General features: G+C 66.8%; 66 protein-coding genes, 1 tRNA gene, 4 pseudogenes and 2 riboswitches. Of the genes and pseudogenes, 28 read left to right on the plus strand and 43 right to left on the minus strand.

All coding sequences use genetic code 11. The features are described from left to right. Positions 1-277 precede the first annotated feature (277 nt). The 3 genes from J9611_RS08835 to J9611_RS08845 form a co-directional block, all read right to left on the minus strand. The gene (locus J9611_RS08835; protein WP_211879421.1) at positions 278-2,902 is read right to left on the minus strand and encodes a hypothetical protein; all 2,625 of its coding nucleotides are present in this window, start codon (positions 2,900-2,902) and stop codon (positions 278-280) included. After that, positions 2,899-4,251, minus strand: a complete 1,353-nt coding sequence (locus tag J9611_RS08840) for an SWIM zinc finger family protein (protein ID WP_211879422.1) — start codon at positions 4,249-4,251, stop codon at positions 2,899-2,901. The genes J9611_RS08835 and J9611_RS08840 overlap by 4 nt, the downstream gene beginning before the upstream one ends. A gap of 271 nt (positions 4,252-4,522) precedes the next feature. Further along, positions 4,523-5,320 carry an inositol monophosphatase family protein gene (locus tag J9611_RS08845; protein ID WP_246527581.1) on the minus strand — a complete coding sequence of 266 codons (798 nt, stop codon included), beginning with the start codon at positions 5,318-5,320 and terminating at the stop codon, positions 4,523-4,525. 187 nt (positions 5,321-5,507) lie between these two features. On the opposite strand from J9611_RS08845, the gene J9611_RS08850 reads away from it, so the two are divergent. Beyond that, entirely contained in the window at positions 5,508-6,161 is a 654-nt protein-coding gene (locus tag J9611_RS08850; RefSeq protein WP_211879424.1) for a hypothetical protein, read from the plus strand. 80 nt (positions 6,162-6,241) lie between these two features. On the opposite strand, the gene J9611_RS08855 is transcribed toward J9611_RS08850, so the two are convergent. Further along, the gene (locus J9611_RS08855) at positions 6,242-7,264 is read right to left on the minus strand and encodes a hypothetical protein (RefSeq protein ID WP_211879425.1); all 1,023 of its coding nucleotides are present in this window, start codon (positions 7,262-7,264) and stop codon (positions 6,242-6,244) included. 210 nt (positions 7,265-7,474) lie between these two features. Here J9611_RS08855 and J9611_RS08860 point away from each other — a divergent pair, with 210 nt between their 5' ends. Further along, positions 7,475-7,627: a hypothetical protein gene (locus J9611_RS08860; protein ID WP_211879426.1), complete on the plus strand. Its 153-nt coding sequence runs from the start codon at positions 7,475-7,477 to the stop codon at positions 7,625-7,627. 157 nt (positions 7,628-7,784) lie between these two features. Here J9611_RS08860 and J9611_RS08865 read toward each other — a convergent pair whose 3' ends face one another. The 3 genes from J9611_RS08865 to J9611_RS08875 form a co-directional block, all read right to left on the minus strand. Beyond that, a complete protein-coding gene (locus tag J9611_RS08865) occupies positions 7,785-9,320 on the minus strand; it encodes a putative bifunctional diguanylate cyclase/phosphodiesterase (RefSeq protein WP_211879427.1) in 1,536 nt (511 codons plus the stop codon). Then, the gene (locus J9611_RS08870; RefSeq protein ID WP_211879428.1) at positions 9,310-9,759 is read right to left on the minus strand and encodes a DUF7793 family protein; all 450 of its coding nucleotides are present in this window, start codon (positions 9,757-9,759) and stop codon (positions 9,310-9,312) included. Before J9611_RS08870 ends, J9611_RS08865 begins: the two co-directional genes overlap by 11 nt. A 506-nt stretch (positions 9,760-10,265) precedes the next feature. Continuing rightward, on the minus strand, positions 10,266-11,111 hold the full coding sequence (locus J9611_RS08875) for a DUF998 domain-containing protein (RefSeq protein ID WP_211879429.1): 846 nt from the start codon (positions 11,109-11,111) through the stop codon (positions 10,266-10,268). Positions 11,112-11,195: 84 nt separating this feature from the next. Here J9611_RS08875 and J9611_RS08880 point away from each other — a divergent pair. The 3 genes from J9611_RS08880 (at position 11,196) to J9611_RS08890 (ending at position 12,215) form a co-directional block, all read left to right on the plus strand. Next, a tRNA-Arg gene (locus tag J9611_RS08880) sits at positions 11,196-11,268 on the plus strand. A gap of 1 nt (position 11,269) precedes the next feature. Further along, positions 11,270-11,758, plus strand: coding sequence for a DUF6314 family protein (locus tag J9611_RS08885; protein ID WP_211879430.1), 489 nt, complete (start codon positions 11,270-11,272; stop codon positions 11,756-11,758). A gap of 10 nt (positions 11,759-11,768) precedes the next feature. Beyond that, entirely contained in the window at positions 11,769-12,215 is a 447-nt protein-coding gene (locus tag J9611_RS08890) for an NUDIX hydrolase (protein ID WP_211879431.1), read from the plus strand. 73 nt (positions 12,216-12,288) lie between these two features. On the opposite strand, the gene J9611_RS08895 is transcribed toward J9611_RS08890, so the two are convergent. After that, the gene (locus J9611_RS08895) at positions 12,289-14,202 is read right to left on the minus strand and encodes an ABC transporter ATP-binding protein (RefSeq protein WP_211879433.1); all 1,914 of its coding nucleotides are present in this window, start codon (positions 14,200-14,202) and stop codon (positions 12,289-12,291) included. Further along, a complete protein-coding gene (locus tag J9611_RS08900; protein WP_211879435.1) occupies positions 14,199-15,866 on the minus strand; it encodes an ABC-F family ATP-binding cassette domain-containing protein in 1,668 nt (555 codons plus the stop codon). Before J9611_RS08900 ends, J9611_RS08895 begins: the two co-directional genes overlap by 4 nt. Positions 15,867-16,097: 231 nt before the next feature. Here J9611_RS08900 and J9611_RS08905 point away from each other — a divergent pair, with 231 nt between their 5' ends. The 3 genes from J9611_RS08905 to J9611_RS08915 all read left to right on the plus strand — a co-directional run bounded on the left by J9611_RS08905 (position 16,098) and on the right by J9611_RS08915 (position 18,574). Next, positions 16,098-16,847: a hypothetical protein gene (locus tag J9611_RS08905; RefSeq protein WP_211879436.1), complete on the plus strand. Its 750-nt coding sequence runs from the start codon at positions 16,098-16,100 to the stop codon at positions 16,845-16,847. Beyond that, complete coding sequence (locus J9611_RS08910) at positions 16,844-17,608, plus strand: hypothetical protein (RefSeq protein WP_211879437.1); 765 nt, start codon at positions 16,844-16,846, stop codon at positions 17,606-17,608. The genes J9611_RS08905 and J9611_RS08910 overlap by 4 nt, the downstream gene beginning before the upstream one ends. Positions 17,609-17,803: 195 nt before the next feature. Beyond that, positions 17,804-18,574 (plus strand): hypothetical protein, encoded by a 771-nt coding sequence (locus J9611_RS08915; RefSeq protein WP_211879438.1) that lies wholly within the window; start codon positions 17,804-17,806, stop codon positions 18,572-18,574. A 31-nt stretch (positions 18,575-18,605) separates the two neighbouring features. On the opposite strand, the gene J9611_RS08920 is transcribed toward J9611_RS08915, so the two are convergent. Together J9611_RS08920 and fdhD are read right to left on the minus strand one after the other, a co-directional pair. Then, positions 18,606-21,665, minus strand: a complete 3,060-nt coding sequence (locus J9611_RS08920; RefSeq protein WP_211879439.1) for an alpha-mannosidase — start codon at positions 21,663-21,665, stop codon at positions 18,606-18,608. A gap of 110 nt (positions 21,666-21,775) precedes the next feature. Next, positions 21,776-22,648, minus strand: a complete 873-nt coding sequence (fdhD, locus tag J9611_RS08925) for a formate dehydrogenase accessory sulfurtransferase FdhD (RefSeq protein WP_211879440.1) — start codon at positions 22,646-22,648, stop codon at positions 21,776-21,778. Between the two features lie 427 nt (positions 22,649-23,075). On the opposite strand from fdhD, the gene J9611_RS08930 reads away from it, so the two are divergent. Both J9611_RS08930 and J9611_RS08935 read left to right on the plus strand, forming a co-directional pair. After that, a complete protein-coding gene (locus J9611_RS08930; RefSeq protein WP_211879441.1) occupies positions 23,076-23,378 on the plus strand; it encodes a hypothetical protein in 303 nt (100 codons plus the stop codon). Positions 23,379-23,465: 87 nt separating this feature from the next. Next, complete coding sequence (locus J9611_RS08935; RefSeq protein WP_307857057.1) at positions 23,466-23,798, plus strand: dihydrofolate reductase family protein; 333 nt, start codon at positions 23,466-23,468, stop codon at positions 23,796-23,798. 110 nt (positions 23,799-23,908) lie between these two features. Here J9611_RS08935 and J9611_RS08940 read toward each other — a convergent pair whose 3' ends face one another. Next, positions 23,909-24,148 (minus strand): hypothetical protein, encoded by a 240-nt coding sequence (locus J9611_RS08940; protein WP_211879442.1) that lies wholly within the window; start codon positions 24,146-24,148, stop codon positions 23,909-23,911. A 363-nt stretch (positions 24,149-24,511) separates the two neighbouring features. Here J9611_RS08940 and J9611_RS08945 point away from each other — a divergent pair, with 363 nt between their 5' ends. From J9611_RS08945 to J9611_RS08955, 3 genes are all read left to right on the plus strand, one after another. Further along, positions 24,512-24,874, plus strand: a complete 363-nt coding sequence (locus J9611_RS08945) for a YegP family protein (RefSeq protein ID WP_211879443.1) — start codon at positions 24,512-24,514, stop codon at positions 24,872-24,874. Between the two features lie 867 nt (positions 24,875-25,741). Then, complete coding sequence (locus J9611_RS08950) at positions 25,742-27,904, plus strand: amylo-alpha-1,6-glucosidase (protein ID WP_211879445.1); 2,163 nt, start codon at positions 25,742-25,744, stop codon at positions 27,902-27,904. A gap of 397 nt (positions 27,905-28,301) precedes the next feature. Beyond that, positions 28,302-29,369: a glycosyltransferase family 4 protein gene (locus J9611_RS08955; RefSeq protein ID WP_211879447.1), complete on the plus strand. Its 1,068-nt coding sequence runs from the start codon at positions 28,302-28,304 to the stop codon at positions 29,367-29,369. 289 nt (positions 29,370-29,658) lie between these two features. Here the strand turns inward: J9611_RS08955 and J9611_RS08960 are convergent, their stop codons facing one another. Next, positions 29,659-32,160: an ATP-dependent Clp protease ATP-binding subunit gene (locus tag J9611_RS08960; RefSeq protein WP_211879448.1), complete on the minus strand. Its 2,502-nt coding sequence runs from the start codon at positions 32,158-32,160 to the stop codon at positions 29,659-29,661. Positions 32,161-32,915: 755 nt separating this feature from the next. Between J9611_RS08960 and J9611_RS08965 the strand changes: the two are divergent. Together J9611_RS08965 and J9611_RS08970 are read left to right on the plus strand one after the other, a co-directional pair. Next, positions 32,916-33,065 (plus strand): annotated as a pseudogene (locus J9611_RS08965) (IS110 family transposase); the annotation flags it as partial. Positions 33,066-33,666: 601 nt separating this feature from the next. Continuing rightward, positions 33,667-34,044 carry a hypothetical protein gene (locus J9611_RS08970; RefSeq protein WP_211879449.1) on the plus strand — a complete coding sequence of 126 codons (378 nt, stop codon included), beginning with the start codon at positions 33,667-33,669 and terminating at the stop codon, positions 34,042-34,044. A gap of 125 nt (positions 34,045-34,169) precedes the next feature. Here the strand turns inward: J9611_RS08970 and ku are convergent, their stop codons facing one another. Next, entirely contained in the window at positions 34,170-35,054 is an 885-nt protein-coding gene (ku, locus tag J9611_RS08975; RefSeq protein ID WP_211879450.1) for a non-homologous end joining protein Ku, read from the minus strand. A gap of 395 nt (positions 35,055-35,449) precedes the next feature. On the opposite strand from ku, the pseudogene J9611_RS08980 reads away from it, so the two are divergent. Next, positions 35,450-35,623 (plus strand): annotated as a pseudogene (locus J9611_RS08980) (AAA family ATPase); the annotation flags it as partial. Positions 35,624-35,843: 220 nt separating this feature from the next. Here J9611_RS08980 and J9611_RS08985 read toward each other — a convergent pair. The 7 genes from J9611_RS08985 to J9611_RS09010 form a co-directional block, all read right to left on the minus strand. Continuing rightward, on the minus strand, positions 35,844-37,334 hold the full coding sequence (locus J9611_RS08985; RefSeq protein ID WP_211879451.1) for a molybdopterin-binding protein: 1,491 nt from the start codon (positions 37,332-37,334) through the stop codon (positions 35,844-35,846). Next, positions 37,331-37,618 (minus strand): DUF6457 domain-containing protein, encoded by a 288-nt coding sequence (locus tag J9611_RS21805; RefSeq protein ID WP_307857058.1) that lies wholly within the window; start codon positions 37,616-37,618, stop codon positions 37,331-37,333. The genes J9611_RS08985 and J9611_RS21805 overlap by 4 nt, the downstream gene beginning before the upstream one ends. Continuing rightward, on the minus strand, positions 37,602-38,300 hold the full coding sequence (gene mobA, locus J9611_RS21810) for a molybdenum cofactor guanylyltransferase (RefSeq protein WP_307857059.1): 699 nt from the start codon (positions 38,298-38,300) through the stop codon (positions 37,602-37,604). Before mobA ends, J9611_RS21805 begins: the two co-directional genes overlap by 17 nt. A gap of 92 nt (positions 38,301-38,392) precedes the next feature. Next, on the minus strand, positions 38,393-38,893 hold the full coding sequence (locus J9611_RS08995; protein WP_211879452.1) for an HNH endonuclease: 501 nt from the start codon (positions 38,891-38,893) through the stop codon (positions 38,393-38,395). A 260-nt stretch (positions 38,894-39,153) separates the two neighbouring features. Next, positions 39,154-39,900 (minus strand): NlpC/P60 family protein, encoded by a 747-nt coding sequence (locus J9611_RS09000; RefSeq protein WP_211879453.1) that lies wholly within the window; start codon positions 39,898-39,900, stop codon positions 39,154-39,156. A gap of 308 nt (positions 39,901-40,208) precedes the next feature. Continuing rightward, positions 40,209-40,368: riboswitch (cyclic di-AMP (ydaO/yuaA leader) on the minus strand. Positions 40,369-40,517: 149 nt separating this feature from the next. Further along, on the minus strand, positions 40,518-41,327 hold the full coding sequence (locus J9611_RS09005; protein WP_211879454.1) for a M23 family metallopeptidase: 810 nt from the start codon (positions 41,325-41,327) through the stop codon (positions 40,518-40,520). A gap of 4 nt (positions 41,328-41,331) precedes the next feature. Beyond that, a riboswitch (cyclic di-AMP (ydaO/yuaA leader) is annotated at positions 41,332-41,550 on the minus strand. Positions 41,551-41,692: 142 nt separating this feature from the next. After that, positions 41,693-42,388 carry an iron-dependent transcriptional repressor DtxR gene (locus tag J9611_RS09010; RefSeq protein WP_211879455.1) on the minus strand — a complete coding sequence of 232 codons (696 nt, stop codon included), beginning with the start codon at positions 42,386-42,388 and terminating at the stop codon, positions 41,693-41,695. Between the two features lie 336 nt (positions 42,389-42,724). On the opposite strand from J9611_RS09010, the gene serC reads away from it, so the two are divergent. After that, positions 42,725-43,855, plus strand: a complete 1,131-nt coding sequence (gene serC / locus J9611_RS09015; RefSeq protein WP_211879457.1) for a phosphoserine transaminase — start codon at positions 42,725-42,727, stop codon at positions 43,853-43,855. A 24-nt stretch (positions 43,856-43,879) separates the two neighbouring features. Here serC and J9611_RS09020 read toward each other — a convergent pair whose 3' ends face one another. The 3 genes from J9611_RS09020 to J9611_RS09030 are packed head-to-tail and all read right to left on the minus strand — an operon-like array spanning position 43,880 to position 46,299. Further along, positions 43,880-45,235, minus strand: a complete 1,356-nt coding sequence (locus tag J9611_RS09020; RefSeq protein WP_246527587.1) for an MFS transporter — start codon at positions 45,233-45,235, stop codon at positions 43,880-43,882. Positions 45,236-45,288: 53 nt separating this feature from the next. Then, positions 45,289-45,906, minus strand: coding sequence for a DUF3027 domain-containing protein (locus J9611_RS09025; RefSeq protein WP_211879459.1), 618 nt, complete (start codon positions 45,904-45,906; stop codon positions 45,289-45,291). 9 nt (positions 45,907-45,915) lie between these two features. Further along, the gene (locus tag J9611_RS09030) at positions 45,916-46,299 is read right to left on the minus strand and encodes a cold-shock protein (protein ID WP_211879461.1); all 384 of its coding nucleotides are present in this window, start codon (positions 46,297-46,299) and stop codon (positions 45,916-45,918) included. Positions 46,300-46,477: 178 nt separating this feature from the next. Between J9611_RS09030 and J9611_RS09035 the strand changes: the two genes are divergently transcribed. The 6 genes from J9611_RS09035 to J9611_RS09060 all read left to right on the plus strand — a co-directional run bounded on the left by J9611_RS09035 (position 46,478) and on the right by J9611_RS09060 (position 53,608). After that, a complete protein-coding gene (locus tag J9611_RS09035) occupies positions 46,478-46,711 on the plus strand; it encodes a hypothetical protein (RefSeq protein WP_211879463.1) in 234 nt (77 codons plus the stop codon). A 10-nt stretch (positions 46,712-46,721) separates the two neighbouring features. Further along, positions 46,722-49,223: a helicase-associated domain-containing protein gene (locus tag J9611_RS09040; RefSeq protein ID WP_211879464.1), complete on the plus strand. Its 2,502-nt coding sequence runs from the start codon at positions 46,722-46,724 to the stop codon at positions 49,221-49,223. Further along, positions 49,220-50,875 carry a DNA repair helicase XPB gene (locus J9611_RS09045; protein ID WP_211879466.1) on the plus strand — a complete coding sequence of 552 codons (1,656 nt, stop codon included), beginning with the start codon at positions 49,220-49,222 and terminating at the stop codon, positions 50,873-50,875. The genes J9611_RS09040 and J9611_RS09045 overlap by 4 nt, the downstream gene beginning before the upstream one ends. Positions 50,876-50,969: 94 nt before the next feature. Continuing rightward, positions 50,970-51,680, plus strand: coding sequence for a response regulator transcription factor (locus tag J9611_RS09050; protein WP_211879468.1), 711 nt, complete (start codon positions 50,970-50,972; stop codon positions 51,678-51,680). Positions 51,681-51,682: 2 nt separating this feature from the next. Further along, complete coding sequence (locus J9611_RS09055) at positions 51,683-53,140, plus strand: sensor histidine kinase (RefSeq protein ID WP_211879470.1); 1,458 nt, start codon at positions 51,683-51,685, stop codon at positions 53,138-53,140. 180 nt (positions 53,141-53,320) lie between these two features. Next, on the plus strand, positions 53,321-53,608 hold the full coding sequence (locus J9611_RS09060) for a WXG100 family type VII secretion target (protein WP_211879472.1): 288 nt from the start codon (positions 53,321-53,323) through the stop codon (positions 53,606-53,608). Between the two features lie 17 nt (positions 53,609-53,625). On the opposite strand, the gene J9611_RS09065 is transcribed toward J9611_RS09060, so the two are convergent. The 6 genes from J9611_RS09065 to J9611_RS09090 form a co-directional block, all read right to left on the minus strand. Beyond that, positions 53,626-54,606, minus strand: a complete 981-nt coding sequence (locus J9611_RS09065) for a ribonuclease HI family protein (protein WP_211879474.1) — start codon at positions 54,604-54,606, stop codon at positions 53,626-53,628. An 817-nt stretch (positions 54,607-55,423) separates the two neighbouring features. Beyond that, a complete protein-coding gene (gene groL, locus J9611_RS09070; RefSeq protein WP_211879476.1) occupies positions 55,424-57,061 on the minus strand; it encodes a chaperonin GroEL in 1,638 nt (545 codons plus the stop codon). A gap of 339 nt (positions 57,062-57,400) precedes the next feature. Then, positions 57,401-58,726 carry an ABC transporter substrate-binding protein gene (locus J9611_RS09075; protein WP_372447776.1) on the minus strand — a complete coding sequence of 442 codons (1,326 nt, stop codon included), beginning with the start codon at positions 58,724-58,726 and terminating at the stop codon, positions 57,401-57,403. Further along, entirely contained in the window at positions 58,726-58,929 is a 204-nt protein-coding gene (locus J9611_RS09080; RefSeq protein ID WP_211879478.1) for a cold-shock protein, read from the minus strand. Before J9611_RS09080 ends, J9611_RS09075 begins: the two co-directional genes overlap by 1 nt. Before the next feature lie 173 nt (positions 58,930-59,102). After that, a complete protein-coding gene (locus tag J9611_RS09085) occupies positions 59,103-59,750 on the minus strand; it encodes a LytR C-terminal domain-containing protein (RefSeq protein WP_211879480.1) in 648 nt (215 codons plus the stop codon). A gap of 91 nt (positions 59,751-59,841) precedes the next feature. After that, the gene (locus J9611_RS09090; RefSeq protein ID WP_211879482.1) at positions 59,842-60,174 is read right to left on the minus strand and encodes a DUF3263 domain-containing protein; all 333 of its coding nucleotides are present in this window, start codon (positions 60,172-60,174) and stop codon (positions 59,842-59,844) included. A gap of 93 nt (positions 60,175-60,267) precedes the next feature. Here J9611_RS09090 and J9611_RS09095 point away from each other — a divergent pair, with 93 nt between their 5' ends. Both J9611_RS09095 and J9611_RS09100 read left to right on the plus strand, forming a co-directional pair. Continuing rightward, positions 60,268-61,050, plus strand: a complete 783-nt coding sequence (locus J9611_RS09095; RefSeq protein WP_307857060.1) for a uracil-DNA glycosylase — start codon at positions 60,268-60,270, stop codon at positions 61,048-61,050. Positions 61,051-61,183: 133 nt separating this feature from the next. Continuing rightward, positions 61,184-62,023: a siderophore-interacting protein gene (locus tag J9611_RS09100; protein ID WP_211879486.1), complete on the plus strand. Its 840-nt coding sequence runs from the start codon at positions 61,184-61,186 to the stop codon at positions 62,021-62,023. A 59-nt stretch (positions 62,024-62,082) separates the two neighbouring features. Here J9611_RS09100 and J9611_RS09105 read toward each other — a convergent pair whose 3' ends face one another. Together J9611_RS09105 and J9611_RS09110 are read right to left on the minus strand one after the other, a co-directional pair. Beyond that, positions 62,083-63,579 carry a threonine/serine exporter family protein gene (locus J9611_RS09105; protein WP_211879488.1) on the minus strand — a complete coding sequence of 499 codons (1,497 nt, stop codon included), beginning with the start codon at positions 63,577-63,579 and terminating at the stop codon, positions 62,083-62,085. Positions 63,580-63,611: 32 nt separating this feature from the next. After that, entirely contained in the window at positions 63,612-64,685 is a 1,074-nt protein-coding gene (locus J9611_RS09110; protein ID WP_211879490.1) for a lipid II:glycine glycyltransferase FemX, read from the minus strand. 172 nt (positions 64,686-64,857) lie between these two features. Between J9611_RS09110 and J9611_RS09115 the strand changes: the two genes are divergently transcribed. Continuing rightward, positions 64,858-65,412, plus strand: coding sequence for a TspO/MBR family protein (locus J9611_RS09115; RefSeq protein ID WP_211879492.1), 555 nt, complete (start codon positions 64,858-64,860; stop codon positions 65,410-65,412). Positions 65,413-65,475: 63 nt separating this feature from the next. On the opposite strand, the pseudogene J9611_RS09120 reads toward J9611_RS09115, so the two are convergent. Then, positions 65,476-65,979 (minus strand): annotated as a pseudogene (locus J9611_RS09120) (serine hydroxymethyltransferase); the annotation flags it as partial. Here J9611_RS09120 and J9611_RS09125 point away from each other — a divergent pair. Beyond that, a pseudogene (locus tag J9611_RS09125) lies at positions 65,963-66,697 on the plus strand (hypothetical protein); the annotation flags it as partial. The pseudogenes J9611_RS09120 and J9611_RS09125 sit on opposite strands and share 17 nt — an antisense overlap. A 232-nt stretch (positions 66,698-66,929) precedes the next feature. Here J9611_RS09125 and J9611_RS09130 read toward each other — a convergent pair. The 8 genes from J9611_RS09130 to speB form a co-directional block, all read right to left on the minus strand. After that, on the minus strand, positions 66,930-68,423 hold the full coding sequence (locus tag J9611_RS09130) for an APC family permease (protein WP_211879494.1): 1,494 nt from the start codon (positions 68,421-68,423) through the stop codon (positions 66,930-66,932). 155 nt (positions 68,424-68,578) lie between these two features. Next, the gene (locus tag J9611_RS09135; protein ID WP_211879496.1) at positions 68,579-69,406 is read right to left on the minus strand and encodes a polysaccharide deacetylase family protein; all 828 of its coding nucleotides are present in this window, start codon (positions 69,404-69,406) and stop codon (positions 68,579-68,581) included. Positions 69,407-69,453: 47 nt separating this feature from the next. Beyond that, a complete protein-coding gene (locus tag J9611_RS09140; protein ID WP_211879498.1) occupies positions 69,454-70,377 on the minus strand; it encodes an NAD-dependent epimerase/dehydratase family protein in 924 nt (307 codons plus the stop codon). Between the two features lie 38 nt (positions 70,378-70,415). Further along, positions 70,416-71,174 (minus strand): SDR family NAD(P)-dependent oxidoreductase, encoded by a 759-nt coding sequence (locus tag J9611_RS09145; protein ID WP_211879500.1) that lies wholly within the window; start codon positions 71,172-71,174, stop codon positions 70,416-70,418. 176 nt (positions 71,175-71,350) lie between these two features. After that, positions 71,351-72,643, minus strand: coding sequence for a D-arabinono-1,4-lactone oxidase (locus J9611_RS09150; protein WP_211879502.1), 1,293 nt, complete (start codon positions 72,641-72,643; stop codon positions 71,351-71,353). 28 nt (positions 72,644-72,671) lie between these two features. Then, positions 72,672-74,174 (minus strand): aldehyde dehydrogenase family protein, encoded by a 1,503-nt coding sequence (locus J9611_RS09155; RefSeq protein ID WP_211879503.1) that lies wholly within the window; start codon positions 74,172-74,174, stop codon positions 72,672-72,674. Positions 74,175-74,267: 93 nt separating this feature from the next. Next, positions 74,268-75,740, minus strand: coding sequence for a purine-cytosine permease family protein (locus J9611_RS09160; protein ID WP_211879504.1), 1,473 nt, complete (start codon positions 75,738-75,740; stop codon positions 74,268-74,270). Between the two features lie 180 nt (positions 75,741-75,920). Further along, a complete protein-coding gene (speB, locus tag J9611_RS09165) occupies positions 75,921-76,925 on the minus strand; it encodes an agmatinase (RefSeq protein WP_211879505.1) in 1,005 nt (334 codons plus the stop codon). 209 nt (positions 76,926-77,134) lie between these two features. Between speB and J9611_RS09170 the strand changes: the two genes are divergently transcribed. Then, positions 77,135-78,679: a PucR family transcriptional regulator gene (locus tag J9611_RS09170; RefSeq protein ID WP_211879506.1), complete on the plus strand. Its 1,545-nt coding sequence runs from the start codon at positions 77,135-77,137 to the stop codon at positions 78,677-78,679. Here J9611_RS09170 and J9611_RS09175 read toward each other — a convergent pair. Both J9611_RS09175 and J9611_RS09180 read right to left on the minus strand, forming a co-directional pair. Continuing rightward, positions 78,660-80,057, minus strand: coding sequence for an L-serine ammonia-lyase (locus J9611_RS09175; protein WP_211879507.1), 1,398 nt, complete (start codon positions 80,055-80,057; stop codon positions 78,660-78,662). The genes J9611_RS09170 and J9611_RS09175 overlap by 20 nt on opposite strands. Positions 80,058-80,226: 169 nt before the next feature. After that, on the minus strand, positions 80,227-80,851 hold a 625-nt coding region (locus J9611_RS09180; protein WP_504741947.1), incomplete at its 5' end, for a PLP-dependent aminotransferase family protein.

Below are 80,851 nucleotides of genomic sequence, written 5' to 3' on the forward strand. Positions count from 1 at the left end.
CCAAATATCCGCGCTGGGCCGCCTCAATTCCTTGCATACACCCAGTCTTAAGGACCACTGCGCGAAGTCCAGCAGGCGCGCCTTAAACCACCCAAATTGTTCAGCGCAGTCCTAGGCGGTGCCGCTGACGGTGGCGTCCGCGCCCTCGGGACATGCCCTCCCCTGCGCGCTACCACTGGACATATGCCCACTATGTCCAGTGCCGGCGGCCACGAATGGGCATGTCCCCCGGGGCAGCCGGCGGGCGGAACCGGGCCGCTATGCCTTCGGCGGAACATCACAGCGAGGCTGACGGTTGTAGCCCCATCTGTGACGCCAGCCGCTTCGCTTCCAGGGCCGTTTTGGTGGAGGATTTTGCAGCCAACGCCGCAACCGCCAACGTGAATTCCGCCGGGACGGATTCCGGTGTCCGCTGTCCGGCAGGAATGGCGTCCCATAGTTCTGTGCAGGTGGCCAGCAGCTCCGGCATCCCTGCCGGGAGCTTCTGCTGTCCTCCTGACGCCATCACCAAGGCCGTCAACGCGGGCCAGACGCAGTCCAGATGGCCCTCGTATGCCACCAGCGCCAGGGTCCGTACCAGCCGGCCGAGCGGCTGACCGTCTGCCTTGCCGCAGTTCCGGGCTGCCGTGGCCAGGTGGTCCGCCGACAGCTGGCGCCGCGCGGCCAGTTCCAGCACCGTTTCAACGGCGCGGTCCCGGTCGTCCTGACGGGGACCGGCGAGCATGGCAACGAACCAATTGTGGGTCAATTGCCCGACTCCTCCGGCCGTTGCCCCTGCCAGGCCATCTGCCCTCAGGCAGACCAGCCCACCGTACACCAGCCTCCGTTCCAACCACATGGCGCCCAGATCGGGCCAGAAAGGCACAACCCCCGAGGCCTCACAGTCAATCCAGTTACCGTGGTATCGGCGCTCGCTGCCACCCCATAACTCTGACGAGAGCAACTCACGGGGGATCGACGGAAACCATTCCAAAGGCACTGGCACTGTGAGCGGAGCGTCCACCGGCGGGGGCCTGAATCCTCCTCCCCGGACCCATTCGCGGAGAATCCGCCCGGCAAGCCGCTCCGGGTCATCCGGACCGTCAAGCGGCGGGACACGCAGCTCAGGGACATCCGCTGCCAGCCTCGCATCCATCGGCCCCAGCCGCAGGAGTGCCTGGAACATGTCGGCTTCCCCATACGCCCAGCCTTCGCGCTCAAAGAGACGCAGCAGGGGCACCAGCCTGTCCAGTTCCACGCGGAAGTTGTCGTAGCTCGGCGTGGCCAGGGAGTACGGCACTGTTCCTGCCTGGACCGCCAGCTCGCTGTGACGGAATATGTGGATAGCGGCCAAAGGACTCGAATCCCGGAACAACTGGACCAGATTCCGGTGGGCGGCCAGGTTGTGCTCCCCTGCCGCCCACATGGCCAGGACGACATTAGGGCTCGGCTCCGCCCAGCACTCCCAGCTCGGCGGCGGCGGCATGTCTCCAGGAATTGGCCCGATGTCAACACGATATCTCCGCCGATACCAGTCCCGCACGTTCTGGGAAACGTGGTAGACGTTACGCAGGAAGTGATCGACATACTGCTCGTCGGCGATGGTATGTTTCCACTGTCGGTTCCAATACGGCAGCCCTTTCCTGGAATCGGCTTCCGGTGCCACATACCGGGGAATTTCCGGCGAGTGCCGGGCTCCAGTTCCCCACAATGATGCCGAAGCAGTTGGCCCCTCTGTGCTGGTGGCCAGAGGGATGTGCAGCCTCGATTCCGCCATGGTCCGGATCTTTAGATCCGAGGATCCTGCCGCCGCCGCCCAGCAGGCGGTGAGGACGGCGTCGTCGTACGTCCCTGACGTCCGCAGGGACTTGAGGTGCCGGACCAGAAGCTCCTGCGGCTTCTTCTCCGTCCTGCCGAACACGGCGACGCCCAGGTCCTGGAGATCGTCAGCATCCAGCGGCGCGTGGAGCAGAAGCCCAAATGCCAGGAAGGACAGGAACCCGGCAGCCGTGGTGACGGTGGACAAGAACAGCGGGATGCTGGCGGCCACCTCCTCAGGACTGGGCGGACACGACTTCAGGACATCGGCCAGCACTCTCTGGCTCGGGAGTCCGTCGTCCCGTGCGAGTGCGGTGCGGAGCTTGCCGAAGACCTCCTCGCTGCGGAAGGTCCCCCTGTCGAGGTACCCGCGGACTGCGGCCCCGACGGTCCACTCTGTCCGCGTTAGCTGCATGGCCAGCGGACCCAGCGCGTCCGGCACCTCAAAGCACCGCAGGAGTGTTTTCGCGGCGGTCACGTCCTGGTCCCACAACTCCAGCAACGATTTCTGCATCCTCGGAAAGACCACCGCGGTTCCGGCGGGACCGATGCGGAATGCCTCGCGGATCCGGCCGCCCGCGAGGTCCCGGTAGTAGAACGCCCAAAGCCGCGGATACGCCTCGAAATCTGCAGTGGAAACTCCAAAGTGCAGAATGAGCGGCAGGCAACAACGGATGACGGTATTGGCCCTCTCTTGTCCCGCTTTTGCGTTCCGGCTGATCGCCGCGGCCACGAAGCGCCGGCACCAGTCGTCGCCTCTTGAAACCAGGACATCCAACAGCATCAGGATGTGAACATCGCTGCTCCATGCCATCTCCCGCCAGGGCAGGAACCTGGCGGCATCGGCAGGTGCACTGACGGCGACGGTGACCATCTCCCTCACCGTTGAGCGGTCGGCAAGGCTGATGCTCTCATGAATCCGCCAGTCCATGTCCTGGGTCAGCAGGGTCCGGCCGCCTTTGGCAAACCATTTCGCCGCCTCGGCGAGCTCATCCGGCGGGGACGCTGTGATGTACTCGGGCAGAGCACTCCGGTCCCCGCTCTTGACGAGCCGGCGCACCTCCTGCACGAGCCGCGGGTCGCCGCGGTTCTCCGGCGCCGTCATGCGTTTTCCCTTCCGTGGCCCGGTGCCGTCTCGAGCCGGACGAGCTGGACGGCGAGCGCATGCTTGCAGGGGCCCCTGGAGCCGCGGAAGTCATACCACCAGGCACAGGTGCACTGGTAGCTTTCGTCCGTGAACGTGACCCGGCGCACCCGCGTTCCGTTTCCAGCCAGGACATCCCAGCGGTCCTCCACCCGGGATACCCCGCCCCGGGCCACGATATCGCGGGCAGCTCGAAGCCTCGGGTGATCCTTGACGACACGGTCCTGGTCCAGCGGCAGCTCCCGGTGGAAATAGGCGTTTTCCAGCAGGTCGAAGCCCACCTTCCCGGAGGCTCCCAACCAGGCCAGCCCCTGGCTGACGCGCTCCGCCTCGAGCCCGGTCCTGGCGCGGAGCGTCTCGGTCGAAATGACCGCCTGCCATCCAAGGAAGTCCAGGACCGTCGTCCCTGCTTCCTTCACGCCAGGGGCGGCGAGCGCGGCCAGGATCCCGCCTTCCCCCGAGAAACCCCGGCCGGCCGCCGGCGAAAGCAGCAGTGTGAAGTCGGCGCCGGGGAGCCGGAACACCCAGCCGCTGGCCCCGTTGTCGTGGCGGAAGACGTCCAGGCGGGTGGCGAATCGGGCGACCCTCTTTGCGGCGGCGAGCCGCCCGGTGCCCGCCAGCGTGACTGTCGAGGCCTTCGGCGTGGCCACTTCGCGCAATCCCCGGGCCGATGGCAGCAGGAAAACCGTGCGCCCCGGCTGCGCGGCCGGGAGTGAGCCCAGGAACTGGCTGATGGCGGAGCCGGAGAGCGTGGCCAGATGCGTCATTCCGGCAGCGATCGCCGGTGTCTCCGCGAAGCCGCGGATCCACCGGTCCGGAAGCTCCACCTTCCGCTCCATATGGCTCTCAACGGGGGTGGAGACCACCAGCTGGTCCCGGCCGACGTCAAGGTGGAGCAGCTCGCTGCGGTGCACGTTGGCGAGCGCGGACCGCAGCGGGCTGTTGATGTCCACGTTGGTGGTGCCGAAGCCGATCTCGCCGCCGTCCAGGCCGCTGCCCAGCAGGTCCGGCCGCGCCTGGACCCCGTTGCAGGCCGAAAACGACTCACAGCGCAGGCGGTCTCCCCCTGCTGTCATGACCGGGTCCATGACATCGCTGAGCCGGAACGCGGCATCGAAGTACCTCGACGCCGCCACGTCGGCGACGGCCAGCAGCGCGCTGGACACCACGTCAGGCCTCGCGGCAAACCCGTGGAAGAAGCTCGGGTTTTCCACCAGTCCTTGAGGGGTGGCGCCCAGACCTGACTCCAGGAGGAGCCGCTTGGCGCCGTGGGCTTCATCAAGTACGGATTCCGCGAGGTAGCCGCTCATACGAGCCCCCGCAGCCGGCGGGTCCGCAACCCGATCGGTCCCCGCGTGGACGGCACATCAGGCACGTCCGGAATTGCTGTTCTCTCCCCCATGTCCGGAAGTATAGACCGCACCCCTGGCCCGACAACAGCCCCGGAACCGCGGAGGGGACTCCCGGTCCGCGGGACATGCCCGGCCCTGTCCGTGGCCAGTGGACATACGAACATCCTGTCCGATGCTCACCGCGAAGAATGAGCATGCTCCGCGGAGCAGGCGCGGAGCGTCGCGGGAACTAGCCGACCGAGCCTGACTCGAGCGCGGCACGGAGCTCCCGGACCGCCGTCGTGCCTCCCGCGAGGAACCAGTCAAGTCCGTTGACCCGCACGACGTCGGCCGCTCCGCCCGCCGCGAGGACGATCGCCTGGCCGGGCAGCCAGTCCCATTCAGGGCAGCTGTGCTGGAACCAGCAGCCCACCGCGCCGTCGGCCACCCGGCCGAGGTCGCAGGATCCGGAGCCGAACATGCGCAGCGACGCTGCGGACGTCGCCGCAGCGTGCCAGGGCATGGCGCACATCGGGTCGGCAAGCCACGTGGGGTGGATGTAGGTGGCGGCGCCGAGTTCGGAAAGCGGGGCGTCGGACCGGCCGCTGCCCCCCGCGTCGCCGTACCGGAAGGTGGTCAGCTGTTCCCCGTTGAGCGTTGCGTGCCGCGACGTCCCGCCGAGCCAGAGCTTGTCCTCCTCCGGCTGGAAGATCGCGCCGAGCAGCACGCCGGAGGAGTCCTTCAGGGCAATGGCGGAGCACCAGTAGGTGGACCCGTGCAGGAAGTTGTAGGTCCCGTCGACAGGGTCGATCACCCAGGTCCGGCCGCTGCTGCCTGTCACGTCGGCGCCTTCTTCCCCCAGGATGCCGTCGTCGGGCCGGCAGCGCCGGAGTTGCTCCAGCACATAGGCCTCCGCGGCGTGATCGGCGGCGGTGACGACGTCGGACACGGATGTTTTCTGCCGGCCCTCCAGCCCCGCCTGCCGCATCAGCAGCGCCAGCGTGCCTGCTTCGCGCACGAGCGCCTCGGCGAGCTGGTAGTCATCCAGCGCGGGGTCGAGCTCCGCGGTGCTGTGCCGGCCAAGCCGGTGTCTGCCAAGTTCATTTCTGCCTAGTTCGGTCACGCGTCCCAGACTATCGGCGCTGCGGGCGTAGTGCACAGACGGACGGCCGACCCGGCGCCGCCAGGAACGGGCTGCGACACACCAGCCCGCTGAGACGGACGATAATAAAGCCATGGCCAAGACACCCGCACAGCGGATCAAGAAACACGGCGCCAATGCGGCCGTTCCCCAGCACCATCTGCCGTCGGTGATCAACCCGAGCACCAGCAGGACGCCGCAGAAGGCGCAGAACAACAGCAATCTGATCGTGATTGCCGGAGTCGTGGCCAGCCTGTTCCTGTTCTGGTACGTCCATCTGCTCACGCTGAACCAGCTCACGCAGTTGTCCGGCGGCCTGGCCATGCCGGATTCGCTGATCGGCGGCTTCGACCAGGGCTATGTCGAGCACCTGCGCGCCGCAATGGACGGGGACGCCCGCGGGCAGCTCAATTACGTCCACAAGACCGCTGGAATGCTCTTCCCGCTGATCTTCGGCTTCAGCTGGCTGCTGCTGATCGGGACGAACGTGGCCCGGAAGCCGCTGCGCTGGGCGCTCTGGGCGGTGCCGATGCTTTTTGCCGTAGTGCGGCTATGGGGCAACGGGGCCATCGACGCGATGATGTCCGCGGACACGGTCGACGGCGGGCAGGTAGCCTTGGCGTCCGGGCTCACCCTCGCCGGTTGGGTGCTGCTGGTGCTGAGCCTGGTGGCCGGCGGCGCCGCGGTGCTCCTCGGCCGGAAGCGTGCCTCCTCCGCCGCTCCATCCACGGGACATGCCCAGCCCTAGGCCCGGCCGTTGGACATAATCCCGATATGTCCATCCCCGGACCACTACGGAGGGCATGCCCACGAGGATCCTGCGCGGTGTCAGGACCCGGCGGCCAGGAACTCCCGCGCCTGGTCTGCACGCTGCGGGGCGCCGGCCGCCTCGAAATGATCCGCGGCCTTCAGCAGGTGCTCACGGGCAGCAGCCTGGTTTCCTGCGGCCGCGTTTGCCCGGCCCAGCAGCAGGTATGCCTCGCCGAGTATCTGGGGCGACGTCTTGTCCTCGTCTGCGCAAACTTGTTCGAGTAACTCGATCGCGGCTGCGGGGTCGCCGGCCAGGGAACTCCAGTGGGCGCGGTTCAACTTGATCAGCAGGAAGTCGTTTGCGCTTCCCCCGATGACATCCGTCGCCAGTTCCGCCCGTTCAATGCACCGCAGGGTGTCGGCGTCGGCAACGTCGGCAGCGAGCCGCATGGCCGCCGAAGCCTTGTTGAACTTTGCCCACACATCCAGGTTTCTCGCCGGCGAAAAGGTCGCGGCCGCGAGCTCGTGATAGTTCAGCCCCTGCCGTACGTCATTGCAGAGAAAGGCAACGTTTCCGATCACCCAGTACGCCTTCCCCACCAACTGGTCATCAACTTCGGCGGAAATCACGTCCGCCAGGGCCAGGCATTCCGCCCAGGCTTCGTCAAGCCGGCCGGTATCCGCCAGCGCGGCGATGAGAGCCTGCCTCGCCAAAACATTTGTCTCCACGTCCGGATCGTCTGACACCAGCTCCACGGCTGCCCGGGCGGCGTCGGCGGCCTGTTCCAATTGGCCTGCCCCTTGCTTGGCCTTGGCCAGCAGAATATAGGTCCGCGCCTGGTCGTGGCGTTCGGACGTCCCGCGCAGATTGACCAGTCCGATGGCCAGATCAGCACATTTGTCAAAGTCCTCCGCGTCCAGGAGATTTTCCGCCTGGAAAAACGTCATGTTCCACCACGAGTCCATATCACCATCACTGCGTGCGATATCCGCGGCTGCCTTCGCGCTCCTGGCGGCCTCGTCGAAATCGTGATCGGCCCGGTTTTTCCGTGCCTGCAGCTCGGCGGCGACATACGACGGCGAAACGAAGTTTTGTTGCATGGCTCAATTATCCGTTGCCGCCGCAGTGAAATTGAACAAAACCGGAAAGCAAGACGGCGCCATCTTTCTGCAAGAGCTGCGCGGGTGCGCGCAACTAACACATGGAACGGACCTCCGCGACAGATTGTTACACCACGGCATATCGGATGCCCCTATACTGAGCCTGCATCACATGAGCCACATCCGCCCCCTACGTATCAGGAGTTCTAAATGAAGAAAACCCTCGCTACACTCCTCGTCGCCGGCGCGCTGGCGGCGGCAGGCCTTTCCGCCTCGGCTGCAGTCTCGGCAAGCAGTGACAACTCCGGACAGGGCTCCATCGAAGCCGTCAACTGGTGGCCGAACTCCACTCCGAAGAAGTAACTTCAGAAGCAATAACGGACGGCGGGGATCGGATAGCGATCCGATACCCGCCGTTTTTGTGCCCAGCCGGCCGCCGTGCCGGCCGCCCGGCGGCCGCCCGGCGGCTGCCCTGCCGCCGTCGTGCCGGAAAGCGGTACCGGCAACCGATCAGAAAAGGCTAGTGCTGCCCTGAGCCTGACCGGCTGACCAGGGCCGCGAGGTCTGCCGGGGGCATGGGGCGGCCGAAGTAGTAGCCCTGGCCGCTGGCACAGCCCAATTCCGCGAGCACCGCCGCCTGCTCGGCCGTCTCGATGCCTTCGGCAACTGCCGTGAGGCCGCAGGCATGGATGAGGTGCAGCACCGCGGCAACGAAACTTCCGTGCTCCTCGTCGGACCCGAGGCCGTCGATCAGGCTCTTGTCGATCTTGACCACGTTCACGGGCAGCTTCCGCAGGTAGCTGATGGAGGAGTACCCCGTGCCGAAGTCGTCGATTTCGAGCTTCACGCCGAGGCGGCGCAGCCCGCTCAGCGAGTATTGGTCCACGTCCCCGCCGTTGACCGCCATGGATTCCGTCAGCTCCACAACGAGGTTTGAGGCATCCACGCCCGTCTCGGTCAGGATGTCACGCACGTGCTCGATCAGGTCCAGGCTCTGCAGCTCTGTCGTTGAGATGTTGATGCGGACGTTGAAGCCGCTGTCCACCTGCAACTCCTGCTGCCAGTCCCGCAACTGGCGGACCGCATGGCGCAAGACCCAATGGCCCAGGTCCACGATCATCCCGGTCTCCTCGGCCAGCGGAATGAACTGGTCAGGCATCAGGAGCCCGCGTACGGGGTGGTTCCACCGCACCAGCGCTTCGACGCCTTCAATCCTGCCCGTCGCGAGTGCCACCACCGGCTGGTAGTACAGGGTCAGCTGGTCCGTGCGGATTGCTTCGCGCATTTCGGTGACCATGACGCTCTGGAGCCGGCGCGCATACAGCAGCGCCGGCTCGAACACCTTGATGCTGCTGTGCGGTTGGGCCTTGGCGGCATACATGGCCGTGTCGGCCTCCATCACCAGGTCCTCCGCGGTCTGGCCCTGTTCCGCGACCCGCAGGCCGATGCTGGCGCCGCAGGTGACGCGCAGGTCCCCGACGTCCAGGCTCTCGCCGAGGGCCTTGAGGATTCTGTTGGCCACGCGCCGGGCCCGGACCAGGTTCGACTTGGGCAGCATGACGGCGAACTCGTCGCCGCCGAGCCGCGCGACGGTGTCCGTCTCGCGGACGGCCGCCTGAAGCCGCCGGGCGATCATGCGCAGGACGTCGTCACCGGCACTGTGTCCCAGCGTGTCATTGATGCCCTTGAACGAATCAAGATCGAGGATCAGGAGGGCGGGGGGCATTTCGCCGCGGGACGTCTCCGCCAGAGCATGGCTGAGTGCCGCATTTAGTGCCGTCCTGTTGGCCAGCTGGGTCAGCGGGTCCGTCAGCGCCATCCGCTCGAGTTCCACCTGGGCTTCGCGCAGCATGGCGGTGCGGCGCTCGACCCGGTCCTCGAGCTCCTGGTAGATGGTCTGCAGGTCGTCCGCCATCAGGTTGATGCCGGTTATGACGGCCGCGACGTCGTCCCGGGCCTCCGAGAGCGGGATCCTCGTGGTCAGGTCCCCCCCGGCGATCCGGACGATGCCCTCCACGAGTGCATGGAGCCGGGGGTCCGGCGGCTCACTCGTCACGCGCGTACTGCCTGAGCCACATGACGGCGTCCGACTCGGAGGTGAAGAATTGTGCCGGGATCGTCTCGATTTTCGACCGCAGGAGGTAATGGGCGATGACCCGGTCCACCGGGCTCTCGCCCACGAGGGCAAAGGCGGAGACGGCAATCGAGGAGGTATAGGTGTGCCGGGCCTCGACGCTGACGCCCACGACGCCGGTGATGACCAGCAGCACCGGCAGGCGCCGCCCCTGGGCGAGGGAGCGGACCGCGGCGCCCGCGGCACGCGCCTGCGGCCCCTCGATCACTTGGTGCGGCGGAAGCGTGACCTTGATGATGCCCCGGTCAGTCATCCGGACCTCGATCGGGTCTCCCGCGTCAGGTTCAGGGGCGGCCAGCTTTTCAACCGGTTCGTCCTCGGGGTTTCGTTCGTCGGGCCCGGCCAGGGCTTCAACGGTCAACGGACGGCATTTCGACGGCGGCGGCCCGCTGATGCGCGGACGTCCCGGTTCACCGGCCCGGTGATGCCAGCGTCGTAACCGGCAACCGACACTCCCAGGGCCGTGGGAATACCCATCCGGCCGAGGATGATTTTGCGTCGGGAAGGACGCGGATGAACGGTCGACAGCTGTTCGAAACGCTTCTCCGCACGCCATAGGCGGCCCCGCACGGCACCTTTTTGCCCAGCGGAGACGCTTCCTGCGTCAAGGCGCGGCAAGACAAACTGATCAGGCATGAGTCCCCATAGGCTGCAAAGTCGGCGTGTCGGCGTGCGGCAATGTCGAATCGTGCACGACCCGCCGGAATGTTCCGGCGAGTGCCCTTATGATAATGCAAGGTCAGGCCGGTACCGGGCATGGGACACACCGGCAATTACCTGCGCTGATCCGGATGGCCGGCGCGTGCCTGGCAGTTCGAACTTCCGGACATCAGGGGCCCTGTGCCCCAAAGATTCCCAGGCCGCACATTACCTGTGGTCCGCCTCAGGCTCCCGCGCCGGCACCTTCCCCGCCTTTGAGCTCCCCGCCGCAGAACTCCGATGCCCGGCCTTCTGCGCCTCCTGGACAAGGTGCACCCTCCGCGCAGCGCGTTCCTGCCGGACGCGCTGCGCCACGACCAGGCCTGCCGCGCCCACGCCGATGGTGATGGGGTATCCCATCAGCCGCTCCAGGGTTCCAGGCTCGGGCACGTGCAGGCCGGTCACCGCGCCCGTCACGAGCGCCCCGAAGGACACCACACCGCACGCCAGGATCAGCCAGCCCAGCGGTGTCTGCCGGAACCAGAGCGAGCCCAGCAGCAACAACGCCACGGCTCCGCCCGCGAAGTACGCCACGGCGCCCACGAGATGCCAGACGGAGCCCGCGTCCTCGGGCACGAGCCCCACCAGGACGGTGCCGGCGCCGGCCGCAAACGTGAGGGACCGGACAGCCGCCGCGGCCCCGCGCGCCCGTCGGGCCGGTCCCGGGGTAAGCCGCGGCCGGGCCGCCGTGCACAGCAGCACGGAGCCGAGGAGCAGGGCCCCCACCGCCATGCCCAGGCCCTGGACCACGAACGAGGCATTCATGAGCAGGTGGGCCGGCGAGCACACATCCCGGCCGTCGAACCCGCCGCACGCCACGGCGCCGAGGTCGCTGATCAATCCGTCCCGGCGGCTGTACGGCCCGCGCCCGGCCCAGGCGCCGATCACGGCGGTCTCCGCCACGAAATACTGCAGCACGCTCAGCTTCGCGAGGGCGCCGACATAGAACCTGGTGGACGCCACATCCGGGAACTGGACGGCGTGGTTGCTGAGAGCGGTTGCTGCGGCTGCCATGCCATGAGCGTAGTACGCGTCCGCACCTTGTATGCTTATACCCGTGTCCGAAGGGGCCGGCCCCGGTCGGCCGCCCGGACGCCCGCCCTCGTAGCTCAGTGGATAGAGCACGGCTCTCCTAAAGCCGGTGTCGTTGGTTCGATTCCAATCGAGGGCACTTGAATCCGCCTGCCCCGGACGCCGGTCCGGACTTCGATCTCCGCGCCTACCTGCTGGGCGCCTGGAGCGTGGACCGCACCCTGCTGGACCGCGCCACCGGCACCCGCGGAACCTTCACCGGCGTCGTGCGCTTTACCGCGGTGGACGACGGCGGCGGGCTCAGCTTCCACGAAGAGGGAACCGTCCGCTTGACCGCCACTGCCATGGACGGCGAGCCCTTTACCGGCCCGGCGAGCCGGAACTATCTGTTCAACCGCACGGAATCTCCGGATGCGATGGACGTGGCCTTTCCCGACGGCCGGCCGTTCCACCGCATGAGTTTCAGGCCAGACGCCAGCCAGGACCAGCACTGGTGTGAGCCGGACACCTACCGGGTCACGTACACGCTTCACGGCCCGGACCACTTCAGCTATGCCTGGGACGTGCGGGGACCGGGCAAAGACCAGCTCCTGGAATCGGTGCTGCGGCGGCTGGACCCCGCCGGTTAGGCTCATGAGAGTGAATCCCCTCATCATCGTCTCCGCCGTCTGCGTCTTCGACGACGCCGGCCGCCTCCTGACCGTCCGCAAACGGGGCACGGACAAGTTCATGAACCCCGGCGGCAAGCCCGAGGCGGGCGAAACCGCCGCCGAGACGGCCTCCCGGGAGCTGGAGGAAGAGGTGGGGATCGTGCTGGCCCCCGGGAAGCTGGAGCTCCTGGGCATCTGGCTGGCGGACGCCGCGAATGAGGACGCAACCCTGATCGAGGCCACCGTTTTCACGGCCCCGGGGGCCTGGAGCGCCCGGCCGGCGGCCGAGATCGCCGAAATCCGCTGGCTGGACCTGGCCGCAGAGCTGCCGGACGACCTCGCCCCGCTGCTCACAGCCCACGTGCTGCCGGCACTGTCCGCCGGCCCGGACCAGGCGCGGGCGGCGGCCCGATTCGGGTGCGCGCAAATTCCCTGACGCCGCCGGAATACCGGCCGCGCCAGGGAAGTGTCGCATCGAGGAGCATTTTGCGCCTCCCCGACGCCTCCTGCTAGAGCCCCGGCACGGCCTCCTCGGCGACCTTGGTGGCCTCGGCAAACTGCGTCCGGTACAGCTCCGCGTAGCGGCCGGCCGCGGCGAGGAGCTCGGTGTGGGTGCCCCGCTCCACGATGGAGCCGTCCTCCACCACCAGGATCACGTCGGCCGCGCGGATGGTGGAGAGCCGGTGGGCAATCACGACGGCGGTGCGCCCCTGCAGCGCGGCGCCGAGCGCCTCCTGCACCGCGGCTTCATTCGTGGAGTCCAGTGCGGCGGTGGCCTCGTCCAGGATCACCACCCGGGGCTGGGCGATGAGCAGCCGTGCGATGGTCAGGCGCTGGCGTTCGCCGCCGGAGAGGCGGTAGCCGCGCTCCCCCACCACCGTGTCCAGTCCGTCCGGCAGGGACCGGACCATCTCCTCGAGACGGGCCTGGCGCAGCACGTCCCACATCTGCCCGTCGGTGGCTTCCGGGCGGGCCAGGCGCAGGTTGGAGGCGATGGACTCGTGGAACAGGTGCCCGTCCTGCGTCACCATGCCCAGGGTCTGGCGCATGGAATCGAAGGTGAGGTCGCGGACGTCCACGCCGGTGCCGGGCGCCGTGCCGCCGAAGCGGACGGCGCCGGAATCGACGTCGTACAGCCGCGACAGCAGCTGCGCGATGGTGGACTTGCCGGCCCCCGAGGACCCCACCAGGGCAACGGTCTGGCCTGGCTCCACCCGGAAGCTGATGCCGTGCAGCACCTCCTCGCCGCCCCGGGTATCCAGGGTGGACACGTCCTCCAGCGAGGCCAGCGACACCTTGTCCGCCGAGGGGTAGGCGAAGCGGACGTCGTCGAACTCCACGGACAGCGGGCCGAGCGGCGATGCCACGGCGTCGGGCTTCTGCACGATGAGGGGCTTGAGGTCCAGGATCTCGAAGACCCGCTCGAAGCTGACCAGGGCGCTCATGATTTCCACCCGGGCGTTGGAGAGCGCCGTGAGCGGCGCATAGAGCCGGGTGAGCAGCAGCGCCAGCACGACGACGTCGCCGGCGGCGAGCTGGCCGCCGAGCGCCAGCCACCCGCCCAGGCCGTAGACGAGCGCCAGCGCCAGCGCCGAGACGAGCGTCAGGGCCGTCACGAAGGTGAACTGGAGCATGGCCGTGCGCACGCCGATGTCCCGCACCCGGCCGGCACGCAGGGCGAACTCCCGGGATTCCTCATCCGGGCGGCCGAAGAGCTTCACCAGGGTGGCGCCCGGGGCGGAGAACCGCTCCGTCATCTGGGTGCCCATCGCGGCGTTGTGTCCGGCGGCTTCGCGGCGGAGGTCGGCCAGTTTGGAGCCCATCCGGCGGGCGGGAATCAGGAAGATCGGCAGCAGGACCATGGCCAGCACGGTGACGAGCCAGGATTTGTTCAGCATCACCGCCAGGGTCAGGGCGAGGGCCACGACGTTGCTGACCACGCCCGACAGCGTCCCGGCGAAGGCCGACTGCGCGCCGATCACGTCATTGTTCAGCCGGCTGACCAGCGCCCCGGTCCGGGTGCGGGTGAAGAACGCGATCGGCATCTTCTGCACGTGGTCGAACACCTTGGTGCGCAGGTCCACGATCACACCCTCACCGATCGTGGAGGACATCCAGCGGGTCACGAGGCCGATCCCGGCCTCGGCTACTGCCACCGCGGCTATCAGCAGCGCCAGCCGGATCACGGTGTCCGTGCCGGCGCCCGCAATGATCGCATCCACCACCTGCCCGGCGAGGACCGGGGTGGCCACCGCCAGCACGGCCATCACGATGGACAGCAGCACGAAGGCGGTCAGCTTGCGCCGGTGGGGCCGGGCAAAGCTGAACACGCGCTTGAGCGTCTCCTTCGAGAACGGCTTGGAGCCGCTCGAGGCGCGGGTGATGTTGTAGAGGGAGCTCCAGGCTACCCGGTCCATGCTCATTTGGTGTTGCCTTTCGGGGCATCGGCGTGCAGTTCGCTGACGACGCCGTCCGAGACGTTCCAGCGCACATCCAGGCGCACGTTTTCCAGCAGCCGGCGGTCGTGGCTGACGAGCAGCAGCGCGCCGTCGTAGCTTTCGAGGGCCTCCTCAAGCTGCTCGATCGCGGGCAGGTCAAGATGGTTGGTGGGTTCGTCCAGGACGAGCAGGTTCACGCCGCGCGCCTGCAGCAGCGCGAGGGCGGCCCTTGTCCGCTCCCCCGGGGACAGCGAGTCCACCGGGCGGGACGTGTGGTCCGCCTTCAGGCCGAACTTGGCCAGCAGGGTCCGGACTTCCGCGGGGGTGAGGTCCGTCAGCACTGCCTCGACGGCGTCCCCGAGCAACAGGCCGCCGGCGAGCAGCCCGCGGGCCTGGTCGATCTCCCCGACGGCTACCGAGGGGCCCATCGACGCGTCGCCGGAGTCGGGCTGCTGCACGCCGAGCAGGAGCCGGAGCAGGGTGGACTTGCCGGCACCGTTGGGGCCGGTGATGCCGATCCGCTCGCCGGCGTTCAGCTGCAGGTTCACCGGCCCCAGGGTGAAGCCGCCCTGATGCACGACGGCGTCCCGGAGGGTGGCCACCACGGCGCTGGAACGCGGCGCGGCCCCGATGCTGAACTGCAGCTGCCATTCCTTCCGGGGCTCTTCCACGACGTCCAGGCGGGCGATCCGGGACTCCATCTGGCGGACCTTCTGGGCCTGCTTTTCGGAGGATTCGGTGCTGGCCGCGCGCCGGATCTTGTCATTGTCCGGGCTCTTCTTCATGGCGTTCCGGACGCCCTGCGAGCTCCACTCGCGCTGGGTGCGGGCCCGGGAGACGAGGTCCGCCTTGGTGGCGGCGAAGTCCTCGAACCGCTCCCGGGCGTGGCGGCGGGCGACGGCGCGTTCCTCCAGGAATGCCTCATAGCCGCCGTCGTACACCGCGACCGCGTTCTGGGCGAGGTCCAGTTCCACGATGGTGGTCACGCAGCGGGCGAGGAACTCGCGGTCGTGCGAGACCAGGACGACGCCGCCGCGCAGGCCCTGCACGAAGGCCTCGAGCCTGGCGAGGCCTTCGAGATCGAGGTCGTTGGTGGGTTCGTCCAGCAGCACGATGTCGAAGCGGCTCAGCAGCAGGGCCGCGAGCGCCACCCGGGCGGCCTGGCCGCCCGAGAGCCCCGTCATCTCCGCGTCCGGGCCCACCTCGAGGCCAAGGTCGGCCAGGACCGGCGGGACCCGCTCCTGAAGATCCGCGGCGCCGGACGCCATCCAGCGGTCGAAGGCCAGCGAGTAGGCGTCATCGGAGCCCGGAGCGCCCAGTCCCAGGGCTTCGGCGGTGGACTCCATGTCTGCGGTGGCCTCGGCGCAGCCGGTGCGCCGCGCGATGTAGGCGGCCACCGTTTCACCGGCGATCCGCTCGTGCTCCTGCGGCAGCCAGCCGACGAAGGCGTCTGCCGGGGCGAGGCTGACGGTGCCGGCCTGCGGCTCGTGGACGCCGGCGAGGAGGCGGAGCAGGGTGGATTTTCCTGCACCGTTGGCACCCACGACGCCGACGACGTCGCCGGGAGCAACGGTCAGGGAGAGCTGGGAGAAGAGTGTGCGGTGATCGTGACCACCGGAAAGGTCCTTGGCAACAAGGGTTGCAGTCATTAGTCAATCCTCTCACCCTGGCCGGAGCGGGCTGTCCACAGTCGAAAACGGCCGATTTCCGTCGGGGCATGAAAGAACCCGCCGGTCCGGACTTGGGGGGTGTACGGACCAGCGGGTTCGACCACTTAGCATAGTTGCATCAGACCTCTACGTAAAATCGCTGCGACGGGAACCGCTGCGCGCCTGTCCACGGGCACCGGCAGTCCCGACCGACGGCGCAGGAAACCTTAGATGCCGTTACCCGCCAAGGCATTCCAACACTGGCTCCATGACGTCGCTCCGGCCACCAGCACGGCCGACATCTGCCGGACCTCCGGCATCAAGCGGACCACCCTGGCCCAGCAGCTGGTCCGCGGCAAGGTGGCGGAGACCACGCTCGTGAGCATCAGCCGGGCCCTGCAGCGCAGCCCGCTCCAGGAGCTGGCCTCGTTTGAGAATTACGCGGAACTCGCCGGGAACACCCGGCCGCCGACCCCGGCGGAACTCGTCAGCCAGATCGCCACCATGGACCTGCTGCGCGCGGTCATCGACCGCTCGGATTCGGCGCCGGGCGGTCCGGGAGCGGACGTTCCCGCGGCGGCCACGCCGGAGCTCAGCCCTGCCCCGCACGCCACCTCCGTCCGGAACTGGGTGGACGCGATCGACGACGGCGAGCTGCGGCACCGCGTCTCGGCCGCCACCGGCGTCGCACCGCAGAACTATTCGGCGCAACTGACCGCCAACAGGCTCTCCCCGGAGCTGGCCGTCGCGACCGCCCGCGAGGCAGGCGTAGGATTCACCGGCGGACTCGTCGCAGCCGGCCTGATTACGGAAGCCGAAGCGGGCTGGCCGCCGGGGGCCAGGCAGAGGGCCCTCGACGGCTTGTCCGACGGTGAGCTCGCGGCTCTAGCCGGCGAGCGCCTGCAAACCCTCGGCAAGGTGCTTCGCCGCCAGGAACACGAACAAGCACAAACAGAAAAGATTTGGGAGAACCTCGGATGATCGCGATCCTGCAATGGACCACCCTGGCAGTCTGCGGCATCGTCGCGCTCGCCCGCATTCCGAGTGCGGTGCGGGGGCATAACAGGTCTCTTTTCTTCCTCTTCCTGTTGATGACGCTGGCCACCCTTTTGAGCATTGCTGCACCCTATGAGGCGGCCGACCACGTCCTGGGCGGCACGAACCTGGCCAACCTCGTCCTCCGCTTCCTCATTTTCGCCTGCGTGTTCATCCTCGGGTTCAGGGTCGCCCGGGGCTTCGGCGCGAAGGATGCCCTCCGGCTCATCACCGGCCCTGTCGGACTGGCGGTGCTGGGATTTTCGTCGCTGGCGGTCGTCATTGTCTTCCTCATGATGGACACCGCCGGCTCGTCAGCCGGGCTCGCCGAGGTCGCCGGCAAAGACGCCAGGAACGCCGCGTTGGTGGAATTCTACGGGGCTGCCGGACGCCTGTACCCCGCGTATGTCACTTTGGCCCTTTTGCCGGCAATGGTGCGGACGCTCGCCAGCAGGCTGCCCGCCCACGTGCGATTCAGCGCTGGCTTGCTGGCTGTTGGTTCCATCGCCATCACCCTCAGCCTGCTGTCTCCGGTGATTCCTCCTGCCCTGGGATTTCTGCGGTTCATCTTCAACTACACTGCCATCCTGTGCCTCGTGCTGGGCCTCGCCCTGATCTGGCTCGGGAGCATCATGGCCAGGGGGACGGCAAGGCAGAAGACGGCGCCCGTCAAAATATCACGACACAACCATTCACAAAATCATTAGACCGTGAGAGAATCATGAATGTGTGAAAACGGGGATCGCTTCGTGAACGGAATTTAGCCGTGCGACGCCGATGCAGCCGTCCAAGCGCCATTGGGGGGATGAGTGGTAGCGGTCCGGGAGGACCGCTACCACTCAGCCTGTTTAACGGGGCTTTCGCCAGCACCGCCGGGCTGGGGGCTGTGAGACAATCCGGCCATGGCAATACTTGAATGGACCACGCTGATCGTCTGTGGCGTGGTGCTTCTCGTCCGCGTTCCGGACGCCATTCAAGGCCGAAACAGGATCGTTTTCGGAATATTACTGCTGGCGACGCTGTGCAGCTTTCTCAGTGTCCCCGGCCCCTATGAGGCCATAGACCGTCTGCTGGGAGGCTGGAACGCGACCGATCTCATCCGGCGATATCTCATCTTCGCCACGGTATTGCTGGTCGGGCTGCGGGTCACCACGGGACTGGCTGCCGTCCGCGGCCACCGGCTCGTTGCCGGCACGACGGGACGTTGGGCGCTTGGACTCAGCTGTCTGGCCGTGGCCGTGACCTTCTTCCTGATGGACACGCGGGGGTCATCGGCCGGGCTGCTGGGAGTTTCGGACAGCGGAGGACGGAACGCCGGCCTCGTCCCCTATTACGCCGCTGCCGGCCGCACGTACCCGGCATTCGTCTCGCTCTTCCTCATGCCCCCGTTGCTCGCCACCGTCAGGAGCCGGCTGCCCCGGCTGGTCCGGATCGGGGCCCTCCTGATGTTGATTGGCGCCCTTTGCGCTGCCCTGAGCGTGCCGGCTTCCTTGGCACCGGATGCGTGGGACCTCGCACAGTATGTCGTCAATTACGCGGCCGTCCTGGGCTATGTCCTGGGCCTCGCCCTGTTCTGGTTCTCGGGGCTGATGGCCCAGCGGCCCCGCAGCCCGCGCGCAGCCCTGCACGGGCACGGACTGCACGGGCACGGACTGCACAGAAACGGACGATGATCCTGTCCGAAACCGGCTGCCTCCCCCGCTCTCAGCGCACAAACCTCACGGTCACCAGCTGGAAGGGCCGGAGCACCAGCTCCGCCGAATCCCGGCCGGCCGTCACCCCCGGGGCAGCCACCGGGCGCTCCAGCAGATCCACGGTATGGATACCCGTGACGTCGAAGTTGGCTCGCAGCTGTCCGGCTGACCGTTCCCCCAGGGACTCGTAGAGGCGCACGATCACATCGCCGGAGCCGTCCTCCGCCAGCTTGACAGCCTCGATGACAAGGCCGGTGCCGGAGACCGTGAACAGCGGTTCAACCCCGTGGTCACCCTTGACCACGCGCGGTGCCAGATTGGTGCGGTAGCCCTCCTCGACGGCGTCGGCGATGCCCGCGCCGGGCCTGATGGTCACTGTCAGCTCGTGGTGGCCGCGGTCCGCACCGGGATCCGGGAATCGGGCCGCCCTCAGGAGCGAGACGCGCACCGTCGTGGTCGTCCCGCCGTCGGCCTCCCTGATGCTGCGGGTGACGTCGTGGCCGTAGCTGGAGGCGTTGGAGACCGCCACCCCGTAGCCCGGCTCGGCGACATGGATCCACCGGTGCGCGCAGATCTCGAACTTCGCCGCTTCCCAGGAGGTGTTGAGGTGGGTGGGACGGAACACGTGCCCGAACTGCGTCTCCGAGGCCGAGCGGTCCGCCCGGACGTCGAGCGGGAAGCCGAGCTTGAGCAGTTTTTCGTTTTCCTGCCAGTCCACCGCCGTGGTAATCGTCAGGGACGCCGCGGCCGGCTCCAGGACGATCCGCTGGGTCACCGCCGAGGAGCCGGCCAGCCGTTCCACCACGACGGCGGGTGTGCTTTCCCCTCTGCTTTCCCTCCGGGCGCCCTCCCCGCCGGGGCACCGTTCCAGGGTCACCGAGCGGGCGCCGGTCAGCGCGACGACGTTCCGGCGGTAGAACGCGTCGATGTCCCAGGCATCCCATTCGTTGGGGGTGTCCCGGTGCAGTTCCAGGAGGTTGCCCGGCGCCCCCGGCGCGATGGCCTCACGTCCGCTGGCGTAATCGGTGAGCGATGCCAGCAGGCCGTCCGCGTCCACCACGGCGCGGATGATGCCGTTGTCCAGGATGTACCCGCCCGCGGACCCGGTCACGGACACCGGCTGTCCGGGACGGACCGGCTCGGCCGCGGCCAGGGCGGGAACGCCCTGGCGCTCGTGCGGAGCGGCGTTGAGCAGGAAGTCCCGGCCGCCGGTGCCCACCAGCGCGGCCGCAGCGCCGGCGATGATTGCTTCGAGCCCTTCCGCGACGGCGGCGTAGTTCTGCTCGGCGTCCTGGTGGACCCAGGCGATGGCGCTCCCGGCGAGGATGTCGTGGAACTGCTGCAGCAGCACCAGGCGCCAGAGCCGCTTGAGCTCGGCGGCCGGGTAGCTGCGGCCGGCACGCACCGCGGCGGTGGCGCACCACAGCTCGGCTTCCCGGAGCAGGTGCTCGCTGCGCCGGTTCCCCAGCTTGGTCCTGGCCTGGCTGGTGTAGGTCCCGCGGTGCAGCTCGAGGTACAGCTCCCCCACCCAGACGGGGAGGGACTCGTAGTCCGCCTGGGCCCGGGCGAAGAAGCTCGCGGCCGTGCCGATCTGCACCTGCGGGGAGCCTTCCAGATCCGCGGTGCGGCGGGCGGCGGCCAGCATCTCCCGGGTCGGGCCGCCGCCGCCGTCGCCGTAACCGAACGGGAGCAGGGAGATGGTTCCCCGGCCGTGGTCCCGGTAGTTCCGTTCCGCGTGGGCCAGCTCCCTGCCGCTGAGCTCGGAGCTGTAGGTGTCCGCCGGGGGGAAGTGGGTGAACAGCCGGGTGCCGTCGATTCCCTCCCAGTTGAAGGTGTGGTGCGGCATGGCGTTGACCTGGTTCCAGGAGATCTTCTGGGTCAGGAACCACCGGCTGCCGGCGGCCTTCACGATCTGTGGCATCGCCGCCGAGTACCCGAAGGTGTCGGGGAGCCACGCCTCCTGGCATTCGACGCCGAACTCCGCCAGGAAGAAGGCCTTGCCTTCGAGGAACTGGCGGGCCATGGCCTCGCCGCCGGGCATGTTGGAGTCCGCCTCGACCCACATGCCGCCGACCGGGACAAACTGGCCGGTTTTGACCTTGTCCCGGATGCGGCCGAACAGCTCCGGATAGGATTCCTTGATCCAGGCGAACTGCTGGGCGGAGGAGCAGGAAAACACGAGCTCCGGGTGCTCCTCCATCAGTGCCACCACGTTGGCGAACGTCCTGGCGCACTTGCGGATGGTCTCCCGCACGGGCCACAGCCAGGCGGCGTCGATGTGCGCGTGTCCGGTGGCCAGCAGCTGATGGGCGGAGGCGTAGGCCGGCCGTGCCAGAACGCCGGCCAGGGCCGCACGGCCGGCGCCGGCCGTGCCGGGGACGTCCTCCGGGTCCAGGGTGTCCAGCATCCGTTCGAGCGCGCGCAGGATCTCGTGGCGGCGGGGCAGGTCCAGGGGCAGCTCGTGCATGAGTCCGCGTAAGGTCCAGGTGTCCTGCAGCAGCTCCCAGACAGTCTCGTTGAGCTCCGCAATGACGATCCGCCCGAGCCGGTATTTCGGTTCGCTGCCCGAGGTCGCCTTGTCGCCATACGGCGTGGCCGCGAACGTCCAGCCCTGCGCCAGATCGGGGTTCGCCGCCGCCTCGACGTAGAAGTCAACGGAGCTGCCGCCGCCGAGGAGCTTCGCCGGGACGTACTCGTTCCGCGGGGAGATGGCTTTGATGATGGTCCCGTCCGGCCGCCAGGCGATGCCCTCGCATTGGAACCCCGGCAGGTCCGCGCTGAAGCCCAGGTCCACCAGGATTTCCACCGCGGTCCCCGGCGCCGTGCCCCACGAGTCCGGCACGTCCCCCTGCAGGCGCAGCCACTTGGTGCTCCAGGGCGGACCCCAGGCGGCGCCGTGTTCCTGGTGTGTGAACTCCTGCCGGAGGGCCTCCCCCACCGGCACCGGCTCGCCGGGCACGTCCCAGCTGCTCAGCGCCAGCGGGACGCTGCGCGGATACACCGCCGGCATGATCCGGTCGCGCAGGAAGCGGTCCAGCCGGACTTCCGTAAGACGGCGGTCGTCGTGCAATGTGATCCTCGTTAGCGCCGGGGACGAAGCTGTAACCCATCGAACCGATGGCTACAACCTACTCCCGGCCACTCCCCCGGCCAAGGACGTCCGCTGGCCGGGAAGGTCCGCTAACCGGGGAGTTCCGCCGGGACGCTTACCCTTCCCTCGCCGGCGTAGACATTCAGGGAAGTCCCGCGGCTGAAGCCGGCCAGGGTCATCCCGCTGGCCTCCGCCAGCTCGACGGCCAGGCTGGAGGGCGCGCTGACCGCGGCGAGCACCGGGATCCCGGCCAGCGAGGCTTTCTGGACCAGCTCGAACGACGCCCTTCCCGATACCTGCAGCACTGTGCCGGTCAGCGGCAGGAGACCCTCACGCAAGGCCCAGCCGACCACCTTGTCGACGGCGTTGTGGCGCCCCACGTCTTCACGCAGGCAGAGCAGCTCGGCGGAGCCGTCGTCGGCGATCCGGAAGAGTCCGGCGGCGTGCACGCCGCCGGTGGCGTCGAAGACCGCCTGGGACTCCCGGAGCAGCCCCGGGAGGGCGGCCAGCGTCCGGACCGGGAGCACCAGCGGGTCCGAGGCAGGGCTGAAGTGCGAGGACTTGCGCACCGCTTCGATCGAATCGGTGCCGCAGATGCCGCAGGAGCTGGAGGTGTAGACGTTCCGGCCGGTCTCCGGGCGCACGACGTCGGGCCGCAGCTGGGCCTCCACGACGTTGAACGTCTGGACCCCGTCCTCGTCTTCGCCGGCGCAGAACCGCAGCGAGACAAGCTGCTCGGGACTCCAGATGACCCCCTCGGACACCAGGAACCCCGCCACGAGGTCGAAGTCGTGGCCCGGGGTGCGCATGGTGACGGAGAAGGAGAGCTGGCCCAGCCGGATTTCCAGGGGTTCCTCCACGGCGAGCACGTCCTCCCGGTGGCGGACCGGGAATTCGAGGGCCTGGGGTGAGCCGTCGAGGACAAATTTGTGCACCTTGCGGCGCTGTGTCAAACGGCCCATCCGGTACTCCTAACCAAATTGTTGTGCGGATCTTCCGCTGGATCCATCATTGCAAGAGCGGGCCCGGCAATCCAGCGGCCAGTTCCGCCTGTGCCTACTGTCTGGCGAGTGCCGAGCAGCTTGGGGGCACCCATGTCGTGGTCATCGGCGAAGCCAAACCGTCCAAGGCTAGAGTTCAGTGAGTGAATTCCCTGATCCCAGCCGGCGCGCACGCCTTCGTCGACGAATCCAAGTCGAAGGCCTACACCTTGGCCGCGACACTGATTGCGCCAGCCGACGTCGCCGCCGCCAGACGTGCGATCGCGGCCCTGTGCCGGGCAGGACAACGGAGGTCCACTTCAAGAGTGAGAGCGACAGTTCCAGGAAAGCGTTCCTGAACGGCGCCATCCAAGCGGGTCTCAGTACCCGACTGCATGTCGCGAGGAACGTGCCGGACAAGGCTGCCAGGCATTTGTGTTTGGAGCGTCTGCTCGATGATCTGATGGCCGCAGGAGCAACAAGGCTTGTCCTCGAAAGCGACGAATCGCTGGAACAGGCAGACCGACGGATCATTGCAAAGCACCTGTTGGCACTCGGCACCGGTGAGGGTTTGCAATATATGCACTGCAAACCACACGAGGAGCCGCTTCTGTGGGTCAGCGATGCCGTGGCCTGGTGCTATCAGAAGGGTGGGGACGGGATTAGAAGGGCAGCCCCGCTGGTCCAGGACATCGTCAACTGCGACCGTTAAACAACGCGGGCCCGGCTCGTCATACCATCCGGAAGACTGCCAGACCCACTTCGCAGGGCTACGGCCCCTTGCAACACTGATGCATACGTGGCATCGACCAGCCTCACCGACCCGAAGTGGGCGGGCACGACTGTCCTGACCGGCGACGTCGCCGCGGCCGTCGGTGATCTGAAGACGCATCAAGACGGCGAACTGCTGGTGCCCGGCAGCGGTGCCCTCGTCCCATGGCTGCTCGCCAACGGCCTGGTCGACCAGCTCGACCTCCTCATCTATCCCGTCGTCGTCGGCCAGGGCACACGGCTGTTCCCCGATTCCGGTCCGGACACCGCGCTCGACCTGGTCAACTCGCGGACCACTTCCCGGGGCATAACCATCCCAGTATCCACTTTTTTGGATATGGGGTTATGGAAACATATATAGGCGTTCTCTGCGCGCCGTGGCCGGATGCGGATCATCCGGCACAGATCCCGCAACCGCCACCGCCAAATGCTGCCAGCAGGGGCATGCGAGTCCCTGGCGGTGCGGTTGTCTTAAGGCGTTTCCCAGCCGTCGGTTTCCGTGTATCTGGCAATCACGTCACCATTTCCGAATGACGTGCTGACAGTGGCTGCGAACCGCAGCAGGGCCGTCCGGCAACCGGCCTCCCTGACGGCATCGGCGGCCCTGGCCAGGGCTTCCTCCCGGTTATCGCCGTCCACGGCTGAGCGGATGTCGGCATTCTGATTGATGGTGTATTCGACGTAGAACGGCATGGCTGAAGCATTCCACATGCCACGGAAGTAAGGACAGGCGAACGGGTGCCCGACGGCGACGCTGTCCTGGGTTCAGGCAGGCAGGCGGGCGGCGGTGCACTTCGGGGATTCCGGTGATGACCGCGCAAAAGCCCGCATCGAACGGCCAAGCGGGCCGAATCCGCTCCCGGCGACCGTTGGCGGACTCGCCAGCAGACGGTCCTTCCGCGTATCTTGGTGGGGGCAACGTGTGGTGTGCTTCACATATCAAATGACGCGCTTCACATATGAAATGAAGAGATGGTCCTTTGCAAATCGGCAAAACCTGGATGCGGTGCCGCATCCAGGACCCGGCGAGAGAATGTCGAACGCGGCCTGTTACCCGCGTTCAGGAGGATAACAATGACCGGTACATTTGAACTCTTCACCGACGACACCATGTATTTCAGATTCAGGCTCAGAGCCCCCGACGGAACCGTCGTGGCCATCTCCAGGCCGTTTTCCGACAAGTCGGCTGCTGTCGCCGGCATCAGCGCGGTGCGAGAGTATGCCGGCATGGGCCTGATCACCGATCTCTGCCCCGAAGTCCCCGCCAGCGGATCATCAACATGGCCTCCTGCCGCCGCCCTGAACACCACCCCGGTGCCCGCAGCGGGCCGTATCTCCCACCCGCCGCAGCCCACGGCGGGTACCCACCCGCCCGGAACATCCCGGCCCGCAGCTCCACGCCGCGTTTCCGCCGCCAGACCAAACAAGGTTGCCTGAACAGAGCCGGCCGCTGCTTTGGCCATCTCATTGCAGTCCGGCCCCACAGGTCAGGATCCCCGGCCGAATTGGGCCTGGCAGGCCAGGTCCCCGGGCCGGGAGCCCCGCTGACGCCGGGCCTGGACCGGCCGGGGCTGACGGTCCGGGGGCAGGGGTTCCCGGGCCGGGTGCAGTAAGCATGCTTGGTGATTTTTGCTTGTCTTCGCGGGAGCCCGAGGCGTAGCTTTGTGCAGGGAACACAGCGCAGAGGACCCGATGACCGGTCCCAATGGCGATCAGATTCATATGTCGGTTTTTGAGGCCCCCCACGTTGGCCGGATTGACTCCCGGCCCGTCCTTGAGTTCGAAGCTGGGATAGTCAATATCAATGACCTCCACCTTGCCGGGCCCCTTGTAGGCAACGGCTTTGTTCCCTTCCATCTGTTTCCTCCTGGCGTCACGGGCCCTCCCTAATGAAGGGCCGGCTGTGATTCATGAAGCGTTTTGATGCGCCCTCCAAGGGCAGGCACAGGCGGCAGGCCAGACGGCGTCGTCAGTGCCTGGGTGGTGGGAGGGTGCCGCAGTCTAGATCGCCCGCCGCGGTGAGGTCTATGGTTCGCGGTGACTCAGGAAAGAATGCCCGCGCGGGGGGCCATTATTGGGGGTCTATCAAATTGCCGGTGGACGGCGCATCGTGGGTAGAAGGAAGGGGGTCCGTTGGCATGATCGATTTCGGAAGTCCGTCAGTACGTGCCTGAACTAGTTACGTGAACGGGAAGACTGATGCCCCTTGACGCGGCCAGGCTCCCGCTGATGAGGAGTGCCGCCGCGAGCGGTCTGCGGCGGTCCAGGAACTAGCGAGCATGGTTGGCCAACGGAGGTGGATCTGTGGCCGGATGGAATGCGGATACGGGCGCAGGCCCATTGGGTGAGGGAGCGGTCACGGTGCTGGACGGTTCCTCGTTCTGCATCTCCTCGGCCAACGGCGATATGTATCCGGAGCGTCCGCACGGCGTCTTCTTCGAAGACACCCGCATCATTTCCCGCTGGAACCTCATGGTCAACGAAGCGCCGGTGGAACCGCTTTCGTCAAAAACGCATGAACCGTACAGGGCGGTCTTTGTCGGCCGCGCCACGCGTTCGGACGGCCGGGCGGACAGCCCGTTGGTCGTGGAGCGGGACCGCCATGTCGGTGCGGGCATCCGGGAGGACATCACGGTCCGGAACTTTTCCCGCGAACCTGCCGTGTGCGCCATCACCCTGATTGTGGAAACAGACTTTGCGGATCTTTTTGAGGTCAAGGACGGCCGGGTTCTCCGCACCTGGCAGCAGACGAAGACACCGGGCAACGGATCGCTGACTATTGAGTCCGCGCGGGAGGGCGCGCATCGGCGTGTGACCGTCAGGGCTCCGGGCGCCAACTTCAGCCAGGACGGACTCAGCTACGTTGTGGTCATTCCGCCTCGGGCCAGCTGGACGCGGCGGATTATTGTCCTGCCAAGTTTCGACGGCGTGGCGGCTCCGGAGCCCTTCTCCCACGAAAACCCGGCCGCATCCTCCGCAGCCGCCAGGCGCTATCAGGAATGGAGCGAGTACACCCCCGTGCTGCACCTGGAGGACGACGATACAGAACAGATCCTTCTCCGGAGCCACGATGATCTGGGATCACTGAGGATCTTCGACCCCAAAAACCCGGGCCGGGCAGTGCTGGCGGCCGGCGCCCCCTGGTTCATGGCCCTGTTCGGCCGGGACGCCCTGCTCACCTCGTACATGACAATGCTTGTGGACCCGTCCCTTGCCTTGGGAACGCTGCAAACGTTGGCGGAGCTGCAGGGAGCCAGCGTGGACGCGCTCACCGAAGAAGAACCCGGACGCATCCCTCACGAGGTCCGTCGGGGCGTCAGCGCCCGGCTCGCCCTGCGCGGCGGCGGAGCCTACTACGGAACGGCGGACGCCACCCCCCTGTTCGTGACGCTGCTCGGCGAAGTGAGCCGCTGGGGACTGGGCGCCGATGTCCTCGGATCCTTATTGCCGCACGCGGACCGGGCGCTGGACTGGATCACCCGGTACGGTGACCGCGACGGCGACGGCCTAGTCGAATACGCCCGCGCCACCGACCGCGGCCTGATCAACCAGGGCTGGAAGGACTCCTGGGACGCGATCAACTTTGCCGATGGCGGGCTGGCCGAGGCGCCGATCGCGCTGTGCGAGGTGCAAGGGTATGTCTACAGCGCGTTCATCAGCCGGGCCGTGCTTGCCCTGGACACGGGTGACATGGAACTGGCCGCCCATTGGCGGAACCGGGCCGTTGCGCTGAAGAAACAGTTCAACGAGCGCTTCTGGTTGCCGGAGCGCGGGTACTATGCCGTCGCCCTGGACCGCCACAAGCGACCGGTGGACGCCTGCACCTCCAATATGGGGCATTGCCTGTGGAGCGGAATCGTCGACGACGAGAAGGCACCCCTCGTGGCACAGCGCCTGATGTCCGACGAAATGTTCACCGGCTGGGGTATCCGGACGCTGGCCTCGGACATGGGCGCCTTCAACCCGGTGAGCTACCACAACGGATCCGTGTGGCCGCACGACAATGCCCTGATCGCCGCGGGCCTGATGAGGCACGGCTTTGTGAAGGAAGCCCAGCGGGTAGCGTCCGCGATGCTGGAGGCGGCGAACTACTTTGACGGCCGGCTACCGGAGCTGTTCTGCGGTTTTGACCGCAAGACGTATGCCCAGCCGGTGCCTTACCCCACGGCCTGCTCGCCGCAGGCCTGGGCAGCGGGCACTCCCGTGCTGCTGATGCGCATCCTGCTGCGTCTTGACCCGTACCTGACCACCAATGATTTGTGGTTGGCGCCCGTTTTCCCCGAAGGCTTCGGGGACTTCGAGGCGCGGAACGTTCCGCTTGGCACCTCCCACGTATCGATCCGCGTTTCACAAGGATCGGTGACCATCACGGGTCTCCCTCCCGGGATCAGGCTCCACAGGGAAGCCCGGTCTCCTCTGGCGGACCTACTGGACATCAACGACCCGGACAGCAGAACGCACCAATGAAGGCCCGGATAGCCGCGAGGACACAGTCAAGCCCGGGATGACGCCCGCGATGAAGAACCCCTTCATCATCGTGGCGCCGTCCGGGCAATCACCGCCGTCTTCCCGCCATCAGGGAACGGCCTCAAATAGGAACAGCCGTATAACCGTCCGTGTTTTGCCCCCTCAGAACCTGTTAGTTGCCGGGTTTTAGCCGCGGCCGGCGGCGTCCGCCCAGAGTGCCCGGAAGCCGGCAGTTCCTTCGCCGCCCCGGCCCGGGGCCGGCTGATGGTTGTGCCCCGGCGTGGCCGGCTCTACATTGAGGAATGACCAACGCCGGGCCGCAATCCTTCCATGAGCTGCAGGACATGATCATCAGCACGGCAAGGGCCGCCGGGTCCCGGCCGGAGGGAGTGCCGGGATGCGCATCGGCCTGATCGCTCCGCCGTGGATCCCGGTGCCCCCACCGGCGAACGGCGGCATCGAGTCCATCGTCGATGTGCTGGCCCGGGGGCTGGCAGCAGCAGGACACGATGTCCTTCTGGCGGCCGCGGCCGGCAGCACCTGTCCGGTTCCACAGGTTCCCGGCGCTCCTGCCGCGGATCCGGCAACAATGGGCGCGTGCGCTGACGAGCTCCGGCACAGTGTGTTCGCCTACGAGGCGACGGACGGCGTCGACCTCATCCACGATCACACTCTCGCCGGGCCCCTGTACCGGCACCGGCCGGAAAAAACACCCCTCATCACCACCGCGCACGGCCCCTTAACCGGAGGGCTTCGCGGGATCTACCATGCCATGACCGCCGAAGCCTCGCTCATTGCCATCTCACACCACCAGGCCCGCTCCGCCCCGGATCTCAGGATCAGCCGGGTCATCCACCACGGCATCAACACCGGCGCGGTTCCGGTGGGACGCGGCGAGGGGGGCTACGCATGCTTTCTGGGCCGGATGCACCCCGACAAGGGCCTGCCCCAGGCCATCGGGGCCGCACGGCTGGCCCGGATGCCGCTGCGGATCGCGGCGAAAATGCACAACAGGGACGAGCACGAGTATTTCCGCACCGTCATCGAGCCGCTGCTCGGGCCGGACGTGGAGTATCTGGGCGAACTGAACACGGCGGACAAGTACGCGCTGCTCGGAGGCGCCGTGGCCCTTCTGAATCCCATTCAGTGGGCCGAGCCCTTCGGCATGGTCATGATCGAGTCCCTGGCCGCCGGCACCCCGGTGATCGCCACACCCCGGGGCTCCGCCCCGGAAATCATCGACGACGGCGCAACCGGCTTCCTGCGCGGCGGAATCCGCGAACTCGCGGCAGCCCTCAACGAGGCAGGAACGCTGGACCGCAGCGGATGCCGGCGTGCGGCCGCAACACGCTTCAGCGCCAAACGAATGGTCTCCGAACACCTTCGGCTCTACGAGGAAGCCCTCACCGGCGTTCCGGCCCCGGCCGACGCCCGCGCACCGCTGGACGCAAGCTTCCTCACCTGAAACAAGAGTCAGGTGAGGTGTCCGCACTCTCCAGGCAATTGACATCAGCCGATCAACGCGCTGGTCCTATGCGGGCGGCACGGGTCGGCACAGGGTGGCGTAGGCGTATACGGCCGCGGCCACCAGCTCAGCCTGCCGCGAGGCATGATTGCCGTCTCCGGGCAGCGCCGGCGTCGGGTCGGGAATCTGGCCGAATCCCTTGGGCGTCCTGCAAGCCTGCGCCTGCAGGACAGTGTGGTGGGACGCCGGACTTCAGTCCGCCTCAACGGCGGTCAGCCGTGGTTGCTGTTCAGGTCGCGGCGGGCAGTGCGTCCGGGATCCGCGGTCTGGTGTTTCCTGTGAAGGTGAACTTGGCGTCGTCGCCTTCGCCGTCAACGTCGACCGCGATGATCTCGCCCGGATGGATTTCGTCGAAGAGGATCTTCTCGGAGAGCTGGTCCTCGATCTCGCGCTGGATGGTGCGGCGCAGCGGCCGCGCGCCCATGGCGGGATCATAGCCGCGGGCTGCCAGGAGCACCTTGGCTGCCGTGGTGAGTTCGATGCCCATGTCCTTGTCCGCCAGGCGCTGCTCCAGGCGGCCGATCATCAGGTTCACGATCTGGATGATCTCGTCCTGGGTGAGCTGCGGGAAGACGATGACGTCGTCAACACGGTTCAGGAACTCGGGGCGGAAGTGCTGCTTGAGTTCCTCCGTGACGCGGGCACGCATCCGGTTGTAGCCGGTCTGCGTGTCCGTGCCGGACTGGAAGCCGGTGGCCACGCTCTTGGAGATGTCCCGGGCGCCCAGGTTGGTGGTCATGATGATCACGGTGTTCTTGAAGTCCACCACCCGGCCATGGCTATCGGTCAGGCGGCCGTCCTCCAGGATCTGCAGCAGCGAGTTGAAGAGATCGGCGTGCGCCTTCTCCACCTCGTCGAAGAGCACCACGGAGAACGGACGGCGCCGGACCTTCTCGGTCAGCTGGCCACCCTCGTCGTAACCGACGTAGCCCGGAGGGGCGCCGAAGAGCCGCGACACCGTGTGCTTCTCCGAGTACTCGGACATGTCCAGGGTGATCAGGGCGTCTTCTTCACCGAACAGGAACTCGGCCAGGGCCTTGGCCAGCTCGGTCTTGCCGACGCCCGTGGGGCCGGCGAAGATGAACGAACCGCCCGGACGCTTCGGGTCCTTCAGGCCTGCCCGGGTGCGGCGGATAGCCCGCGAAACCGACTTAATCGCCTCCTCCTGGCCCACCACGCGCTGGTGCAGCTCGTCTTCCATCTTCAGCAGGCGCGAGGACTCCTCCTCGGTGAGCTTGAAGACCGGAATGCCGGTGGAGTTCGCCAGCACCTCGGCGATCAGTTCCTCATCGACCTCGGAGATGTCGTCCATGCCGCCGGTCTTCCATCGGCGCTCCTCCTCTTTACGCTCGGCGGCGAGCTTCTGCTCCTCATCGCGCAGTGAAGCGGCGCCTTCGTAGTCGGCGGCGTCGATCGCGGCGTCCTTCGCCTTCCTGACGTCGGCGATCCTCTCGGCAAGAGCCTTGAGCTCCGGCGGGGCCGTCATCCGGCGGATGTGGAGCCGGGCGCCGGCCTCATCGATCAGGTCGATCGCCTTGTCCGGCAGGAACCGGTCCGAGATGTAACGCTCCGAGAGGTTCGCCGCGGCGACCAGCGCGCCGTCGGTGATGGTGACGCGGTGGTGCGCCTCGTACCGGTCCCGGAGGCCCTTGAGGATCTCGATCGCGTCGGCCACGGAGGGTTCCTTCACCTGGATCGGCTGGAAGCGGCGCTCCAGCGCGGCATCCTTCTCAATGTGCTTGCGGTAGTCATCCAGGGTGGTCGCACCGATGGTCTGGAGCTCGCCCCGGGCCAGCAGCGGCTTAAGGATGGAAGCCGCATCGATCGCACCCTCGGCCGCACCGGCACCGACAAGGGTGTGGATCTCATCGATGAACAAAAGAATGTCGCCGCGGGTGCGGATCTCCTTGAGGACCTTTTTCAGCCGCTCCTCGAAGTCACCGCGGTACCGGGAACCTGCAACCACGGAGCCCAGGTCCAGCGTGTACAGCTGCTTGTCCTTGAGAGTCTCGGGCACGTCGCCGCGGACGATCGCCTGGGCCAGGCCTTCGACGACGGCGGTCTTGCCGACGCCCGGCTCGCCGATCAGCACAGGGTTGTTCTTGGTGCGGCGGGACAGGACCTGCATGACGCGTTCCATTTCGGATTCGCGCCCGATGACGGGATCCAGCTTGTTCTCACGCGCGGCCTGGGTCAGGTTGCGGCCGAACTGGTCCAGGACGACCGAACCGGCGGGAGTCGCTTCAGCCTGGTCCTGGCCGGGGCCTGCGCCGGCGCCGGTGGCTTCCTTGCCCTGGTAGCCGGAGAGCAGCTGGATGACCTGCTGGCGGACGCGGCCCAGGTCCGCGCCGAGCTTGACCAGCACCTGGGCGGCCACACCCTCACCCTCGCGGATGAGGCCGAGCAGGATGTGCTCGGTTCCGATGTAGTTGTGTCCCAGCTGCAGGGCCTCGCGCAGCGAGAGCTCCAGCACCTTCTTGGCCCGCGGCGTGAAGGGGATGTGCCCGGACGGGGCCTGCTGGCCCGGGCCGATGATCTCCTGCACCTGCTCGCGGACACCGTCGAGCGAAATGCCCAAGGACTCAAGGGCTTTGGCGGCAACACCTTCACCCTCATGGATCAGACCCAAGAGGATGTGTTCGGTACCAATGTAATTGTGGTTCAACATGCGTGCCTCTTCCTGGGCAAGCACAACCACGCGACGGGCACGGTCCGTAAATCGCTCAAACATTTCACCACACTCCTGGCTGCCGCCTACCTTGATGCTACGTCGCCGCAGGCCCCCATGGGGGCGTTCGCCGGAGGCAGGATATTAGAGAGCCTGATTCATCTGACGTCCCCGGGCAAGCGCAGGTTGTCGCACCATTGTCTGGCGCACCGCGGCGAGTGGTCTCCGCCGCCATGACACCTCCTGCCGCTGGGCACCGATTCAATTCCCGCCCCCAATCGAACCGGTTCATGACGAATGGCGGTTGAGCGCTGGTCGAGATAGTTGTTCCGGCTGACGCCGACGATCAGGGTTGACTGGCAGCCTCGATGAGGTCATCAATTCCGCGGGTTGCGTGTTCGGCAGGAACGGCCACGCTGCAGAACCGTGTTTTGCGAACTTAACCACGCCACCCCTGGCCGCTGTGCACGGAGTGCGTTAGCTGTCTGTCTTGAGGTACTGGTAGAGCGTTTCGCGGCTGATGCCGATGTCATTTTTCTCTAATGGTTCTTGGCAGGTCTGGTACCCGCTGGCAGGCTTGGTGTTGATCTGTCGTAGTGTGACCATCATTTTTCTGACCGTTGGGTTTCCAAGGTGTCTTCACTTCGACGTGTCCGCTATGGCGGATCGGCATCGGCCTGGCCTCTTGCCGTGGCTTGATAAAAGGTTGGCCGAACCAATGGTTCGTGCCTCGTTAGAGAACCGCCTGACAAGAACCCTGTTCCAGGCCGATGCCGCCCATACCGGTCATCGACGCATTGGAATGGAGGATCACCGTCATGAGTATCGTCGCAGAAAAGTGCGCCTACGTCATCGGTGTCGACACCCACGCACGAACCCACACCTACGCCATCATCAACACCACCACCGGCGCGCGCGCCTGCTGCGAGGCTTTCCCCGCCGTGCCCGCGCGGTGGACCCGGCACTTGCGCGGGCCGGGCGGTTCGCCGCATGCGGGATCAGGAACCGGGCAATCTCCGCGTAACAGGCAAGGACGTCAGCCCCGGTGGCCCCGGTCTCCGGTAGACCACCTTGTCCAGGCTGGAGGTGACGGCGTGGCCATCCACGGAAACCGTCTGGCCGGGATTCTGGGGTTCCGAGGCCACAGACCGAGTGCTCCGCCGCCTCGGACGGATGACTACCCCCGAAGGGGTTACACGGCTCCCCCTGTTGAGGCGTCCGACGCACGGCCGTTCAGCGCACTTGACCCACCCGCTCCGACGATCCCGGGCCTTGTCCGCGGTCCATACCGTGGCCTGGAGACGCCCGTTGCCGGGCACGACCTTCCGCCCGAAGGCAACCCGCTCCCCGGCGCCACGGCCTCAGACAGCTGGCTGCGCAGCAACGCCGCCGGTAGCCGGCTCACGCCCGACATTCCTGAGCGGAGAGCCAGGGGGGATCATTCAGTGCACCGTCCACAGTGCTGGAGGGTGCATGAGTGTCAGAGGGACGGGATAGGCTGACGGGCAGGCAAGGGAACCTTCAGGAACAAGCTGAAGTGTCCCCGGAACGTCGAGGGAGATTGACCCAATGGAGATGACAGATCGCCACCTGGATGCCATGACGGCGGCGCACGCGCTGGGGCGCCTGCTTGCTGCGGGCGAGCCAGGAGATGCCACGGCTGAGGATGTGGTCCACTACGTGGCGCAGATGCACGGCAGGGAATCCAGGCGATTTACCGGCGAACGGCCGGACGCCAAGCTGGCGGAGCTGTACACGCTGGACCTGCTGAATGAGCTGCGCAAGGCCATCGACGCCGCACAGTACCACCACGCCACCAGCGCCAGAAGGGCCGGGGCGAGTTTGACCGAGATCGGCGCCGCCCTTGGCATCAGCAAGCAGGCAGGCAGCCGCAGCAAGGTTCGGGATCGGAGAGTATCCGGGGCTCAGCTTCGCTTGGCCAGATGAGCAATTCCTACCGCGGGCTGCGGTGCGGTGGCTTTGAAGTCAGGCGCTGGTTCCGATACGCGAACCGCGACTTACTGCACGGAGACCAGCTGTACGGTGACCAGGCGGCGGTACCGCCGGCAGCATCAGGCACCCTTTTTGTGCTGGACGGCTCTGGCGATGTTTGTCCCTGAGGCGCCGGTCTTTGCAGTTCCGGCCAAGGGGGAGCGTGCGCCGGCATTCTTCGCCGCACGGCTCTCCATCACGCTGCGACGCAGGGCTTCCAACAGTTCCAGCACCCTGTCTTCTTCTTCTCCGCCGGCTTCGCCGAAGGTCTCCCCTGTGTCCATGGCCTCGGCCTTCTCCAGCTTGGCCCGGATCAGCATATTGAGCTGTTCCCGGTATTCGTCCGTGAAGTCACCCGGCGAAAAGTCGGAGGAGAACGACTCGACCAGCGCGGCCGACATCTCCAGCTCCCCGGGGGAGATCCGCACCGTTTCCTCGAGGGCGGGGAACTCGGCCCTGCGCACCTCGTCGTCCCAGAACAGGGACTGCAGCGTCATGACGTTGCCGCTCACCCGCAGCGCACCCAACCGGCTCTTCTGCCGGATGGAGAACTTCACGATCGCGGTGCGGTCCGTTTCCTCCAGGGTCCGGCGCAGCAGCACATAGCCCTTGGTGGACTTCGAATCCGGTTCCAGATAGTAGCTGCGCCCGAATCTCACCGGGTCAAGCTGGCCGCTGGGCACAAACTCCACGACCTCGATCTCCCGGCTCTGTTCCACCGTCAGGGACGCGAGGTCATCATCCGTGAGCACCACGGTGCGTTCGCCGTCGTAGTACGCCTTGTCGATGTTTTCGTAGTCGACCACCTGGCCGCACTTCTCGCAGCGGCGATGGTAATGGATCCGCCCGCCGTCCGCATCATGGACCTGGTGCAGGCCGATGTCATGGTCCTCGGTGGCGGCATAGAGCTTCACCGGTACCTTCACCAGCCCGAAGGCGATCGCACCCTTCCAGATGGATCTCATAATCCAAGTGAACACCCGGTGCGCTTCTTTGGGTATGGCCGGGACCTGGCATCTGCCGGTCTGCTGCGCCGGGCAGCCCTGTCCCATCGTGGATTCCCCGTTGGTACGTTTGCGCTGTAGCCGATTCCGGCGTGAGGAAAAGGGCACCCGGCGGTACATGGATGTCCTGCCGGCTTTGCGTTGCCTCGCCTGTGACCCAGGGGCTAAGCAAAGTCCTGGGTAGTGGCCTGATTCTGGCCAGTTTGAGGGCCCGGGTGGCGTTTCTGGCGGTGTGTCTGGTGGCTTTGGCGATGTTGATTGTTTTGGCTATCCGGTAGAGGCTGATGGCCAGGTTTCGCAGGGACGCCATGAGCCGCGGCGCGTTGCCCGTGCGGACCTGCGAATTATCCTCCGCATACGTCACGTCCCAGGCTGTCGCCGCCGTCGCGCGGATCACCCGAGGCAACTTCCGCCTGATCGACCGGCTCTTCACCCAAGTCGAACGGGTCATGAAAATAAACGAGCTCAGCACCATCACGGACGACGTCATTGAGACCGGACGCTCACCACCCGTCATTGGAATCAGCTAAACCGCCAAACCGAGCTGTGAAAAAACCGCCATTCTGAACTAACAGTCACACCCCAACCCTAAATCCGCACCGATGCCCTAAACGTGAATTTCCGTACCGATCCTCCTCAGACCCCGAGTATGCGCGGGCGACAAGGAGGTCATGGGTGGATCATGGATGATCTGGTCGGTTTCATTGGCTGGTCGCGGGCCCATGCTAAGGAGACAGCATGGCACCGGCGTCAGCCAAGAAGCGCGCTCCAGTCCACCGGGCCGCCGCCGGCGGGCGGTTTCCTGGCCGGCCTTTTCGCGGCCGGTTTGGCTTTCACGGCGGCGGAGCCGGGTTCCGGGATGGGGGCACCCCACGGGAGCGCGAAAGCCGGGACCGGCTCGCCGAGTTGAACGCCGTGCGGCGGGACCACCAGGACGCCGTCGGCGGCGGCGAGTCCGCGCATCATTCCCGGGCCGGCATGCTGCGCCGGCGACGCCATGCCATAGAGCAGCCGGAAGGGCACCAGCCGTGTCCGGCCGGGATCGGCGTCGATCATCGACCCGCAGGGCACTTCCGGGACAGGCGGCAGCGATCCGTGCCCCAGCGCCGCGAGCAGGGGACCCCCGAGGGTGCACAGCGCCATCATGGCGGCCAGCGGGTTTCCCGGCAGGCCCAGGATGAAGCGGCCGTCCGGGAGCTCCGCCAGCACGGCGGGGTGGCCCGGGCGCATCGCGATGCCGTCGATCAGCAGCCGTCCGCCCAGTTCGGCGACGGCGTGCCTGAGATGGTCCGTGCCGGAGGCGCCCGTGCCGCCCGTGGTGATGACGACGTCGGCGGGCAGGCTCTCAGCAGCGGCCCCGGCGACACCGTCAGCCCCGTCTGCACCGCCGGCGTCCGGGTCTGGTTCGGTGTCCTCCAGGGCGGCAAGCCATTCAGCGTAGCTGTCCCCGATCTTCACCTCTTCGGTGCAGGTCCCGCCGAGCATGGCCACCACGCCGGCGAGCTGGGGACCGAAGGTGTCCCGCACCTCGCCTGGTCCCGGGAGGCCCGAGGAGACCACCTCGGAGCCGGTGAGCACGAGCCGGACCACGGCCTTGCCCAGCACCGGCAGGGTGTCGTAGCCGGCCAGGGCGGCAAGCGCCAGGTGGGCGGGGTTGAGCAGCGTGCCACCTTTGATGAGCAGCTCACCGGCGGCCGCCTCCTCCGCGGCCTTCCGGATGTGCTGGCCGTTGTGCGGCTCGCCCGGCCTGGCGGTGCCACTGGTCTTCAGGACCGGCAGCCCGTCCTCATCGGCGGCCACGGTTCCGCTCTCGCTCCGCAGCACTGCCTTGGCGCCGGGCGGGATCAGCCCGCCCGTGACAATGGGGATTGCCTGGTGCGGCGCCAGCCGCTGGCCAGGTTCGGCCAGGATCCACGGCCCGCCGCCGTTGACGGCCCAGCCGTCCATGGCCGACGACGCGTAGTGCGGCATGTCCTGCAGCGCGGCCACGTCCGCCGCGAGTGTGCGGCCCAACGCCTGCCGGAGGACCACCGGGGCGGCGGGGATGGGGGCGGCACAGTCGAAGGCGAGCTGCCGGGCCTCATGCCAGGTGTGGGCGAGGTGCCGGTGCGGTGCCGGTGCTGCGGCCCCGCCCGCGCCGGGCGGAGCGCCGGATCCCGTGCCGGGCGGAGCGGCGGCGTCATCGGAGCCGTACTCATCCCCGGCAGCGGCTGCACCGCCGTGTGGGGGTGCAGGGGTCATGTCCCGGAGACTTCGGTGGCCGCGTAGCCCGAGGCGAGCTTCCGGGCCACCCCCACGGCGGCCTGCATGGCGACGGCGTCGGTGGCCTGCCCTGAACCGGAGGCCAGCCCCGCGGCAAAGCCCGCGATGAAGGTGGTCAGCGGGGCGGCGGGGCGCACCACGGAATGGGCTGCCACGCCGGCCAGGGCAAGGACCTCGTTGATGTCGATCTCGACGTCTTCCAGCTCCAGTGCCTGGAGCAGCGCACGGCACCAGTCTTCCAGCGTTTCATCCTGGCTTTTCACCGTTTGCCTCCAAAGTCGAGTTCAGCTGCGGAGCTCCGGGCCGGCCGCCCGGATCGTTGCCCTGGATCCGGCCGGTTACCCCCAAGGCGGAGGCGTCGTCCCAGGTGTCCACATCGTCTGTGGAACCGGAGGGGACACGAACTGCCCGCACATCAAGACTAGCAAGAAGGGCGAATGCCGAGGCGTCTTTCAGCGCACCCCGGTGAGCGGCGTCCGCGGCGGAGCGGTGCAGCGCAGCCGTGCCATAGAAACCGATCAGGGGTTGTTTCCGTCCGTCGGCAGAGAGCGCCATGACGCCGTCGCGGCCGGATTGTCCGGCGTCGTCCACGGCTGCGGCGAGCGACCGCACCGCCGTGTCCACGCGCGGCATGTCGCACGCAAGGACGAGGGTCAGGGGTGCCGGGCCCGCGGCGCGGCGGGCGGCATAGTCCTGTTCCAAGGCGGAAAGCCCGGCGGCGATGGCTGCGGCCGGACCCGCGAACGGCGGGTCCTCCCGGCAGTTCAGCACGCCGGCCGGCAGCGTCCCCGGGTCCGGGCCGACGACGGCGATCGCCTGTGCGCCGCGGGCCGCCTGCAGCGCGAGATCGAGGAGGGTGGCGCCGTCGTACCGGAGTCCGGCTTTGGGCGCGCCGCCTAGACGGGAGGACCGCCCCCCGGCAAGAATGACCGCATCGAATTCCACCGGCCCAGCCTAGCGCGGCCACGGGCCGGACGGGTGGGCCCCTCCGGCTGTGATGCACCGGCTGCGCCGGTGCGCCCTTCCGGGGGCCGGTTTCAGGCCGCGGATTCCGGCAGCAGAAAAGGATCCCAATCCGGCGCCGGCTTTTCGAGTTCCTTGATCTGCCACCTCGTGCCCTTCGGCGGCGCCGGGACAAAGCCAAGTTTCCAGCCCATTTCCGCCGGGGTGTGGTCCCCCTTGGCATTGTTGCAGCGCAGGCAGGCGGCCACGAGGTTTTCCCACGAGTCCGCCCCGCCCCGGGACTTCGGGTGGACATGGTCCACCGTGTGGGCGCCCTTCCCGCAATAGGCGCAGCGCTGCCCGTCCCGGCGGAGCACACCACGCCGGCTGACCGCCGTTATCGTGTTGTAGCGGGGCCTGATGTAGCGGTGCAGGAGAATTACCGAGGGCCGGCCCAGTATGTCCTGGGGCCCGACGACGGGCTCGTCCCCTTCGGCCACCACACTGGCCTTTCCTGTCAACACAAGAACAAGCGCCCGGCGGAAGGTAACAACCGCCAGTGGTTCATATCCAGCATTCAGAACGAGCGTGCGCATGCACATACCTCTTCACGGCCGCACCCGCCAGGGGCACGAGGGCCGGCTGCCCTCTGCATGGTCGGGCTATGGATCGACACCACAAGAGTAAACACTCAGGTGCCGTATCACCGAATTTTTTCGGCCGCCCCGGTCCGTGATCCCGGAAATTCATTCCCCGGCAATGCAAAGGACCCCTGCCGCAGGGGCAGGGGTCCTCTTCAAATCTTGAGCTGATCCAGCCTGCTGAGGCCGGGTTGCAGCTGTGTTGAGCCTGCGGCCTAGCCGCCTACGCGGATGAAGACCGGGCCCGAGCCGACGTTGACGCTGTACAGTGCGGTGGTGCCGCCGTTCCAGCCGCCGTGGACGGCCATGCCGTTGCCGACGTAGACAGCGATGTGCGCCATGCCGACGCCGCCGTTCTGGTAGTAGGCGAGGTCGCCCGGCTGCGCCTCGGCGGCGCTCACGGTGCGGCCCAGGGACAGGTAACCTGCCGGCCAGCCGTGGAAGTTGACGCCCGCCGCAGCCAGGGCGTTCGTGACCAGCGCGGTGCAGTCCTGCGAAACGCCGATCTGTGCGTAGGCTGCAGCAGCGACGGTTGCGCCGCTGCCGATGCCGGCCGGTGCCAGCGCGGAGCCCGCGGCTGCGAGTTGGGTGCCACCGGTCGCAGCGGCGCCGGTCGAGTCCTGAACCTTGACTACGGGCTTGGCGGCCTCGACGACGGGAGCCGGCGAAGTCGACACGGCCGGCTTCTCGTAGGAGATCGCAATCGTGGAAGCAGCGGAGATCGTTGCCGGCGCAGCTGACTGGACGTCCAGGGCGGAAGCGGAGGTGGATTCGCGCTGGACGTTGGTCTCAGCAGCGTTGGCTGCGATACCGCTGGTCAGGACCAGGCCGGATGCGGCAGCGATGACGGCTGCCTGGCGGCCCATGCCGCCGGCGTTTTCGCCGACAGCCTTGGCGATGACAGCAAGCGAGTTGGTCTTGGTGACCTCGGCGCGGTGCCGTGCGATTGCACGAGTAGTCATGAAGTTCTCTCTTTCGTGATCCTTGGATCGCGCCTTTTGGGCGCGAACAGAGGACGCTCCGGCATCTTGGGGGTACGCCGGATCGCCCCGAATGGGTTACTTAGCGAAGGGTGTACTGCGAAGACGCGCCAAAAGCGGAAACTGCATGCAGGTGCTTGGACTGCGGGCCGGTCCCAGTAGAGATCGAGACGGCGGTGTGAGCTCCAATCCGGGCGCCGGCAACGGCAGCACGGGACATGGATTTCAGCGGGCCCGCAAGAGCCGCGCCAGCGCGGTGGCGCGCAGCATTGTGGCGTGAAGTCACGAAAGTAGCCTCTCCCAATGCCTGCGAGGTGAGCTGTCGGATTCGGATGGGAGTCACCCGGCCACGCTGCTTCCTTCGGAAGCTTTGCGACTTAACCCCAAGGCCTTCTTGCGAAGACCAAAATTGGTTCCCCCGCCCCTGCCAGACGATGTCATGCGAACGGACCTTGAGCGGTGGCAGAGTTAGGCAATCCACTCAAGAGCGCCAACTCCGGAGGAGTTGGCGTACCTCATACGGTACAGGAGTCCAGATTCAATGTCACATTCAGATCACGGCGTGTCAGGGGAATTCGAGAGCAATCCATCGGCTTGGCCTAGAGCCAGCCCAGCGGGTCAACGACGTCGCCGTTGACCATCACTTCGAAGTGGAGGTGGCAGCCGGTGGAGGCGCCGGTGGTGCCGCTCATCGCAATGACGTCGCCGCGGGAGACCTTCTGGCCGACCTGGACGGAGGATGAGGACAAGTGGTTGTAGGTGGTCTCCAGGCCGTTGCCGTGGTCGATTACGATGCGGTTCCCGCCGCCGTAAGGGTGCCAGCCCGAGAACGTCACGGTGCCGCTGGCCGCTGCGTGGACTGCCGTTCCGCACTGGGCCGCATAGTCCTGGCCCCGGTGGAACTCGCCGGCGCCGCCCGTGATCGGGCTGACGCGGTAGCCGAAGGGCGAGGCCGTGACCATCTGCTCCAGCGGGGCGCCGAGGCTGCCGGCCGACGCGGCACGTGTGATGGTGCCGACGGACTGGGCGCTCAGGAGCTGCTTGAGTTTTCCGTCGGGATCGCCCTTGGTGGTGACGGCCGTGCGGCTGAAATCGATCTTGGCGGCGGCGGCGGCGGTCACGTCCGGCTGGGCTGCGGCGGGAGTTCCGGGGCCGGTGGCCATCACCGGGCCGGTGGCGGGGATCGCGACCGTCAGGACCAGGCCCGTGGCGGCGAGGGCGATCCCTGCCTTCTGCCCCACACCGCTGGCGGCGGCGAAGTCCGTTACCTGGCGGAACGGACTGCGGCGGCCCCGGCGTTCATCACGCTGCGCGTCCCGCGGACGGGCAGCCTGCAGGGCCGCTGCCGGACGCGGCTCCGGAGCGGGACCGGTCGCACGGCGACGGCCCCTGGTGGTCTGGGTGGTCAAGAACGGTTCCTCTCTGGATAGCCTGCGAAGTTAGCTGTCGGATTCGGGTCAGAGAGATCAAAGACCCGGCCCGCCAGGGCAAGCATCCAGGCACAGAGGGCATCCCGGGGGTCCCTCGGTGGAGTGTGCAAGCTGCTGACGGACTTCACCCCGAGGCTGTTGGAAAAACAGCCGGAAATGGTTCCCCCGCCCCTGCCAGCAGGTGATTCTGCGACTGATCCGCTGGCAGGGCTCGGCTTCGGATCAGGTAACGCTTTGGTATCGGTGGTGGCCTTAACTATAGGCGATTAAACCGACCGGTAATAACTCCGTGATCTTCGTGATGCACAACTCACGGGACGTCCCATGTCCGGCAGCCCGGGAAGTCAGCCGACCGTCACAAACACATGGGCGGCTACCTCAGGCGGCAGCTCCAGGGCACCCTCGATGTCCGGCACGCGGACCGAAATATACTCGCCCACCCGTTCCAGCGAGACCCGGGCGCCCGGCCTGATTCCGCCTTCATCGAGCTGGACCAGCAGTTCAGGCTCCACCTGGATCGGCTCGGCCAGGCGGTTGACGGTGATCCGTGAGCCCGCGCCGTAGCCGGCCATGGCTTCCAGCAGGTTCACCACCCCGTCGGTTCGGGCCTTGGACGGCAGGCCGCCGAGCTCGGCAAGCCCGGGGATCGGATTTCCGTACGGGGAGACAGTCGGGTGGTTGAGCAGGTCGAAGATGCGCCGCTCGACGCGTTCACTCATCACATGTTCCCACCGGCACGCTTCCTCGTGGATGTAGGCCCAGTCGAGGCCGATCACGTCGGCAAGCAGGCGTTCGGCGAGGCGATGCTTGCGCATGACTTCGATGGCGCGTTTCCGGCCCGTTTCCGTCAGCTCAAGGTGCCGGTCCCCGGAAACGACGACGAGGCCGTCGCGCTCCATGCGTCCGATGGTCTGGGAGACGGTGGGCCCGGAGTGGCGGAGCCGTTCGGCGATGCGGGCGCGGAGCGCGATGATGTTCTCTTCTTCAAGTTCCAGAATGGTCCGAAGATACATCTCGGTGGTATCAATCAGATCCGTCATTCAGCTCAGCTCCTCGAGCGCCGTCCGTGCGTCATTCCCACCGTACCGCGTGCAGGATGCGCCTTGGCGGGGTCCGCCGTACGTTCGCAGGACAGCTTAGCCTATTTTGAATTACTCTGGATAATCTTCCGGACGGCCGGCCCGGCCGGCCCGGCCGGCGTGGGCGCAGGCACGGGTTCCGGGCGGCTCCCAATGACCGGACTATGACGGGGCCTTTCCCGTGAGTTCCCGCGAGCCCGGAACAATCAGGCAGAATGAAAGGGAGGCTTCGCTTCAGCCATCCTGCCAAGCCGCCTCCCGCACCACGCTACGAACCAGCCGAAAATTGGAGCCACTGTGAGCGACACCAGCATCACGATCCCCGCAAACCTCCTGCCCAAGGACGGACGGTTCGGCGCCGGACCGTCCAAGGTCCGTCCGGAACAGATGCAGGCCCTCTCCGCGGCGTCGGCCACGCTGCTGGGAACCTCCCACCGCCAGGCGCCGGTCAAGAACCTTGTCGGCTCCATCCGGAACGGGCTCAGCGGGTTCTTCCGCGCCCCGGAAGGCTACGAGGTGGTCCTCGGCGTCGGCGGCTCCACCGCATTCTGGGACATTGCCAGCTTCGGCCTCGTCGAGAACAAGGCGCAGCACCTGTCCTTCGGCGAGTTCGGCTCAAAGTTCGCCTCAGCCACCAACAAGGCGCCCTTCCTGGCCGCGTCCTCCATCATCACGTCCGAGCCCGGCACGCGTCCCGCCGCCCGGGCGGAGGCCGGCGTCGACGTCTACGCGTGGCCCCAGAACGAGACCTCGACCGGTGTTGCCGCTCCCGTGAAGCGGGTGGCCGGGGCTGATGAAGGATCGCTCGTGCTGGTGGACGCCACGTCCGCCGCCGGCGGCCTGGACGTGGATGTGGCCGAAGCCGACGTCTACTACTTCGCGCCGCAGAAAAACTTCGCTTCCGACGGCGGCCTGTGGCTCGGCCTGTTCTCCCCGGCAGCGCTGGAGCGTGCGGCCCGGATCAAGGCCAGCGACCGCTGGATCCCGGATTTCCTGGACCTCCAGACAGCGATCGACAACTCGCGGCTGAACCAGACCTACAACACCCCGGCACTGGCAACCCTGGTCACCCTGGACGCCCAGGTGCAGTGGCTCAACGCCAGCGGCGGACTGGACTTCGCCGCCGCCCGGACCGCGGACTCCGCCGGCCGGATCTACCGCTGGGCCGAGGCCTCCGAGTACGCGACGCCGTTCGTGGCCCGGGCCGAGGACCGGTCCAACGTCATCGCCACGATCGACTTCGACGAATCGATCGACGCAACCGCCATCGCCAAGGTGCTCCGTGCCAACGGCGTCGTGGACACCGAGCCGTACCGCAAGCTCGGCCGCAACCAGCTGCGCATCGCCACCTTCGTGGCGATCGAACCGGACGACGTGTCCGCGCTGCTGGAGTGCATCGATTTCGTGGTGGCCGAGCTCAAGAGGTAGCTGTCCACGAGCCGGCGCTGAGCGTCAGTGTTCGACGGCGTCGTCCGGGTTTCCTGCCCGGGCGGCGCCGTTCCCGTTCTTGCCGGCATCTGTGCCGGTGCCTGTGTCTGTGCCTACGGCGTTGCCGGATTCGAGGCGGAAGTAGCGCAGCCCGCCGGCCCGGCGGTCAAAGCGGATCCGCAGGTGCTCGGCCCGGATGATCCACAGCAGCCCGATCAGCGCCGCGATCAGGCCGGAGGCCGCCGCGACCCCCATCGACCAGCGGGCACCGGCGATGTTGGCCACCCAGCCCACGAGGGGCGCCCCGATGGGGGTGCCGCCCATGAAGATGGCCATGTAGAGGGCCATCACCCGGCCCCGCATCACCGGGTCCGTGGTGGTCTGGACGTACCCGTTGGCGCTGGTCATCATGGTGATCGCGAAGAGGCCCACCGGCACCAGCGCGGCGCCGAACCAGAAGTAATCGGGCGCCAGCGCGGCGATGCCGGTGGTCACCCCGAAGGCCCCGGCGGCCCCGAAGATGATCCGCAGCCGGGGCTTCTTGCGGCCGGCTGACAGCAGCGCTCCGGCCACCGAGCCGATGGCCATGATCGAGTTCATCAGCCCGAAGGCGCCGGCATCCAGGCCGAACTCCGTGCCGACCATGGCAGCGATGAACAGGACGAAATTCAGTCCGAGGGTTCCCACGATGAAGACCGCCACGAGCACTACGACGATGTCCGGCCGGAACCTGACATAGCGCAGCCCTTCGCGGATCCGGCCCTTGCCGGCCGCCGCCCGCGGCAGCTGGCGCAGCGACGCGGCGGGGATCTTCCACAGGCTCAGCAGCAGCGCAACAAAGGTCAGCGTGTTGATCAGGAAGACCCAGCCCGGGCCGACGGCGACCGTGAGGACCCCGGCCACCGCGGGTCCGATCATCCTTGCCACGTTGAAGGACGCGCTGTTGAGCGCCACCGCATTGGGCAGGTAGTCGTCCCGCACCAGTTCGGACACGAAGGTCTGCCGCACGGGCGCATCCAGGGCGGAGACGACTCCGAGCAGCAGGGCGAAGCCGTAGACGTGCCAGAGCTGCGCCGCACCCGAGACCACCAGGATGCCCAGCAGCGCGCTCAGCAACGCCATCGCCGACTGGGTCAGGACAAGGAGCTGCTTGCGGTTGAAGCGGTCGGCGACGAGTCCGGCAACCGGCGCCAGGAACAGCTGCGGACCCAGCTGCAGGGCCATCGTGACGCCCATGGCCCCGGCGTCGTGGTCAGTCAGGTGGGCAAAGACCAGCCAGTCCTGGGCGGTGCGCTGCATCCAGGTCCCGATGTTGGAGATGAGCGCCCCGATGAACCAGATGCGGTAGTTCAGGATGTGCAGGGACTTGAAGGTGGACATCATGTCCAGCCCTCCCCGCGTCGGCCGCGCTCGTCCCCGGGCGCTTCCAACCGCTAGTCAGCCTCGGCTGCGGAAGCGTCCCGCTCCTCGGAGTCGTCGTCGGCGTCAACATCGTCGCCGTCGTCGTCGTTCTCGTCGGCGCCGTACCCGTCTTCGGCGCCAGGCTCCCCCGGAGCCAGCTCCACGGGGGCCGCAACGGCCTCCGTGCCGGCGGCATCGTCCCCCTGCTCGTCTTCGGGACGGACGCGTTCGGCCCAGGGGATCCATTCGGGGGCCAGGATGGAATCCTCCGAGGGCAGCAGGCCGAGTTCATCGACGGTGACGATCTTGGAGCGTGAGTTGCGGGTCAGGACGGCGTACCACTGCCAGCCCTGGTAGCCGGGCACCTGGGATTCGAAGAGGTGGGTGACCAGGCGGTCGCCCTCGGTCCTGGCCCCCAGGTGCTTGCCGATCTGCCAGGCCGGGGCGATCCCTTCCACCGCGGTGCGGGCGACGTCGACGGCGGCCGCCAGGACGGCGTCGGGCTTGCCGGTGCGCCAGAGCGGAACGCCGGCGCGCGGCTTGGACACGTCTTTGCGTCCGGCTGCGTTAGTTCCGGCTGTTTTTCCGGCTGTATTTAATCCGGCGGGGCCGGACGCCTTGGGCGCGTTCTGCTCAGGTTCCGGAGTCATCAGGAGCCCCTATACGTCCAGCTCGTCGGCAACCTTGCGCAGGGCGGCGGCGATCGCCATGCCCTTGTTGCCTTCCGGGTACTTGCCCGCGGAAAGTGTTCCGGACAGATTGTCCAGCACGGTCACCAGGTCCTGCACCAGCGGGGCGAGGTCCTTCGCGCTGGGCCGCTTGGCCTTGGCGATGGACGGCGTCTTGTCCAGCACGCGGAGCCCCAGCGCCTGGGCACCCTTGCGGCCGTCGGCCACACCGAATTCAACCCGGGTGCCGGCCTTGAGTTCGGTTATGCCCTCGGGCAGGGCGGACTTGGGCAGGAAGACCTCCTGGCCGTCCTCGCCCGCGAGGAATCCGAAGCCCTTGTCCTTGTCATACCACTTGACCTTGCCGGTAGGCACGTAATCAACCTTCTTCGTTCTGCTGGGGACACGGCCGGCGGCCACCGCATCCGCATGGATACGCGGGTTCAGGGTGTGGCTGCCTGGACCATGTTGGTCTGTACCTCCAAGGTTATCCTGCGTTGCCTACTTTCACGGTTTGAGGCGCGGAAGAAGCCGGACTGTTAGCGTTGCCCCCATGACAACACTGCATTTCCGGCGCCCCCTGTTGATCGTTGCGGCCGCCGCGGCCGTGCTTTCCCTTGTTGCCGTGGGCACGGTCATGGCCATGGCCTTCAACAACGCCGTCGCCCCCGCCTGGATCACCTCAACGGCTCTTTACGGGCTGCCGCTGGCCTTCCTGCTCATGCTCGCGCTCGTCGGCGGCAGCGTCGCCGCCCGCCGCCGCGCGCGCGGGCCGGGCGAGCGGTAGCCTTGCACTGATGTCCCTCATTCGCGCGCTCAGCAAGGAACTGGAGGCACGCAGCGACGACTCGCTGCGTGCCCTGTTCGCCGCGCGGCCGGACCTGATTTCCCCCGGGGTCCCGGACTTCGCCGCCCTCGCCGCCCGGGCCAGCGGGCGCGCCAGCGTGCAGCGGGCGCTGGAGCGGCTCAACCGCCCCCAGATGCAGGTGCTGGAAACCCTGCACCTGTGCACCAACACGGACACCGGACACAGCGCCTCCGCCGCGACGCTGAAGAAGCTCATCAACGGCTCCACGGCCGCGGCGATCGAGCGGATGCTGCATTCGCTCCAGGAGCGGGCCCTCATCCACCGGGCCGATCCCCCGCACGGCGTGACCTCGGCGGCCGGCCCGCGGCAGCGGCACTTCCTTCCGGTCGGCAGCCTCAAGGACGTCATCGGAATCTACCCGGCCGGCCTCGGCCGCAGCTACACCGAACTGGTCCGGCTCCAGCCTGCCTTCGCGCAGCGGGTCGTACAGCTCGTGGCGGAACTGCACCGCAGCGGGGCGGCCATTTCCCCCGCCACGACACCGATGGAGGCTGCGTTGTCGCTGCAGCACTGGACGTCGACGCCGGAATCCCTCCAGACCATCCTCGCCGGCGCTCCGGAACGCACGACGGCGCTGCTCGCCAGATTCGGGAACTGGGCCATGGGTGCCGTCCCCCAGGCGCAACGGCGCGCCTCCGTGCTCCACGAAAGCGCCGACGTCGGACCGGTGGACTGGCTGCTGGCGCGGGGCCTGCTGGTGCCGCTGGACGCCGCCCACGTTGAGCTTCCGCACAGCGTCGGCGTGTCGCTGCGCGGCGGGTTCATCATTGAGGACTTCGCACTGGTTCCCCCGGCCCCGACGCTCGGCCACACCAGTGCGGCCCTGCGCCGCAACGCCGCACTGGCCGCCATTGCCGAGACGCTGCGGCTTGTCGGTGAGCTGCTGCACGCCGTCCGCGAGCAGCCGCTGGTGACGCTGCGGAGCGGCGGCGTCGGCGTCCGCGAGATGAAACGCCTGGCCGACTCATTGCGGATCGGACTGCACGAGGCCGGGGTGTTCGCGGAGCTGTGCGCCCTTGCCGGGCTCCTGCGCCTGGATGTGGACAGTTCCGCCTGGGCCCCGGCGCCCCAGCTTGAGTGGCTGGCGCTGCCGCGGCAGGAGCAATGGCTCTGGCTCGTCAACGCCTGGCTGGCGAGCGAGCGCGCCCCCTCGCTCGTGGGCCAGCCCCTCACCGGCATCGCCCCGGGCCCGGCACCGCACCGCGGCACGGCCGGCACCACCATCAACGCGCTCTCCGCCGAGGCGCAGCGGCCGGACGCCCCTGTCATCCGCAGGCGGATCCTTGAAATCCTGGACGAACTGACCCGGGAGGCCTCGGCGTCCGACGGCCAGGCGCCGGTGCTGGATGCCGCTGCCGTGCTGGAGCGCGCCGACTGGTCACAGCCCCGGATGGCCCGGCGCTTCAGCTCCCTGATCCGCGGTGTCCTGGCCGAGGCCCAGATGCTGGGTCTCGTCGGTTCCGGGGCCCTCACCCAGCTCGGCGCGGCAATCGCCGCCGGGCAGGCCGACGACGCCCTGGGGATCCTGGGCGAGCACCTGCCCGCGGCGCTGAACCATGTCCTGCTGCAGGCCGACCTGACCGCGGTGGCGCCGGGCTACCTCGCGCCGGAACTGAGCGAAAGGCTCCTCACGATGGCCGATCCCGAGGGCCAGGGGCCGGCCACCATCTACCGCTTCTCGGTCGCCTCGGTCCGGCGGGCGCTGGACGCGGGGCAGGACGCCGCGGCCATGCTGGACTTCCTGTGCCAGCATTCGGCCACCGCCATCCCGCAGCCGCTGAAGTACCTCATCGAAGACACCTCCGCGCGCCATGCCAGGCTCAGGGTCGGCGCCGCCACCAGCTTCATCCAGAGCGAGGACGAGACGGCCCTGCAGGAACTGCTGGACACCGCCGCCGCGGCCGGCCTGGGACTTACCCGCATAGCGCCGACCGTCGTGATCTCGCACGCCACGCCCCGGGAAACGGCCCACGCGCTCCGGAACCTGGGGCTGTCCCCCGCCGTGGAGGAGCCCGAGTCCGCCGTCGTCCGGCTGCGGCGGGCCGGGTCGCTGCCCGGCAGCGGCCGCCCGGTCTACAGCGCCCCCAGCACCGCACCGGCGGAGGCCGACGTCGACGCCGCGCTGGCGTTGCTCCGCGGCGGCCGGCCTACCGGCGGCAGCCAAAAAAACGGGACCCGCCCCCCGGCGGCTCCGGGCAGCGAGGAAGCCACCCAGCTGGGGCTGGAGACCTTGCAGAAAGCCATCCGGCTCAAACAGCGCGTCGTCATCAACGTCGTGGACGCCATGGGGAATGCGAGCCGCGAAACGGTTGTTCCCGTGGCGGTGAACGGCGGCCGGGTGCGGGTCTTCGATCCGGACAAGGACACCGAACGCGTCCTGTCCATCCACCGGATCGTCGACGTGGAAGCTGCAGAGGAATTGCTCCAGTGAATGACGGGCCCCTGATTGTCCAGAGCGACAAAACCATCCTGCTCGAAGTCGACCATGCGCTGGCCACCGAGGCCCGGCATGCGATCGCCGCCTTCGCCGAGCTGGAGCGGGCCCCGGAGCACATGCACAGCTACCGGCTGACGCCGCTGGGCCTCTGGAACGCCCGGGCGGCCGGGCTGGACGCCGAAAAGGTGCTGGACACGCTGCTCAAGTACTCCCGGTTCCCGGTGCCGCATTCGCTGCTGATCGACATTGAGGAGACGATGTCCCGGTACGGCCGGCTCCGGCTCGAGAAGGACCCGCAGCACGGCCTGGTGATGCGCACCTCCGACTATCCGGTGCTCGAGGAGGTCAGCCAGGCCAAGAAGATCGCGCCCCTGCTGGGTCCGAGGATCGACGGCGAGACCGTCGTGGTGCACTCGTCCCAGCGCGGGCAGCTCAAGCAGCTGCTGCTCAAGATCGGCTGGCCGGCCGAGGACCTCGCCGGCTACGTCGACGGCACACCGCACCCCATCATGCTCAACGAGTCCGGCTGGAAGCTCCGGCCGTACCAGCAGCTGGCCGCGGAGAACTTCTGGGCCGGCGGCAGCGGCGTCGTCGTACTGCCCTGCGGTGCCGGCAAGACGCTCGTGGGCGCCGCCGCGATGGCCACGAGCTCGACGACCACGCTGATCCTGGTGACCAACACCGTGGCCGCGCGGCAGTGGAAGGACGAACTGCTCAGGCGGACCTCCCTCACGGAGGAGGAGATCGGCGAGTACTCCGGCTCCGTCAAGGAGGTCCGGCCCGTCACCATCGCCACGTACCAGGTGCTCACCACCAAGCGCGGCGGCCTGTACCCGCATCTGGAGCTCGTGGACGGCAACGACTGGGGGCTGATCATCTACGACGAGGTCCATCTGCTGCCCGCCCCGATTTTCCGGATGACCGCGGACCTGCAGGCCCGGCGGCGGCTCGGGCTCACGGCCACGCTGGTCCGCGAGGACGGCCGGGAGGGCGAGGTCTTCAGCCTGATCGGCCCGAAACGCTACGACGCGCCGTGGAAGGACATCGAGGCCCAGGGCTACATTGCCCCCGCCGACTGCGTGGAGGTCCGGGTGGACCTGCCGCGAGACGAGCGGGTGGCCTATGCGATGGCCGAGGACGCGGACAAGTACCGGCTGTGCGCCACGTCCGAGACCAAGACCCTCCTGGTCGAGCAGCTCGTCGCCGGACACGCCGGCGAGCAGCTCCTCGTGATCGGGCAGTACATCGACCAGCTGGACGAGATCGGCGAGCGCCTGCAGGCGCCGGTGATCAAGGGCGACACCCCGGTCAAGGAACGCCAGCGGCTCTTCGACGCCTTCCGGGCCGGCGAGGTGCAGACCCTGGTGGTGTCCAAGGTCGCCAACTTCTCGATCGACCTGCCCGAGGCCTCGGTCGCGATCCAGGTCTCCGGATCGTTCGGCTCCCGGCAGGAGGAGGCCCAGCGGCTGGGCCGGCTGCTGCGTCCCAAGAAGGACGGCCGGGCCGCCCGCTTCTACTCGATCGTGGCCCGGGACACGCTGGACCAGGACTTCGCGGCCAAGCGGCAGCGCTTCCTGGCCGAGCAGGGCTACGCCTACCGGATCATGGACGCCAAAGACGTCGGACGGAACCCCTCGGCGCCCTGACCACGGGCGGGGCCTGCTGACACAACGCGGCCGTGGATAAAACACACATCTGCCATTCAGAAAACTCCCAGAGTCTGGGAGCATCATGGGAAGTATGAAAAAGAACGGTGCCGAAGCAAAGCTCCTCGTCGTCGACGACGAACCCAATATCCGCGAACTGCTGTCCACCTCGCTGCGCTTCGCGGGCTTCGAGGTCGTCTCGGCCGGCAACGGACGCGAAGCCCTTGCCGCTGCGGAACTTCATGCCCCCGACCTCGCCGTGCTCGATGTCATGCTGCCGGACATGGACGGCTTCACCGTCACCCGCCGCCTGCGCGCCGCCGGCAAGCACTTCCCCGTCCTGTTCCTGACGGCCAAGGACGACACCGAGGACAAGGTCACCGGCCTGACGGTCGGCGGCGACGACTACGTCACCAAACCCTTCAGCCTCGACGAGGTGGTGGCCCGCATCCGCGCCGTGCTGCGCCGGACCCAACCGCAAGTGGACGACGACGCCGTCATCCGGGTCGATGACCTCGAGCTCGACGACGACGCGCACGAGGTGCGCCGCGGCGGTACCGTGATCGAGCTGTCCCCGACCGAGTTCAAGCTCCTGCGCTACCTCATGCTCAACCCCAACCGGGTGCTGTCCAAGGCGCAGATCCTCGACCACGTCTGGGAGTACGACTTCAACGGGGATGCCTCCATCGTGGAGTCCTACATCTCCTATCTGCGCCGCAAGGTGGACATCGATCCCGACGCGCCGGCGCTGATCCAGACTAAACGCGGCGTCGGGTACGTGCTGCGGACGGCCGAGAAACGCTGACCTTGCTGCACCGCTGGAAAGCGGCCTCGCTGCGCTCGCAGCTGGTCGCCATCATGATGGCGCTGATGCTGGTCGCGCTCACGGCCACCGGGGCCGGCACGCTGACCCTGCTGCACAGCTTCCTGCAGGACCAGGTGGATGACAAGCTGAGGGCCGCCGTCGTCTCCGCGCAGCGGCAGCAGTCCTTCAGCCAGCTCCAGGACCAGAACTCCACCGTCCCCACCGACTATTCGCTGATGCTCTTGACCCCGGGGCTGCCCCCGTTTGTGTTCGGCGGCGACAAGGAGGACCACCCCCAGATCGCGAGCATCTCCGTGGCAGAGGCCAGGGACCGCGACCAGACGCCGTTCCAGGTCCGTGGCACGGACCAGCAGAACTGGCGCGTCGTCGCCGTCACGGTCGTCGATGGCAGCCGGAGCGCCGTCGTGATCATCGGGCTTCCGCTGGCCCCCGTCGATTCGGTGGTGGAACATGCCGCCCTCGTGGTGGTCGGTGTGGGGCTCCTGACCCTCGTTCTGGCCTTCCTCATCGCCACCTGGACCGTCTCCCGTTCCTTCCGGCCGCTGGCCCGGGTGGAGAAGACCGCCGCCGCGATCGCGGCCGGAGACCTTTCGCGCCGGGTTGAAGTCGAAAACCCCGGCACGGAAGTCGGCCGGCTGGGCAGCTCGCTGAACGCCATGCTGGCCCACATCGAAACGGCCTTCGCGGCCCGGATGGCCTCCGAGGCCCGGATGCGGCGGTTCGCGGCCGACGCCTCCCACGAACTGCGGACCCCGCTGGTCACGATCCGGGGTTTCTCCGAGCTGTACCGGCACGGGGCGCTGTCCTCCCCCGAGGATGTGGCCACCGCGATGGGACGGATCGAAAGCGAAGCCAAACGGATGGGATCCATGGTGGAGGACCTCCTGCTGCTGGCCCGCATCGATGAACAGCGCCCGCTGCAGCGCAAGCCCGCGGACCTGATGCTCGTTGCCCACGACGCCATGGTGGACACCCAGGCCAGCGACCGCAGCCGCACGATTGCCCTGGCGGGGCTCGACGGCGGCGCCCCGGGCCCGGCGCCGGTGCTCGGCGACGAAGCCAAGCTGCGGCAGGTGGTCAGCAACCTGGTCGGCAATGCCCTGCGCTACACGCCCGAAGGCACCCCGATTGAACTGGCTGTGGGGGTCCGGACCGCCGAGGACGGGACGCGGCAGTCCGTGGTCGAGGTCCGGGACCACGGCCCGGGCGTCCCGGACGAGGAAGCCGCCCGGATCTTCGAGCGCTTCTACCGCGCCGACACCTCACGGACCAGGGAGACCGGCGGCAGCGGACTCGGGCTGGCGATCGTGGCCGCCATCGTCGGGGCGCACTCCGGCTCCGTGCGGCTGGAGAAGACCGACGGCGGCGGCGCCACCCTGGTGGTCAGCCTTCCGTACCTGGACGAGCCGGCGGAGGACCTGGAAAGGATATCCACATAGCGGCGGCATCCGTCGCGGAACCCACGTCGCCAGCCACGGCGCCATCCACATAGGGGCGGCCGGCTGTGGCCCTGCTCTTATGTGGATGCCTAGGCTCGAGCTGTCCGGAAGATCCGGACCAGGCAGCCTCTCCTTCGACCGGGAGTGCGGCTGCCTCCGGCACCGTCGAGAGGGCATTTCATGAGCATCATCTCCGTGGACACGGAACTACTCCAGCTCAAGTCAGCCAACGTCCAAGCCACAGTGGACCGGATCAGCGCGGACGTCCAGGCGATGAGACGCGGCCTGGATGAGCTGCAGTCGAGCTGGCGCGGCTCCGCGGCCAACAATTTCCAGGCCCTGGTGGCCGAATGGGCGCTGACGCAGGGCAGGGTTGAGGCATCGCTTGCCTCGATCAACCTCGCCCTCCGCTCGGCGGCCGCAAGCTATGCGCAGGCCGAGCTGAACAACGCCCAGCGTTTCGGCTGAGCGTCCCTGCACCGCCGTCAGGCTTCGGGCGTGCCCTGGTGGAAGCGGAGCCGCCATTGAGTCCCGTCAAGGACCCATAGGGAGCTGTGCAGGGCCGTGCCCGAGCGGGAGTAGCTGCGGTAGGTAAGGAGGATGGCGCCCTCGCCCAGGCGCTCCGCATCGAGCATTTCGAGATCCGTCGGGCCGTCCGGATTCTCTTCCAGGGCCATCATCAGGGCATCCCGGGTCCAGATCCGGCCCGAGCTGCCGATTTCGGTGAAGTCGGGATGCAGCAGCACTCCGGTGCGCCCCAGGTCCGCCCGGGTTTCCGGGCGGCGGAGTTCGCGCTCGAGGGACGCGACGATGGCCTCGGGGCTCGCGTCCCCGCCCGCTCCGGGTACCGGCTCGTCCAGCTCGCTGAAGAGATCGGGTTCACCGAACAGTTCCTGCTGGCCGCCCCGCAGCGGGGACGCGGGGCGTGCCGCAGGTGCTGCCTGCGCAGGAGACGCCGCGTCGGCCGGCGCGGCGCCCTGCAGTTTCATTCCCTCCTGGGCAGGGCCGAAGCCCGGGCCTTGCCGGACGGCAACACCTTGCTGGTAGGCCGTGGCCGCCGCCCGGGCACGTTCGTCGGCCGCCTCGTTGAGGTCGTGCCCCGCGTGGCCGCGCACCCATTCAAAGGTGTACATGCGCCCGGCGAGCGCCTGGTCGATGTCCTTGAGGAGGTCCACGTTCATCACGGGCTTGCCGTCCGACTTGCGCCAGCCCTTGCGCTTCCACCCTGGCATCCATTTGGTCACAGAGTTGATGACGTACTGGCTGTCGCAGAGGATATGCAGCTTTTCGCCGGGAAGGTGCGCAGTGGACCTGAACAGGTCCAGGACGGCCATCAGCTCACCCTGGTTGTTGGTGCCATGGGGCCATCCGCCGGCCCGCCAGCAGTCGTCATTCACGTACCAGGCCCATCCGGCCGGACCGGGATTTCCTAAAGCCGAACCGTCGGCCGCTGCTGTAATTGTCACTGGTCCATCCTGCCAGACCTCCGCCCCCACCAAGCAACGCTCCCTCACATCCCGCAGGCTGTCCCCCGACGCTCCCTCACATCCCGCAGCGTTGGCGAAACCTGAGGAAGGGTCCCGGGGAAACCTGCAAAACCTGAGGGAGGGTCCCGGCGAAACCTGCTGTGGAGTCTCATGACCCCGTAGACACCTTGTCTCAGGCCTCGTGGACTATGGGGGCGGTGTTGCAGCTGCGCAGGAGCATTCCCGACCCGGATATCAGGATCCGTCATGCCGTGGACACCTGACCCGGGCCTCCCGCGCGGCGCATCGTGGGGCGGTTTGCGCGTCATCAGCCACACCAGACCACGAAAGGAGCACCCTATGTCGGCAACGGACAGCCGTCAGGCATCACGGCCGGCCCCGCCGGAGCCCGCAGACGGACGTGACCCGCAAAACAAACACACTACCTGCGAAAAACCTGCGCCATTCCCCCACCAGCAGACGAACCAAAAGACAATCCGTGCACCACACGCCATGAGACATGAACCGGCCACGAAGTCCTGAGGAATGGTCCCGGCGAAACCTGCGAAACCTGCGAAACCTGAGGGAGGGTCCCGGCGAAACCTGCGAAACCTGCGAAACCTGAGGGAGGGTCCCGGCGAAACCTGCGAAACCTGAGGGAGGGTCCCGGCGAAACCTGCGGAACGTGAGGGAGGGTCCCGGCGAAACCTGCGGAACGTGAGGGAGGGTCCCTGGCGGGCTCACGCCGACGGCGGCCCCACCCGAAGGTGGAACCGCCGTCGTTGAACTACGTGTTCAGAGGCTGGAAGCCGGGTGGTTAGAAACCGCCCATGCCGCCCATGCCGCCCATGTCGTCGCCGCCACCCATGGCCGGGGAGTTCTTCTCCGGCTTGTCGGCCACAACGGCCTCGGTGGTCAGGAACAGGCCGGCAATGGAAGCCGCGTTCTGCAGGGCAGAGCGGGTGACCTTGACCGGGTCGTTGATGCCGGCAGCCAGCAGGTCGACGTACTCGCCGGTAGCTGCGTTCAGGCCGTGGCCTGCAGGCAGCCCGCGGACCTTGTCGACGACCACGCCGGGCTCGAGGCCGGCGTTGAAGGCGATCTGCTTCAGCGGGGCGTCGATGGCAACGCGGACGATGTTCGCACCGGTTGCCTCGTCGCCGGAGAGCTGCAGGTTGGCGAATGCCTTGGCACCGGCCTGGATCAGGGCAACGCCACCGCCGGCGACGATGCCCTCTTCAACAGCAGCCTTGGCGTTGCGGACAGCGTCCTCAATGCGGTGCTTGCGTTCCTTGAGCTCAACTTCGGTTGCGGCACCGGCCTTGATGACTGCAACGCCGCCGGCCAGCTTGGCCAGGCGTTCCTGCAGCTTCTCGCGGTCGTAGTCGGAATCGGAGTTTTCGATCTCGGCGCGGATCTGGGAAACGCGGCCGGCGATCTGGTCGGCGTCGCCTGCACCCTCGACGATCGTGGTCTCGTCCTTGGTGACAACGACCTTGCGGGCGCGTCCCAGGAGTTCGAGGCCGGCGGTCTCAAGCTTGAGGCCGACTTCCTCGGAGATGACCTGGCCACCGGTGAGGATGGCGATGTCGGCGAGCTGCGCCTTGCGGCGGTCGCCGAAGCCCGGAGCCTTGACGGCGACGGACTTGAAGGTGCCGCGGATCTTGTTGACGATCAGGGTGGCCAGGGCCTCGCCCTCGATGTCTTCGGCAATGATCAGCAGCGGCTTGGAAGACTGCATGACCTTTTCGAGGACAGCAACCAGTTCCTTGACGCTGGAGATCTTGGAGTTGACGATCAGGATGTACGGATCCTCAAGGACCGTTTCCTGGCGCTCCGAGTCGGTGACGAAGTAAGCGGAGATGTAGCCCTTGTCGAAGCGCATGCCTTCGGTCAGCTCCAGCTCGAGGCCGAACGTGTTCGACTCCTCGACGGTGATGACGCCTTCCTTGCCGACCTTGTCCAGGGCTTCGGCAATCAGGGCGCCAATCTCGTTGTCACCGGCAGAGATGGACGCCGTGGCGGCAATCTCTTCCTTGGTTTCGATTTCCTTGGCGGAAGCCAGGAGTTCGCGGGTGACAGCTTCGACAGCCTTTTCGATGCCGCGCTTGAGGGACAGGGGATCAGCGCCGGCCGCGACGTTGCGCAGGCCTTCCTTGACCAGGGCCTGTGCCAGCACGGTAGCGGTGGTGGTTCCGTCGCCGGCGACGTCGTCCGTCTTCTTGGCAACTTCCTTGACCAGCTCGGCGCCGATCTTCTCGAAAGGATCGTCCAGCTCGATCTCCTTGGCGATGGAAACACCATCGTTGGTGATCGTGGGGGCGCCCCACTTCTTTTCGAGGACGACGTTGCGTCCACGCGGGCCGAGGGTGACCTTGACGGCGTCGGCGAGGATGTTCAGGCCCCGCTCAAGACCGCGGCGTGCCTCTTCATCAAATGCAATGATCTTGGCCATAACGGCAGTAGTCCTTTCGGGACAGTCGTTAAGAATGAACCTATGCTGCGGTGCCCGCGACGGACGATCCTTGCCCGGCGGCCTCTGTACGCCGCTGGGCCCGGGATCTCACCCCAGCCAGGTATTTCTTTCGCTCCCAGACCGGCTGCGCCACTTCGTGACCGGGCGAACCGGGCGTCGTTTTAGCAGTCAATACTCGGGAGTGCTAAGTCAATAATTAGCACTCCCCCGGGGAGAGTGCAAGCAGTGGGGAGGCCGGGCGCGGCCGTTTCGGCCCTGAACCGGCGCGGTACGGGCTCTGTACCGGCACAGTGCAACGTCGCAATACGCTACGAGCGATCAGCTGCCGCTGCTGTTGGCCGTTTCGCTTCCGCTCATCGTGGCCAAGTTGCCCGCCCCATAGCTGTAGACCATGTAGCTGGCCGCGGTCACGTCGCCATTGGCGTCGAAGTTGATCCCGCCGGACTCGCCGTCGTAGTCGGGGCGCCGGCCCGCACGGATCGCCTCGGCGCATTCCTGGTAGCTGTGGCAGGCGGCGGCCGCGTCGGCGGCCTGCGCGCCGTCTGCCGCCCTGCCGCCGGAGACGGCCACGAGCCTCGCCGCGATGGATGTGCCGGCGTCGTCCTGGGCCGCAGCGGCCGCGATGGCGGCCAGGTTGACGGCGTCATACGTCTCGGCGGCGAAGGTCATGTCCTTCAGGCCGGGATCGACGGCCACCAGCTTCGCCTGGAAGTCCACGGTCGGAAAGATGCCCGGCAGGATTCCCCGGGCTCCGTCGAGGGCCAGGGCGCCGAGGCCGGAACCGTACTGGTTGACGGCGCCGTCGCTGAGGATGAGCTTCCTGCCCGCCAGTCCGACGTTGTTCAATTCCGCGATGGCGCCCTGCGCGCCCTCGCGGGAGATGAGGACGACGGCGTCGGGGGCCGCGGCCTTGGCGGCTGCGGCGGCCTGCCCGGCCTGTCCCGGCTTGAACTCGGCATCGGCTACCGGGTCCAGTCCGGCCTGCCTGGCCGCGGCGGCCACGGCGGCGGAGACGTCCTTGCCGTAGCTGCCCTCCTCATGGACCACGGCGACGGTCCTGGCGCCGCCGTCCCTGGCGAGCTTGACCAGCACCGGCGCCTGGGCGATGTCGGCGGCCGCGGTGCGGAAGTAATAGCCGCCGCTCCTGTATTTGCTGAGCCCGCCGGCCGCGTTGGCCGGGGAAACCACCGCCACCTTGGCATGGGACAGTACATCGATCGCGCCGGGGGCGCGGCTGGAGTCTGTCGGGCCAATCACGACGTCGGCCCCGGCCGCCACCAGCGCCTTGGCCTGCGCGGCCGTGTCCTGGCTGATCGTCTCGGGGAGCAGCTCCACGGGCTTGCCTTTGTGGCCGCCCGCCGCGTTGATTTCCTTGATGGCGAGCCGTGCCGCGGCCAGCTGCGGCGCATTCAGGAAGTCTTGCCGGCCGGTGTTGTCCAGGATGAGGCCGACCCGCAGCGTGCCGTCACCGCTGGCATCGGCCGCGGTGATGCGGGCGGTGCCCGACACCCCGGCGCAGCCGGTCATCGCCAGCGCGGTCATCGCCAGCGCGGTCATCGCCAGGACGGCCAGGGTCCCCGCGGCGGCGGGGCGCAGGCGCAGGGCGCGCCCCCGGCGTCGGGCGTGCGCAGCGGGGAGGGCCATCAGGCGGGCCGGACGCTTTCGGCCTGCGGGCCCTTTTCGCCCTCGCCGACCTCAAGCTCGACCCGCTGGCCCTCGTCCAGTGCGCGGTACCCTTCGCCGACGATGGCGGACCAGTGCACGAAGACGTCGTCTCCGGAGCCGTCCACGGTGATGAAGCCGTAGCCTTTTTCGGCGTTGAACCACTTCACGGTTCCCAGTGCCATGGTGTCCACACTTTCAGTTAGCTGGCGAACGGCTCACCACGATGTGCGCCGCGGAATGCAAACCGCAGAATGCAAAACCAAGTCCGCAGACACTGTATCCGCAGCCTTCCGTGCGGGAGCAGGGTGCGGGCCGGGTCGGCGGCGAATAGTTATTCAGGCGTAACCGGAAGGGACTACTGGAACCCTGGCCCCAGCACGACGACGAGCGGCGCGTTGAATTCAGCGGACTGCACCATCGTGGGGATGCCAAGGAGCGTGCCCAGGGCCTCGGCGTTGCCCTGCTGCGCCTTGCCGCTGTAGAAGATGACCGAAGTCTGCTGGCGGGCCCCGGGCCAGTTGCCCAGCTGGCCCAGTGTCCAGCCGGCGGACGAGACGGTGCCGCCCACGCGGCTGGCGAGCCCTGCCGTGGTGGTCCCGTTGTAGATCGTCACCGGCTGCGTCTTGTCCACGGGCTGGACGGCCGCCGTCGGCGTGTCCCCGGCCGGCGCGGACGCCGACGGCGACCCGCCGGGCGCTTCGGTGGTGGCACCCGCGGACGCACCCGGGGATGCGCTGGAGGGGGTCGGGCTTGGGGCGGCGGGTGCCGGCGATGCGGAGGAACCGGCCGCCTCCGCGGTCAGGGCCGAGGAACCCCCGGCCGAGGCGAAGCCGAGCTTCGGCAGGATCAGGAACGCCACGAGCCCGACGGCCAAGGCCGCGAAGCCGGCAGCCAGAATCGGAGCCAGGCTGCGGCGCCGGGGCGTGGAGACTGCCCGATGGACACCCTGGCGCGTGGAGGTCTCCGGGACCCGATCAAATTCATCCCGAGCATATTTGGTCATGGTAAAACGACGTCCTTGCTGATTTCTTACGAAGTGACCGCGGCCGGGTTCAGCGCGGGAATCTGCGTTTCCGGCTGTTCTTCACGCGGTTTTACGCCTCTGAACCCAAACGGCGTGCAGTGCGGGCACGTTGGCGTGACGTACGTAGTCTACGCAATCTCTTCACCAGCATAGGATCGTGCGCCAGCGCAGCCTCGGTATCGATGAGCGCGTTGAGGATCTGGTAGTAGTGGGTGGCGGAGAGGTCGAAGAGCTCCCGGATCGCCTGTTCCTTGGCCCCGGCGTACTTCCACCATTGCCGTTCGAGGGCGAGGATCTGCTGCTCCCGGCTGCTCAGCGGGGACTCCCCGGGCGACCCGTCCGGGCCGGTGTCCGCGGCGGGATCTTCCGACGCCGGCAGGTGCTCTTGCGCTGTTTCGGCCACGTCACTCCTTGGCTGGTCTGGAAAAAAGCTCGGTCTCCATGTTACGGGGCGGCTACGACGGTTGTCATTGCGCAGCCTGCGAGAATGGAGCCTGTGGTTGCTTCCGATCCCTCTGAGCCCGCCGCGCTGTTCCAGCTGGAGCCGGCGGCAGAGCCCTTGGGGTTCGCCGAGCTGGCCGAGCTGCCCCTGGCGGGGCTCGCCGCCCCCGACTGGGCGGCGGCGCTCGCCCCGGTGGAGGGGCAGCTGCGTACCGTCCTGGGCTTCCTTGCCGCCGAAGTTGCCGGCGGCCACGCGGTCCTGCCGTCGCCGTCGAACGTGCTGCGGGCATTCCGCCAGCCGCTGGGGGCGGTCCGGGTCCTGATCGTGGGCCAGGACCCGTACCCCACGCCGGGCCACGCCGTCGGGCTGGCCTTCGCGGTGGACGGCGCCACCCGCCCGATCCCGCGCAGCCTCGCCAACATCTACAAGGAACTCGAGACCGATCTCGGCCTGCCGCCGCGCATCCACGGGGATCTGGGCCGCTGGACCGGCCAGGGGGTCCTGCTGTTGAACCGGGTCCTCAGCGTCCGCGCCGGGGCGGCGGGCTCGCACCGCCAGAAGGGGTGGGAGGCCATCACGGCGGCCGCCATCAGCGCTGTCGCAAGCCGCCGTACCGCAGCCGGCGGCACTCCGCCCCTCGTGGCGGTCCTGTGGGGGAAGGACGCCGAGTCCGTCCGGCCGCTGCTGGGATCCTGCCCGGTGCTCTCCAGCGCCCACCCCAGCCCGCTCTCGGCATCGCGGGGCTTCTTCGGCTCCAGGCCCTTCAGCCGGGCCAACGCCCTCCTCCAGGACCAGGGCGACGGCACGGTGGACTGGGAACTGCCGCCGCTTGCGTAGCCGGCTGCCTGGCCGCTTTCCTGCCGCGCGTCTGAGGACGGCGCCTGAGTACGGCGTCGTAGTACGGCGTCTTGACGGCTGCCGGGGCAGGACGCTTCGCTAGGCTGCAGGCTGCTTCGCTAGGCTTAGGATCATGACTTCTGTCCCCGCCGCCACCACTGCCAGCCGCAACTCCCGCCCGCAGACAGACCTCACGGTCCTGCGGCGCGAGCAACTCTCACCGCACATGGTCCGGATCGTCGCCGGCGGCCCGGGCTTCGACGGCTACGTCAACAACGGCTACGTGGACCGCTACGTCAAGATCGTGTTCCCGCAGCCCGGCGTCGGGTACCCGGAGCCGCTGGATCTCTGGGCCGTCCGGGAATCCATGCCGCGCGCGCAGTGGCCGCATACCCGCACCTACACCGTCCGCTGGGTCGATGCGGCGGCCAGGGAACTGGCGATCGACTTCGTCATCCACGGCGACGAAGGCCTCGCAGGCCCCTGGGCGGACTCCGCCCGGCCCGGGGACAGCCTCATCTTCACCGGCCCGGGCGGCGGCTACAACCCGGACCCGACGGCGGACTGGCACCTGTTCGCCGGCGACGAATCCGCGCTGCCGGCCATCAGCGCCGCCATCGAGTCGCTGCCGCAGGATGCCACCGGCCTCGCCTTCCTGGAGGTCGACGGCGACGCCGACATCCAGCAGATCGGGGCGCCCGCCGGCGTCGAACTCGTCTGGCTGAAGCGCGGCGGCATACCAGCCGGCTCCAGCGAACTGCTGGTCAATGCCGTGCGGGACGCCGAGTGGCCCGAGGGCCAGGTTCAGGTCTTCGCCCACGGTGAGCGCGGCTACATGAAGGGCCTGCGGGACGTGTTCTATGTCCAGCGCGGCCTGGAGCGCGGGCAGGTCTCGCTGTCCGGTTACTGGGCGAAAGGCCGGGTGGAAGACGACTTCCAGGCGGAAAAGAAACAGCCCATCGGGAAGATCTAGCAGGAAAATCTAACGGGAAGATTTAGTCAGGAAGATCTGCCCCGGGCGGCAGCCCGGCGCTACCGGCGCCGCGCCCGCCGTCGTTCGTTGCTGGCCTGGCTCCTCGTCAGCGGCCGGGCGAGGGTGTCCCCGAGCACGATGCCCGCCGCGACGCCCAGCACGATGGCGCCCGCGTTGAGCATCCCACCGGCTCCCATGAGGATTTCGGATTCCTCGATCGTCAATACATACATCGACCGGAATATAGTGAGTCCGGGCAGCAGGATCAGGGCGGCCGGAACGGCCACCACCAGCTGGGGTGCGCCCATCCGCAGAGCGACCACCCGGGCAAGCAGACCGATCACCACGGCGGCAAGGGCAGGTGCGAACCGGGGCCCGATCCCCACGGCGCCACCGCCGATGAGGACCAGATAGCCTATGACACCGACGGCCGCGGTAGGGAGCAGCAGCGTCCAGCTGGTCTGTTCGGTGATCCCGATCGCGACGACGGCGATGGCGATCATGATGCCCACGGCCCACCACGGATACGCCGGAGGGAATGTTTCGGTGACGTCGATCGGCTCCATGCCGGTCATGTCCCCGACCACGAAGCCGACGGCGATTCCGGTGACGAGCGCCCCGAAGGTCAGCATGGTGGAGACGAAACGGCCGGCCGCCGTGACCGGGAAGCCGTTGATCGCATCCTGCACCGAGGAGACGAGCCGTCCCGTCGGCAGCAGCAACAGGATTCCGCCGACCACCACGATGGCGGGAGGTATCTGGATGCCTACCAGGCCACCGAAACGCCACAAGAGCAGGGCGATGAAGGTGACCAGGAAGGAACACGAGGCGGTGACGAAGAAGTCCGGTGTGCGCCAGCGCCCCAGCTGCCGGGCCAGCAGGCTGACCAGCAGGTTGGAGACGAAGGCGACGGCAGAGGCTCCGGGGCCGCCGCCGAGCACACCGACGAAGACGGCGGAGAACACTCCGAACGCCACCGTGACCATCCAGCGTGGGAATGGCTTGGAACTGTGGGTGATTTCGTCGAGCCGGCGCACTGCCTCCTCGCGTCCCACCCCACCGGCCACGATGTCCGTGACCAGCTGGTGCACCTTCGCCAGGCCCGCGTAGTTGTTGGTCCAGGACCGCACGACACGCAGCAGGGTGATGGGCGTCTGGTCCTTGGGGGCATAGTTGATGGCCACCGACTGGTTGGTGATGTCCACCTCGATGTTCTTCAGTCCCAGGGCCGCCGTGATGGCGATGATGCTGGTCTCGACTTCGAGGGCTCCGGCGCCGTACCGGAACATCGACTCGGCCAGGTGCAGCGCGAAGTCGATCGTCTTGCGCGCGGAGGTGTCTACGCCGCCCACCTGGATCATCGGGTTGGCGTAGGGGCTGCCGGCCAGCCGGTCCACGATGCTCATCGGGGCCGTCGGCGGGTTCTCGCCCTGGACGAGCCGGCGCAGCATGCGCCGGGCGGCGGCGTTCTGGTTCACCTGCATCGGCGACATCGGCTCGGTCCGGGGCAGTCCGTCGTTGTGCGGCCTGCGGCGGCCGTCGGATTCTTTGGTCATTCCGGCGTCCTCAATTTCGCTTTGCAGCAGGTTCAGTAGAACTGCTGGCCGGTGCGGCGGGTGTAAAGCTGGCGGGCCACGCGCTCCCCCGCGGCCATCCAGGCCTTGTACTTCAGCGGGCTCAGCACCTGGTCGTAGCAGCCGACAAAGTCGGTGACGGTCTTGCTGAAGCTGGTCTTGAACAGGCCGAGCCCGTGGAACGGGTTGGCGGTGTCCTTGAGCTGGTCGCTGGGCGGGGTGCCGCAGAAATCGTATTCGGTGCAGCCCAGTTCCTTGAGCTGGTTGATCGCGGTCCACTGGACCAGGTGCGAGTCGCCGTACTGGCTGCGTTTCTGCAGCGAGCCGCCGTCCTTGTACGTTCCCTTCCGGCCGTAGTTGATGACGAAGGCGCCTACGGAGGGCACCCCGTCCTCATGGACGAAGAGCAGCCGGCCCTGGCCCCGGTCGATGAAGTTGGTCCAGAACTGCCGGTAGTACTCGTATTCACGGACCCGGACCTGTGACTTGGCCTCCACGGTAGTGGTCATCAGCCCGTACATGGAACGGAAATTCTCTTCGCTCGGTTCCGCGTTGCGGACCTCAACGCCTTCGCGGACGGCCCGGCGGACGGCGTTGCGGCCGCGCGAGTGCAGGTTGCGCAGCAGCTGGTTTTCCTCCGGGGAGATGTCCAGCAGCGCCGTGGAATCATTGGGCTGCAGGTTGTGGGTCTTGAGAAGCCCGGCGCGTTCCAGGACGCTCTTCGCCCCGTCGGAGCGGATGATGTCCGGCTCGATCTTGATGGCGAAGACGCCGAGCCGGGCGCGTTTCACGAGCTCGGCGTTGGCTGCGGCGACCCCGGGGATGTCCTCGACGGAGGCCACATCGGGCCCCTTGATCAGGTACCAGAGTTTGCCCAGGAGCGGGAAGGACTTCTCCAGGACCAGGTTGTAGCTCGTGTAGTCGGCCGTCTCGTAGACCAGGCGCAGGGGCTTCCAGCCGAAGTGCTGTTTGACCTCGGCGAACGCCTCGGACTGCAGCAGGTTTCCGCCATTGGGGTTCGCCGTGACATGGGAGTCCCAGTTGGCGACCTCGTCGGCGGAGGCAAAGCGGGCAGTGAATTCACGCAAGTGTGCGGTATCCAATCTTCGCGGAACGGGCTTCGGCGGCACGATGACATGCAGCCACAAGTCTATCGGCCCTACCCCGGACCGAGGGCCGCACGGAGCCACGACCAGCGCCCCGACGGCGCCCCGGCGGGGCTCCCGTCGGGGCTCCCGGCGGACAAGATAGGCTGGAATCATGCAGGCCAACCAGCAACCGCTTGTCGAAGGCTCCGGGACGCAGCCGCCGCGCAGCGGACAGCGCGGAACCGGTCTCCAAGTGCTGGCATTGCTGCTGTTTCTCGGCGCCTCCGCACTCGCGGCCGGTCTCGGCGGGCTCGCCACCGTCAGCAACGTCAACGGCTGGTACGCCACCGCGGACAAGGCGCCGTGGTCGCCGCCGAACTGGGTGTTCGGCCCGGTCTGGACTGGGCTCTACCTTGCGATGGCCGTCGCCGCGTGGCTCGTCTGGCGCCGCCGGGGCGGAAAGTCACGCGCCGCCCTGACCAGCTACGGGGTGCAGCTGGTGCTGAACCTGCTCTGGACCCCGGTCTTCTTCGGCCTGTACCCGGTGCTCGGAACCCCGGCGCTGTGGACCGCCTTCGCCATCATCGTCGCCCTTGCCGTGGCTGTCGCCACCACGGTGACGCTCTTCGGACCGATCAGCCGGGCGGCGGGGCTGCTGATGCTGCCCTACCTGTCCTGGGTCGTGTTTGCCGCGTCCCTCAATCTGTGGGCCGCGCTCAACAACTGATCGTTCAGCACTCCACGACGTTCACGGCGAGGCCGCCGAGCCGTCGCTCCAGAGCGCCATTTTGACGGCGTTGATGGCCTTCGCGGCGGCGATCGCGTTGCGTTCGATGCAGGGGATCTGGACGAGCCCGCCGAGGATCCTGGCACCGGCCAGCATCCGCTCCTGGCGTTCCCTGAACTCGGGGGACGCGGCGATCTTGAAGGCAACGGCCTTGCCCGCGATGACGTGCTCCCGCCGTCCGCCCTGCGGGCCGGGGAACACCGCCGAGTTGATCTTCTTGGCGATGTCGGCGTCGTTGCTCAGGAAGATGCCGCCGCGCGGGCCGGCGAGGGTCTTGTGCGTGGTGGACGTGGTGACGTAGGCGTGCGGCACCGGCGACGGGTGCAGGCCCGCGGCGACGAGCCCGGCAAAGTGGGCCATGTCCACCATCAGGTAGGCACCCACGGAATCCGCGATCCGGCGGAACCCGGCGAAGTCCAGCTGCCGGGCGTACGCAGACCAGCCGGCGACGATCAGTTGCGGCTTGCGCTCCTATGCCAGGCGCTCCACCTCGGCCACGGCTGGCGTCGCGGTGGAATTCCGCTACCTCTTCCTGGCCCAGATGTTCAACAACCCCGAGCTCGCGGACCTGACCTCCAACACGGCCGTGAACATCGTTACGTGCCTCGTTTTCGTGGCACTGGCCGTCTTCGTCTACTGGGGCTGGGACGTCTGCCTCACCGTGAACGAGGAAACCAAGGGCGGCCGGGGCATCGCCGGCCGGGCAGGAACCACGACGGCGGTCGCCGTCCTGGCCCTCTACCTCGCCGTGATCGTGGCCACCATGGTGGCCGGCACCGGAGCCGACGGCATCGGACTGAACAACCCGGACAACCAGTCGAACGCCTTCGCCGCCCTCGCCTCTCCGGTGATGGGCCCGCTCGCCATCCTGATGTCCCTGGCCGTGCTGTCGGGCACCGCATCGTCCCTGCAGTCCACCATGGCATCTCCGGCTCGCAGCCTGCTGGCCATGGGCCACTACGGCGCCCTGCCGCCGCGCTTCGCATCTGTCAGCAAGCGCTTCGGATCCTGCTACGCCACGGTCATGGCCGGACTGATCTCCGGCCGTGGACAGCTGGCTCTGGAATTCGGCAGCGGCTCTGAGGTCTTCGGGGTGGGCCTGGTGTTCATCCTCGGGATCGGCGTCCTCGCCCTTGGCGTCGTGGTCCTGCTCGTCGCCGCGAAACTGCATCCGGGCTTCTTCCGCGGCGAGACCATCCGGAAGGACGCCGTCACCGTGCTGGAACGGGCCCTGAAATGGCTCGGCCGGATCCTGGGCAGGCCCCGCGCCGCCGAAGTGATGCGCGAGCGGATTCTCGCGAATCAAAGAGCAGAGGCGCTTCATGAGTGTGTATAAGAAGCAGTGCAGCTGGCAGCCGATGCGACGCAGAATAAATGAGAGGCCCCGATATTCATCTGATCACGGGGCCTCTCATCTTGTGTTTGGGACTATTGGTAAACGATTTGCCTGGCGGCGCTCACGGCCCGACTTTCAACAGTTCAAGCTCCGACTCTGTCTCCGTCGCCAAGTGGGCACTATTGCGTTGACGCAGGCGCCTCTCCACCGCAAAACCCGCCAGGCCAAGGAGCACGAAAACCATAATCACTGCGTAGTTCTGGTACCAGGGCGCTTCTGGCTGCCGCGGCCATGCGATATTGACGATCTCAAAACCCAACCACAACAGCGCGGCCACGTTCACTACTGGGCCAAGAACTCCCAGGCTGAAGGGTCCGTCCTTCCACGCTCCTTTCAGCCGAACTACCAGGGCGGCCAGCACTGGAAAGATGAATGCCACGTAGAAGCCGGCAGTCGCGAACGCAATGAGGGCGCCGTACACCTGCGATGCCGACAGGGCAAGAACAATCATTGAAGCGACCGCAGAGACTAAGAGGGCGTTGATGGGCAGTCGGTCGGTCTTGCTGAGGCGCCTCAGAACCTTGGCCGCAGGTAGGGCATCCAGCCTGGCAAATGCGAAAATCGAGCGAGATACAGCCGCCTGCAGCGCCACTGTCCCCGCGATGAATCCCAGGACGATGGTCACCAGGAGCGGTTTGGTGATTCCCTCGCCAAGATTGGCAGTGAGGGTTGTCGTAATCGGGTCCGGGTCTGCCCCCGACATGGCAGCACCGATATCCGGGATTGCGAGGAGCAGGGCCAGGCACGAAAACGTTATGACAGATGCCACCGTGACCAGGGACGTCAGTACTGCCCGCGGCACTCTGCGTTCGGGTGATCGAACTTCCTCGGCTATTGCGCCCGCACTTTCAAATCCAACAAACGACCATCCGATAATTGCCACTGCCGCAAGGAAAGGCCCAAAGACATATGCGGTTGTGTCGGGTGCGGATCCGAAGGAGTCCAGAATCGTGCTGAGGGAATTTCGGCGATGGAAGATGATGAGCACCAACCCGACTCCCAGGCTGGCGATGACCTCGCACACGATGCTCACCGTCACCAGCAGACTCAGCCATTTCCTTCCGGCGGAGTTGGCAATCGTACTGACCAACAAGATGACGGCGCCCAGCATGATTTTCGTTGTCGTGTCAGGCTGTTCGATGCCGAGCAATGAGGCTAGAAAGGTGCCTCCACCGAAGGCTACAGCGGCAACTGTGATGATGAGGGTCCAGATGTAGGCCCACCCTGCGTACCAGCTGTAGGTGTGCCCGAGAAGGGACCTGGACCAAAGGCAGACCCCGCCGGCAACAGGCCAACGTGAAGCGAGCTCGGCAAGTACAGCCGCTACCAGGGCCTGGCCCAAGAGGACAACCAACAGACCCCACCAGAAGGCTGGCCCTGCGGCCATCAGTGCCAAGCCAAATACTCCGTACAAGCCGATGATTGGCGACATGAATGCAAACGCCAGAGAGAAGGAGGACCAGAACCCCATCTCCCGTTTGAGTTCCAGGGATTCAGGATTACGCGCCTGTGTTGGACCAGGTACATCCGACAACAGCTGGGACGGGGAGTTCATTGCTATGAGCCTTCTTTCGCTGGGACGGTCTTAGGGTTGAAGCTTCACAACGCGCGGGGGGCGTGGCTGATGCGCAGCCAAGGGCTTCGCCCTTGGCCTGTTGTGTTTTGGGATCACCAATGTTCGCCGTGCCGCCGGATTCAGTAGTCCGGTGTTCAGTAGTCCGGATACAGCTCCGCGGACGCTGTGATGGGGTTGAGGGGCCCGGCAATCAATTCCGGGTCACCGAGGGCCGCTTCCGCGAGTGCTTCGCACGTCGAGAAGCGGACGTCGCCTCGTTCCAGCGCCGTTTCAATAACGGTCCGCAGGGCCTCCAGCCGTCCTGCCCGTCCAGTGAGAAACGGGTGGCACGTGAGCATGAAAAGCGCTCCATGACGTCGCATTGCGTCGATCTCGTGAATCCACATATCAGCGACGACCAGTGGCGACTGGATGATTTCACCGATCTTGGGTTCCGGAAGGAAGGCATACTGCTCCCAGTCGTCCAGGCTCCAATGCGGGGGAAGCTCCGCAACCGTTCCTGCGGGGGTTTCAATGAGATACGGGACGTCCGCATCCATCAGGCTGGAATCGTATGTCAGCCCGTACTCGGCTACCAACGACGGCGTCTGCCAGGAGGGCTGCCACAGTGCGGCGCGATGCCCCTTTGGAGAAATGCCGAAGCGCCCGAGTGCGGCAAGCGCCAGATCGAAGTCGGCGCGTTCATCGTCGAAACTCATGTTCGCCGCGGTGCGGTGAGTGTGTGAGTGGTGCGCGATCTCATGACCCGACTCCAGGACCTGTTCGACCATGTGCGGATATCGTTCTGCGGTTACGCCTGGAATGAAGAATGTCGCCGGCTGCTGTACATCTTTCAACATTTGGAGAATCCGAGGAACACCCACCTTGGGTCCGAACGCCTGGTGAGTCATCGCCATCGCATTGTCGGCATAGCGGCGGCCGGCGGCCAGGATGGGGGACTCGGCGTCGACGTCGAACGTCAACGCGGCAACGCACGCCGCCCCCCTGCCTCCAACCGCTTTTATCGAGGTCAGAAGTCATGAGTGGAGAGCCATTCTGCGTAATCGCCGAGGGCCCGCTGCAGCGGCCAGGCCGATTCGTAGCCCAGGTCCGTGGCTGCGGAAGCGATGCTGAAGTGGCCCTGCAAGTCCAAGGTTGGATCCGTCCCGGGCCCGATCTCCACGGTGGCGTCCGGGAACGCAATTCGAACTTCTTTGACGACGTCGCTCAGTGTCCAGTATTCGCTGCCGGAGATGTTGTAGGCCAGGGGCCTGGCTGAGGCTGTTTGCGGTGCCTGGACTGCCGCCAGTATGGCAAGAGCGACGTCGCGGACGTAGACCAGGTTGTAGCGGTGATCGGCCCCGTGGTCGAGTGAGAATAAACCGTCGCGGACTACGCCGCGCATGATATCCCGCATGATTTCATCCATGCGGTTTCCGGGTCCGTAAACCTGGCCGATGCGCAGGGAGATAACGTCGATTCCATACCTGTCGCCGTAGACCTGGCCGAGCCATTCCCCGGTAACCTTCGTTACGGCGTACGGTGTCGTGGGATTTACTGGCTCCGATTCGAGAACTACAGGTGCTGAGGTCTTTCCGTACACGCACTCGGAGGAGAAGTTGATGATCCGTTTGACGCCGTGGAGTCGTGCCGCCTCGAAAACCGCCACCGTTCCCTCGACGTTGGCAGCAAAGGTTGCCAGGGGAAAGCTCAGGGAATAGGTCGGGTGGGATATTGCGGCGGTATGGACGATGGTGTCGACGTCGTGCTCCTTGAATACCTCGAGGAGACGAGGGATATCGAAGAGCTCGCCCTGAACGGAAATGACGTCGGGGCGTGGAGCCTCGAGGAAGTCCCGGTTGTAGCTGACCGTTTGATGGCCGGCGTCGGCGAGTTCGTTGATTATGTGGCGGCCAGTGAATCCGGCACCACCTGTGACCAGGACAGAGCTCATGTGATTTTGCCTTTCAGTACGTGTGTTAGATGGGAGGTTCAATGTCCAAGCGGGAACGTCGTCGTTCGACCACCGTCGACGACAAGGTTTGTTCCCGTGACATATGAGGATTCAGGACCCAGTAGCCAGAGCGCCGCGGCTGCAATCTCCTCAGGCAGGGCGAATCGGCCAAGTGGTACGGAAGCTTCGTCCCTGGCGCGTTCTTCTTCGTTCGCGAACTCGGCCGCGAGCATAGGCGTATCTGTCGTGCCTGGCGATAGTGCGTTGACCCGGACGCCGGCAGGTGCAAGTTCGGCGGCCAAAGACCGAATCATCGAAAGTACGCCGCCCTTGGTCGCGGTGTAGGCGGTGTAGCCTGCCTGGCCGACGAGTGACAGCTCGCTGGCAGTGCAGACGAGCGATCCACCGCCGTTGGATGTGAGCGTTCGCGCCGCTGCCCTGGCGAAGTGGAAAGTGCCGGACAGGTTCACCTGGATCAGTCTCTGCCACAGTTCGTCGGACGTTTCGGCGATGGGCGCAACACAGGAGATCCCTGCGGCGTTGAAGGCTCCGCTCAGTGGTCCAAGTTCTGCTTCCGCCTGGGCGAATGCGCTATCGACCTGCAGGGACTCAGATACGTCGGCTTCGAGGAAGATCACTGCGCCCGACAGTTGGCGCCTTGCGTCATCAAGCAACCGGTCCGGGAGCCCGACTGCTGCAACCCTTGCCCCTTGCGCCAGAAGGGCTCGAGTGGTCGCGAGACCGATGCCGGAACTGGCTCCGGTGACAAGGTAGGCCTTGTCCTGAAAATGGCTCATGTCTTCTCTTCCCGCATCGAATTGGTAGTTTGAGGTGGACTACTTCGGGTGCTACAAGGTATGGGCAGTACGCGCAGCCCGCGCATGGTGCCGCTCACGGCAGTTGGGGCCAGAAGCCGGAGGGCGGAAATTATGCCCCCGAGCCCGGCCCGGGGGCATACGCCGGGATTGCTGCCTTAGCCTACGAGGGCCCGAGTGTGGTCGTTAAGGAACATTCCGCGGGGGTCGAACTCGCGGCGTATCTGGATGAAGGTGTCAAGCTCCGGGTAGAGACGCTCCAAGCGGCTCCTCGTCATGAAATGGATCTTTCCCCAGTGTGCGCGTGGCTCGAATTCCTGCAGCACCGCATCCGCATCCCGGAAGAAGGGCCAGTAGTCGGTTTCAGGTTCGGTGGTCAGGGTAATGACGGTGGTGTCGCGTCCTTGGAACTGGGACATGTACCCTTCGTCGGCTTTCACCCAGCGGACCTCGACGGGGTACTTCTGGTCCGAATGCTTGGTACGGATCAGATCCTGGACAGCCTCGACGGCCTCCAGTCCGTGCTCGCTGGGAACGAAGTACTCGAGTTCATGGAACGGTGTGGTGAATCCGCCCGGGTAGATGCGGTAAGACCGGTCCAGCCGGGCACCCTCCGTGCCGGAAATTTCACGCTCGTCCTGGACCTGGGCGATGTTGTACCGCTTGGTGTAGCTGCGGTTTGCCATGCTCTGGCCCGGCGAACCGGGCAGGTCCAGGAGCTCACAAGAATCGTTGTCCGGGCACCAGAGGAACGAGTAGTGCCTGTTCGCGTCGATGTCAGCCTGCCAGGTTGCCGCGGTCTCCGCCCACGTGGGATACGTAATCTCCTCCTGCAGGTAATAGCGGTCCTCGACCGCCAGTTCGATCTCCAGGAAAATTCCGAGCGTCCCCAAAGCGACCTGGGCGGCCCTGAGTTCGCGGAGCTGCCCTTCACCGATTTCGACGATTTCGCCGTAGCCGTTGATCAGCCTGACCCAACGCAGGGCTGAGGAGAAGCTGCCCAGATTCTTTCCGGAGCCGTGGGTGCTGGTCGAGAGTGCCCCGGCGATCTGCTGCTTGTCGATGTCGCCCTGGTTGCCCAGCGCCAGCCCCTGCTCCCACAGCGGATCGCCAAAGGCGCTGATGGTGGTGCCGGCCAGGGCCCGCGCGCGGCGCCCGATGAGGTCGGTTCCGGTGATTGCCGAAAGCGCAGACATGTCCATCAGGACGCCGCCCGTCTGGACAAGCGGAGAGGACGAATGCCCTGAGCCGACGGCGCGTACGGGCAGGCCTTCGCGGATGGCGAACCGGACGGCGTCGAGCGCCTCCTGTTCAGTCCGCGGCCGGACGGTGAAGGCCGGCGTGGCGCTCTGGTTTCCGCCCCAATTGGTCCACGTTACGTCTGTCCCGAAGGGGGCGGACGGGGTTGCGGCGCGCGCCGACGCGGCGTGGGGATGATTCGTGGTGGTCATTGCTGGGCTCCGATGCTGGTCTTAACGCTCATGCGCCGTGGTTGATCATGACGTGCTTGGTCCGGGAGTAATCGTCCAGGGCATACAGCGAGAGGTCGCGGCCATAGCCGGATCCCTTGAATCCGCCCCACGGAACCTCGCAAGCCAAAACCAGGTGTGAATTGACCCAGACGGTGCCGAAATCGAGTTGCTTCGGAACGCTGAGCGAGAGGCTCGAATCCCGCGTCCATACCGAGGCAGAAAGGCCGTAGGGGCTCTCGTTGGCCCGAGTAATGGCCTCTTCAGTGGAACTGAAGGACTCGACGGTGACGACGGGGCCGAAGATTTCGTGGGTAGCAATATGCGCCCCGGCCGGTACTTTGCTGATCACTGTGGGTTCAATGAAGTAGCCGGGGCCCTCCAAGGCCGAGCCACCGATGGCCACCTGAAGACCCGCAGCCTTTGCCTCGGCAAGCGATTCCTTCACGCGTTCGAAGTGCGGGCGCGAAATCATGGGACCGATTTCCACGTCGTCCCCTGCGCCTGGAGCGCCGACGACGAGCGTGCCGACTTCACGTACCAGGTGCTCGGTGAACTCCTCAGCCACGGACTCGTGGACGAGCACGCGGCAGGCAGCGCCGCAGTCCTGGCCGGCATTCCAGAAGCCGGCGTTTCGCACGCCGGCGGCAGCCGCGCGGAGGTCGGCATCGGGGAAGACAACAACAGGGGCCTTGCCGCCTAGTTCCAGATGGACGCGCTTGACGGACCTGCCCGCGGTCTCCGCCACTGCCTGTCCGCTGACGACGCTCCCCGTCAACGCGATGAGGGCGACATCAGGGTGTTCGGCGAGCCGCTGCCCAACGGTTCGGCCTTGTCCCGTCACGACGTTGAGAATTCCATCAGGGATGCGTCCGGCTACAAGTTCTGCCAGCTTCAGAGTCGAGAGCGGAGTCTGTTCCGAGGGCTTGAGGACGATGCTGTTTCCGGCGGCCAGGATGGGCGCGATCTTCCAAGCAGCCATCAGCAGCGGGTAGTTCCAAGGGGTGATAACGCCGACGACGCCGACGGGTTCCCTGAGGATGACCGAGGTGTGTCCGGTGGCGTAGTCGCCACCTGCCATGGACGTCAGTGTGCGGGAAGCCCCGGCCATGAACCGAAAGGTGTCGATGGTGCTGGAGACATCGTCCTCCGCGACGGTTCGCGGTTTACCGGTGTTGGCGGACTCGATGATTTCGAATGCTTCACGGTTGGTTTCAATGATGTTGGCGATCAGGGAGAGCACCTCGGAACGTTCCTTTGGTGTCGTGGCGCCCCAGGACTTCTGGGCCGCCACGGCCGCCTCAACCGCAAGGTCCACATCCGAGGCTGTGCCGGCCTGCACGGACGCGATGACCTGCTCCGTAGTGGGGTCTACGACGTCGATGTGCCGGGTCGAGGAACCGGGAAGGAACGTTCCACCGATGAAGTGTCCGGTGGGCGGCAAAACGCTGGCGCAGCTTTGCTCCGCGGAAGAGCGTCGGACTGTGAACTGCTCGATGCCAGTGAGTGTCATGATATTTCGCCTTGCTTTCTGCGCCGGTCTCGGCGTCGGGAGTTTATGTGGGTGGGCAGTACGCCCGTAGTGGGCGATACGCTCGTGGTGGCGTTACGCCCGCGGCGCCTCAATCAGGTCAGTTGCGAATGCGGGTGACTGAAAGGGGGCCGCATCCGGATTCTTCCGGAACACGCGCGCCGCAAAGTAGTACAGGGGTGCAACGACCACCAGGCCAACTATCCAGGAGAGGTCCACGCCGTTCATCGCCGCGGCAAGGGGGCCGGTGTACATCGCTGTTGCCGAGAACGGAACCTGGATCAGTGCGCCGGCAACATAGGCTCCGATCGCAACCCAGTTGAACCTTCCGTACACCCCGCCGTCGCGTTTGAAGAAGTCTTCAACCCTGTAGTCGCCGTGCCGCAGGAGGTAGTAGTCGACCAGGTTGATGGCCGTCCAGGGAACCAGGACGTACATCAGGAAGGAGAGGAAGTTCGTGTAGAAGAAGATGAAATTGTCGCGGGCGAACAGCGCGATCAGGAGGGCGAGGGTGAAAAGGAGGACTGCCGCAATGGTCCGGGTCTTGGCGTGGGGCAACCAGGTCGGCCTGAACGTCTGCCCGATGGTGAGGGTGCACAGGACCCCGCAGTAGAGATTCATGGCGTTCGATGCTGCAACGCCGAGGCAGAAGATTCCGATGACTGCCATGGTCCATGGCTGGAGCAGGGCTCCCAGGCTCCCGACTATTTCGACGTTGCTGCCATCGTTGATCAGTGTCAGGGCGAGCGTTCCCACCAAGGCACCCAAGACCATCGGGAAGAGTGTTCCCAATACGCAGCCTGAGTAGGAGGCCCAGAACGCCGGGGCCGAGCCGGTGCCCTGAGGCATGTAGCGGGAGTAGTCCGAGACGTAGGGAGCGTAGGCGAGCTGCCAGAGGGCGGAGACGGAGATGGTGCCCATGAAGCCCACCCAGTTGAAGTTTCCCTGGTCCAGGAAGCTGGCCGGCAATCCGTGGACGAACAGGATCCAGACGAAGGCCAGCACCAACGCCAGACCGGCCACGATGCTCAAGAAGCGTGCATAGGCGTGGATGAGCCGGTAGCCGAAGATGGTGGCAACGACGCTCACGACGCCAATGACAATGATGCCTGCGTCAACACTGATGCCCGGGTTGACTGCGGCCAGTGCTTCGCCGCCAAAGACGAGGTTCGCCGCAAAAAACCCGACGTACATGATCACCACGATGACAACGATCAGCAGCGCCCCGTACGAACCGAACTGGCCGCGGGTCTGAATCATCTGCGCCACGCCCAGTTGCGGGCCTTGGGCCGAATGCAGGGCCATGAAGATGCCACCGACAAGGTTCCCGATGATGATTCCGACGATGGCGGGCACAAAGCTGAGCCCAAACACCGTGGTCGCGAGTCCCCCGGTCACGATGGTCATGATCATGATGTTGGAACCGAACCAGATGGTGAAAAGGTCCCGGGCTTTTCCGTGGCGTTCGTTTGCGGGGATGGGTTGAATGGTCTTGTCCTCGAGCCGGGGCACCTCGGCCGCGACGGCGTGAGTGGGGTGAGCGCTCATGATGCGTTCCAGGAGTTCATGGGAACCTCTTTGTTCTGTCCCGGCGCTTCGTCGAGCACGGGATCTGATGTACCAATCATTCGTGACTTTTGTCACAGGGGAAATCCGGCGATTGAATAGTTGCCGTAAACCTGTTCATACATATGTACGAATCAGGCGCGATTGCTCAGCAGTTGTGGCTCAAACGGTGGCCGCTTGCAGCTCCCGGGCGACGTTGGCGGAGGCCTTGCTGCGGTTCACCATCAGGGCGAGGAGGTCGAAGACCAGGGTCGCTGCGGCGACTGTGGTGATGTCTGCGTGGTCGTAGGCCGGAGCGACCTCAACGACGTCGGCGCCCACGATGTTGATGCCGTTCAGTCCGCGGAGCAGCGCCAGCAGCTCGCGGGAGTGGAGCCCGCCCATTTCCGGAGTGCCGGTGCCCGGCGCGTAGGACGGGTCCAGGACATCGATGTCGATGGAGACATAGACCGGGGTGTCGCCCAGCCGCTCCTTGACGCGCTGGATCGCGGCCGGAACCCCGATCACGTCCAGGTCAGAGCAGCGGATGATCTGGAAGCCGAACTCGTGGTCGCGGAGGAAGTCGTTACGGTCGTAAACCGGGCCGCGGATGCCCACGTGCATCGACTTGTCTTCGACGAGAAGGCCTTCTTCGAAGGCCCGGCGGAAGATGGTTCCGTGCGTGACCGGCTGGTCGAAATAGGTGTCCCATGTGTCCAGGTGTGCGTCGAAATGGAGCAGGGCCACCGGGCCGTGGACCTTGTTCAATGCCCGCAGCATCGGGAGCGCGATCGTGTGGTCGCCGCCGATGGAGATGAGCTTCTTGCCGGAGTCGGCGTCGCCGAGGAGCGGGAGGGCCTGCTCCTCGATCTCGCGGACTGCGCGGGCGATGTCGTAGGGGGTGCAGGCGATGTCGCCGGCGTCTACAACCTGGGCTTCGTACACGGGCTCGACGTCGAGCTCGGGGTGGTAGCCGGGGCGAAGGAGCCGCGACGCTTCACGGACAGCAGCCGGACCGAAGCGGGCGCCCGGGCGGTAGGAGGTACCGCCGTCGAACGGGACACCGACAATCGCAATGTCGTAGTCCGGGACACGGTCGATCTGAGGAAGCCGGGCGAAGGTGCCCAGGCCCGCGTAGCGGGGGACCTTGGTTGCGTCGACGGGGCCGATTGGCTTGTGCGTGGTCATGACAGGGATCCTCCAGTTGTTTTGGTTTCAGCCGGCCTGGCAGGTTCTTCTCCGTGCTGAGCTCCTGCGCCGGTTGAGGTCTACGCCTTAACTATTAGTGATCGGCGTCACGCGGTACATGCGCAGATTGACTACAAATGACGGAAGGGCTTATACATGTGTATAAGCGGCTTGGGGGTGGCCTCCGGACTCATGAACAGGAACCACGCATGGCGATCACCGTGGCCGAACTGCTGGCCGAACCCCAGCTGGGCCTGACCCTCCTGGCGGGCTCCGCCGGCCTGGGCAACCGGGTCACCTGGGCCCACACTTCCGACCTCCCGCGCCTGTGGGAATGGATCACGGGCGGCGAGCTCATGATGACCAACGGGCTCTCCATTCCGGCGGATCCCGAGGGTCAGGTTGAGCTTGCCGAGGCACTGGTCAACGCAGGTGCCAGTGCCCTGGCGATCGGCGAGCAGATGCATGCCCCTGAGCTCCTTCCCCAGTTCCTCGAAGCCTGTGACCGCCTGCCGCTGCCGGTCATCAACATCCCCTACCCGCTTCCGTTCATCGCCATCGCACGTTCGGTCGCTGAGTCTTCGCTGCTTGAGGAGTCCCGCAGACTGCGTCAGACGGCCCGTATCTATGACCTGCTGCGGCTGGCGGGGCCATCTGACGACCACTGGCTCAGTCTGATCCTGGGCATCGAAGCTGAACTCGACGCCAGCCTCTTCGTGGTTGATCGACGGTGCCTGCATGCCTGGCATCCCGGAGGCCAGTCGTTGCCGCCGGACCTAAGGCAGCAACTTGAACCGCTGACCAGCAAGTCACCGGTGGCCAGCAAGAAGTTCCAGTGGCACCGTTTGGGGGAAAGTCACCTTCTCATGATGGATATTCCGACTCACGCCAATGCGCTTCTGGTGGTGCTGCCGAAATCCGAGCCGCTCCCGGATGCGGTGGTGCTGCTCCATGCGGCCACAGTCCTTGGACTGGAGCTGTCACGGACGGTGCTGTCCCTCGAGAACCAGCGCCGGCTGGGTGCGGAGTTCCTAGTGCAGGCCTTCGACGGGCGCCTGGGCATCGCCGATATTGAAAGCCGGCTGCCTGAGTTCGGGATTTCGACACGGGAATTCCTCATCATCTCTATGTCCAGCGACGACGGTGAGCGCCTGGCAGGGATCCACGTTGATCTTTGGCGGCACGGCTATCCATCGGCGTCCCAGCGCAGGTTCAATACATTGCACTTGGCTGTCGCCTCAGACTGCACCGGCGATCTGCTGCGTCATACCGTCCCCCCGGACGTGAGGATCGGGATCAGCCGGCCTTCCGCGGCCGCTGGTGTGCAGAGAGCTCTTCAGGAATCGATGTGGGCACTTGGGACGGCATCAAGCACCGGAGAGCGGTTGGTCCGCTATGCCGAGGGACCCTCGTGGCTGGGGCTCACCAGCTTTGAGGAAGGCAACGCACTGGTCCAGCGGCTCCTCGGACCCATTTTCGAGTACGAACAGGGAGAAAACGGGGACCTCATCGTCACGCTGAAGACGTTCCTTAACATGCAACGGTCCTGGCAGAAAACGGCGGCGGCCCTGTTCGCGCATCGGCAGACCATCATCTATCGCATCCGGAAGATCAGTGAGCTGACAGGCCTTGATATGACCGAAACCTCCACGCTGGCGCAACTGTGGTTTGCCCTGCAGATCCACGAAGCCATGGACCTCCAGGGCAATCCGCGGCGTCTGCCGACGGCAGAGGTCAGCACTCCGGAACGTTGACGGCGAGGCCGCCCATGGCTGTTTCCTTGTACTTGGAGGACATGTCCTTGCCGGTTTCGCGCATGGTCACGATGACCTCGTCGAGGGAGACCCGGTGCGAGCCGTCGCCCCAGAGCGCCATTTTGGCGGCGTTGATGGCCTTCGCGGCGGCGATCGCGTTGCGTTCGATGCAGGGGATCTGGACGAGCCCGCCGATCGGGTCGCAGGTCAGGCCCAGGTTGTGTTCCATCGCGATTTCCGCGGCGTTCTCCACCTGCGCGGGCGTGCCGCCCATGACCTCGGCCAGGCCGGCCGCGGCCATCGAGGAGGCCGAGCCGACCTCGCCCTGGCAGCCGACCTCGGCGCCGGAGATGGATGCCTGTTCCTTGTACAGCACCCCGACGGCGGCGGCGGTCAGCAGGAATTTGACCACGACGTCGTCGCGGTCGGCCTGGCTGGCCTGGTCCATGCCGGGGGCGAAGTGCAGGGCGTAGTAGAGCACGGCGGGGATGATGCCCGCGGCACCGTTGGTCGGAGCGGTGACAACCCGGCCGCCGGACGCGTTCTCCTCGTTCACTGCCAGGGCGATCAGGTTCACCCATTCCTGCCAGTACATCGGGTCGTGGCCCTTGTCCTCCTTGAGCAGGCGCTCGTGCCAGTCGGGGGCCCGGCGGCGGACCTTCAGCCCGCCGGGGAGCAGGCCCGTCCGCTTGAGGCTGACGTCCACGCAGCCTTCCATGACGGAGTAGATGTGCAGCAGCCCGTCCCGGATCCCGGCCTCGGTGCGGGAGGCGCGTTCGTTGACGAGCATGACCTGCCCGATGGACAGGCCCCGGGCGGCGCAGTGGTCCAGGAGTTCCGCGGCGGTGCGGAACGGCAGCGGCAGTTCCTGCTTGGATTCGTCGAGTTCCTTCTGGGCCGCGTCTTCCTCGCCGTCGCGGATGATGAAGCCGCCGCCGACGGAGAAGAACGTCGCGCTGTGCAGGGTCCCGCCGCCGGCGTCGGAGACCGTGAAAGTCATCCCGTTGGTGTGCCGCGGGAGCACGGTCAGGGGGTGCAGGACCATATCGGATTCCCCGTAGTGCAGGGGAACCTCACCGGCCAGGTTCAGGATGCCGGTTTCGGCGATGGTGGCCAGCCGCTCTTCCACTTCCTCGGGGAGGATCAGCTCGGGGTGGTAGCCTTCCAGTCCCAGCAGGATCGCGGTCATCGTGCCGTGCCCGCGGCCGGTGGCGGCGAGGGACCCGTAAAGGTCAACGCGCAGCGACGCCACCCGGTCCAGGTTTCCGGTCGCCTTGAGCTCCTCGGCGAACACCGCGGCGGCCCGCATCGGGCCCACCGTGTGCGAACTGGATGGTCCTATTCCGATGGAAAACAAATCAAAGACTCCAACGGCCATGTGCGTTTCCTAACTAGGTCTTGCTGTGGCCCGGCAGATGGTTCTGCCGGTAGGCGGTGCGTCCGCCGGTGGGCGCGGCAGCACTGCCGGATGCACGACGCCGGGCGGCAGCTGGTGGCGGCGGCCCGGCGTCGTGATCTGTATTGCTACTACTTCTGTAATACGTCCCTTAGGCGAGGTTCGCAACCGAGGGGTAGAGCGGGTGGGCGGCGGCGAGGGCCTCGACCCGGGCGCGGAGGCCGGTCAGGTCGGTGCCGGCGTCGGCGGTCAGTGCTTCGGCGATGATGTCCGCGACTTCATGGAACGCCGCTTCGCCGAAGCCGCGGGTGGCCAGCGCGGGGGTGCCGATCCGCAGCCCGGAGGTGACCATGGGCGGGCGCGGGTCGAACGGGACGGCGTTGCGGTTGACGGTGATGTCGATCGCGGCGAGGCGGTCCTCGGCCTCCTGGCCGTCCAGTTCGCAGTCGCGCAGGTCCACCAGGACCAGGTGCACGTCGGTGCCGCCGGAGATCACGTTGATCCCCTGGGCGGTGACGTCCGGCCGGACCAGGCGGTCGGCCAGGATCCGGGCGCCGGCCAGGACACGTTCCTGGCGTTCCCTGAACTCCGGGGATGCCGCGATCTTGAAGGCCACGGCCTTCCCGGCGATGACGTGTTCCAGCGGGCCGCCCTGCTGGCCCGGGAACACCGCGGAGTTGATCTTCTTCGCGATGTCCGCGTCGTTGGACAGGATGATCCCGCCGCGCGGACCGGCGAGGGTCTTGTGCGTCGTGGACGTCGTGACGTGGGCGTGC

It is taken from the genome of Pseudarthrobacter albicanus, assembly GCF_018224015.1.
In the GTDB taxonomy this organism is placed as follows: domain Bacteria; phylum Actinomycetota; class Actinomycetes; order Actinomycetales; family Micrococcaceae; genus Arthrobacter; species Arthrobacter albicanus.

Bases quoted from the DNA above. Each gene is read 5' to 3' on its own strand.
- J9611_RS09140 (WP_211879498.1), bottom strand. From the start codon at position 70,377: ATGAGCTCTGTCCTGGTCACAGGTGGTGCCGGATTCACTGGCCGCCAC.
- J9611_RS08840 (WP_211879422.1), bottom strand. From the start codon at position 4,251: ATGAGCGGCTACCTCGCGGAATCCGTACTTGATGAAGCCCACGGCGCC.
- J9611_RS08895 (WP_211879433.1), bottom strand. From the start codon at position 14,202: ATGAGCATGGACCGGGTAGCCTGGAGCTCCCTCTACAACATCACCCGC.
- J9611_RS08900 (WP_211879435.1), bottom strand. From the start codon at position 15,866: ATGACTGCAACCCTTGTTGCCAAGGACCTTTCCGGTGGTCACGATCAC.
- J9611_RS09155 (WP_211879503.1), bottom strand. From the start codon at position 74,174: ATGACACTCACTGGCATCGAGCAGTTCACAGTCCGACGCTCTTCCGCG.
- J9611_RS09150 (WP_211879502.1), bottom strand. From the start codon at position 72,643: ATGACCACCACGAATCATCCCCACGCCGCGTCGGCGCGCGCCGCAACC.
- fdhD (WP_211879440.1), bottom strand. From the start codon at position 22,648: ATGGGCCGTTTGACACAGCGCCGCAAGGTGCACAAATTTGTCCTCGAC.
- J9611_RS09010 (WP_211879455.1), bottom strand. From the start codon at position 42,388: ATGACGGATCTGATTGATACCACCGAGATGTATCTTCGGACCATTCTG.
- J9611_RS09075 (WP_372447776.1), bottom strand. From the start codon at position 58,726: ATGGCCCTCCCCGCTGCGCACGCCCGACGCCGGGGGCGCGCCCTGCGC.
- J9611_RS09050 (WP_211879468.1), top strand. From the start codon at position 50,970: ATGAAAAAGAACGGTGCCGAAGCAAAGCTCCTCGTCGTCGACGACGAA.
- J9611_RS09080 (WP_211879478.1), bottom strand. From the start codon at position 58,929: ATGGCACTGGGAACCGTGAAGTGGTTCAACGCCGAAAAAGGCTACGGC.
- J9611_RS09060 (WP_211879472.1), top strand. From the start codon at position 53,321: ATGAGCATCATCTCCGTGGACACGGAACTACTCCAGCTCAAGTCAGCC.
- J9611_RS08905 (WP_211879436.1), top strand. From the start codon at position 16,098: ATGCCGTTACCCGCCAAGGCATTCCAACACTGGCTCCATGACGTCGCT.
- J9611_RS08945 (WP_211879443.1), top strand. From the start codon at position 24,512: ATGACCGGTACATTTGAACTCTTCACCGACGACACCATGTATTTCAGA.
- J9611_RS08955 (WP_211879447.1), top strand. From the start codon at position 28,302: ATGCGCATCGGCCTGATCGCTCCGCCGTGGATCCCGGTGCCCCCACCG.
- speB (WP_211879505.1), bottom strand. From the start codon at position 76,925: ATGACCACGCACAAGCCAATCGGCCCCGTCGACGCAACCAAGGTCCCC.
- J9611_RS09175 (WP_211879507.1), bottom strand. From the start codon at position 80,057: ATGGCCGTTGGAGTCTTTGATTTGTTTTCCATCGGAATAGGACCATCC.
- J9611_RS09105 (WP_211879488.1), bottom strand. From the start codon at position 63,579: ATGACCAAAGAATCCGACGGCCGCCGCAGGCCGCACAACGACGGACTG.
- J9611_RS08910 (WP_211879437.1), top strand. From the start codon at position 16,844: ATGATCGCGATCCTGCAATGGACCACCCTGGCAGTCTGCGGCATCGTC.
- J9611_RS09035 (WP_211879463.1), top strand. From the start codon at position 46,478: ATGACAACACTGCATTTCCGGCGCCCCCTGTTGATCGTTGCGGCCGCC.
- J9611_RS09115 (WP_211879492.1), top strand. From the start codon at position 64,858: ATGCAGGCCAACCAGCAACCGCTTGTCGAAGGCTCCGGGACGCAGCCG.
- J9611_RS08970 (WP_211879449.1), top strand. From the start codon at position 33,667: ATGGAGATGACAGATCGCCACCTGGATGCCATGACGGCGGCGCACGCG.
- groL (WP_211879476.1), bottom strand. From the start codon at position 57,061: ATGGCCAAGATCATTGCATTTGATGAAGAGGCACGCCGCGGTCTTGAG.
- J9611_RS09145 (WP_211879500.1), bottom strand. From the start codon at position 71,174: ATGAGCCATTTTCAGGACAAGGCCTACCTTGTCACCGGAGCCAGTTCC.
- J9611_RS09020 (WP_246527587.1), bottom strand. From the start codon at position 45,235: ATGTCCACCTTCAAGTCCCTGCACATCCTGAACTACCGCATCTGGTTC.
- J9611_RS09170 (WP_211879506.1), top strand. From the start codon at position 77,135: ATGGCGATCACCGTGGCCGAACTGCTGGCCGAACCCCAGCTGGGCCTG.
- J9611_RS08915 (WP_211879438.1), top strand. From the start codon at position 17,804: ATGGCAATACTTGAATGGACCACGCTGATCGTCTGTGGCGTGGTGCTT.
- J9611_RS08940 (WP_211879442.1), bottom strand. From the start codon at position 24,148: ATGTGGAATGCTTCAGCCATGCCGTTCTACGTCGAATACACCATCAAT.
- ku (WP_211879450.1), bottom strand. From the start codon at position 35,054: ATGAGATCCATCTGGAAGGGTGCGATCGCCTTCGGGCTGGTGAAGGTA.
- J9611_RS09100 (WP_211879486.1), top strand. From the start codon at position 61,184: ATGACTTCTGTCCCCGCCGCCACCACTGCCAGCCGCAACTCCCGCCCG.
- J9611_RS08850 (WP_211879424.1), top strand. From the start codon at position 5,508: ATGGCCAAGACACCCGCACAGCGGATCAAGAAACACGGCGCCAATGCG.
- J9611_RS08875 (WP_211879429.1), bottom strand. From the start codon at position 11,111: ATGGCAGCCGCAGCAACCGCTCTCAGCAACCACGCCGTCCAGTTCCCG.
- J9611_RS08960 (WP_211879448.1), bottom strand. From the start codon at position 32,160: ATGTTTGAGCGATTTACGGACCGTGCCCGTCGCGTGGTTGTGCTTGCC.
- J9611_RS09160 (WP_211879504.1), bottom strand. From the start codon at position 75,740: ATGAGCGCTCACCCCACTCACGCCGTCGCGGCCGAGGTGCCCCGGCTC.
- J9611_RS08995 (WP_211879452.1), bottom strand. From the start codon at position 38,893: ATGCGCACGCTCGTTCTGAATGCTGGATATGAACCACTGGCGGTTGTT.
- J9611_RS08855 (WP_211879425.1), bottom strand. From the start codon at position 7,264: ATGCAACAAAACTTCGTTTCGCCGTCGTATGTCGCCGCCGAGCTGCAG.
- J9611_RS09085 (WP_211879480.1), bottom strand. From the start codon at position 59,750: ATGACCAAATATGCTCGGGATGAATTTGATCGGGTCCCGGAGACCTCC.
- J9611_RS08835 (WP_211879421.1), bottom strand. From the start codon at position 2,902: ATGACGGCGCCGGAGAACCGCGGCGACCCGCGGCTCGTGCAGGAGGTG.
- J9611_RS09040 (WP_211879464.1), top strand. From the start codon at position 46,722: ATGTCCCTCATTCGCGCGCTCAGCAAGGAACTGGAGGCACGCAGCGAC.
- J9611_RS08860 (WP_211879426.1), top strand. From the start codon at position 7,475: ATGAAGAAAACCCTCGCTACACTCCTCGTCGCCGGCGCGCTGGCGGCG.
- J9611_RS09130 (WP_211879494.1), bottom strand. From the start codon at position 68,423: ATGAACTCCCCGTCCCAGCTGTTGTCGGATGTACCTGGTCCAACACAG.
- J9611_RS08985 (WP_211879451.1), bottom strand. From the start codon at position 37,334: ATGACCCCTGCACCCCCACACGGCGGTGCAGCCGCTGCCGGGGATGAG.
- J9611_RS09000 (WP_211879453.1), bottom strand. From the start codon at position 39,900: ATGACTACTCGTGCAATCGCACGGCACCGCGCCGAGGTCACCAAGACC.
- J9611_RS09025 (WP_211879459.1), bottom strand. From the start codon at position 45,906: ATGACTCCGGAACCTGAGCAGAACGCGCCCAAGGCGTCCGGCCCCGCC.